Below are 113,304 nucleotides of genomic sequence, written 5' to 3'. Positions count from 1 at the left end.
CCGCCAGCACTCGGAGGACTCGCGGTACAAGGGCTTCGTGCCGATCGACCACGTCACCGGCCGGGCGGTCGCACTGGTGTGGCCGTTCTCCCGGGCGACCTGGCTGTCGCGCCACGCGGCGACGTTCGAGAAGGTCGAGGCGTCCGGGCCGTGAGCGTGTCGGTGATCGACCGCCGTGCCGCCCGCCTGCTCTGCATCGATCCGAGCGGCGCCGTGCTGCTGCAGTCGGTGGTCGACCCCGCCGTCCCGGACGTCCTGCGCTACGTGAGCCCGGGCGGTGGCATCGACCCGGGCGAGTCGGCGCACGACGCGGCCTGCCGGGAGGCGTGGGAGGAGCTCGGCCTCACCCTCGACGACCTGGGCGAGCCCGTCGAGGTGATGAGCAACGAGTTCGGCTTCGACGGGCAGCGCTACCTCGGCCACAACACCTTCTACGCGCTGCGCACCGAGCGCTTCGAGCCCGTTCCGCGCGGGATGGACGACGTCGAGCGGGGCTTCACCCGCGGGGTGGCCTGGTGGACGCCGGACCAGCTGGACGCTCTGCTGGCCGACGGTGCGGACGTCGCCCCGTCAGCCATGGCCGGGTGGGTTCGCGACGTGCACCACCGGCTGCCCGTCCAGCCGGTGCGCCCCACCGCTCGGGTGCTCGTCGTCGACCGCCAGGACCGCGCGCTGCTGATGCGTGCGCACAACGCCCGGCACGCCTTCTGGTTCCCGCCCGGTGGCGGGGTCGACCCCGGAGAGAGCACCCTCGACGCCGCTCGCCGCGAGCTGCGCGAGGAGCTCGGGCTGGACGTCGGGCCGTCGGCCCTCGGGGACTGCGTGTGGCGCCGCCGGCACGTGCTGCCCGTCGAGGACGGCGGGCTCGACGTCCGGGAGCGCTGGTTCCTGCTGCGGGTCGAGGGCATCGACGTCGACCGTTCGGGCTGGACGGACCTTGAGGTGGCCACGATCGAGGACGTGCGCTGGTGGACGGTCGACGAGATCCTCGCCGAGCACTCCGACGTCTTCGCGCCGCGTGCGCTCGGTGCGCTGCTGCCCCAGCTGCTCGCGGACGAGCGCGCGGGCCTGCTCGACGGCCGCCCGCCGGTCGACGTCGGTCCCTGAGGCGCACGACGTAGGCTGTTCCGGACGTCGACGACTCCGACACCCGACAGGTGACATGACCTCCTCAGCCCGCCAGGTACCCGTGCAGGCGATGCCGCAGGCAGCGCGATGAGCCCCGCCGGCCGGGCGCCGTCCCTTCGTGTCGAGCGTTCCCTGCTGCGCGATGGGTGCCTGCTGCTCGCCGCGATGGACGAGGTCGGCCGCGGTGCGCTGGCCGGGCCGGCCAGCGTGGGCGTGGTGCTGGTGAACGCCACCGTGCGGACCGCGCCGTCCGGCGTCCGGGACTCCAAGCTGCTCACGCCCGCGGCCCGGCAGTCGCTGGTCCCGCGCATCCAGCGGTGGGCGCTGGCCAGCGCGGTGGGGCACGCCGGCCCGGACGAGGTCGACGCCGTCGGCATCCTGGGTGCGCTGCGGCTGGCGGCTCGACGGGCGCTGGCTACGCTCCCCGCCGTCCCGGACCTGGTGCTCCTGGACGGCAACCACGACTGGTTGACCGACCCGTCGTCCGCCGGGCTGCTCGCCTTCGCCGCGGACGCCGAGCCGTGCCCCCCGGTGCGAACGATGATCAAGGCCGACCTGAAGTGCTCGTCCGTCGCCGCGGCGAGCGTGCTGGCCAAGGTCGAGCGGGACGCCATGATGACCGAGCTCGCGCCCGCCTTCCCCGCCTACGGGTGGGACGTGAACAAGGGCTACGCCACCCCCGAGCACCTCGCCGCGCTGACCGAGCTGGGCGCCAGCGAGCACCACCGCCGCTCGTGGCGGCTGCCGCCCTACGACGACCTGGTGCCCGTCGGCGCGCCCGGCGAGGCGCCCGCGGCCGTCGTGGTCGATGATGGCCTGATGACGGAGGTGTCGTTGTGAGCGCCGAGGACCTCGAGAACTACGAGACCGAGATGGAGCTCTCGCTGTACCGGGAGTACCGGGACGTCGTCGGCCTGTTCTCGCACGTGGTCGAGACCGAGCGCCGGTTCTACCTGGCCAACTCGGTCGACGTCCAGGCCCGCAGCGAGGGCGGCGAGGTGTACTTCGAGGTCACCATGAACGACGCGTGGGTGTGGGACGTCTACCGTCCGGCCCGCTTCGTCAAGAACGTCAAGGTGATCACGTTCAAGGACGTCAACGTCGAGGAGCTCGCCAAGCCCGACATCGAGCTCCCCAAGGGCTCCGGCTTCTAACCGCCCCCACTGTGGCGCGGGCCACTCTGGTCTGTCGCGGCGCAACGCCACTACGCACCTATTGGAGTAGCGGCACGCAGTCCCAATGGGCGGGCGCCGCAAAAGGGTCGAAGCTCGTGGCAGATGAGGTTAGCGGCGGAGGTCGGTCAGAGGCGGGCGGGCCACGACCCCCGGACTGGGGACGTGGTCGGCATGCCTGGCCAGAAAGGCTCGGACCTCGCGCACGAAGGCCGCCTCGTCGGTGAAGACATCCCCCGGCGCTACCGGCAGGAACGGGATGTCGTGCACGCTCATCAGCCGCTGCAGCTGCTGGGTCCTCTTGTAGAGCGCCGGCAGCAGGTGCCATGCCATCGAGTCGATCTGCAGCGCACACCCGATGTCCTGCCACCATCCGTCGGGCGTGAGCAGGTGCGTGCCGTCCTCGCCGTGGAGCGCCCAGTTCCACCTCGGCTGCGGAATGTGGTGCCTGGCGAAGACCACCCGCACTCGAGCCTCCGCAGCGGATCGCACACCTGCCGCGACCTCGGCCAGCACCTCCCGGGCCAAGGCGGTGCGCTGGCGTGCGGAGGCGACCAGAGCCTCTTGGACGTCGGACACCAAGCACAAACGTGACTGGACGGCGTCCGCGACCAGGGCCCGGACATCGTCCAGCCGCTCGATCTGCCGGCACGCGTCGATGAGTGCTCGAGCCGGCGGGGCGACCGGCAGCCCGCCGCGGACGACCGGGTCGGGGAGCCGTCTCGTGCGCTCGATGATGAGGCCAGGTCGTGACTGACGCCGCGCCTTCTCACGGATGAGCACATGCAGATCGCGGTGGTGGCGTGCCGCACCCAGGCCGTGGAGGCCGAGCGCCGCGTTGCCCGTGAGGACGGCTCCCGGGCCGGCGTATGCGAGGGCCCCCAGCAGGCGTTCGCGACGGGCCGGGACGCCGGAGTGGGCCAGGACGACGCCGGGGTGGAGGCGCTGCCATGCGCCGGCTCGCTGGATCCGCGAGCACACGGTGCTCAACGGCATCCCGGCGGCGACGAGCTCGGCGTGCGTGACGACTCGCTCTCGCGATCGAAGGAGCTCGTCGACTGCGGCGGGGTCGACGTCGCGGCGGCGGGGCACTGGATCACTCTGCCGGTCCTGTGCGGGTCCCAACGCTCCGGACGCGAATCTGTGGACAAGGGGCGGCCGGCTCGGTTGGGACTGCGTGCCGCTACTCCAATAGGTGCGCAGTGGCGTTGCGCCGCGACACACCTGGGGCCCGTGGCGGGTCGAGGATTTCGATCACTCGGCCGAACCTGGGACAATGGGGGGATGACCACGATCGCCCTGCCCGAGGCACCGGCCGTGCCCGAGCTGTCGATCGGGCCGCACCGGATCGGCACGCCCGTGGTGCTGGCGCCGATGGCGGGCATCACGAACGCGGCGTTCCGTCAGCTCTGCCGCGAGCTCGCTGGCCAGGCGCTGGCGGACGCCGGCCTGCCCGGCGTCGGCGCGGGCCTGTACGTGAGCGAGATGGTGACGTCGCGGGCGCTGGTGGAGCGCTCGCCGGAGTCGATGCGGCTCATCCAGCACGGCCCGGGCGAGAGCCCGCGCAGCGTCCAGCTGTACGGCGTCGACCCGGCGACCGTGGGCGCGGCCGTCCGGATGCTCGTCGACGAGGACCGCGCGGACCACATCGACCTCAACTTCGGCTGCCCTGTCCCCAAGGTGACCCGCAAGGGCGGTGGCTCGGCCCTGCCCTGGAAGGCCACCCTCTTTCGCGACATCGTCCGCGAGGCGGTTCGCGCGGCCGGCCCGGCCGGCGTCCCGGTCACGGTCAAGATGCGCAAGGGCGTGGACGACGACCACCTGACCTTCCTGGATGCCGGACGCACGGCCGAGCAGGAGGGCGTCGCTGCGGTCAGCCTGCACGGCCGCACGGCGGCCCAGTACTACTCGGGGCGCGCGGACTGGACGGCGATCGCCCAGCTGAAGGAGGCCGTCACCAGCATCCCGGTGCTCGGCAACGGTGACGTGTGGAGCGCCGACGACGCGCTCGAGATGGTGCGCCAGACCGGCTGCGACGGCGTCGTCGTGGGCCGCGGCTGCCTGGGCCGGCCGTGGCTGTTCGCCGACCTCGCGGCCGCGTTCGCGGGCCAGCAGGTCCGGGTGACGCCCACCCTCGCCGAGGTCACTGCGGCGATGCGCCGGCACGTCGAGCTGCTGGCCGAGCACTACGCCGAGGCCGGCTACCCGGACGGCGAACGCAAGGCCTGCCGCGACATCCGCAAGCACGTCGCCTGGTACCTCAAGGGTTTCGCGGTCGGCCAGCCGTCCCGCGCCGCGCTCGCGATGGTCGACACGCTCGCCGACCTCGACGCGCTGGTCGCCGAGCTCGACCTCAGCCAGCCGTGGCCGGGCGACCCGGCCGAGGGCCAGCGGGGTCGGGCCGGCACGCCGCAGAAGCGGGTTGCCCTGCCGGACGGCTGGCTGGACAGCCGTGAGCTGCAGGGCGAGTCCGCCCGGATGATCCGCGAGGCCGAGCTGTCGGTGAGCGGTGGGTAGCGGCGCGGCGACCGCGTCGCGTCCGAGCACGCCACCAGCAGCGCCATCGCGCCGGCGCCGCTCGCCGCTGCGCCTGGTCCTGGGCGCCCTGGTCGCGCTGCTGGCGGTCGCGGTGGCGCTCTTCGTCTGGAGCGCGGCGCTCGTGGTGACCCACGGCCGGGCCGACGACGCCCGCGGAGCCGACACCGTGGTGGTCCTCGGTGCCGCCCAGTTCAACGGCACCCCGGGGCCGTACCTGCTCGCCCGCCTGGAGCACGCCCTGGCGCTCTACCAGTCGGGCACGGCCACGAAGGTGGTGACCGTCGGCGGCAAGCAGCCGGGGGACACCTACACCGAGGGTGGCAGCGGGCGCGACTGGCTGGTGCGGCACGGTGTGCCCGCCGGGGACGTCGTCGCCGTCGAGAAGGGCCGGGACACCCTGCAGAGCGTCCAGCTGGCCGCGCCCGTCCTGAGCGCCCACCACTGGACGTCGGCGGTGGTCGTCACCGACCGCTGGCACGAGCTGCGCAGCACGACCATGCTCGCCGACCAGGGCATCACCGCCTACGGCTCACCGACCACGACCGGCCCGAGCGTGGCCAGCCCCGCGGCCGACGCCAAGTACGTGGTCCGGGAGGCCGCCGCGTACCTGTACTACCGCTTCCACCGAGCCCTGTCGTGACTGGCGCGGGACCGTCCCGACGCAGCCAGGCCTGGGCGTCGACTGCCGAGGGTCACCAGGTCACCGGCGGCGTGACGACCGCGCACTCCGACGCCGAGCCGACCGTCACCCCGCGGGCCCCCCGCGGCCGCCAACAGCGCGAGGAGCTGGAGGAGCAGGTCCTGCAACCCGGTGCGACCCGGGCCCGCGGTGCGGGCGACCGGGCCCGCGCCGAGGAGGCCGACCCCGAGCGCACCTGCTTCGAGCGCGACCGGGACCGGATCCTGCACTCGGCGGCGTTCCGGCGGCTGGCCGGCAAGACCCAGGTGTTCGTCTACCCGGCCGACCACCAGCGCACCCGGCTGACCCACGCCCTGGAGGTCGCCCAGGTGGCCACCGCGGTGGCGCGCGGCTGCGGGCTCAACGTGGCGCTCACCGAGGCGATCGCGATCGGTCACGACTGCGGCCACGGCCCTGGCGGGCACGCCAGCGAGGAGGCGTTCGACACCTTCCTGCCGGACGGCTACGACCACGCCGTGTGGGGCGCCGACGTCGTGCTGACGCCGCTGAACCTGTGCACCCAGACGCTGGACGGCATCCGCAACCACTCGTGGTCGCGTCCTTCGCCGGGCACCCCCGAGGGCGTGGTCGTGAGCTGGGCGGACCGGGTCGCGTACACCGCTCACGACCTCGAGGACGCCGTGCACGCCGGGATCGTGGACGCCGCGGACCTGCCGGACGACGTGGCCGCGGTCTGCGGGCGCACCCGGCGCGACCAGCTCGGCACGTTCGTCGGCGAGCTGGTGCGCTGCACCAGCGAGACCGGCGTGATCGGCATGCGCGCGGAGTACGCGGCCGCCCTCGCCGGCCTGCGGACCTTCAACTACGAGCGCATCTACACCAGGCCGGAAGCGTTGGCGCAGAGCGCTTCCGTCGTCCGGATCCTGCGTGCCCTGGTCGAGTACTACCTCGCCCACCCGCAGGACCTGCCGGCCGACTTCCAGCCCGGTGCACCGCGCCTGCCCAGCAGCCTGGACGTCGACCCCGCCGTGGCCGCGGCCGTGACCTACGTCGGGGGCATGACGGACCGCTTCGCGTTCCACACCGCCGTCGAGCGGCTGGACTGGCCGGTCGACCAGCTGCCGGTCGGCATCGACCTGCCGCGCGGTCCCTGAGCACGACTGCGTTGCTCGACGACGTTTGAGTGGGGCAGGCTCCCATCGTGCTGAGCAACTCGAGCCAGGTCGCGCAAGCCTTTGGTCTGGGGAGCTCGTACGCCGTCGAGCAGGTGGCAGGGGGTCTGTCCAACGAGCTGTGGAAGCTTGAGGCCGATGCTGGGACGTTCGCGGTGAAGGTCATGCGCGCCAACGCGGATCGCGCCGACTTCAGGGGCAATATCGAGGCTGCCTACGCCGTCGAGGCGGCCGCGTTCGAGCGGGGGGTCCCATGTCCCGAGCCGATCCAGCTTCCGGACGGACGGTGTCTGGCCGAGGTGGATGGCGATCTCGTGCGGGTTCACCGCTGGTGTGACGGACGACCACCGGAACCCCTCGACCACCTGGAGCACGCGGGTGCGCTCCTCGCGCAGATCCACGGAGCTGGAAGGACCTTCAACCAGCCGTTGGACGACGAGCCGTGGGACGTCGATCGGTGGGCGGCCTTGGCCCACCACGCCAGCATGCCTGGCGATCTCGCCGATCGGCTGTGGCGGGCGGCCCCGGATCTCGCGGCGCTCGAGGCAGCGACTGCAGCACCTGGGCTGGTCACTGCGCACGCGATGTCCCACGGGGACCTGGACCCCAAGAACACCCTGGTGGTCGGGGGCACGTTGGTAGCGCTGGACTGGGACGCTGCCGGTGCCCAGCCGGTCATCCGGGAGGCCGTCTCGGTGGCGCTTGACTGGTCGACCGACGCCGAGGGGTTCCGACGAGTCCTGGCCTCCTACTGCCGCGCCACGGACACGGACGTCGTGGGCGAGCTGTGGCCCTTCGGCGGCTGGGTCTCCTCGCAAGGCGGCTGGCTCGTGTACAACGCCACTGCGCGCATCGACACCGACCTCGGCAAGGTGCAGGCCGGGCAGGCATGTGAGCGCCTGCTCGCTCTTCATGCGTCGTTGAACTCCTATCGCAGCTCGCTCACCTAGCTCGCGAGCACCCCAGTCTCATCGGCGCCAGGGCGCCAGGGCCCCAGGCGCGCTGCCTCGCCGGTCGGCGACGTGGGACAGACCTTGGTCAGAGGAGGTCGGCGAGCAGGGCGGCAGCCCGCGCGGCGCCGTCCGTCTCGACCGGCCGGTACGCCACCGAGCGGGTGACCTCCTTGCCGATCGCCTCGGCGAGCCCGTCCGGGTCCACGGCGTCCTCGTACGGTAGGAAGCGTCCGGCCTCGTAGCGGTCGAGCCGCTGCCGCACGTGCCGGTTCTGCTCGAAGTGGTTCCGCAGCGGCACGTACACGAACGGCTTCCGCAGCGCGGTCAGCTCCATGCACGTGGTCAGACCGCCCTGCACCACGGCCAGGTCGCACGCGGCGAGGTGCCGGTAGAGGTCCGGCACGTAGCCGACCACCTGGGCGCCGGCCGGCATCGGCAACGACGCCGGGTCGATCCGCGGACCGGTGACGAACACGAACCGCAGCTCGGGCACCAGCTGACGAGCCAGCGGGACGGCGTCCACCACGCGGCGCAGCAGCGAGCCGCCGACCCCGGAGCCGCCCACGGTGACCAGGCACAGCCGCTCGTCCGGGGAGATCCCGAGGTGCTCGCGCACCCGCTCGCTGCCCTGCACGGCGGCCGGGTCGAAGCCGGTGACGTAGCCGGCGAAGTCGAAGTTCTGCTCGGTCCAGTCCCGGATCCGGGGCAGGCCCGGCCCGAACTCGTCGTCCACGATGTCGTCCGGGTTGCCCACGAAGACCGATCGGTCCCGCACCCGCGAGAACCGGGCGCGCTGCTCGAGCATCTCGGCGTTGTAGTCGGCGGTCAGCGCGGCCTCGCGCGCCCCGCCGTCCGGCATCGGCAGCCAGCCGACGAAGTCGGTCATCCAGGCGAACGAGAACCGCTTCAGCTCGGGGTTCTCGTGCAGGAAGTAGTCGACGTCCCAGGCCTCGTCGCCGATCACCAGGTCGTACGGCTCCTGCTCGACGACGTCGGCGAACACCATGAAGTTGTGGACCAGGATCTCGTCCATCCGCCGGATCGCCTGGAACGCGTGCAGGTCGTGCTCGCCGGACTCGTGCTCGATGTGACCCGACTCGTTGCGCAAGAGGGCGGAGGCCAGGTGCACCCGCTCGCCGCGCTCGCCCAGCACCGTGGTGACCGGGTGCTGGGCGAGCCAGTCGATCTGCAGGTCGGGGTGCAGCTGGCGCAGCTCGGCCGCGATCGCGGCGTCGCGCTGCGCGTGCCCGAGGCCGATGGGGGAGGACAGGTACAGGGCGCGGCGCGGACGCCGGGCCGCGCGCACCCACGTGGTGGTGGCGGGCGGACGCGGGCAGACCCGGTCGACGAACTCGGCGATCAAGTGGTTGGTGCGCACCGGGTCCCGGGCCGGCGGGCCGTGCCCGACGCCGTCCAGCAGCACCAGCGACCCGCCGGTGAGCTCGGCCAGCCGTTCGCCGATGGAGTGCGGTCTGATCTGGTCCTCGGTGCCGTGCACGACGGTCACCGGGCAGGTCACCTGAGCGCACAGCGGCTCGATGTCCGTGCACACGGCGCCGTCGCAGCCGATCCGGCCGGAGACGGTGTCCGCCAGCGTGTTCGGGCTGATCTCGTGGGCCCAGCCGACGCAGTCCTCGACCTGCTTCGTCGAGTGCGGCTCGGTGAACATGCGTCCGAAGAAGTAGTCGACGAAGTCGTCGTAGCCACCACCCAGCCAGTACGGCGCGTTGTACTTCTCCCAGCCCTCATGGGACTCGATCGGCTCGAGCCAGGGGATGTGGTCGCGCTGCTGGTTCGGCACGCGAAGGCCGCAGGAGGGGGCGATGGAGAACAGGCCGAGCACCCGGTCGGGGTGACCGGCGGCGACGTGCACGGTCCACGCCGCCCCGCAGGACAACGAGACCAGCACAGCCCGGTCGGTTTCGGTCGCGTCCAGCACCGCCACGATGTCCGCGGCGTACTCCTCGTTGCTGTACGCGGCCGCCCCCTCCGGCCGACCGGACCGACCGCTCCCTCGCCCGTCGAACGTCACGACCCGGTAGTGCCGGGACAGGTAGCCGATCTGCGCCTTCCAGAACCGCGACGGCACGATCGACCAGGTCGGGACCAGGACCACCGTCGGGCGGTGGTCCTGGCCGTACACCTCGTAGGCCAGCGCGACGCCGTCCCGCTCCACGACGCCTTCGACGTCGGGGTCGGCCGCCCGGCTGGGGTCGTGTCCCACCCTGGCAGTGTGCTCCTGCGCGGCGTCCGCGTCAGCAGCCGGCGTCGCGCTGGCCGCGCTCAAGGCCGGACCTCGAGCACGTTGTTGAACGGGGTGCTCGCGGCCGGACGGAAACGTCCGAACCCGGCTGCGGTGGCGACGTCCCGGATCTTGGCCGGGCCGGCCTGGGTGCCCAGCGCGAGCCCGACGTCCTGGGAGAGCGAGGCCGGCGTGCACAGCAGCGTCGAGAAGCCGTAGAACGCCCGGCCGACCGGGTTGAGGTTGTCCTCCACGTGGTCGCCGGCCATCGGCTCGACGACCATCCAGGTGCCGTCGGCGGCGATGGCCTCCTTGACGTGCCGGGCCGCACCGACCGGGTCACCCATGTCGTGCAGGCAGTCGAACATCGTCACCAGGTCGAAGTCCGACCCGCTGAAGCCCGTGGCCGGAGCCACCTCGAACGTGATCCGGTCGCCCACCCCCGCCTCCTGCGCGCGCTGGCGGGCGATCTCGATGGACCCCTCGTGGTAGTCCGAGCCGACGAACGTGGCGTTCGGGAACGCCTGGGCCATCAGGATCGTCGACGCACCGTGGCCGCAGCCCACGTCCGCGACCTTGCCGCCCCGCTCGAGCTTGTCGACCACGCCGTCCAGCGCCGGCAGCCACTCGCCGATCAGGTGCGCGTTGTACATGGTGCGGAAGAACCGCTCGCAGCCCACGTGCACGTCGGCGTTGTGCGCGTGCCAGCCGAGTCCGTCGCCGTCCCGCGCGGCCTCGATGATGCTCGGGGCGTCCCGGACCGTGCCGTGCGCGATCTGGAAGAACCCTGGCAGGTACGCCGGGCTGCTCGGGTCGGTCAGCGCCGCGGCCTGCTCGGCGGGCAGCGTGAAGCGTCGGGTCTGCGCGTCGTACTCGACGTAGCCGCCGGCCGCCTGCGCGCTCAGCCACTCCCGGGCGTAGTGCTCGTCGGTGCTCGTCCGCTCGGCCAGCTCGGCCGGCGTCGTCGGGGTGCCGTCGGCCAGCGCGCGGTAGTAGCCGAGCTCGTCGCCCATCACGACGAGGGCGGTGTTCAGCGCGGCGCCGACCTCGTCCACGGCGCGGAACACGAACGCCATCAGCTTGTACGGGTCGATCGGGCGCTCGGTGGTGGTCGGGGTCGTCGGGGTGGTCGGTCGATCGATGGTGGTCACGGGCTTCTCCTCGTTCGGATGGTGTCTCTCGTTCGAGGCTGCGCGTTGGGCCGGTCCGCTCGCATCAGGGGACCCCCCTGATCCCTCCTAGACTCGTGGGGTGCTGGTGGGTCGCGAGGCCGAGCGCCAGGCCATCGAGGCCCTGGTCGCTGGTGCGCGGGTGGGTGAGAGCGGGTCCCTGCTGCTGATCGGCGAGGCGGGGATCGGCAAGAGCGCACTTCTGGAGGACACGGCCGCCACGGCCGCGGCGGCCGGGATGCGGCTGCTGCGCGCGACCGGTGCGGAGTCGGAGTCCGAGGTGCCGTTCGGCGCGCTGCTGCAGGTGCTGCGCCCCGGCCTCGACCTGCTGGACCGGATCCCGCAGCCGCAGGCCGAGGCACTGGCCTCCGCCCTGGCGCTGCGACCAGGCACCGGTGGTGACCGGTTCGCCATCGGAGCGGCCACCCTCAGCCTGCTCAGCCGGCTGGCCGAGGAGCAGCCGGTCGCCGTGCTGGTGGACGACGCGCACCTGCTCGACCGCCCGTCGGCCCAGGCCCTCTGCTTCGCCGCGCGACGGTTGACCGCCGACCCGGTGGTGCTGCTGCTCGCCGCCCGGGACGACGTCCCGTGCGCCGTCATCGAGGCCGGCCTGCCGACCCGCCTGGTGGTGGGGCTGTCGGAGTCGGACTCCGGGACGCTGGTGACGACGTCCGGACGACGACTCGCCCCGGACGTGGTGGCCCGGCTGTGCGCGGCGACCGGGGGCAACCCGCTGGCGCTGATCGAGCTGGCCGACGAGGCGGACTCACTGGAGTCGCTCGCCCCGGACGTGCCGGTCCGGGTGCCCGCGTCGCTGGCCCGGGCGTTCGCGCGCCGCGCCGACCGGCTCTCACCGGCGGCGCGCACCGCGCTCCTGGTGGCGGCCGCCGGTGCGGGGGACCTGGTGGTGGTCTCTCGGGCCTGCACCGCGTTGGGGGTGTCCGTCGAGGACCTGGACGAGGCCGAGCAGGTCGAGCTGGTGCGGCTCGACCTGGGCACGGTGCGGTTCCGGCACGACCTGGTTCGGTCGGGGGTCTACACGGATGCCACGCCGGCCCAGCGCCGCGCGGTCCATCGGGCGCTGGCCGACGCGCTCCCCGAGGCGGACGCCGACCGGCGGGCCTGGCACCTCGGTGAGGCGACCCTCGGCCCCGACGAGAGCACCGCGGCCCTGCTGGACGCCGCGGCGCAGCGGGCCCGGGACCGGTCCGGGCCGGCGGTCGCGGCGTCCGCGTACGAGCGCGCCGCCCGGCTCAGCCCGGATCCGGACCGCCAGGTCGAGCGGCTGGTCAGCGCGGCGGAGTGCGCCTGGCTGGCGGGGCTGACGGCGACGGCCGTCGACCTGCTGGCGCGGGCCGGCCCGCTGGACCGGGTCGGGCTGAGGATCCGAGCGGCCGCGCTGTCGGGTGCCGTCGCGGCGCGTACGGGTTCGCTTCAGGACGCCCGGGACGTCCACCTGAGAGCCGGCCTCGAGTTCGCCGACGCCGACCCGGATGCCGCGATCTCGCTGCTCGCCGACGCGATCGTGGACTGCCTCTTCCTGGCCGACACCGCCACGGTCGTGCGCGCTGCGGCCGCCATCGACGAGCTCGACGCGAGGGCGACCTCGACCCGGGCGCGCTGGCTCGGACAGATGGCTGCCGGCGTCGCCGGGGTCCTCACGGGACATGGCGGCCCCGAACGCATCCGCCGCGCGGTCCAGCGGGCGGTGGCGGACGACGTCCTGCGGCACGACACGGTGCTCGCACCGTGGCTGGTGATCGGGCCGCTGTTCCTGCGCGAGAGCGGGATCAGCCGCGAGCTGGTCAGCGCCGTGATGGCCTCGCTGCGCCGAGCCAGCGCGATCGGCGACCTGCCCTTCCTGCTGTTCGCCGTCGGTCGTGACCAGGCGACGACGGACCGGTGGCAGGACGCGGAGGCCACGTACAGCGAAGGGATCCACCTGGCTCGTGAGGCCGGGCACACCACGGACCTGGTGGCCTGCCTGGCCGGACTGACCTGGCTGGAGTCGCGTCGCGGTGACGAGACGCGCTGTCGAGAGCATGCCCAGGAGGCGCTGCTGATCGCCCGGGAGCGACACCTGGGCCTGTTCGAGGCGTGGTCGCTGTTCGCGCTCGGCGACCTCGAGCTGGGGTTCGGCCGTCCGGACGTTGCGCTGCAGCACTTCCAGCAGCTGCAGCAGCTGCTGGTCGGGCTCGGGTTCGAGGACGTCGACCTGTCGCCGGCACCCGAGCTGGTGGACGCGCTGGTCCGGCTCGGTCGCCCGGACGACGCACGCGAGCTGGCCGCCGGCTACGCCCAGGGGGCGGTGGCGAAGGGGCAGCCCTGGTCGCTCGCCCGGGCCGCGCGCGCCCTCGCGATGACCTGCCCGGACGACGAGGTGGACCAGCAGATCACCGAAGCCTTGCGGCACCACGAGCACACCCTGGACTCCTTCGAGGTCGCCCGCACGCAGCTGGCGCACGGCGCGCGGCTCCGGCGGGCGCGCCGGCGCACGGACGCCCGCGAACCGTTGCGGGCCGCGCTCGCGACGTTCGACCGGCTCGGCGCCGCCCCGTGGGCCGAGCAGGCGGCGGCCGAGTTGCTGGCGACGGGGGAGAGCGCCCAGCGCCGGGACGCCAGCGGGATCCGCGAGCTCACCCCGCAGGAGCTCCAGGTCGCCCGCCTGCTCGCCGGTGGTCGGACGACGCGGGAAGCCGCGGCGGCCCTCTTCCTCAGCCCGAAGACGATCGAGTACCACCTGCGCAACGTGTACATCAAGCTCGGCATCACCTCGCGGGCCGAGCTCTCGGCCAAGCTCCCGTCGTCCCCGCCCTGACCGCACGTGTCCCGCTATCCGGTGCGAAACCGGTCTGATAGCACCCGATAGCGGGACATCTGCGGGGAGGGGGTGGGTGCGTGGGTGCTGGTGGGGGAGGGCGTGGTGTGACGAAGGCGGGTGATGTTAGGTTAGGCAGACCTAAGTAAGCCTGACCTAAGGAGAAGCGTGACCAGCACTCGCCTGCGCGGAGCCATCGCCGCCGCGGCCGTCGCCGTCCTGGCCCTCGGGGCCTGCTCGACCGGTTCGGCCGGCTCCACGGACGAGGCCGCCACCGCCCCCGCCGCCGCGGACGCCTTCCCCGTCACCATCACGCACGCCTTCGGTGAGACCACCATCGCGAAGCAGCCGCAGCGCGTCGCCACCGTCGCCTGGGTCAACGCCGACACCGCCCTGGCCCTCGGCGTCGTCCCGGTCGGGATGCCCAAGGACGAGTGGGGCGGCAACGACAAGGGCTCCACGCCGTGGAAGGACGCCGCGCTAGACAAGCTCGGCGCCGCGATCGGCACGGCCAAGGCACCCGCGCAGTACTCCGAGGCGGACGGCATCAACTTTGCCGAGATCGCCAAGACCACGCCCGACGTCATCCTGGCCGCCTACTCGGGCCTCACGAAGGCCGACTACGACAAGCTCAGCAAGATCGCGCCGGTCGTCGCCTACCCCGACGTCGCCTGGGGGACGCCCTGGCAGCAGTCCACCGCGATGATCGGCAAGGCGCTCGGCAAGTCGGCCCAGGCGGAGAAGCTCGTCGCCGACACCGAGCAGACCATCAAGGACAAGGCGGCCGCCTACCCGCAGCTGGCCGGCAAGACCTTCATCTACGGCAACCTCGAGCCCGACAGCGGCGCCGGGATCAACATCTACACGCCGAACGACAACCGGCCGCGGTTTCTCACCGAGATCGGCATGAAGCTCGCGCCGGTCATCGAGGACAAGACCAAGGGCGGCAAGGAGTTCTTCATCGAGTGGTCGCCGGAGCGGGCCAGCGAGCTCGCCTCCGACGTGTTCGTCACGTGGGTGCCGGACGCCAAGACCAAGGCCGCGATCACCAAGGACCCGCTGATCGGCCAGATCCCCGCCGTCAAGAGCGGCGCGCTGGTGGCGGACTCAGACAACACGCTCACGCTGTCCATCTCGGCGTCCAACCCGCTCAGCCTGCCCTGGGCACTGGACAAGGTCCTGCCGCAGCTGGGAGCGGCGGCCGACACCGCCAGCTGACGCGTGGCCCACTCCACCCTCACGACGAGTCCGGCGCCGGCCGGCCCGGGGGACGACCCGTCCCTCGGCCGCCGACGCCGGATCTCGCCGTTCGCGCTGCTCGTCCCGGTCGTGCTGCTGCTCGCGGTCCTGGTGGTCTGCTCGCTGGCCATCGGCGCCAAGCACGTCTCGGCGCAGACCCTGTACGACGCGTGGTTCCACTTCGACCCGACCAACGGCGACCAGGTGGTCGTGCGGGCTCGGCTGCCGCGCACGGTGGCCGGCCTGCTCGTCGGCGGCGCGCTCGGTCTGGCCGGGGCGGCGATGCAGGCCGTTGCCCGCAACCCGCTGGCCGACCCGGGCATCCTGGGGGTGAACGCGGGTGCGGCGCTCGCCGTGGTCGTCGCGCTCGCGGTCTTCGGGCTGTCCGGCATCTCGGCCTACGTGTGGTTCGCGCTCGTCGGCGCGGCGCTGGCGGCGGTCGTCGTCTACGGCGTCGCGAGCCTGGGTCGAGAGGGGGCGACGCCGGTCAAGCTGGCGCTGGCGGGCGCGGCGATGACGGCGGGTCTGGCCTCGCTGACCAACGCGCTGCTGGTGACCAGCCGCCAGACCCTGGACAGCTACCGGTTCTGGCAGGTGGGGTCCGTCGGGCTGCACGACTGGCAGGCGATCCGGGCGACCGCGCCGTTCTTCGTGGTCGGCATCGCCATCACCCTGGGCACCGGCCCGCTGCTGAACGGGCTGGCGCTGGGGGACGACGTCGCGCGCGGTCTGGGGCAGCGGGTGGGGCTCGGTCGTGCCGTGACGGCGCTCGGCGTCGTGATCCTGTGCGGCGCCGCCACCGCGCTCGCGGGGCCGATCGCCTTCGTCGGGCTCGTCGTCCCGCACGCCGTTCGTGCCCTGGTCGGTGCGGACAACCGCTGGGTGCTGCCGCTCAGCCTGCTGGTGGCGCCGGTGCTGGTGCTCGGTGCGGACGTCGTCGGCCGTGTCGTCCTGCCGCCGGCCGAGGTCGCGGCCGGGATCTCGACCGCCGTCATCGGTGCGCCCGTGTTCATCTGGCTGGTCCGACGTCATCGGGTGCCGGGATGGTGACCGAGGTGCTCGGCCGCCCGGCGGCGTCGCCGGCCGAGGTGGTGCGGTCCAGCCGTTCGCGCTCCAAGCGCCGGGGGCGGGTCGTCGTCGGAGCACTGGTGCTCCTGGCCGTCGGGCTGTTCTTCGCCGACGTGCTCCTGGGCAGCTACACCGTCACGTTCGCCGACCTCGTCCGGATCCTCGACGGTGCGCAGATCCCGGGGGCGACGTTCATCGTGATGGAGGACAAGCTCCCGCGCGCAGTCACCGCGGTCGGCGTCGGCATCGCGTTCGGCGTCTCGGGCACGATCTTCCAGACGATGCTGCGCAACCCCTTGGCCAGCCCGGACATCATCGGCATCAGTGCCGGGGCCAGCGCGAGCGCGGTGTTCGCGATCGTCGTCCTCGGCGCGGCCGGCTCGAGCGTCTCGCTCGCCGCGCTGGTCGGTGGCCTCGCGATCGCCCTGCTGATCCACCTGCTGGCCCGCGGTGGTGCCGCGCCGGGGCAGCGGCTGATCCTCATGGGGATCGGCGTGGCGGCGATGTTGGGCGCCGTCACGACCTACCTGCTCAGCCGCTCGGACATGAACACCGCGGCGACCGCCTTCGTCTGGCTCAACGGCTCGCTCGGCGGCAGCACCTGGCCGCGGGTCGTCCTGCTCCTGCTCGGCCTGCTCGTGCTGCTGCCCGCGACGGGCTTGTGGGCGCGCCAGCTCGGTGCGCTGGAGCTCGGGCCGGACGTCGCCAGCGCGGTCGGGGTGCCGGTGGACCGGTCCCGGCTGGCGCTCCTGGTGGTCGCCGTGCTGCTGACCGGGATCGCGACCGCCGCCGCGGGGCCGGTCGCGTTCGTCGCGTTCCTCGCCGGCCCCATCGCGCGCCGGCTGCTGCGCGGCAACGTCTCGCTCGTCGCGTCGGCCCTGGTCGGCGCCCTGATCATGCTGACGGCCGAGTTCGTCGCGACCAACCTGGTCCGCGGCACGGCGCTGCCCGTCGGGGTGGTCACCGGTGCGCTGGGTGCGCCGTTCCTGCTCTACCTGCTGGTGTCCACCAACCGAGTCGGCCGGGGAGGCTGAGATGACGACCGAGCACACGCTGCACACGCAGCGGATGAGCCTGGCCTACGACGACCGCACGGTGGTGCACGACCTCGACCTGGCGGTGCCGCCGGGCCTGATCAGTGTCGTCGTCGGGGCGAACGCCTGCGGCAAGTCCACGGTGCTGCGTGGCCTGGCGCGATTGGCGAAGCCGACCACCGGAGCGGTGCTGCTCGACGGGCGGTCCATCCACGAGCTGCCCACCCGCGATGTGGCCCGCACCCTCGGCCTGCTCCCGCAGTCACCCATGGCGCCGGAGGGGATCAGTGTGACCGACCTCGTAGGGCGCGGTCGGTACCCGCACCAGGGCTGGTTGCGCCGGTGGACCCACGAGGACGACGAGGCCGTGGCCCGCGCCATGACGGCGACCGACACGCTGGACCTCGCTGACCGACCGGTCGACGAGCTGTCCGGCGGTCAGCGGCAGCGGGTCTGGATCGCCATGGCGCTCGCGCAGGAGACGGACCTGCTGCTGCTCGACGAGCCCACCACCTTCCTGGACGTCGCGCACCAGGTGGAGGTGCTGGACCTGCTGACCGACCTCAACCGCACCCACGGCACCACGGTCGTCATCGTGCTGCACGACCTGAACCTGGCCGCGCGCTACGCCGACCACCTGGTAGCCATGCGGGAGGGACGGCTGGTCGCCGAGGGGCCGCCGTCCCAGGTCGTCACGGAGGCGTTGGTGCGCCTGGTGTTCGGGATGGAGAGCCGGGTGCTGACCGACCCCGTGTCCGGGACCCCGCTGGTCGTGCCGGTCGGCCGTCATCGGACCGCCAACCACGGGGCGTCGTCCCGGTCGCTCGCCTCCGGGGCGTCGGCGTGAGCGCGCAGCCGAGCGAGAAGGCATCTGCTGTGTCGCCGCTGCTGGCCTTCGAGATCGAGGTGGTGGCGCTCACCCGGCTGTCGCCGCACTTCCTGCGGGTGACGTTCGGCGGGGACGACCTCGCCGGCCTGGACGACGGTGGGCACCTGGGCCCGCGGGACCTGCGGGTCAAGCTGATGTTCGCCTCGCCCGGCTTCGCCTTGCCGGACTTCGGCGACCTCTCCGGCGGCTGGTACAGCCAGTGGCTGGCCATGGACCCGGCCCGGCGCGGGTCGATGCGGACGTACACGATCCGGGCGGCCCGGGTCCGCGGGGACCGACCGCCGCAGATCGACATCGACTTCGTGCTGCATCCGGGGCAGGGCCCGGTAGGCCCGGCGGCCCGCTGGGCGGCCGACGTCCGGGTGGGGGACCGGCTGGTCCTGCTCGGGCCCAACGCGGCCGCCGCGACCGGGGGTGCGCCGCCCGGCGTCGAGTGGGCGCCGCCGACCGGGTCCGGCGTCCAGGTGCTGATGGTGGGCGACGAGACGGCGGTCCCGGCGATCGGGTCCGTCCTCGCCACGCTGCCCGCCGACGTCCGTGGCCAGGCGCTGATCGAGGTGCCGGACGCGGCCGACGTCCTCGACCTGGCGACCGCCGCCCGCGTCGACGTCCGGTGGTGCGTCCGTGGCGAACGGCCGCGTGGGCAGGCCCTGTCCGAGCTCGTGCGGACGGGCTTGGCGTCCGCCGACGTGGGCGTGAGCCCGGCCGCCGCCGAGGCGCTGCCCGAGGTGGACGTGGACGAGGAGATCCTCTGGGAGACGGGGGAGCCGGTTGCCGACGGCTGGTACGCGTGGCTGGCCGGAGAGGCCGCGATGGTGCGCGACCTGCGCCGGTACCTCGTGGGGGAGTGCGGCATCGACCGGCGCCGGGTCGCGTTCATGGGCTACTGGCGCGAGGGCAGGGCCGAGAGCAGCTGAGCAGAGCGGCCCGGGGTGAGCAGGCCTCAGGTGGTGCGACGGCGGAACAGCCAGGCGGACAGCACGGCCGAGCCCAGCCCGATGCCCACCAGCCACACCACGGCAAGCCAGCCACTGCTGCCGACCGGTGTGCCGAGGAGCAGCCCGCGCAGCGTGTCGACCACCGGGGTCAGCGGCTGGTGCCGCGCGATCGCCTGCAGCACACCGGGCATGGTGTCGATCGGCACGAACGCACTGCTCAGGTAGGGCAGGAACATCACCGCGAAGGTCACGCCGTTCGCGGCCTCCGGGTTCCCGGCCAGCAGTCCGAGCGCGGCCGAGAGCCACGAGATGGCCACCACGAAGAGCAGCAGCACGCCGGCGACGGCCAGCCACCCGGCCGCTCCGGCGTGCGGCCGGAAGCCGGCGAGGAACGCGACCCCGAACACCAGCAGCGTCGACACGATGTTGCGCGCCACGCTGGCCACGACGTGCCCGGTCAGCACGGCCGAGCTGACGATCGCCATGGTCCGGAAGCGGCGGATGATGCCACTGGACAGGTCGGTGGCCACGCTCACCGCGGTCTGGGACGCACCGAAGCCCGCGCACAGCACGATGATCCCGGGCACCACGTAGTCGACGTAGCCGGCACCGCCGATGGCGCCGCCGAACACGTACACGAACAGCAGCAGCAGGATCACCGGCAGCATCACCGAGACGAGGAGCGTCTCGACGCCGCGGACGGTGTGCCGCAGGCTGCGCCCGATCATCTGCGCGGAGTCGGCCACGAAGCGCGGGCGGTTCTGCTCGAGCCGGACGGACTCGTTGCGCGGCAACGGAACAGTGCTCATCGGGTGGCTCCGGTGGTCTCGAGCGGGCTGGTCGGGTCGGTGGTCGGGTGGCCCGTCAGCCGGAAGAACACGTCGTCCAGGCTGGCGGTGTGCAGGCTCACCCGGTCCACCGGGATCCCCTGCGCCGCAAGGTCGTTGAGCAGGTCGCGCACGGCGTGCGCGCTGGCGTCGGTGGGGACGCCGACGGTGAGCTGCGCCCGGTCACGGTGCACGACCCGCCCGGCCAGCTCGCACTCGGTGCGGTCGAACGCCTCGCCGTCGGGCAGGTGGAGGTCGAGCCGCTGCGGGCTGACCCGGCCCTTCAGCTCGGCCCCGGTGCCCTCCGCGACGAGGTGCCCGCCGTCCAGGACACCGATCCGGTCCGCCAGCTGCTCGGCCTCCTCCAGGTACTGGGTGGTGAGCAGCACGGTGACTCCGTCGCGCACCAGCTTGCGGACGACGTCCCACATGGCGAGGCGGCTGCGCGGGTCCAGTCCCGTGGTCGGCTCGTCCAGGAACACCACGCTCGGGATCCGGGTCAGCCCGACCGCGATGTCGAGCCGGCGGCGCATGCCGCCGGAGAAGGTGCGCACCGGCCGGTGCTGGGCGTCGGCGAGGTCGAACTGGGCGAGCAGCTCTTGGGTGCGGGCGAGTGCCGCGCGGCGGTCCAGGTGGTTGAGCCGGGCCATCAGCAGCAGGTTCTCGCGGGCGGTGAGCAGCTCGTCCACGGCCGCGAACTGACCGGTGGTGCTGATCAGGGCGCGGACGGCGTCCGCCGCGTGACGCACGTCGTGGCCGTTCACCCGGGCCGAGCCCGCGTCCGGCCGCACGAGCGTCGACAGCACGTTCACGAGCGTGGTCTTGCCGGCGCCGTTGGGCCCCAGCAGCGCGTAGACGGTGCCGCGCGGCACGGTCAGGTCGAGGTCGCTGAGCACCTCGACCTCCCCGAAGCGAACCCCGAGCCCACGGACCTCGATGGCGTCGGCCGGTGTGGGTGCTGCGGTCATGGTGGCCCCCTTCTGCCTCGGTTGCGACACGATCTGTGTATGTCGCACACTCAACTGTGTACGTTATACACACGCCTAGGGTTGGCGGTCAAGGACGATCGGGAGGAGCGCGCTGCGGATGCCGGACGAGGCCCACATCGAGGCGGTCGAGCAGCTGCCACGCGCCCTGCAGACCCTGTGGGGCCTGGGGACGCGGCCCCGGCCCGGGCCCAAGCCCGGGCTGAGCCTGGACCGCATCCTGGAGCGCGGCATCGCCATCGCGGACGCCGAGGGCCTGGACGCGCTGTCCATGAGCCGGCTCGCCAAGGAGCTCGGCTTCACCACAATGTCGCTCTACCGGTACGTCTCGAGCAAGGACGAGCTGCTGGTGCTGCTGGCGGACACCGCGACCGGCCCGCCACCGGTGATCGGTCCGGACGTCGTCGGCTGGCGGAACCGGCTCGCCGCGTGGGTGTGGGCCCAGATGGCTGGCCTGGCCGTGCACCCGTGGATCGTCCAGCTGCCGATCACCGGGGCACCCAACACGCCGAACACGTTGACCTGGGTGGACCAGGGACTGGCCGAGCTGGACGGCATCGGGCTCACCGAGATCGAGAAGGTGGGCGTGATCGGGCTGATCGCCAGCTTTGTGCGGCACGAGACGCTGATCCGGGCGGACATCACCGCCGCGGTGCGAGCCGCCATCGCGAAGGGGCAGCCCAGGACCCCGGACGACGTCGTGCTGGCCCGGCTCGTCGACCCGGCCCGCTTCCCGGCGCTGTCGGCGACCATCGCGGCGGGCGCCTGGTCGGACGACCAGGACCCGGACCTGGACTTCGGCTTCGGCCTCGAGCGCATCCTCGACGGAGTCGAGGCACTCGTTGTCCGACGCGCCACCTAGACTCGCCGCAGCGCGTCGTCGGGAGGGTGAGTGCCGGGTCGGATCAAGGCTGAGGTCGTCGCGGCCGTCAAGGAGCGGACGTCCATCGAGGACGTCGTCCGGGAGCACGTCACCCTGCGTCAGGGTGGTGTCGGTTCGCTCAAGGGGCTGTGCCCGTTCCACGACGAGAAGTCACCGTCGTTCAACGTGCGGCCGCAGCTCGGCGTCTGGCACTGCTTCGGCTGCGGCGAGGGCGGCGACGTCCTGTCCTTCGTGCAGAAGGTGGACCACCTCACGTTCAGCGAGGCCGTGGAGCGGCTCGCCGACCGGGCCGGCATCGCGGTGGAGTACGAGGAGGGCGGCGGCGCACCGCGCCGGCGCGAGGACGTCGGGCGGCGGACCCGGCTGGTCGAGGCCGGCCGGGTCGCCGAGCAGTGGTACGCCGAGCAGCTGGCGTCCGGCGCCGAGGCCGTACCCGGCCGCCGTTTCCTGGCCGAGCGCGGCTTCGACCGTGAGGCCGCGGCCCGCTTCACCGTCGGCTACGCGCCGCGCTCGGGCGAGGCGCTGACCCGGCACCTGCGCGACAAGGGGTTCACCGACGACGAGATCGTCACCGTCGGTCTGGCGGCTCGGGGCTCGCGCGGTCTCTACGACCGCTTCCGTGGCCGGCTCGTGTGGCCCATCCACGACGTCACGGGGGACTGCGTCGGCTTCGGTGCGCGGCGGCTGTTCGACGACGACCGCATCGAGGCGAAGTACCTCAACACCTCCGAGACACCGCTGTTCAAGAAGTCCCAGGTGCTCTACGGGCTCGACCTGGCCAAGAAGGCGGTCGCGACGCAGCGCCAGGCGGTCGTCGTCGAGGGCTACACCGACGTGATGGCCTGCCACCTGTCCGGCGTCGAGACCGCCGTCGCCACCTGTGGCACCGCCTTCGGTACCGACCACATCAAGGTGGTGCGGCGGCTGATGCGCGACGACGACGACGTGTACCCAGCTGAGGTCGTCTTCACGTTCGACGGTGACGCGGCCGGCCAGAAGGCCGCGCTGCGGGCGTTCGGCGAGGACCAGCGGTTCGTCTCGCAGACCTACGTGGCGGTCGAGCCGAACGGTCTGGACCCCTGCGAGCTGCGTCAGCAGCACGGTGACGAGGCGGTCCGCCAGCTCATCGCGAGCAAGGTGCCGCTCTTCGAGTTCGCGATCGCCACCACCATCGCGCGGTTCGACCTGAACACGGCGGTGGGGCGCGTCCAGGCACTGCGCGCCGCTGCCCCGGTGGTCGCCCAGATCAAGGACCGGTCGCTGCGCCCCGAGTACGCGCGCCGCCTGGCCGGGCACGTCGGGCTCGACGTCGAGGAGGCCCGGCGGGCCGTCGCCGCCGCCGGGCGCGCCGCGGAGTCCGCGCCCGATCGGGGACGCTCGAGCGTCGAGCTGCAGCCCGCGGCCCCCGACCAGGTGGTCGAGCGCCCGGTGGTCCCTCGCCCCGACCCGCGCGACCCGACGGTGGCCATGGAGCGGCAGCTCCTGCAGTGCGTGCTGCAGGCTCCTTGGGTGCTGGACACCACGGAGTTCGATGCCCTGGGGGAGGATGCCTTCACCGCCGAGATGCACCGCGTCGTGCACGTCGCGGTGCGCGGTCTCGGTGGCCTGGCGCAGGCCGGCGCGGGCTGGCACGAGCAGGTGGCCGCCGCGGTTCCGGACGACGTCCGCAGCTACGTGACGGACCTGACCGTGGCCGAGCTCCCCGTCGTCTCCGACGAGGGGCTGGCCCGGCTCGGGGCGTCGTTGCAGATCGAGATCGCCCAGCGCGATCTCGTGCGCCGCGAGCGGGACGTGCACAGCCGGATGCAGCGGCTGGACGCGGCGGGCGACGCGATCGGCTACAACGCCGCCCTGCGCGAGGCCCAGGTGCTGGTCGAGCGACGGCGGGCGCTCACCGCGCGCACGGACTGAGCGCACCGCCCCTCGGCACCCACCAGGCGTGTCCAACCTGTTGCGGAGATGTGATGCCCGGAGGAGCGGGCACCGCCTCGGGCCTGCTTACCCTTTCACCATGTCGTGGTGGCACCGCTCCGAGCGCGTCCTGCCGCTGCCGGCGATGGTCCGTGAGGGGCTGGGCCTGCCGCGGGGGGAGCGCGTGCTCGCGCACGCCCTGCGGCCGGACGGCGGCTGGGCCATCGCGACCACCAACGCGATGGTGCTGGTCGACCCGGTCGACGGTCCCGTCCCGGGCCCGGGGACGCCGTCGCTGCGCCGGTTGTGGCACGAGATCGCCGAGGCGTCCTGGGACCCGGACGCCCAGGCCGTTGAGGTCCGCTGGGCGGATGGCGACCCCGACACGACGATCGGCCTCAGCGAGCCGCTGGGCCGGTTCCCCGAGGTACTGCGCGAACGCGTGATGAGCACGTTCGTGCTGTCCCAGCGCATCCCGGTGCAGGGCCGGCGCGGCGTGACGGTCGCGGTGCGCCGTCATGCGGTGACCGGGTCGTTGTTCACCCAGACCGTGCCTGACCAGGGCGTCAGCACGCAGCGTCCGCCGGTCGCGGACCAGGTCGCCTCGCTGACCCGAGAGCTGGCGGAGCAGGCCGGTCTGTCGGTGTGATTCGGACCTCGCGATTTTCCTTGCTAGTGTTTGCGCCGCCGATCCCGCGTAGCTCAATGGCAGAGCATCCGACTGTTAATCGGACGGTTACTGGTTCGAATCCAGTCGCGGGAGCCAGCCTCAGGTGTCAGGCCCCCGTCCTGCGTGGACGGGGGCCTCGCACGTCCCGCTCCGGTCTCCCGTCGAGTTTGTTGGGCGCCCTACAGAACTCCGTCCGGGGTGTCGAAGAAGACAGGGACACCACTCACGGCATCGCGGGCGCCCCAGGTCCCGGACGTTGCCCGTACCCCGGGGACCAAGCGGCATGAGCGAGGCAGTCGCCGACGGCGCGCGACCGAGCGCCCGTGCGTGGATCCGCGCGCACGTGGTGCTGGTGTCCGCGTGCGTCGTGGTGTGGCTGCTGCCCCTGCCGAGCGAGCTGCGGGCCGCGGCGATGCTGCTGACCGGGCTGTCCACCTGCCTGGCGATGGTGATCGGACCGCGCCTGCACCGCCCGGACGACATGGTCACCTGGCGTCGCCTCCTGCTGGTCTGCGTGCTGTTCGCCATCGGTCCCGCGCTGCGGACGAACCCGGACGCAGGCGGGATCGCGGTGGCCCTGCCGGACTTCGTCCTGCTCCCGGGGTACCTGCTGCTGCTCGCCACGATGATGCGTGTGCTGCGCCTGCGCGGCGCCCGCGACGCCGACGCCGTGCTGGACGTCGCCGTGATCACCGGTGGCGCGACGCTGCTGTCGATCAGCTACCTCATCGCTCCCACCGTGGAGCAGGACCGCCTGCCGCAGTGGATCTCCGTGATGACCGCGGTCTACCCGGTGCTGGACGTCGTCGTGCTCGCCCTGCTGGTGACGCTGTCCTTCACCGCCGGTGACCGCGTCCCGTCCCTGCAGCTGATCCGCGCGTCAGCCATCTGCCTGCTCATCGGCGACCTCGGCTACGAGGTGCTGGCCCGGCGCGGGCTGCTGGCCGGCCCGGCCCTGCTCGACGTCCCGTTCCTGGTCTCGTTCGGCCTGCTCGGCGTGGCGGCGCTGCACCCCTCGATGGTGCGGTTGACCGCCGGCCGCCAGCAGCAGGTCCAGGCGTGGTCCTGGCAGCGGTTGCTGGTGCTGGTCCCGGCGCTGCTCGTGCCGTCCCTGCTCATCCTGCCGGACGCGAACCTGCCGCTGGCCGTCCGCTGGGTGCAGGCGGTGGGCACGGCGGCGCTGATGGGCGCGATCCTGGTCCGCGCCGGTCGAGCCGTCGGGCAGCAGACCCGCTCGCGGCAGGTGTTCGAGCAGATGGCCACGCACGACGCGCTGACCGGCCTGGCCAACCGTGGCGCGGTCAGCGACCGACTCGACGAGCAGCTCGACCTGGGTCGCGCCGTCAACGTGCTGTTCCTGGACCTGGACGGGTTCAAGCTGGTCAACGACTCGTGGGGCCACGCGATCGGTGACGAGCTGCTCCAGCAGGTCGCGGAGCGCATGCGCGGCGTGCTGCCGGGCCAGGTGCTGGTCTCCCGGGCCGGTGGCGACGAGTTCATCCTCGTGCTGCCGGTCCGCCGACAGGACCCCGACGGCCTGGTGTTCGCCGAGAACGTCATCGCCGAGCTGTCCCAGCCGTACCTGCTGTCGGTCGGCGAGGCCACGATCACCTGCTCGATCGGGATCGCGTCGTCGTCCGCCCTGGTCAAGCGCGGCGCCAGCGACCTGATCCGGGACGCCGACACCGCGATGTACCGGGCCAAGGACGCCGGCCGCAACCGGGCCGTGGTCTACGAGCCGTCGATGGGCGCGCTGGTGCGCGGCCGGGTCGAGCTGGACCGCGCGCTGCGCCAGGCCATGGGCCGCGGCGAGCTGGACGTCGCCTACCAGCCGATCGTCGACCTGGTCACCGGGCACCTGCTGGGCTTCGAGGCGCTGGCCCGCTGGAACCGGCCGGACGAAGGCCCCTCGACCCCGGACGTCTTCATCGCCGCCGCCGAGGAGAACGGCCTGATCCTGCCGATCGGCGACTTCATCCTGGGTCGCGCCCTCGACGAGCTGCTGACCTGGCGCTCGACATCCCCCCGCGAGATCAGCGTGAACGTGAACGTGTCGGGACGCCAGCTGCAGGACCCGCAGTTCACCGGACGGGTGCTCGCCGCCCTGGCCCACCGCGACCTGCCGGCGTGCTCGCTGCGGCTGGAGGTCACCGAGTCCACGCTCGTCGGGGACGACGCCGTCGCCGTCCAGTCACTGCGTGACCTGGAGCGCGCCGGGGTGCGCGTCTCCGTCGACGACTTCGGCACCGGCTACTCCTCGCTGAGCTACGTCAGCAAGCTGCAGGTCCACGAGGTCAAGATCGACCGCTCGTTCGTGGCCGGTCTCACGACCCGCCCCGAGGACCACGCGATCGTGCGGGCGACCGCCGCCATGGCCCAGGCCCTGGGGCTGGACGTCGTCGCCGAGGGCATCGAGACGCGCGAGCAGAGCCAGTCGCTCGTCGAGCTCGGCATCACCCGCGGGCAGGGCTGGTGGCTCGGGCGACCGTTGCCGGCCAGCGGAGCCGCCGAGCTCGTCGGTCAGCTGTGGACGCCGGCCGTCAACGTGGCGATGGGGCTGCCCCCGGCCCCTCGTCCGTCGTCCGACTGACGCCTTCGCGCAGGTCGATGGTGGACGGCGCGGGATCGCGCAGGTCGATCTCGGCCGGTACCGGCGTGGTGTACGCCCAGTAGCCCTGGCTGTCGACCATCTCGTACGAGACGTCGGCCACCACCGCGTCGGCGATCCGCTTGACGGCCCGGGGGACGTGGAAGCCCTCCATGTTGCGCTGCGGGACGTCGAGCACCAGGACGCCGCCGCGCGGGCCCAGCGTGCTGGCGACCGTGCCGACGATGAGCTGGAACGCGCCGCCACCCTGCTCGCTGGGCCGCACCCCGACGAAGCCGATGTACCAGCACTGCCCGGCCGCGTACTCCCGCGGCCAGCGGGCCTCGAAGAACTCGGGGGAGACCAACGGCATCGAGCGCAGGTCGTTGGACAGGGACGCGATGCCGGCCACCACGCCGTCCGGCCGGACCGCCAGGTAGATGGTGACGCGCTCGTCCGCCATGACCGCGTCGAACTCCTCGCGGGTCATCACGTGCCGCTGGATCGCGGCTGACCGCAGCTCGGCGAAGGAGTCGCTGTAGGCGTCCCAGGTGCGCTCGCGCAGCTCACCGTCGACGACGGTCTGGACGATCAGCTCAAGTCCGAAAGGCATAGCGGCAACCTAGCCCCGGATCGCCGCCAACCGGGTCGACGTTGCGCCTCTCGTGTGACGGATGTGGCTGCTTTGTGACCGGCCAGCACCGGATCCTCGATGGGCCGACGTATCACCGCACGCCCCAGCCGGGTCATCTCCTGGAGAGACCACGTGAAGGGAACCAGCCATGACCACCACCGAACGCAGCCTCGCCGTCGCCGGCGGGGTGCTGGGCGGACTGCTCGCAGCCGCGCTCGGCGTCCCCGCCGCGATGGCCGTGGAGAGCGCCGCCGTGCGGCGCAACCGCCGTCGCACGCTCGCCATGCGAGCGCTCGCTCAGCCGAACGAGCGCGCGGCCTGACCCTTGGCCGGTCGGGTCGCCAGCAGCCGCTGGGCGATACGGCCCTGGGCGGCGAGCGGCAGGTCGCGCAGGTCCACCACGTTGTCGCCGTGCTCGTTGGGCTCGGTCTGGGTGCATGAGCTCTGCTGGGGGGACATGGCGTCTCCTGACGACGGTGCGGTGGAGCGAGCCGATGACCCGCCGTGGTGTGGACGGTCGCGCTCAACGGCTGCTGGCCGCGGCTGCGTCCCATCCAGGTGGTTCAGCACTGAACGGGCCCGTTCTGTTCCCGACATCTCAGAGGGATCTGAGAGTCCGCGTGCCACGATCCCGGTGTGGACTCGAACGCGCAGGGCACCGCCGGACCGCGCGTCCTCGTCGTCGAGGACGACCGGCAGCTGTCCGCCATGCTCGCCGAGCTCCTGACCGACGAGGGGTACCAGGTGGACGTCGCCCGCGACGGGCAGCGGGGCCTGCACCTGGCCCTGACGCACCGACCGGACGTGCTCGTGGTGGACCGTGGGCTGCCCGCGATCGAGGGGCTCGACCTCGTGCGACGGCTGCGCCGGCAGGGCATCGCGGCCCCCGTGCTGGTGCTCACCGCCCGCGGCACCGTCCGCGACCGGGTCGAGGGCCTGGACGCCGGCGCCGAGGACTACCTGGTCAAGCCCTTCGACGTCGACGAGCTGCTCGCCCGGTTGCGCGCGCTGCTGCGCCGGCACGGCGAGGTGGCCGAGAAGCTCGCGCTGGGGGAGTCCCGCCTGCTGGTGGCCGACCGCCGGGTGGTCGACGGGCCGCACGGTCCGGTCGACCTCTCGCCGCGGGAGTGCGGCCTGCTGGAGGTGCTGGCCCGCCGTCCGACCCGCGTGTTCACCCGCGAGGAGCTGCTGGACCGGGTGTTCGACGACGCGGACACCCCCGGCGCCGTCGACACCTACGTCTACTACCTGCGCCGCAAGCTCGGCCGCGACGTCGTCCGCACCGTGCGCGGCAGCGGGTACCGGATGGGGTCCGCGTGAGCTCCCGGGCGACCGACCCGGACGAGGCGCTGCTGCGCCGGGCCGCCCGCACCGTCGCCGTGCAGACCGCCGCCGCCGTAGCGCTCGTCGTCCTGGTCATGGCCGGTTCGGTGCTCCTGCTCGACGAGCGCCAGCAGCACCGGCAGGCGGACCAGAGCGCTCGGAGCGCCTGGGCAACCGCGGACGACGTCCGGGACCCGCCCGCCGGCACCTGGCTGATCGCCCTCGGCACCGGCGGAGAGCGCGAGGTCACGGCCGGCGCGCCGGACGGGCTGGACGACCTCGACCCGGCGAGCCTGCCCGACGGCGTCACCCGGCTCGAGCGCGACGACCGAGAGCTCGTGGTGTGGACGGGTCAGCGCGACATCGGGCGGGTCAGCGCCGTCTACGACCTGACACCTCGGGAGTCCGAGGAGCGCCGCCTGCTCGCCTCGCTCGGGATCGCTGCGCTCGTCGGCGTCCTCGGGGCGGCGGCGGTCGGCGCGATCATCGGACGGCGCGCCGTCAAGCCGCTCGCCGAGGCGCTCGCGTTGCAACGACGCTTCGTGGCCGACGCCAGCCACGAGCTGCGCACCCCCACGACCGTGCTGTTCACCCGGGCGCAGCTGCTGCGCCGCCACCTGCGTGGCGTCGTCCCGGAGGAGCGGGTCGGTGAGGTCGACCGCTTGGTGGACGACGCCCGCAACCTCGGCGGGGTCGTCAACGACCTGCTGCTGTCGGCCGAGCTGGACCACCGACCGCAGGGTGGGGAGGACGTCGACGTCGCTGCACTCGCCGTCGACGTCACGACGAGCCTGCAGGCGCTCGCGGACCCGCGCGGTATCGGGCTGACGGTGCACGTCGGCCGGGAACCGGCCGTGGTGCGCGGCGCCGAGGCGGCGTTGCGCCGGGCGCTGACCTCGTTGCTGGACAACGCGATCGCGCACTCCGACGACGGTGGCCGGGTAGTGGTCGACGTCGCCGTCGACGCGGCGGCCGTGCGGCTGAGCGTGGCCGACGCCGGCGACGGCATCGACCCGCGCGAGGCGCACCGGCTGCTGGCCCGGTTCAGCCGGGGCACGACGGGCGACGCGGGCCGCCGGTTCGGCCTGGGGTTGTCCCTGGTCGCCGAGGTCGCCCGGGCGCACGGGGGCACGTTGCTGGTCGAAGGTGAGCCCGGCCAGGGTGCGACCTTGACGCTGCGACTGCCTCGGGCGCCGCGTCCCGCGCTCTGAGAAACCTCCGAGAGCGTCAACTGATGCTGGCGGCACCAGGCGGTGGACCGTCCGGGTCCGCCGCGACGAGGGGACGCGCATGCTCGACACGATCTTCGGCCTGCCCATGCACCCGTTGGTGGTCCACGCGACGGTCGTCGTGGTGCCGACGGCCGCTGTCGCCGTGGGTACGGCTGCCGCCTGGCCGCGCTTCCGGCGCTGGGCCGGTCCGCTGCCACTCGTGCTCTCGCTCCTCGCGGTGGTGCTCGTGCCGCTGTCCACCAGCTCGGGGGAGTCGCTGGAGCGTCGCGTCCCGCAGACCGCCCTGCTGCGCGAGCACACCCAGATCGCCGACGGGTTGCTCGTCTGGGTCATCGTCCTGGCGGTCGCTGCCGCCGCGCTCCACGCGGTGCAGTGGATCCACGGTTCCGACCCCGAGGTGCGCTGGCACGCACGGTTCGGCTGGGCCAGATCCGTTGTGCTGCAACGCGCTCGGTTGGTCAGCGCGGTCGTCGCGGTGCTCACCGTGGTCGGTGTGGCCGGCACCGTCGTGCAGGTCGCCCGCATCGGGCACAGCGGCGCGAAGGCCGCGTGGTCCACGAAGGCCGAGGCTCAGCCGAGGTAGGGAGGCGAGCCGATACTCTCGTCCCGACGACCGCCGAGCAGGGCCGGACGTCGGGGCGGTAGCTCAGCCGGTCAGAGCAGCGGACGCATAGTCCGCTCGGATCCTTCTCGGCTGCCCCCCGAGCGTTGATGCCTGGCCCGTCCGATGCGCGGCCGGGTCCAATGCTCCGAGCGCAGGGCCGCCGGTTGGTCAGGGCTTTCGCCTGGTTCTGTCGACCTGCGGACCGCATGCGGACGGACGCGCGTGGCTCTGATCCTACTGAGGCGGAGTTCCCGCTTGACCAAGGCATGCTTAACCGTCGGCCAACTCCCCGACTACCGTCTCGTGAAGTATTTCTCCGGTACTGGTCTCCTTTGGCCAGCCGTTCTGGCTATTGGCCGCCATGGCCACCGCCCTGTGGCCGCGACACGTTCTAGTATCCGCACATGAGCTATGCGGCCACTGTGCTAACGGTGATGATCTCTTCACCAGGCGACTGCGCCTCCGAGCGAAGGGTGATAGAGGATCAAATCCGCGCTTGGAACAGCCTACACAGCACAACTTCCGGCACAATTCTGAGACCGTGGCGCTGGGAGTTGGACTCCGCCGCTATTTTAGGTGAGCCAGCCCAGGACGCTATCAACGCACAAGCGGCACTATGCGACATTGTGGTGGCCGTATTCCACAGTCGTCTTGGAACGCCGACGAAGGAACACGAATCTGGCACCGCCGAGGAAGTACTGCTAGGCCTTTCGGCGCGCAAGCCGACACATATCTACTTTTCAGAAGCGTCCCATCCGGGAGACGTTGCTGAGGGTCAACTCAAAGCGCTCCGCAAATTTCGCAAGAGAGTCGACAAGATGGGGCTGAATGGTACCTTTTCATCGCCTGAAGGATTGGGCTATCACGTCCAGCAGGCGCTTGTACTCGACGTCGAGAAGTTGACTCGTGCTAGGACGGACTCCCCGACGAGGTCGGCAGCGGCCGACACGGCCGACCCTTCGCCTTGCGCAGAGGAGATAGTTCAGGAGGCCATCCTGGAGAAGTTGGCACTGGGACGCCATGTCTTCTTCGGGTTTCGATCGAATTCTCCAGCCGATGATATCGGAATACTGGAAGTGAAGAATAGTTCAGCTGGTGGCATTCGGTCTTTCGTAGTTCTTGAGGGAAAGGTAATAGACGGCAATTCATACGTATGTAGCTTTGCGCCCTCAGAGCATCAGGATTACGCTAGAGAAATCGGCGTCGGCAATATGATCCAAGTTATTGGAAACTGGTATAGGTATGTGGATGGCGAGCGTCAGCCGTTCATCATGACACCCGAGCTCAACTCGAGGGCGCAGGTAGAGGCCTATTGGATGGACGCACTTGGCGGTCTCTGGTCAACGGATAACAGAGGCGGGATACCGCAGCTTGTCGGACCTACGAGATAGGAATCGCTGGCGCGGAGGCGACACCTCTGGGGAGCTTGGCCCGCCTCAGTCTGATCTACCCGAACCGGTAGGCGTCTAGCAGTATGTGTAGCCCTTCGCGTCGCCCCAGGCGCTGAGGCGACGAGTGCGCCCAAGGGCGTGCCGCAGGCACGCCTGGTCGCCGTCGTTGTTAGATGTGTTAGGTGCGGTCTGGAAACGCATAGACGACGAGTTGGTTCCCTTGCCGGTGCTCGCTCCAGGGACCTGCCCGGCCCGAGCTTCGTGGTCGGGAACTTGTAGGCGTGTCGCTTGCTTGTCGCGCAACGTCAGCCGGTGATCGTTTTCCTGGTCTTGCTCGTGTTCGTGAGCCGGACCCACTCGGCGTTGAGCTTTGCAGTTCGTCACAGGCAGCTCGCCCCAGGCGAGTCGTACTGCACCTTCGAGATGCGCACCCCGCCCGTCGTAGCGTCAGCGTGCGTGGTCAGAGCCACGGTGGAGTTTGTGGGGGTGTCAGGACGGCGGCGGTGAGCAGGCGGCGCATGTGATCCTCCGGAAGCGTTTGGGCGCGGCGAATCGAAGCTAGCCACCCGGCTGCGAGATCGCCGGAACTTGGACCAACTGGTTGAGCTCGGTGGAGCACGCCTGCACCGTGACTGTTCCGGCGTAGCTATCCGACGACCTGACCCTAAAGTCGCCGGTTCGTGGAGGCCAGCTCAAGACTAAGGGCAGCGGTCGAACGTCCCGCGACCGCGCGCCTCGGGGTCTCGGCGGTATCGTCGCCCAGCGTGACGGGGATGTCCAGCGGCCGAGGACCTCAAGCACACGCGCGCCAGCCTGCACATCCGGCAAGGGACACTCGTCCGTGGCCATCACGCTGGACCGCTACGGTTTCTTGTACCCGGGCGACGTCCACCAGTTCGTCGACAGGTTGGGCGAGGCGGCTACCCGGGCCGGTGCGGACTACCTGCGGACCAGGGAGGCCGCTCGTGTGGTTGACCTGGGTCGTCGCGGTGGGTTGACGCCGTCTGACCTGGGCTCTTGTAGTTGACGGGGCGGTAGCTCAGCCGGTCAGAGCAGCGGACTCATAATCCGTCGGTCGTGGGTTCGAGCCCCACCCGCCCCACCCGAGAAACCGCGAGGACGGCGCCTCCGGCTGCGGCGCGTCGGCGTGCATTCTGTCGCTGCGCCCCTAGGGTCGGCCTCGTGATCTTGATCCTGATCATCCTCGCGATGCTGTGGTTCGCTGCCGGCACCGTGATCGCTGGTTTCCTCGGCGGCTGCGAGCGCCTGGATGCGATGCACCGGCGACCCCATGGTGCGAGCTAGCGCTGCGGAGACCGCGTGATCGGCCGAAGAGGGCTCGCCAGCACGCCGGGGTTCCGGGACGAAGGGCTCCCGTGGTGAGGTGACGATGGCACTGCCCACCGAAGGGAAGACGCGGAATGGGATCCATCGAGTCACGGGTGGACGCGCTCGTCGCCCAGATGACGCCGACCGAGAAGGCGGCTCAGCTCACCCAGTACTTCTACTTCCGGCTGCCCGCCGGGGCTGAGCCGCCCGCCGGCTTCGAGGCGGACGCCCAGCCGTTGATGGTGGAGTCGGCGCTGCGGGCCGGCGGGGCGAGCTCGCTGCTCTTTGTCACTGATCCGGCCGAGATCAACCGGCTGCAGCGGATGGCCGTGCAGGGCAACCGCCTCGGCATCCCGGTGCTGTTCGGTTTCGACGTCATCCACGGGCTCCGCACGATCTTGCCGGTGCCGATTGCGATGGCGGCCTCCTGGGACCCGGAGACCGTGGAACGAGGGCAGGCCGTGGCTGCCCGTGAGGCCCGCGCCGTCGGCATCCACTGGACCTTTGCACCCATGGTGGACATCGCCCGCGACCCGCGGTGGGGCCGGATGGTCGAGGGCGCCGGCGAGGACCCGTTCCTGGGCGCGGCGGTGGCGGCCGCCCAGGTGCGGGGGTTCCAGGGCACGGAGCTCGGCGCCCCCGAGCGGGTCATCGCTGGTCCGAAGCACTTCGCCGGCTACGGCGCCGCGCTCGGCGGCCGGGACTACGACGAGGTCAACCTCTCCGACTCCGAGCTGTGGAACGTGTACCTCCCGCCGTTCGCCGCCGCGGTCGCGGCCGGTGCCGGCAACGTGATGACCGCGTACATGCCGCTGAACGGGATCCCGGCCGGCGGCAACCACTGGCTGTTCACCGAGGTGCTGCGGGAGACCTGGGGCTTCGAGGGTTTCGTCGTCAGCGACGCGAACGTCGTGCGGAGCCTGGTCAACCACCGCTTCGCGGTCGACCTGCCCGATGCGGCGGCACGGGCGGTGAACGTCGGGGTGGACCTGGAGATGGCGATCGCGGACCCGGCGTTCGCGCACCTGCCCGAGGCGCTCGACTCCGGTGCGGCGAGCGCGCAGGCCGTGGACGCCAGCGTCCGGCGGGTGCTCGAGGCCAAGATCCGGCTGGGTCTGCTGGACGACCCGTACGTCGACGAGGACCGCGCGCGTGAGGTGCTCGCCGATCCCGCGCACCGGGACGTGGCCCGCACGGCGGCGGAGCGTTCCGCGGTCCTGCTGCGGAACGAGGGTGACCTCCTGCCGCTCGACATCAGCACCCTCGGCTCGGTGGCCGTGATCGGGCCGTTGGCCGATTCCCGTCGCGACATCCTCGGGCCGTGGGTGTTCGACTTCGACCTGGACGAGACGGTCACGGTGCTCGACGGCCTGCGCGCCCGAGCGGGCGACGCACTTCGGGTCGACTACGCCCAGGGTGTGCCGGTCGTCCAGCGCGAGTTCGCCTCGATGTTCGACATGTTCGGGCGGAACCGGCCGCAGGACCCCGAGGGCTTCGACGAGGAGGCCGAGCTCCGCCGGGCCGTCGACCTGGCCGCCGCCGCCGACGTCGCGGTCGTGGTGGTCGGCGAGTGGCAGAACATGATCGGCGAAGCGGCCTCGCGGTCGTCGCTGGACCTGCCCGGACGCCAGCTCGAGCTGCTGCAGGCCGTGGTCGGGACCGGCACGCCCGTGGTGCTCCTCGTGATGAACGGGCGTCCGCTCGACCTGCGGTGGGCCGCGGAGCACGTGCCGTCGATCCTGGACATCTGGTACCCCGGAACCCGCGGCGGCGAGGCCGTGGCGAACCTGCTCTTCGGCGACGTCGCGCCCGGCGGCAAGCTGCCGTTCACCTGGCCGCGGACGGTCGGGCAGGTGCCGATGATCTACTCCCACTCCAGGTCCCACGAGCCGGAGAAGCAGGCGCAGCGCTACTGGGACGAGGTCAGCACCCCCCTGTTCCCGTTCGGTTTCGGGCTCGGCTACGGCCGGATCGAGTACAGCGCCCTGGTCGTGGATCCGCCGACGGTGCCGACGCAGGGCACGGTCACGGTGTCGGTCGACGTCACCAACACGGGGGAGCGCGCGGGCGACGAGGTGGTGCAGCTCTACCTGCACCAGCGGTACGGGTCCGCTTCCCGCCCGGTCCGCGAGCTCAAGGGCTTCCAGCGCATCCGCCTCGAGGCGGGGCAGTCCCGCACGGTCCAGTTCACGGTCGGCCCGGACGAGCGGCGGTACTGGAACGCCGCCGTCCGGGACTGGGTGGGCGAGCCCACGACCTTCGACATCTGGGTCGGCGGCGACTCGGACGCCCCGCTGGTCGGAGAGCTCACGGTCACCGAGGACTAGCGACCTCAGCCGCGCGCCAGCGCGACGGTGAGGTCGAGGACGACGTCCGGGTCCTGGAGCCGGTCACCGTAGAGCTCGCGGATCTGGCCCATGCGGTAGCGGACGGTCTGCGGGTGCACGTGCAGCACCGCTGCGACGTCGTCCCGCCGACCCTGGTGCAGCAACCACTCGCGGAGCGTCTCGGCGAGCCGCTCGGCGGTGCTCGGTCGCACGCCGTCCAGCGGCGCGAGGGCGCGGCGGCGCAGGTCGGCCAGCGCCGCGGGGTCGCTGCTCACGACGAGCGCGGCGAGGTGCTGCTCGGTGTCGACCGCTGCCTCGCCCTGGCCGGGCTGATCGATGAGGCCGAGCCGTCGGGCGCGCAGCACCCGCAGGTACGACTCCCGGACGTCGGCCCACGGTCGGGCCGGTCCGGCGGTGGCGTCGTGGCCCTGCAGGGTGCGCAGGAGCGCGCGCCGACGCGGCCCGTCGGCGTCCGGCACGAGCAGGACGCCGAGCTCGGACTCGTCCTCGTCCGCCTGGAGGTCGGGCAGGTCCTCGTCCGGGCGCAGGGTGCGCGGATCGAGGGCGGTCAGCAGGGTGCGGACCCGCCCAGCCGGCAGGACGACGGCCGTGAGCGTGCGCGGGGGTGCCCAGTCAGCGCGCTCGGCCGCGGCGGCCAGGCGGTCGACCGGGTCGCCACGCAGCAGGCTGTGGCCGAGGCGCTGCAGGTACCGCTGTCGAACCCGCCCCGTGGTCGCCAGCTCGTCGGTGTGGCCCGCGACGCTGGCGGCGGACAGCTCGTCGATGTAGGCGAACACGAGGCCGGCGAACTTCGAGACGGTGCCGGCCGGCAGGCCCGCGTCGACGGCGGTCGCCGACAGGTCGCGCCAGGCGACGCGGGCGCCGACCCGATAGGCGGCGAGCAGGGCGTCCATGCTGCGCCCTCCGCGCGCCTCACCTCGGCCCAGTGCGTAGGCGCCCTCGAGGGCCGGTGCCATCGGCGTACCGGGGTCACCGGCCCGCGGCTGCCCGGCCAGGTTCAGGAACCCGCCGAGTGCGAGCTGCACCGCGGCCTGGATGGTGGCGCCCATCGGACCGGTGAACGCGCCGGCGTACCCAGGCACCTCCTCCGTGATCGCCCGGACCGTGTCCTCGGCGACCGCGGCAAGTCGGGACCGCAGGAGGTCGAGCGTGTCCTGGCCGAGCTCGAGCTCGGCCGCGCCACGTGCGGTGTGGCTGGGCTGCTGGGACGCGTCGTTCTCACTCATTGTTCGCTCCGCACAGTTTTGAGCCGTTGATTCACTTCCTGCGGTCATGAACTTACTCGCAGCGGGGCGCACCCTAGGTACATGGCCACTCTCTTGCGTGACCCCGGTGCCGCCGGCGGACCGCGACGCGGCTTGCGCGACCGGCTCTGGCGGGTGGCGGAGGCCGCGGCGTACCCACGTACCCCGGCGGACTACCTCGACATGTTCCGACCGCTGCGCGCCGGAGCGGACCTGCGCGCCCGCGTCGTCGAGGTCCGTCCCGAGACCGCGGACGCCGTGACCGTCGTGCTCCAGCCAGGGGCCGCCTGGCGCGGTCACCGGCCCGGCCAGTACGTCCGGGTGGGGCTCGACGTGGACGGCGTCCGGCTGTGGCGCTCGTACTCGCTCACCTCCGTGCCCGGCTCCGCCGACGGCCTCATCACGATCACCGCGCGGGCCGTGCCGGACGGCCTGGTCAGCGCCCACCTGGCCCAGCACCTGCGACCGGGCCAGCTGGTGCAGATCGACCAGGCCCTCGGCGACTTCGTGCTGCCCGACCCGGCGCCGGGCAAGGTCCTGTTCATCACCGGCGGCAGCGGCATCACCCCCGTGATGGGGATGCTGCGCGCCGGCCTCGACCGGCTGGACGACGTGGTGCTCGTGCACTCCGAGGCCAGCGCGGACGCCGTGATCTTCGGCGCCGAGCTGCGGTCCCTCGCCGATGCGGGGCGGCTGCGGCTGGTGGAGCAGCACACCGACGAGCACGGCCGGCTGGACGTCGCCGAGCTGGCGGCCCTGGTCCCCGACCTCGCCGAACGGCAGACGTGGGCGTGCGGCCCGGCCGGGCTGCTCGACGCGATCGAGGATCACTGGTCGACCCTCGGCCCGGACCAGCTGCACACCGAGCGGTTCCGTACCGCGCTCGCCGCACCGGGGGACGGCGGCACGCTGACCTTCAGCGGCAGCGGGACCGTACTCGAGGTGGACGGCGCCACCCCGATCCTGGACGCCGGCGAGCAGGCCGGCCTGCTGATGCCCTCGGGTTGCCGGATGGGGATCTGCTACTCGTGCGTCCTGCCGCTGCGCGAGGGGACGGTGCGCGACCTGCGCTCCGGCGACCTGACCACCGCCGCGCCCGGTGACGGCGTGCTCATCCAGACCTGCGTCTCGGCTGCGGCCGGGGCCTGCGACATCGACCTGTGACGGAGGACCAACCATGACCGTGATGCAGAGCAAGGCCGTGAGCCCGGTCGCGCACCTGACCGCCGAGGACGTCGAGGAGATCGGCCGGCGGCTCGACGCGATCCGCGCGGACGTCGTCGCCGCCCGCGGCGCCAGCGACGCGGCGTACATCCGACGGGTGATCGACGTGCAGCGCAAGCTCGAGCTCTCCAGCCGCGGGGTGCTGCTGTTCTCGCTGTTCCCGCCCGCCTGGTTCGTCGGCACGGTGGGACTGTCGGTGGCCAAGATCCTGGAGAACATGGAGATCGGCCACAACGTCATGCACGGCCAGTGGGACTGGATGCGTGACCCCAAGATCCACTCCACCACCTGGGAGTGGGACAACGCCTCGCCGTCCGAGCAGTGGAAGCACTCGCACAACGAGCTGCACCACACGTACACCAACGTGATCGGCCGGGACAACGACCTGGGCTACGGCATCATGCGGGTCGACGAGGACCAGCGCTGGTACCCGATCTACCTTGCCCAGCCGCTGTGGAACTTCCTCAACGCCTGCTTCTTCGAGTACGGCATCGCGGCGTACGACCTCGAGCTGGGCAAGAACCTGCGCTCGAAGAAGCGCCGGCAGAGCCCGGAGTTCAAGGCCCGGACCCGCCAGGTGCTGAAGAAGATCCGCAGCCAGGTCACCAAGGACTACGTCGTGCACCCGCTGCTGTCCGGCCCGTCGTTCCTGCACACGTTGGGCGCCAACGCGACGGCCAACCTCGTCCGCAACCTGTGGACCCACTCGGTGATCATGTGCGGGCACTTCCCCGAGGGTGTGCAGACCTTCGAGCGGCACTCGATCGATGGCGAGACCCGCGGCGAGTGGTACCTGCGCCAGATGCTCGGCTCGGCGAACATCTCCGGCGGCCGGGCGATGCACATCATGACGGGCAACCTCTCGTACCAGATCGAGCACCACCTGTTCCCCGACCTGCCGAGCAACCGCTACCAGGAGATCGCGCCGCAGGTGCAGGGCATCTTCGAGGAGTACGGCCTGACCTACACGACCGGCCCGCTGCCGAAGCAGGTCGCGTCGGCCTGGTCCAAGGTCATCCGCCTCGCCCTGCCCAACCGGTAGCCCTCCGGACGATTGACAACCCCTGCCTTCCCCTGCGTACCATGGTGGCCAATGTGACACCGGTGTCAGAAAGTTCGAACCTCGAGCGGCAAGCGACCGCTCACGGAGCAGGACCCGCTCTGGCGCAACGGGATCAATCGCACACAGGAGGAAGCGGTGCAGGGATCGTGAGTCGTCGACTGGTCGCGGGTCTGGACCTGGGCAGCACCGGGCTCAAGGTGCTCGTCGTGGACGAGGACGGCGCGGAGGTGCTCGTCCGGCAGTGCCCGACGCCGTGGCGCCAGGGTGCCAACGGGACCACGGAGATCGACGCCACGAGCCTCGTCGACAGCGTGCGCCAGCTGCTCACTGCCGCCGCCGCGCAGCTGCGCAAGAGCCCGGGCGAAGCCGACGCGTCCGTTGCCGCCCTGGCCGTGTCGGGCATGGGGGAGACCGGCTTCCTGGTGGATCGTCGGGGGCAGGCCGTCGCGCCGGGCTTCGCCTGGTTCGACCCGCGCGGGGTCGACCAGATCGACGCGCTGCCGATCGTCCTCCGGGCCCAGTTCGCCGGCCGGACGGGGCTGCCCGCCGGCGCCCAGGTCTCGGTCGCGAAGCTGCTCCACCTGCGGGACGCGGGCCTGGACCTGCGCGGCCTGCGCTGGTTCAACCTTCCCGAGTTCGTCGCCGCGGCCCTCGGGGCGGACGAGGTCAGCGAGTACTCGCTCACCTCACGGACCGGCCTGATCGACCAGGACACCGGGCAGCCCTGGCCCGAGCTCCTCGAGCACCTCGGAGTCGGTGCCGACCTGCTGCCCCCGCTCGTCGAGGCGGGCGCCAACCTCGGCGTCGCCGACGCGGACTGGGTCCCCGCTGGCTTCGACGGTGCGCGGGTCACGGTGGCCGGCCACGACCACCTGGTCTCGGCGGTCTCCGCCGGCGCGATCCCTGACGACCGCTACCACGTCTCGATGGGCACGGCCGAGGTGCTGCTGCGCGTCCTGGACGAGCCGCTGCCGTTCGCGGCCCGGGCCCGGCTGGCCGACCACCTGATCAACTGCGTGCGCCATGTCGTGCCAGGCAAGACGGTGGTCGTCGCCGGCGTGAAGACGGGGCTGCTGATGCGCCGCGCCCTGCTGCTGTCCGGGATCTCCGACCACGAGGGCCGCGACCGGCTGGACCGGGAGGCCTCCGCGCTCCCGCTCGACGGCGAGCTCGGCGACGGCGCCGTCGACGTCCGCGGTGCTCGCAACGACGACGGCGTGCTGTCCCTGACCGTCCGCGGTGACGGCGTCACCAGCGCGGAGCTGTTCAACGCCGTCCTGCGACACGGCAACGACGAGGTCCAGCTGCTCATCGAGGCCATGGACGCCGAGATCCCGCCCGCCCGCTCGACGCTGCTCACCGGCGGCTGGGCCGCGATGAAGAGCGTGCAGCGCGCACGCAGCACCGTCCTGCCCGGACTGATCGTGTCCGACCGCGCGCAGGACACGGCCTACGGAGCGGCGATGTTCGCCCTGGGCCTCCTCCAGACCACGAGCACCTGCTCGAACACCTGATGAATCGGAGAACCGCAATGAACGAACTCACGACGCTCGAGCGACGGGCCATGGCCGCCATCTCGACCGACTCGGGACGGATGCTGATCGTCGCCGCTGACCAGCGCAACGGGATGAAGGCCGTGATGACCGACGCGCCGGACGGGCCCGGCTCCGTGACGCTGGAGCAGCTCGCGGCCGCGAAGTCCGACCTCGTGCGGTACCTGGGCAACGAGGCGCCGGCGATCCTGCTCGACCCGGAGGTCGCGCTGCCCGCCCTGGTGGACGACGGGACGCTCGCCCGCGGAACGGCTCTCGTCGTCGGCATGGACGCCTCGGGCTTCGAGACGGTCGACGGCCTGAAGTACACGCACTTCGTCGAGGGAGTGACCGCCCGGACGGTGCGCGAGCTCGGCGGCGACGTCGCCAAGATGCTCTGGTACCTGCGGCCGGACAAGCAGGACGCCCAGTCCCGGGTGGGCGACGAGATCCGCGACCTGGTGAAGGCCTGCGAGGCCGAGGGGCTGCTGCTCATCGTCGAGATCCTCACCTACCGGCTCGAGGGTGAGAGCGAGGCCGACTACCAGGCGGCGTTCCCGCAGCTGGTGGCCGACGCCGCGCGCATCAGCGTCGAGTGCGGCGCCAAGGTGCTGAAGCTTCCGTACCCCGGCTCGGCCGAGGCCAGCGCTGCCGTCACGGCGGCTGCCGCAGGCGTGCCGTGGGCCGTGCTCTCGGCCGGCGTCGACCACGAGACGTTCATCAAGCAGGTGGCGATCGCCGTCGCCAACGGCGCCAGCGGGGCGATGGCGGGCCGCTCGCTGTGGAAGGACAGCCTCGCGGTGTCGCCCGAGACCCGGGAGGACCTGCTGACCACCCGGGCCCTGCCCCGCCTGCGCGAGCTCGCGGCGGCCGTCGAGGGTCCGCGAGCAGGGTGACTGAGCCGGTCGTCCGCGCCGTCCTCGTGACGGGTGCGCCGGGGGCCGGGAAGAGCACGGTGGGCGCCGTGCTCGCCCGGCGGCTCTCCGCGGCGCTGCTCGACCTGGACACCGCGACCGCCGACCTGACGGCGGTGGTCGCCGACCAGGTAGGCGTGCGCGACCTCGACGACCCGCGGCTGGCCCAGCTCACCCGACGGGCCCGGTACGAGGCGATCGTCTCGGTCGCGGTGGAGAACCTGCGGCTGGGCCTGAGCGTCGTCCTCGTCGCGCCGTTCACGACGGAGCGCCGGCACGGCGCGGCCTGGGCGGCGCTCGAGGCCCGCCTTCGCGCCGCCGGGGGGACGCCGTCCCTGGTGTGGCTGGACGTCGATGCCCCTGCGGTCGCGGAACGGCTGCGCCGGCGCGGCGCCGACCGTGACGCCTGGAAGGCCGAACGAGCACCTGGCGCGGTCGCGGTGGACCTGGCGCCGCCGGACGTCCCGCACCTTCGCGCCGACGCCGCCCGGTCGCCGGGCGAGATCGCCGAGGCGATTCAGCAGATGCTGCCCTGAGGGCTCTGGCATCGGTGTCATAGTGTCCCTGAGCCACCCGGTCGGAGGGAGAGTCCATCCATGGTCACGATGCGCGACGTCGCGCTGCACGCCGGCGTCAGCACCAAGACCGTCTCTCGGGTGCTGCGCAACGAGGGCTACGTCCGCGACCAGGTGCGCGAGCGGGTGCAGGCCTCTGTCAAGGAGCTCCAGTACGTCCCCAACTCGCTGGCGGTCAGCTTCCGGGCCGGTCGTGAGGCGGCCATCGGGGTCGCCGTGCCCGACGTCGCCGACCCGTTCTTCGCCCAGATCATCCGCGCGGTGGAGGCCGAGGCCAAGGCGCGGCACATCGGGGTCATCGTGAGCAGCCTCGGCAACGAGGCGGCGCACGAGCAGGAGGCCGTCGAGAACCTGCTGAAGCGCCAGATCGTGGGGCTCATCACGTGCCCCGTCGGCCCTGACCAGTCCTACCTGCGGCCCTGGCAGTCGCGGACGGCCATGGTGTTCATCGACCGGACCCCCGGCCGGCTCGTCGCGGACTCGGTGATCGAGGACGACCGCGGCGGCGGCGAGGTCGCGACCGCGCACCTGCTGGAGCTGGGTCACCGGCGGATCGCGTTCATCGGGGACGACTACCGGTTCCGCACGACCGCGCTGCGGCTCGAGGGCTACCGGGCCGCGCTGAGCTCGGCGGGGGCGCTGGCCGACGAGGCGCTCGTGTACCTCGGCGCGACCGACCCGCAGGCCGTGGACTCTGCGCTGCAGGCCTTGCGGTCCCTCCCCGATCCGCCCACCGCCATCTTCTCCTCCAACGCGCGCTGCACGCTGGACGTCGTCCCGGCGCTGCGCCGGCTGTACTGGCAGGACGTCGGGCTGGTCAGTTTCGGCGACTTCCCGATGGCGGAGTCGCTGACCCCACCGGTCACCGTGATCGACCAGGACCCGGCGGGGGTCGGGCGCTTCGCGGCGGAGCGGCTCTTCGCGCGGATCGAGTCACCGGACCGCCGGATGCGCCGGCGGACCGTCCTGCCGGTCAGCCTCGTGGTGCGCGACTCCGGCATGACTCACGCTCGACCAGCCTGACGGGCAGCACGGTCCGGCGCCGGTACCGGCGCTGCGGGTGGGCCAGCCGGTCGAGCACCCGTTGGGCGGCAAGGGTTCCCAGGGCGGCGGGGTCCTGGTCGACGACCGTGATGGCGGGCGTGAGCATGTCCGCCATCGGGAAGTCACCGAAGCCCGCGACAGTGAGCCCGCCGGTCCGGATGAGGGGGACCAGGCTCATCGTGGCCCGGGCGTTGGAGGAGAACAGCGCCGTGGGTCCGTCGGCCAGCCCCGCGAGCGCCGTGCAGGCCGCGGCAGCGGACGCCCGGTCGAAGGCGCCGAGCGCGACGAGGTCGTCATCGGCCTCGATTCCTGCCTCGTCGAGCGCGGCCCGGTAGCCGGCGAGCCGGCCGCTCGTCGTCGGGATGCTCGCGTCGTCGCCGACGAAGCCGATCCGGACGTGGCCGTGCCCGACCAGGTGCGTCGTGGCCTGGTGGGCGCCGGCGTGGTCGTCCTCGGTGAATGAGTCGGCGAGCACGCCGGTGGGCTGACGGTCGACGAACACCAGTGGCGTGCGATCGGTCCACGAGCCCAGGTACGACTGGTCGTGCGAGAGCGGCGCGATGATCAGGCCGCTCAGTGCCTGCCGCAGCAGCGACTGCACGATCCGCGGTTCGCGCGTCCCGTCGTCCCCCAGGCTGGTGATGACGACGGACATGTCGTGCTGCGCCGCCAACGTCTCGATCGCCTTGGCGATGGCGCCGAAGAACGGGTCGGCGATGTCCGGGACGGCGACCCCGATGACCGGTGCGCGCCCGGACCGGAAGGTGGTGGCGAGCGTGTTCGGCACGTAGCTGAGCTCGCGCAGCGCCGAGTCGACCCGCTCCTTCGTCTCGGGGCGTACGTGCGGGTCGTCGTTGAACACCCGGGAGACGGTCTTCGCGCTGACCCCTGCGAGGGCCGCCACGTCCCGCATGGTCGCCATCCTCGGTCCCCCTTCCCGGTGGTGCGGAGCGTGTGGTCAGCGGGCGGTGTAGCCACCGTCGATCGGCAGGCAGACGCCGGAGATCATCGACGCGGCGTCACTGAGCAGGAACGTGATCGGCGCGGCGATCTCGTCCTCGGTGGCCCACCGGCCGAGCGGCATCGCCTCCAGGAACGGGCCCTCGATCTCCGGGCGGCCCCAGTACCAGGCCGACATGGGGGTCATCACCACGGTCGGGTTCACGCTGTTGACCCGGATGTCGTACCGACCCAGCTCGAGGGCGCTGACCCGGGTGATGTTGTCCACCGCCGCCTTGGACGACCCGTACGAGATGTGACCGGACAGGGCGACGAGGCCGGCCTGGCTGGACACGTTGACGATCGAGCCGCCGCGGCCGAGCCGGATCATCGAGCGCGACACGTACTTGGTGACCAGCAGCGTGCCCCGGGCGTTGATCGCGATGACCTGGTCGAACACGTCGATGTCGGTGTCCATCGGCGTGGCGATCTCGCCGCCCCAGCCGCCGCAGTTCACCACTCCCCACACGTCGAGCCCGTCCAGGGCGTCGCGCACGCTGTCCTCCGACGTGAGGTCGAACGGGAGCGTCCGGGCGCCGGTCTCGGCGGCGATGGCCTCGAGCCCGTCCGAGGAACGGCCGCTCGCGACGACGTCCGCACCAGCCCGCACGAGATGGCGGACGGTGGCTCCTCCGATGCCTCCGCTGGCGCCGGTCACCAGGATCGTTCGGCCGTCGAAATCCGTCATGGGAGCATCCTCAGCTTGCGGTGGAAGGCCTGCTCGGGGACTGCGCCGCGCAGCTGCCGGCCTTGTCGGACGCCGTCAATGTAGCCCAGAAGCGACCGTCATGTCACCGGTGACATCGATATTTATGTCACCGGTGACAGAAACCCTTGACACCGGTGACATGGAGGAATAGGTTCCTCGTCAACTCGATACCGACGGATCGACCTCGAGCCCGTTCGAGGCCACTCGCAGCCCGGTGATCCAGTCGCCCGGCTGGTGCCCTTCCCGGATCTGAACCGTCCCACCCATCGAAGGAGCGCTGACGATGACGTCGACGAGCACGTCCACTCCCATTCTCGAGGCCCGCGGGATCACCCGCAGCTTCGGAGCCGTGCGAGCCCTCGACGGGGCCGACTTCGACGTGCACGCCGGCGAGGTGGTCGCCCTGATCGGTGACAACGGCGCCGGCAAGTCCACGATGGTGAAGGCGATGTCGGGCAACCTGGCCCTGGACGCCGGATCCATCCTCTTCAACGGCACCGAGGTCGACCTCAGCTCGCCGAGCGTGGCCAGCCACCTGGGGATCGAGACCGTCTTCCAGGACCTGGCCCTCGCCCCGCACCTCACCCCGCCGCAGAACATGTACCTGGGCCGCGAGATCCCGGCTCCCGGGTTCCTCGGTCACTTCGGGTTCCTGGACAACAAGACGATGCGGGCCAAGTCGAAGGTGGCGTTCGACGAGCTCGGCGCGACGGTCCGCAGCTTCACCAGCCCGGTCGGCAGCATGTCGGGTGGTCAGCGCCAGGCGATCGCCATCGCCCGCGCCGTCGCGTGGGCCAAGGGCGTCGTGTTCCTCGACGAGCCCACCGCTGCCCTCGGCGTGGTGCAGACCAAGAACGTGCTGGAGACGATCCGCCGGGTTCGCGACAAGGGCGTCGGCGTCGTCTTCATCAGCCACTCCATGCCGCACGTGATCGAGGTGTCGGACCGCGTGCAGGTCCTGCGGCTCGGCCGGCGGGTGGCCACCTTCCAAGCCAAGGACACCAGCGTCGAGCAGCTCGTCGGCGCCATGACCGGGGCCCTAGACGCAGGAGCCAAGTGATGAGCGACAGCATGCCGGCCAAGAACGCGACCGCCGACGCCGTCGGGGCCCCCGCGGACGCACAGCCCTCGGGTGAGCCCCGCAGCGAGGCGGCGGTCAGCCCCGACGCCGCCCTGTCCTCGCACGACACCAGCGGGGGTGTGCGCGGCCTGCTGGGCCGGGTCGTCAAGGTCCAGTCGTTCCAGATCCTGCTCGTCCTGTTCGCGATCTTCCTGATCTTCGCGGCGCTCGCCCCGGACACGTTCCCCACCTGGGCGAACATGCGACTGGTGATCCAGAACGTCTCGATCCTCGCGGTGCTCGGCGTCGGCATGACCTACGTGATCATCACCAGCGGCATCGACCTGTCCATCGGCTCGGTGCTCGTGTTCTCCGGCGTCGTCGCCGCGAAGGCGATGCAGGCCTCCGGTGGCGACGGGTGGGGGACGGCCATCCTGGGCATCGTCCTGTCCGTCATCTGCGGGATCCTGTGGGGCGTCCTGAACGGGTACCTCATCGCCAAGGCGAAGGTGCCGCCGCTGATCGTGACGCTCGGCACCCTGAGCGGGGCGCTTGGTCTGGCCCAGGTGATCACCGACGGCGTCGACATCCGCGAGGTGCCGTCGGTCCTGGCCACCAACATCGGCTACGGGAACATCCCCGGGACGACCATCCCGACCATCTCGGTCATCGCCCTGGTCTTCGTCATCGTCTTCGGGATCATCCTGCACAAGACGAAGTTCGGCCTGTACACCTACGCCGTCGGCTCCAACGAGGAGTCGGCGCGACGGGTCGGCGTCAAGGTCGACAAGCACCTGATCCTGATCTACGCCCTGTCCGGCGCGATGGCCGGCGTCGCGGGCATCCTGTCCCTCGCCCAGTACTCGACGACCGCGATCGCCGGTCAGTCCAACACCAGCCTGGCGGTCATCGCGGCCGTCGTCATCGGCGGGACGAGCCTGTTCGGCGGCATCGGCACCATCTTCGGCACGGTCGTCGGCCTGTTCATCCCGGCGATCCTGCAGAACGGCTTCGTGATCACCGGCGTCCAGCCCTTCTGGCAGCAGGTCGCTGTCGGCGCCGTCCTCGTCGTCGCGGTCTACATCGACCAGCGCCGCCGGGCGGCCGCCTCCCGTGCCTCTGGCACTGGCAAGCGCTCGCTCGCACACCTGTTCCGACGGTCCGCGTGAGAACGCCGTCGCAGCTGCACCGAACCAGTCACCCCGACGGCGCCACCGGCGCGCACCACCCGACACCCCGGAGGAAGCACATCATGAAGACCACCACCAAGCTCGTGCCGCTGCTCGTCGTGAGCGCCGTGGCGCTCAGTGCGTGCGGCGGGAACGACAGCGACAGCGCGGGCTCGAGCGGCGCCAAGAAGCTCAGCTTCATCCAGGGCGTCGCCGGTGACGAGTTCTACGTCACCATGCAGTGCGGCATCGAGGCCGAGGCGAAGAAGAAGGGCGTCACGGTCAACACCCAGGGACCGGCGAAGTTCGACCCGACGCTGCAGAAGCCGATCGTCGACTCCGTCGTGGCCAGCAAGCCCGACGCGATCCTGATCGCCCCCACGGACGTCTCGGCCATGCAGGCACCGCTGCAGGCCGCCGCGTCGCAGAAGATCAAGGTCGTGCTCGTCGACACCACCGTCAACGACCCGTCGTTCGCGGTCTCCCAGATCGCCTCCGACAACGAGGGTGGTGGGGCGGCCGCGTTCAAGGCCATCTCCGACCTGAACCCCAATGGCGGCAAGATCCTCATCATGTCGACCGACCCCGGCATCTCCACCGTGGACGCCCGGGTCAAGGGTTTCGAGACGGCGGCCAAGGCCGACTCCAAGTTCAACTACCTCGGCGTCCAGTACAGCCACAACGACACCGCGACGGCCGCCCGGCTGATCACGGCAGCGCTGGCCAAGGACCCTGACATCGTGGGCGTCTTCGCCACCAACACCTTCTCCGCGGCCGGTACGGCCACCGGCGTCCGGCAGGCCAACAAGCAGGACCAGGTCAAGGTCATCGGCTTCGATGCCGGTCCGGACCAGGTCGGCCAGCTGAAGGACGGCACCGTCCAGGCGCTCATCGCCCAGGACCCGTACCAGATCGGCGTCGACGGCGTGGACCAGGCGGTCGCCTCCCTGACCGGCGGCGCGACCGAGGCGAAGATCCAGACCGGGTTCCACATCGTCACCAAGGACAACGTCGACGGTGAGGGCGCCCAGTACCTGTACAAGTCCAGCTGCTGAACGGACCTTCGGTGAAGCGGCACGCGGTTTCCCTGCCCCGGCGGGGGAGCCGCGTGCCGTCCGTGTCGGCAGACCGTCTGGAGACCAGGACATGACCCACCTCGATGCGGCCGGACTCAGCGACATCGCTGGGGGAGTGCCGGTTCCGGCGTACGACCGCGACGCCGTGGCGGCCGGCATCGTGCACTTCGGAGTCGGCGCGTTCCACCGCGCCCACCAGGCGATGTACGTCGACCGGCTGCTGTCCAACGGCCAGTCGCACTGGGGCATCTGCGGCGTCGGCGTGCTGGCCGGGGATCGCACCATCGCCGACGTCCTCGACGAGCAGGACGGCCTCTACACGCTGCTCACGGTGTCCCCGGACGGCGTGACCGACGCCCGGGTGATCGGCTCGCACGTCGCCCACCTGCACGCACCGGACGACCGGCAGGCCGTCGTGGACCGGCTCGCCGACCCCGCGACGCACATCGTCTCCCTGACGATCACCGAGGGTGGGTACGGGATCGACGACGCCACCGGCGAGTTCGACCCGCACGACCCGGCGACCTTGGCGGACCTCGCGGACCTGGCGGACCTGGGGGACCTGACCGACGCCGCCGGCGTCGAGCCGCCGTCCAGTGTCCTCGGTCTGGTCGTGGCCGGGCTGTCCGCCCGGCGAGCCGCCGGGACCGCGCCGTTCACGGTGCTGTCGTGCGACAACATCCAGGGGAACGGGCACGTGGCCGAGCAGGCGGTGACGGCCTTCGCCCGTCGCCGCGATCCCCACCTGGCGGAGTGGATCTCCGAGCACGTCGCGTTCCCGAGCTCCATGGTCGACCGGATCACCCCCGCGACGACGGACGAGACCGTGGCCGCGGTGGCGGCCCTCGGCGTCCAGGACCGCTGGCCGGTCCGGTCGGAGTCGTTCACCCAGTGGGTCCTCGAGGACCGCTTCAGCGACGGTCGCCCCGCCCTGGACGCCGTCGGCGTGCAGCTCGTGGACGACGTCCTGCCGTACGAGCTGATGAAGCTGAGGCTGCTCAACGCGTCCCACCAGGCGATGGGCTACCTGGCCGTCCTGGCCGGCGAGACCTTCGTCCACGACGTGTGCCGGGACCCGCTGTTCGCCGGGTTCCTGCTCGACTACATGCACCACGAGGCGATCCCGACGCTGCGGGACGTGCCCGGCATCGACGTCGACGCCTACTGCGACCAGCTGATCGCGCGGTTCAGCAGCGAAGCCATCCGCGACACGCTGGGACGCCAGGTCGTGGACGGGTCCGACCGGATCCCCAAGTTCCTGTTGCCGGTGGTGCGCGACCAGCTCGCCGCCGGGAGGTCGATCGCCCGGAGTGCCCTCGTGCTGGCGGCCTGGTGCCGGTTCCTGGAGGGCGTGGACGATGCCGGTGCACCGATCTCGGTGCAGGACAAGCGGATCGACGGTTTGCTCCGCGCCGTGGCGGCCGAGCAGGACGAGCCCGGAGCCTTCCTGGACTACCCTCCGGTGTTCGGCGACCTCGGCGCGGATCCGGTGCTGCGGGCCGCGTTCGCCGACGCCCGGACCAGCCTGCAACGACACGGCGCACGAGGCGCCATCAAGAGCCTGACGTGAACGATCCAGCGCAGCGAGAAGGGACGGCGTCATGACCATCGTGATCGGCTACCTACCCACCCCCGAGGGCGAAGCGGCGCTCGAAGCCGCGATCGTCGAGGCGCGCCGGCTCGCGGCGGGCCTCGTGGTCGTCAGCGGCGTCGACGCCGTGAGTGACAGCGACTTCGACATCTCGCCCGAGCAGCACGCGGACGCGCTCAGCGACAAGCTTGACCGGCTGGACCTCCAGAACGTCGTCGTCCCGCACGACCCGACCGCCGACCCGGCCACCGAGATCCTGACCCAGGCGCGCTCGCGCGACGCCTCGATGATCGTGATCGGGCTGCGCCGGCGCACCCCCGTGGGCAAGCTCATCCTGGGCAGCACCGCCCAGCGCATCCTGCTGGAGGCGGACTGCCCGGTCCTCGCGGTCAAGCGAGCCGGCGTCGGCTAGGGCCGCCAGACCAGCGGGATCACCCCGATCGCGACCGCGAACCACCACAGCATCACCGGCAGGCCGAGCTTCCAGTAGTCGCCGAACCGGTAGCCGCCGGGCGTCATGATCATCATGTTGCCCGGGGTGGCGATCGGGGTGAGCAGGGCGGCGCAGCCGGCGACGGCGACCAGCATCAGCACGGGCTGGACCGAGGTGCCGGTGGCCTGCGCGGCCGCCACCGCGATCGGCGTGACCACGAGCACCGTCGCGGTGTTGCTCACCACCTGCCCCAGGGTGGCGGTCAGGACGAACAGCGCGACGAGCAGCAGGTACGGGCTGCCGCCGCCGACCAGGTCGATGATCCAGCCCGAGACCAGGTCCGCCGCTCCGCTGCTCTGGATCGCGGTGGACAACGGGATCATCGCGCCGACCAGCACCACGGTCTGCCACGAGACGGAGCGGTAGGCCTGCGGGACGGTCACGACCCGGGCCAGCACCATCGCCAGCGCGGCGGCCAGTCCGGCGATCGCGGGCGGGACCTGTCCCGAGGCGAGCATCGCCACCAGCCCGGCCAGCACCACGACCGCCCGGGTCGCCTTCGGCCCCCACGGCACGGCCTGCCGTCGCACGACGTCAGGGGAGTCCACCAGCAGCACGTCCCGGTCCCGGTTCAGCTGGTCGAGCGCCGACCAGCGCCCGTGCAGGAGGATCGCGTCACCCTCGGCGAGCTCCAGCGGACCGCTGCCCAGGTCCTTGCCGAGCCGCTGGACGGCCAGGATCACCAGCTCGTGCTGGCGCTGCATCCCCGGGTAGACCGTCTCGCCGACCAGTCGGGAGCGTGGTGGCACAACGACCTCGGCCACGCCACCCTCGCGGGTCAGGAGGTCCGCGGCGTCGGCCGAACCAGTCATGTGCACCGCCAGGCCCTCAGCGAGCGCGAAGTGGGTGACCTCGGACGGCGGGCCGGTCACCACGAGGACGTCGTCGTCGTGCACCTCGCCCAGGACAGACGAACCGGCGTGGTCCTCCACCGCGATCAGCGCGACCCCCGGGTACCCGGCGAGGTCGACGTCCGCGGGGGACCGCCCGATCAGCGCCGAGCGGGTGCGCACCCGCAGGCGGTTGAAGCCGTCGGTGAGCTCGTAGTGCGCCTCCAGGGTCTGCGCGTGCTCGCCCAGGTCGGGAGCCGCGTGCTCCGGTGTCGTGCGGGGCAGCAGTCGGGGCCCGAAGACCGCACAGATCGTCACGGTGCCGGCCAGCAGCGGTAGGCCGACGAGGGCGAACGAGAAGAAGGGGAACGCGGGTGCTCCGGCGTCCTGCGCGGCCTCGGACACGATGATGTTGATCGGGCTGCTCATCAGCATGAGCAAGCCGCCGCAGCTGCCGGCGAACACCATCGGCAACAGCAGCTGGGACGGGGACTGCTGGATCCGCATCGCGAGGAGCACGACCAGGGGGAGCAGTGCGGCGACGGCGCCGTTCAGGGTGATGAAGGACGCGAGCAGGGCCGACAGCAGCGAGACCGCCACCAGCACCCGGGTGTGGGCGGTGCCGGCGCGCGCGATCAGCGCCTGACCGGCCCAGGTCGTCACACCGGTGGAGTCGATTCCCTCGCTGACCACGAACAGGGTGGCGATGAAGATCACCACGGGGTCACCGAAGCCCGACACCGCCTCGTTCGCCGTGACCAGGCCGGTCGCCCACAGGCCGAGGGCAGCCAGGATCGCCACTGCGCCCACGGGGAGGCGGTTCCAGATGAACAGGGCCACGACCGCGGCGAGGACGAGCAGCGCCGTGGTGGCGTCATCCATCGGGGCCGCCGCGGGTCAAGGCAGGTGGACGGGCGCGCCGGGTCCCCAGTCGATGCCGATGAGGTACCAGCCGACGAAGAACAGGATCCAGGTCACCAGCACGATGACGGTGTACGGCAGCATCATCGAGACGACGGTGCCCATCCCTGCGTTGGCGCGGTAGCGCTGGCAGACCAGGATGATGAAGGGCAGGTAGACCATCAGCGGCGTGATCACGTTCACCGGCCCGTCGCCCACCCGGTAGGCGGCGATCACGGTCTGGGGTGCGATGCCCAGGTTGTAGAACAGCGGTACGAAGATCGGCGCGATGATGGCCCACTTGGGAATCACGCCGGGCATGATGATGTCGATCACGAACACCAGCACGATGAACCCGACCAGCAGCGGCAGCGCGCCGATGTCGGCCCGGCCCAGCAGGTCGGCCAGCGACGTGGCGGCCAGCCGGGACATGTTGGAGTAGTTGAAGAACGCGATGAACTGGGCGATCAGCAGCATCAGGAAGATCAGCCCGCCGAGACCGTTGAAGGTCTTGGTGATGGCATTGACCACGTTGGTGCTGCCGGTCAGCGTCGACGCCCCGCGCCCGTAGCCCAGGCCCGCGGCCAGGAACAGCATCGAGATGATGAAGAGCAGGCTGCTCATGAAGGGGGAGTTGCCGAAGATCTCGCCGGTCTCGGGGTTGCGCAGGGGAGCGTTCGGCAGGAACGTCAGCAGCGAGATGATCGCCGCGGCGCCCAGGGTGTAGAGCCCGGCGAGCTTCAGGCCGCGGGACTCGTGGGACAGCTCGTCCCCGGTGGGCACGTGGTCGACCGGGGCGTCGGCCGGCCGCTCGGCCGGGTCCCACGTCCCGAGCCGCGGCTCGACGTACTTCTCGGTCAGGACCGTCATGACCAGTGCGCAGAAGATCGTGGACCCGATCGAGAAGTACAGGTTCTGGGTCACGTTGAGCGCTGGGGCGTTCGGCGCGACGCCGGCGATGATCTCGTTGCTGACCTCGGTGATGATGCCGTCGGCGGGCGTGATGAGGATGTTCACGAAGAACGCCGCGCTGACCCCGGCGTAGGCGGCCGCGATGCCGGCCAACGGGTGCCGGCCCATGCTGACGAACGCGGCGGCTCCCAACGGGATCAGCACGAGGTACCCGGCGTCCGAGGCGACGCTGGAGATGCCGCCGAGCAGCACGATGATGAACGTGATCGCCGACGCGGGCGCGACCTGCACCATCTTGCGGATCAGGGCGGCGATCAGCCCCGCCTCCTCCGCGACGCCGACGCCGATCATCGCGACCAGGATCACGGCGACCACACCGAAGTCGTTGAAGTTCTGCACGACGGTGGTGAACATGTGCCGGATGCCGTCGGCGCTGAGCAGGCTCTTGGCCTCGATGGTCTCGGTCTTGACGTCGTACTCCGGGACCGCCTGCTCCGGCGGGCGCTCCACCGAGGGGTACGTCGAGCCGGCGTCGGTGTCGGTCTGGGTGACCGTCGTTCCCTGCGGCTCGGCCACCTCGGTCGTCACGCTGACCCCGGCCCAGGCCAGGATCGCGGACAGGATGATCACGCCGAAGATCAGCCCGAGGAAGATCATCGCGGGGTGCGGGATCTTGTTGCCCACCCGCTCGATCCAGCCGAGCAGCCCGCGCGACTCCGCCGACTCCGCCGACTCAGCCGGCTCCGGTGACTTCGCGGGCTCAGCCGCTGCCGAGTCGCTCATGACGACGCTCCGCTCGGGACCTCGAACCGGGTGGCGAGCTCGATGAGCAGCTTGGCACCGAAGCCACTGGCTCCCTTGTTGCGCCACGTCCGGACGGCTGGTTGCTGGGCGGTGCCGGCGATGTCCACGTGCGCCCACGGGACCCCGGACACGAACTCCTCGAGGAACAGCGCGGCGGTGATCGACCCCGCGTTCGCGCCGCCCATGTTGGTCAGGTCGGCGATGCCCGACTCCAGCTGCACGCGGTAGGGCCGGTAGAGGGGCAGCTCCCACAGCGGCTCGTCCGCGATGTCGCCGGCCGTCTCCAGCTGTCCGATGAGGTCGTCGTCGTTGCCCATCACGGCCGCGATCTCCACCCCGAGGGCGCGCAGCGCGGCACCGGTGAGCGTGGCGACGTCGACGATGGCGTCGACGCCGTCCTCGACGGCCAGGCAGAGCCCGTCGGCCATCACCAGCCGACCCTCGGCGTCCGTGTTGAGCACCTCGACCGTCGTGCCGTTGCGCATCGTCAGCACGTCGCCCAGCTTCATCGCCGACCCCGAGGGCATGTTGTCCGTGCAGCACAGGTACGCCGTGACCGCCGACGCGCAGCCCAGGGCCTGCAGGGCGGTCATGGCGCCCAGGATCGCTGCGGCGCCGGTCATGTCGTTCTTCATCTGCGCGTGCGACTCGTCACTCGGCTTGAGGCTGATGCCCCCCGAGTCGTACATGATTCCCTTGCCCACCAGGGCCAGGTGGCCGGTCGCCGCGGCCGGCGAGTAGCGCAGCCGGATCAGCCGCGGCTCGTCGATGCTGCCGAGGTTGACCCCCAGGATGCCGCCGCAGCCCATCTCGATGAGCTGCTGCTCGTCGAAGACCTCGACCTCCAGGCCGGCCGGCGGGCCGAGCTCCTGGGCCACCTGCGCCATCCGGACGGCGGACAGCGTGGTCGCCGGGCAGTTCGACAGGTCCCGGCTGATCGCGGCTGCGGCGGCGATCACCAGGCCGCGCTCGACCCCGGCCCGCACGTCCTCGGCCACGGCCTCCGGGGCGACGATCGTCAGGGCCGTCAGCAACGGCTCGTCGCCGCCCGAACCGACGAAGAAGCGCCAGCGGGCCAGCAGGACGCCCTCGACGACGACCTGGGCGAAGTCGCCCGGGGAGACGGCGAACTCGCCCGCGGGGAGCTCGACCGCCAAGGTCTTGTGCTGCGGAACGGCGCGGGCGAAGTCGGCGGCCAGGTCGCGAACCGTCGTCAGATCCAGGTCACTCGCGTCGCCGACGCCCAGCGCGACGAGCGCGCGGCCGTCGGCGCCGGGGATCACCAGGGTCTGGTTGCGCTTGGCGGTGAACCCGGCGACGGCCAGGCTGGCGGCGTCGTGCCCGAGGTCCGGTGGCGGCTCGGAGCCGAGCGAGACCGGGACGGCGAGCGCCGCGACGTCCGCCACGCCGGGCAGGGTGGTCACGACCGTGACGGACGCCGGATGCCGGGTCGACGGCACCGGATCGAAGTTGCCTCGTGCTGGGTTGTCCCCCATCGTCGCCTCCACACTCACTCTGGCAGAGCAGTCATGTGGCAGCAAGGGTCATCGATGATCTTGGTCGGCGGTCGTCAGGTCAGTGCCTGCGAGGCCAGCAGGTCCAGTCCCAGGCGCCGGGCCAGGTACTGCGCGGCCAGCTGCCCGCGCACGCTGTTCCCGGTCGGGTCCAGCAAGGGGGAGTAGGTGCCGAGGGCACCCTTTCCGGGGGACACGGTGACGATCCCGCCGCCGATCCCGCTCTTGCCGGGCATCCCGACGTCGAACAGCCAGTCACCGGAGGTCTCGTAGAGCCCGGCGATGGTCATCACGGCCAGCGTCGCGTGGGCGGTCTCGGCATCCACGACGCGTTCGCCGGTGAGCGGGTTCATCCCGCCGTCGGCGAGCGTGGCGCCCATGACCGCGATGTCCAGGGCGCTGACCGACAGGCAGCTCTGCCGCGTGTAGAGGTCGACCACGTCCCCCGGATCGCCGTCCAGCGCACCGAGTTCCTTCAGCATGTTCGCCAGTGCGCGGTTGCGGTGGTTGCTGGCGCGCGCGGACGCCAGCGTCGCGTCGTCCAACTGCAGGTCGTGGCCGGCGAACCGGGAGAGCCCCTCGACCAGGCGAGACCACTGGGCCTCCACGTCGCCGCCCCGAGCCAGTGCGGTGGTGGCGATCGCGCCGGGGTTGACCATGGGGTTGGTGCGCCCCGACGGATCCCGCTCGACGGCGTGCGCCGAGTTGAAGGCCAGGCCGGTCGCGTTGACGCCGACCCGGCGGCGCAGCTCCTCGATGCCCACCGCCTCGCCGACCAGCGCGTACACGAAGGGCTTGGCCACGCTCATGATGGTGAACGGGCTGCGCGCGTCGCCGGACGCGACCACGTCCCCGCTGGCCGACACGACACAGAGCCCGAACGCGGACGGGTCAGCCTCGGCCAGTGCCGGGTAGACCGCCGACAACCGGCCGCTGTCGTCGTCCGCGAAGAGCGCCCGGGCCTCGTCGACGATCGCCTGGACGGACGTGCGCTCGGGGAGGCGGCCCGCGGAGACGTAGCGCGCGGGGTGCGTGTCGGACACGTCGGCAGACTAGACGGTCGTCGGCCGCTGCTGGGTGCTTACCGCTGCCGCCCCGACGAGGCCTGAACACTGCCAGGCCTCGTCGGGTACCGCCGGTCAGCGGTCGAAGTAGCCCTTCAGGTGACGCAGCAGCCACTCCTCGATGCTCAGCCCGCGGCGTGCTGCGGCGCGGGCCACCCGAGCGGCGACGACCGGGTCGGCGTTGAGGAACGTGGCGGAGTCGGGGACGGGCGTCGGGTCCGGGGTCGGCGCCGGCGCCGTGGCCGGGACCAGGATCGTGACGTCGCCCTGGCGGTCGAGCAGCTTGCCCCACGTGGCTGCCGTCATGTGGAAGCGGCCGTCCACGCCCCAGCCGTCACCCCACGAGTTGGTCAGGCCGATCTTGCCGGTCGCGGCGTCGTACTCGTCGACCACGATCTCGTGGCCGCCGCGCACCTCGCCGCTGATCTCTACGGTGCCGTCCGCACTCGGGCGGTCGAACCCGGCGAACCACTCGACGCCGGTGATGACCGGCCCGTCCTGCAGCGCGTCCAGCGCGTCGGCCAGGCTGAACGCGTGGCGGTACCCGGAGATCAGGCCGAGGCTCTGGGCCACCTTGGCGACGGACAGGCCGTCCGAGCCGGTGTCGTCCGGGGGGTACTCCCCGTCGTACGGGTCGATCTTGGTGGCGGCCGAGTAGATCTCGACGGCCTTGTCCTCGTCGAGGGTGGTGCCCTGGGGCAGGCCGCCGAACAGCGGGTCGGTGGCCAGTGCGCCGGTCAGGGCGTTGCCCGTGCAGGAGCCCAGGCTGCCCTGGTCGAACACCGGGACGTGCCGGGTGTGCCGCACGGACTGCAGGGTGCGGCCCGTGCTGAGGTGCGCGTAGGCGCGCGAACGGGGGTCGTGGTTCACGTGCCGGCCGAGCGGGTGCTCACCGTCGGTGCTCGTGTGGATCGTGCGGTACGTCATCGTCTGGCCTTCCGTCGACAAGGGTGTTCAGAACCACAGATCGCGGCGGCGCCCCGGTTGATACCGGATGCGGTGATGAGTTTCGCGGTGCGGAAGGAGGTCAGTCGCTCGCACGTCGAGCGGCGCGGCCAGGGTCCGGAGGGCCGTTCTCTCGCCACAGCGCCAGGTAGCGCGCTGGGTTGGTCGTCTCGAGGTACTCAACGTACTGGATCATGGACAGCGACGTCCTGAGCTTGTGCCGAGCGACCCCGAGGTCGGCGGCGAGCCGCTGGCCGCGTCCGGAGCCGATCGGCGCCAGCGCCACGAGGCCCTCGAGTCGCAGCACCTCCGCGCGAGCGAGCCGCTCCGTGCGCGCCCGCTCCAGCTCCCACCCCGAAGGCGGCTCCGACATCCGTTGAGTTTCCTCTCGCCGCACCGGCCCAGTAAACCGCAGAGCGGGAGCGGGCAGGCTCAATTGGCAGCGCCCGACCCCACGATCGTGGCAACGTCGCATCACTGGCGATGCGAGGTTGCCACGATCTGGTGCGGGGTGCGGGCTAGCGGGTCGTCACGGTCCTCAGCTGGACGAGCGACTCGCGCATGACCTGAGCGAGCGGACGGTCGACCGGGTCGTTGACCCAGCGATCGAAGGCAACCCGGAACACGGCGACGCCGGCCTCGGCGGCCAGGCTGGCGTCCGGCTCGGGGACGCCGCGGCGGCGCAGCCCGTCGCCCAGCGCGTGTGCCAGCGACGCCATCTTGATCAGCTCGCGCTCGCGCAGCTCGGCGTTGGCGGCGATGACGGACTGCCGCTGTCGGGAGTAGTCGCGACGGTCGCCGAGGAAGTCGGCGGCGGCATCGAGGGCAGCAGCCACCGCCTGCATCGGCGAGGCGTCCGGCGCCGCGTCGTCCAGAGCGGCGACGAGGCTGTCCTGCAACGACTCGGACCCGGCGAACAGCACCTCGCGCTTGTCGGCGAAGTACCGGAAGAAGGTCCGCGCGGTCAGTCCTGCGCGGTCAGCGATCGCGGCCACCGTCGTCTGGTCGTACCCGCGCTCCACGTACAGCTCCATGGCCGCTTGGCGGAGCCGACCGCTCGCACCCGGCTCCCATCGACCCATGACGGGCAGTGTAGGTGATGTCATGCGATGACATCGGGGTGGTACGGTGATGTCATCACGTGACATCACCAGGGTGTCACCTCAGCAAGGGGTTCGTCATGCGCGTGTTCGTCACCGGAGCGTCCGGCTGGATCGGGTCAACCGTCGTCACCGAGCTGCTCGGCTCGGGCCACCAGGTCCTCGGCCTGGCCCGCTCGGATGCCTCGGCGGAGTCGGTCGCGCGGCTCGGTGCCGACGTGCAGCGGGGGAGCCTGGAGGACCTCGACAGCCTGCGCGCGGGTGCGGCGGCAGCCGACAGCGCCGTCCACCTCGGTTACCACCACGACTTCTCGCAGATGGAGCGGGCGGCGCAGATCGACCTGGCGGCGATCGAGGCCGTCGGCGCCGTCCTGGAGGGCTCCGGCGGAGCGCTGGTGATCGCCTCCGGCACCCTGGGTCTGGCGCCCGGCCGGGTGGGCACCGAACGCGACGTCCCGGACGCCGCCGTTCACCCGCGGGTGGCCAACGCGCTCGCCGCGCTGGCCTTCGCCGAGCGCGGCGTCCGCCCGGTCGTGGTGCGGTTCGCCCCCACGGTGCACGGTGCGGGGGACCACGGCTTCGTGGCCGCCCTGGTGGCCACCGCGCGGGACAAGGGCGTCTCGGCGTACATCGAGGCCGGCGAGAACCGTTGGCCCGCAGTGCACCGGATCGATGCGGGCCGGCTCGTCCGGCAGGCGGTGCTCGAGGCGCCCGGGGGCTCGGTGCTGCACGCCGTCGCTGAGGAGGGCGTGCCGACCCGGGAGATCGCCGAGGCGATCGGCCGCGGTCTGGACGTGCCGGTCGTCTCGATCCCGGCGGCCCAGGCGATGGACCACTTCGCCTGGCTGGGTGGCTTCTTCGGGGCCGACGCGCCGGCCTCGAACACGCTGACGTGCGAGCTGACGGGATGGGCGCCCACCCACCCCGGACTGATCGCCGACCTCGACGAGGGGCACTACTTCGAGACCCCGATCAGCTGACCGGGGGTCGAGCGAGCGGGTCAGACGGGCAGTGGCTCGCGCAGCGAGTGGCTGCCCTCGAGCTGCAGCACCTGGACGGCCTGGCGGGTCCGCTGGTTCACCACGATGGGGGCCATCAGGTTCGCGGTCGACTCGGCGAGCGAGGCGCCCACGGTGATGACGACGAGCAGCAGGGCGTCCGCGACGTCGTCCAGGTGGATGCTGGCGGCCGTGTCCTCGTCGATCTCCGGGGCGTACTCGGCGTAGAAGAAGGACGGTGCCGCGACGACCAGGCGCAGGTCGGGGTCGACGACGGACTGCAGCCGGAACAGGGCACCGGCCTCGTCGATCTGGACCAGCACGCACCGGGACATGCCGGGCAGCCCGGGGACGGCGTCCACGAACTCCAGCACGGGCAGGTCGTTGTCGGTCGGGGTGTCGGTCATCTGCTCACTCACCTGAGGAAGTCCATCAGAGACGGCTGAAGCACCTTCGCGGTGGCCGACAGGGCGGCCTGGTACGCGTTGCTGGACAGCTGCATGTCCAGGATCGTCTTGGGCAGGTCGATGTCCTCGACGCCGGACAGCGTGCTGCTCATCGACAGGACGTTGTCGTCGGCGTTGGTCTGCGCCGCGGTCACCCGGTTGGTGCGGACGCCGACGTCGGTGAGCGTCTGCAGGACGTCGTTCATCCGGCCGTCGATCTGGGCGAGGTTCCCGGCCAGGGCCGGGGTGTTGCTGACCAGGTTGGTGGCGATGTCGTCGAGCATCTTGAACATGGACGTCGCACCGTCGCCGAAGACGGTCGGGCCACTGGCGCCGACCTCGACGGTCGTCGCCGAGTCCAGCCGACGGGTGACCTGACCGTCGTTGCCCTGGTAGGCGTAGGTGGTGTCGTCGTAGGCCTTGGCGTTCGCAGTCGTGCCGCCGAAGATGGGCCGACCCGAGTAGGACGTGTTCGCCAGGCCCATCAGCTCGCCCCGCAGGCTGGTGACCTCGGTGGCGAGGGCCTGGCGTGAGGTCGGGTCCAGCGTGCCGGTCGACGACCCCTGCAGCACGAGGTCGCGGACCCGCTGGAGCCGCTCGTTCACGGTCTGCAGCGTGCTGTCCACGGTGCCGAGCCAGGCCGCACCATCGGAGGCGTTGCGGGAGTACTGCGTGCTGGAGGCGATCTGCGACTTCATCGACATCACGGTGACGATGCCGGTGGGGGAGTCGGAGGGGCGGTTGATGACCTTGCCGCTGGTCATCTGCTCCTGCAGCTGCGCGTTGCGGGCGAGGCTCGCCTGCAGGTTGGCGAGGCTGGACGCCGCGATCGAGCTCTGGGTGATCCGCACGACTACCTCCCGACCTGACCGGTGCGGTTGATGAGGGTGTCGAGCATCTCGTCGACCGCCGTCATCACCCGCCCCGCGCCTTCGTACGCCCGCTGGAACATGAGCATGTTGGACATCTCCTCGTCCAGGCTGACCCCCGACGCCGAGGCGCGGTTCGCGTCTGACTGGGTGCTGATCGACGTCCGGACGGACACGTTGCTGTGCGCCATCGCGGCCGCGACCCCGGTGGCGGCGACGAACGAGCTCCACTGGACGTCGGCCCCGGTGCGCGAGGTCGCGAGCGCGGCCATCGCGTCGGCGACCGAGGCGTCCAGCGACGGCTTGCCGTCGGGGGCCAGTGCCGCAGCGCCGATCTTGCGCGGGTCGGTGATGGCGACGGACAGGGTCTTCGCCGTCGTCCCGGCGAAGAAGTCGCCGGTCGCCACGGCGTCCAGGTCCTGGCCCGTGGAGTGCACGGCGTTGACCGAGCTGGCCAGCACGGACGCGACCTGGTCGTAGCTGTTCGCGGCGTCCACGAACGTGCTCGTCAGGGCATCGATGGTGCCGGCGACCTGACCGGAGCCGAACGTCGCGGTGGACCCGCTGGACCAGGTGAGCTGCAGCGGCGTCGCGGCGAGCGTGTCGATCGTGTTGCCGCCGCTGACGGCCAGCGTCGCGGCCCGGGTGCCGCTGACCACGCTGACGCCGTTGACGCTGATGCTCACGGTGCCGTCGTCGTTCGTGGTGCTGCGGCCGCCGACCAGCTCGGACAGGTGCAGCGAGAGCTGGTCACGCTGGTCGATGAGCTCGTTGGGCGGGTTGCCGCCGGCGGTGAGCGCACGGATCTGGTCGTTGAGGTCCGCGATGCTCTTCGCCGTCGTGTTCACGTCCGTGACGAGGGCGTCCAACTGGGCGCGGGTGTCGGTGAACGCCGAGTCGACGCTGGCCCGGCCCTGCTTGATGGTCCCCACGATGGTGGCGGCCTTGCTGAGCAGCGCCTGCCGCGCCGGGACGCTGTCCGGGTTGTTGGACAGACCTTGCCAGGCGCCCCAGAAGTCGGACAGCTGCGCGGACAGGCCGTTCGTGGACGGCTCGCCGAGCATGCCCTCGACCTGGTCCAGCGCGGCACCCTGCGCCGTGGCGTACGAGGCGTTGGAGTGCGCGTCGCGCTGGCGGGCGTCGACGAAGGCGTCGGCGAGCCGGCGGATCGACGACACGGTGACACCGCCACCGTTGTTGCCGATCGCGGTGCCGGACATCATGCCGGCCTTGGTGGACGACAGCACCGAGGCGAGCTCGGCGCGCTGGCGGGTGTACCCGACCGTGTTCGCGTTGGCGATGTTCTGCCCCGTCACCGTCAGCGCGGCACGCTGGGACATCAGCGCGTTCAGCGCGGTGCTCAGGCCGGAGAAGGTGCTGGACATCAGGGCCTCACAGAGCCCGGTCGATGACGCGGGTGGAGGGCGCCGGCATCGTCTTGGTGCCGTGCGGGGTGTAGGTCTGCGCCGCGTGTCCCTCGACGCCCATCAGCACCTCGCGGCTGGTCCGGGCCGCCTGCAGCAGCAGCTCGCGGTTGGACTTGGAGATCTGGCTGATCTCGTCCGTCAGGTCCAGGAAGGCCTGGCGGTGGTCGCGCAGCATCTCGCTCCACGGTGCGGGTGCGGCGTCGGCGAGCGCGGTGAGGCTCGGGCCGGGCAGCAGGCCCAGCTCGGCGGCCAGCTCGTCGACGGCGACGGCACGGGACAGCTCGGCGCCACGGATCTGCTCGATGACCATCTCGACCTCGCGGGTCGCGTGCGCCAGCCAGCGAGCACGACCACTGGCGAGCACGAGCTGCTCCTCCTCGAGCTTGAACAGCAGCAGCTCGAGCAGCTCACGCTCGGTCCACAGCACGGTGGACACCTCAGCAAGCCCCATGAAAACGAACCCTCCGCCGGAGCACATCTCCGTCAAGCACTGCATCGGTCCGATCAGAGGCGACCTGAGCATTAGGACAGAGAAATGACGAGACGATCATGGTCGGTTCGCTACAGATCGTGCGCAGGCGCGCCGAGAACCGACTCATGCAGTTCTCACGCAAAACCGAGGTACGGCCCGCGCTGGACTCCGGTGGACCCGACGCGCCCTTGGACGACGCTGGCCGAAACCTGGTGCGCGAGCACCTGCCGATCGTCGGCTACCTCGTCTCCGAGGTCCTCGGCCGAGTGCCCGCCCACGTCCAGCGTGGCGACCTGGTCTCGGCCGGCCAGCTGGCCCTGGTGAAGGCAGCTCGTGCGTACGACCCCACCACTGGGGTGCCGTTCGGCCACTATGCCAGGACTCGGATACGCGGCGCACTGGTTGACGAGCTACGTGCATCCGATTGGGCTAGTCGCGGGGTTCGCAGCAAGGGCCGCCAGATGGCTCAGGCCGAGGACCGGATGGCCAGCGAGCTGGGCCGCTGGCCCACGGACGTCGAGCTCGCGCGTGAGCTCGACGTCGAGGTGCGGAGCGTGACGACTACGCGCGGTGACCTGCACCGCAGCGTCGTCATCAGCCTGGACCAGCTGGTGGACCTCAACGGCTCCGCCGACGAGCACCTGACCGCCGAGGCGCACCAGGTGGACGCCGGTCAGTTCGTCGTGCAGGCCGAGAAGATGCGCTACCTGATGGCCGCCGTGCATGCGCTGCCGGAGCGGCTGCGGGTGGTCGTCGAGCAGTACTTCCTGGGTGAGCGCCCCATGGCCGAGATCGCCGCCGAGCTCGGGGTCACCGAGTCGCGGGTGTCCCAGCTGCGCGCCGAGGCCCTCGTCCTGCTGCGCGACGGGATGAACACCCACCTCGACCCCGAGCGGGTCGTCGAGCCCGAACGGCCCGACGGAGTCGTCGCGCGTCGCCGCAGTGCCTACTACGCCAAGGTCGCGGCCTTCGCCGCGGCGCCGGCCGTCCCGGTGCAGCGCACCGCGGAGCCCGGGACGTCGTCCGCTGACCTGCGCTTCGACGCCACCCGAACGGCGTAGCCAAAAACCCTCAGCACCCCAGCCGCTCGGACGATGCAGCGGTTGACACAGCCCACGGAAGGGCACTCGGACCCCATCACGGAGGAGTTTCATCATGGGTCTTCGCATCAACCAGAACATCGCGGCGCAGAACTCGTACCGCAACCTGTCGGTCACCGACAACCAGATGAGCAAGTCCCTGGAGAAGCTCTCCAGCGGCTTCCGCATCAACCGCGCGGCGGACGACGCTGCCGGCCTCTCGATCTCCGAGGGCCTGCGCTCGCAGATCGGTGGCCTGAAGGTCGCCGTCCGCAACGCTCAGGACGGCATCAACGTCGTGCAGACGGCTGACGGCGCCCTGAACGAGTCCACCGCCATCCTGCAGCGCATGCGTGACCTCGCGGTGCAGTCGGCGAACGGCAGCAACGACACCAACTCGCGCAGCGCCATCGACGCCGAGGCCAAGCAGCTCAACTCGGAGCTGGACCGGATCGCCAGCAAGACCACGTTCAACAACGTGAACCTGCTGGACGGCTCCTTCACCGGCAAGTCCTTCCAGGTCGGCTACGCGGCGAACGACACCATCGGCGTGGCGATCTCCTCGACCGGCACCGGTGGCGCCAAGTCCTCGTGGGCCAACGGTTCGGCCGCTACCACGGCGGGTAACGCGGTCTTCACCCACGGCGCCGTCGCGACGACCGTCGCGGTGACCGCCAGCACCGACGCCAACGCCATCGCCACCCAGCTGAACGCCGACGCCGGCTTCGCTGGTAGCTACTCGGCCTCGGTGGACACCAACGGTGGCCTGGTCGTGTCCTCCAAGGACGGCCTCGCCGGCGCCATCGCCGTCACCGGCACCCTGACGGCTGCGGGCACCAACGCCGCTCCGGGCGCCAACGCGGGCTTCAGCTCGACCGACCTCGGCGTGAGCTCGGTCGACCTGGCCTCGCAGACCGGTGCGACCGCTGCGATCACCAAGATCGACACCGCCATCAAGTCGGTCTCCTCGGCTCGTGGCAACCTCGGTGCGCTGCAGAACCGCTTCGAGCACACCGTGAACAACCTCAACGTCGCGGTGGAGAACCTGTCCGCGTCCGAGAGCCAGATCCGCGACACCGACATGGCTGCGGAGATGACCAGCTTCACCCGCGCGCAGATCCTGCAGCAGGCCGGTACGTCGATGCTCGCCCAGGCGAACTCCTCGCAGCAGTCCGTCCTGAAGCTGCTCGGCTGAGCCCGGTAGCACCTAGCACGACCCAGCAGTAACCAGCAGTAACCAGCAGTACCAGCACCACAGTCGCGATCGGTGGGCGGGGCGCCCTGCCCCGCCCACCGATCGCTTCCATCCATCAGCGGAGGAGATCTCGTGGCGACGACCGTCGACGGTCTGGTCAGTGGACTGGACACCACCACGATCATCAGCCAGCTGATGCAGATCCAGGCGGCACCGCAGACCCGCCTGAAGACCTCGCTCACCCAGCAGCAGTCCGCGCTGAGCGCCCTGCAGTCCGTCAACACCAAGATGACGAACCTGCAGGCCGCCGCCGAGAACCTGCAGAAGCTGACCACCTGGGGCGCCGCGAGGGCCAGCTCCAGCTCGTCCGCCGTGACGGCGACGGCCGCGGCCGGCGCCCTGTCCGGCTCCACGACCTTCTCCGTCGTCCAGCTCGCCACCGCGCAGTCCTCGGTCAGCTCGGCCACCTTCTCGTCGCTGACCAGCACGAGTGCGATCACCGACAGCGGCTTCGAGATCCACCGCGGCTCCGGTGCCGACGCCAAGACGATCACCATCGCGACGCCGACCGACGGCTCCCTGCAGGCCCTGGTCACCGCGATCAACTCGACCAGCGATGCCGGCGTGCGCGCCGCCGCGGTCCAGGTCTCACCCGGCCAGTACCGGCTGCAGCTCAGCGCCACCGACACCGGTGAGAAGAACGCCTTCACGCTGACCGGCACCGGCGGCGCAGCCCTCGGGGGCCTGTCGTTCACCCAGGTCAACGCCGCGCAGGACGCCAAGCTGCACGTCGGTGACGTCGGTGCCGGCTTCGACATCACCTCGGCCAGCAACACCGTCGAGGGCGTCATGCCCGGGGTCACCGTCAAGGTGAGCGCCAAGGCCAACGACGTGACCCTGTCCGTCGACCCCGACCAGGCGGCGATCACCTCGGCCGTCCAGGCCCTGGTGGACGCCGCGAACTCGGCGCTCGTCGGGATCAAGTCGGTCAGCTCGAACGGTGTCGTCGGCACGGATGGGACGCGATCGGGGGTCGGAGCGCTCGCCGGTGACGGACTGATGCGCCAGCTGACCAGCCAGATCCTGTCGAAGGTGACCGCGGGCGTCGGAGGCAAGTCCCTCTCGACGGCCGGCATCGGCGTCAACAAGGACGGCATCGTCACCTTCGACAAGGACAAGTTCGCCGCAGCGATGACGGCCGATCCGGCTGGCACGCAGTCCATGTTCACCACGTCGACCACTGCCGGCACCGGTTTCGCGGACGTGGTCGCCGGTCTGGCGAAGGACGCCTCCAGCAGCTCCGGCACCATCGCGTCGGCGGTCACGGGCCGGCAGTCCACGATCTCGGACCTCACGGATCGCATCGCCGGCTGGGACGTCACCCTGGCGGCCCGGCAGTCGAGCCTGCAGAAGCAGTACTCGGCGCTCGAGGTCGCGCTGGGCAAGCTCAAGAGCCAGTCCACCTGGCTGGCCGGTCAGATCAACCAGCTCAGCAACAGCGGGAGCAACTCATGACCTTCCCGATGGCGCAGAACCAGGCGTACCAGCGCGCGGCCGGACGCTACGGCTCCGACACCACCGCCACCGCGTCGCCGGCCCGCCTGCTGGTCATGCTCTACGACCGGCTCTCCCTCGACCTCACCCGCGCGCACCAGGCGCAGCTGGACGGCGACCGCGAGGTCGCGAACGACAACATCGCGCACGCGCAGGACATCATCGCCGAGCTGCTCACCAGCCTGGACGTCGACGCCTGGGAGGGCGGCCACAACCTGGCCAGCCTCTACCGGTGGCTCATCCGCGAGCTGATCGCGGCCAACACGCGGATGGACGCCACCCGCACCGCCGGTTGCATCACCGTCGTCGAGCCGTTGCGCCAGGCCTGGACCGAGGCGATGACCATGGCCGCCTCGCCGACCGCCGGCACCCCGCTGCTCGGCGCCTCGGCATGACCCTCACCCACGACGCCGAGCAGGACTGGCGCGCCGTGTGGGTTGCCACGCTGACCGACCTCGAGGAGGACGTCGACGCGGCCGAGGCGGTCCTGGCGGCCGTGCGTCGCGGCGACCAGGACGAGCTGCCCACGATGCTGGGGTCCTGGGCCCCGCCGACCGGCATCGCGCCGCTGCCAGAGTCGTTGCAGGAGCGGGCCCGGATCGTGCTGGAGCGCCAGCTCCGGGTCATCGAGGACCTCGCCCGAGCGGCCACCAGCTCGCGCCAGCACCACGAGGTCTCACGCCGGATGCGCTTCGACCAGGCACCCAGTCGGCCCCTGTACGTCGACGCTACGTACTGACTGAGCGCCCCGTTACTCCATACGGGGCGGCGAACGGGTGAACGACTAGGGCGTTCGGGTGAACACCGCGACGAACCGTTGAAAATCGTTGCGGCCCAGCGCTCAAGTCCCACCCCCCTCTGACGAGAACATGAGGGAGCAAGGATCGCTCAACCTCGGCCACGGATCGGCCGTCACCTGCAAGACGACTCACCTTGGTGGTGCGATCCGTGTTCGACGATGTGACCAGTGTTGCCCTGGGCAGCGCGCTGACCGGTCTGGCCGCTCGACAGCGAGCCATCGCTGACAACATCGCGAACGTCGAGACGCCGGGGTACCACGCGACCCGGGTCAGCTTCGAGGACAGCCTGCGCAGCGCCGTGGACGACGGCAGCATCGCCTCGGGCTCCGTGACCTCGGTCGGCCCGACCTCCCAGAAGTCGCTCGAGCCCACCCGGCTCAACGGCAGCAACGTGAACCTGGACACCGAGACGCTGTCCAGCGTCGACACGAACCTGCGCTACCAGCTCACGCTGCGCGCGGTCGACCACGACTTCAGCATCCTCAAGACGTCGATGCGGAGCGCCTGATGCCCATCTTCGACAGCATCGGGATCGCCCAGTCCGGCGTCGCCGTCTACCGCAAGTGGCTCGACGCGGTCAGCGACAACATCGCCAACATGAACAACGTCACCTCGACGTCCGAGGCGGCGTACCAGCAGACCAGCATCATCGCCAGCGAGATGGGGGACGGCCAGGGCGTGCAGGTGTCCGGCGTCGCCAAGGGCAGCGCCGAGGGCCGGCTGGTCTACGACCCCACCCACCCGCTCGCCGACGCCGACGGGTACGTGCGGATGCCGGACGTCGACCTGGGCCAGCAGATGGGCCAGCTGATCATGGCCCAGCGCGGCTACCAGGCGAACCTCAGCGTCGTCGACCGCGCCCGTGAGGCCTACCAGGCCGCGCTCGCGCTCGGGAGGAACTGATGAGCATCGCCGCCATCGGCGCCGCACTGGCGTCGTCCGCCTCGGTCCCCACCACCGGGCTCGCCTCGACCGGGTCCGCCGGTGCCGCGACCGGCACCGGGGCCACCTCGGGCACCGGCTTCGCCCAGGCCCTCGAGGGCGGTCTGCAGAACCTGTCCGACGTGCAGACCAAGGCCGACGACCTCGGCGTCAAGGCTGCGACCGGTGACCTCACCGACGTCCACGACTACATGATCGCGGCGACCAAGGCCGAGCTGACCACCGAGCTCACCGTCACCTTGCGGAACAAGGCGCTCGACGCGTTCAACGAGATCATGAGGATGCAGGGCTGATGCCGCAGGCGATGCAGGTCACCCTCCGTCGGGTGCAGACCCAGCTCGGCGGCTTCAGCGCCGCCCAGCGCGTCATCGGCGGACTGCTGGTCGTCGGGCTGCTGCTCGGCGGGTTCGCGTTCTTCAAGTGGGCCAGCGCCCCGACGTACGCGCCGCTGTTCGGCAGCCTGGCCGGCGAGGACGCCAGCGCCATCGTCGACAAGCTGGACGCCGACGGCGTGAAGTACCAGCTGACCGACGGTGGCAGCACGGTGCTCGTGCCGAAGGACGTCGTCTACGCCGAGCGCGTCAAGCTCTCCGGCCAGGGCCTGCCCTCGTCGTCCGAGGGCGGGTACTCGTTGCTGGACAAGCAGGGCGTGACCGCCTCGCAGTTCCAGCAGCAGGTCACCTACCAGCGCGCCCTGGAGGGCGAGCTGGCCAAGACGGTCCAGGCCATCGACGGGGTGAGCAGCTCGGTCGTGCACCTGGCCATCCCGGCCAAGGACGTCTTCCTGGACTCCGAGAGCAAGCCCACCGCCTCCGTCCTGGTCGCCATGAAGCCCGGCTCCGAGCTGAGCAACCAGCAGGTGCAGAGCATCGTGCACCTCGTCGCCTCGAGCATCGAGGGCATGAGCGCGGACGACGTCACCGTGGTCGACGGCAAGGGGAACCTGCTGTCCACCAAGGGTTCTGACGGCGCCACGGGCGCCGGTGGCGCCAGCAACGACCAGCTGACGCAGGACTACGAGACCCGCCAGGCCGCCGAGCTGCAGGGCGTGCTGGACAAGATCGTCGGCCCCGGCCACGCCGTGGCGCAGGTCAACGCGACGCTGCAGTTCGACGCGATCGACACCACCACCGAGCGGGTCTACACCGACAAGGACGCCAAGCCGCTGGCGACGTCGACGACCACCGAGAAGTACGCCGGTGGCAGCGGGACCGCGAGCGGCGTGCTGGGCACCGACAACCTCGCGGTGCCGAGCTCGGGCTCCGGCTCGGGGAACTACGAGAAGTCCACGACCACCACGAACAACGCGCAGTCCAAGGTCACCGAGCACAAGAAGGCCGCCCCCGGGGCCGTGGTCCGCCAGTCCGTCTCGGTCGTGGTCGACGACAAGGTCAAGGGCGTCGACCTGACCAAGCTGCAGACCGCGGTCAGCACCGCCGCCGGCATCGACCCGACCCGCGGCGACGCGCTGAACGTGACGAGCATGCCGTTCGACCAGACCGCCACCAAGACCGCGGCCGCCGAGCTGAAGAAGGCCGAGCAGGCCCAGCAGCGGGCGCAGCTGGTCGGCTGGGCCAAGCAGGCGGCGATCGTCCTCGGCATCCTCGTCCTGCTGCTGGTGGTCTGGCTGTCCCGTAAGAAGAAGAAGGGCCAGACGATCGACGAGCTCGTGCAGCTGGACCTCGTCGAGTCCCAGGTAGGCATCCCCGCCCAGCGCCAGGCGCTCGAGGCTGCCGACCGGCTCGCCCTGCCCGCCGGCGACGGCGACTCGCCGGCCCCGGCGATCCCGCAGCGCCGCAAGGACGACGTCCTCGCCCTGGTGGAGCGCCAGCCCGACGAGGTCGCCGAGCTGCTGCGCGGCTGGCTCGCGGACCGTAGGGGCTGACCGTGGCGACCACGACCGAGGCGCCGCTGGCGCTGACCGGGCCGCAGAAGGTGGCCATCGTCCTCATGCAGATCGGCCGGGAGCGCTCCGCGCCCATCCTGTCCCAGCTGCGCGAGGCCGAGATCGAGGAGGTGGCCGGCGAGATCGTCCGGCTGCGCTCCGTGGCACCCGAGGTCGTCGAGACCGTGCTGCGCGAGTTCCAGGAGGCGTTCGGCACCGGCACGACCTCCGCCGGCGGCGGGGTCGAGGCGGCCCACGAGCTGCTCTCGGCGACGTTCGGCTCCGAGCGCGCCTCGGCGGTCATCGACCGGCTCGCCAAGGCGCACGCGACGGACGCCTTCTCGTTCCTGGCCGACGCCGACCCGCGCACCCTCGTCGGCTTCCTGTCCGGCGAGCACCCGCAGGTGGTCGCCGTCGTGCTGGCGCACCTGCAGCTGGACCAGGCCTCGGTGATCCTGTCCGGGCTTCCGCCCGAGCAGCAGGCCGAGGTCGCGCACCGGATCGGCACCATGGAGCGCACCAACCACGACATGGTCCGCGTCGTCGCCGAGGTGCTCGAGCGCCAGACCTCCTCCGTGCTCCAGCCGGGCCGCAACGCCGCCGCCGTCGGCGGCGTCCAGCCGCTGGTCGACCTGATCAACCGCGCCGACCCGGCCACCGAGCGGATCATCCTGGAGAGCCTGGAGAGCCGCGACCCGGCGCTCGCCGAGGCCGTCCGGGCCCGCCTGTTCGTCTTCGAGGACATCACGACCCTGGAGGACCGCGGCGTCCAGCTCGTGCTGCGCCAGGTCGAGACCGGCGACCTCGCCGTCGCGCTCAAGGGTGTCACCGACATCGTGCGCGAGAAGGTGCTCAGCAACGTCTCCGAGCGCGCTCGGGAGAACCTGCTGGAGGAGATCGGCCTGCTCGGCCCGCAGCGTGTCGCGGCCGTCGAGGAGGCGCGCTCCAAGATCGTCCAGGTCATCCGCTCGCTCGAGGAGAGCGGTCAGATCATGCTGCGCCGTGGGGGCGACGATGAGTACGTCGACTGACGCCCGGCGCTTCGCACCGCTCTCCGCGGGGTCCGGTGCCGACCTGAGCGAGGTCCGGCTCGGTGCCCGCTCGCTCGGCTACGCCGAGGGGATGGCCGCCGGTCAGCGCGTGGTCGCGGCCCAGCTGCAGGCGACCGTGGACGCCGCCGAGCGCGACCGCAAGGCCAACACCCAGGCCGCCCGGATCCAGGTGGACCACGCCGTGCGCAGCCTCGGCCAGGCCGTCGTCCGGATGTCGGCGTCCAGCCTGCCGCTGCTCGAGGACGTCGCCGACGTCGTCCTCGAGGCCGCCGTGGCGCTGGCCCGCGGGATCCTGCAGGCCGAGCTGTCCACCGTGGACGCCGCCGCGCTCGCCGCGGTGCGCCGTTCGCTCGCGCCGCTGCCGACCGACGTCGCCGTGACCGTCAGGCTGCACCCGACCGACCACGCGCTCGTGCTGGAGCACGAGACCCGGTCGGACGACGACGGCACCTTCCGGTTCGACACGCACGAGGTGCGGCTCGTGCCGGACGCCACGCTCCGCCAGGGCGACGCCATCGCCGAGCAGGCCGGCTCGGTCGTCGACGCCCGCATCGAGACCGCGCTGCAGCGAGCGCTGGAAACCATCCGCTCCACCGCACCGACCGGTCCGGTGACCGCATGAGCAGCACCCTGATGAGCCGGCTCGGCACGGCCACCCGTGCGGCGGCGCCGCAGCGGGTGGGTCGGGTCAGCGCCGTCGTCGGACTCGTCGTCGAGGTCGTCGGCGTCGACGCCGCGGTGGGCGACCTCCTGCTGCTCGCTTCCACCACCGGCCTGGACGGCGTCCCCGCCGAGGTCGTCGGACTCACCGCCGACCGGGTGCGCTGCATGCCCCTCGGCGAGGTCGAGGGCCTGCGCGCCGGCGACCCCGTCTTCGCCTCCGGCGACGGTCTGCGCATCCGCGTCGGTCCGGACCTGCTCGGCCGCGTGCTGGACGGCATCGGGCAGCCCGCGGACGGCGGGCCCGCACTGAGCGGAGAGCTCGTCGGCGTGCACCACCGGGCACCGCAGGCGCTGCTGCGCCAGCGGGTCGACGCCCCCGTCACGCTCGGCGTCCGCGCCCTGGACACCCTGGTGCCCGCCGGCCGCGGCCAGCGACTCGGCATCTTCGCCGGCAGCGGCGTCGGCAAGTCCAGCCTGCTGTCGATGATCGCCCGCGGCACCAGCGCCTCCGTCAGCGTCCTCGCGCTCGTCGGGGAGCGTGGTCGTGAGGTCCGCGAGTTCGTCGAGGGCGACCTGGGCGAAGCGGGGCTGGCCCGCTCCGTCGTCGTCGTGGCCACGTCCGACGCCCCCGCCGTCACCCGGTTGCGGGCCGCGTTCGTCGCCACCCGGATCGCCGAGTGGTTCCGCGACGGCGGCCTCGACGTCCTGCTGATGATGGACAGCCTCACCCGCGTCGCCATGGCCCAGCGCGAGATCGGCCTGTCCAACGGCGAGCCGCCGGCCACCCGGGGCTACCCGCCGTCCACCTTCGCCCTGCTGCCCAAGCTGCTGGAGCGGGCCGGACCGGCCGAGCACGGCACCATCACCGGCATCTACACCGTCCTCGTCGACGGCGACGACCACAACGAGCCGATCGCCGACGCGGCCCGCTCGATCCTGGACGGGCACGTGACCCTGTCCCGCCGGCTCGCCACCGCCGGGCACTTCCCGACCATCGACGTCCTGGAGTCGGTGTCCCGCGTCGCGGGCGCCGTCACCACGTCCGAGCAGCGCGCCGCCGCGACCGTCCTGCGCCGGGTGCTCGCCGCGCACCGCGACGCCCGCGAGCTCATCGAGGTCGGCGCCTACGCACCCGGGGCCGACCCGGACGTCGACGCCGCGCTCGTGCACTGGGACGCCGTGAACGGCTTCCTGCGCCAGCCCATCGAGGAGACGGTGCCCAGCCAGACGTCGTGGTCGCACCTGAACGCGCTGGTCGGCGCCCTGGTCGACGCGGGGGCCCGGTCATGAGCAAGTTCGCCCTGTCCGGTCTGCTGCGCGTGCGCGGCGTCCAGGAGGAGCAGTCCCGCCGCGAGCTGGGCCAGGCCCAGGCGCGGCTGTCCGCCGCGCAGGCCACCGTGCTGCGCCGGTCGTCGTCCCTGGACGCCGCCGGCGCGGTCCCCGGTGGGCCGGCGCCGCACTTCCTCGCCGCGGCCGCGAGCCGCTCCGCGATGGTCGCCGCGGTCAGCGAGGCGATCGCCGCCCGCGAGATCTCCCAGCAGGACCTCGAGCAGGCTCGCGAGCAGTGGCTGCAGTCGCGGATGCGCGCCCGCGCCATCGAGCGGCTGGCCGAGCGCCACCGTGAGCAGCAGGCGGCCGCCCGCGCCCGCGCCGACCAGGCGCTCAGCGACGACCTGGCCGGTGCCCGGCACGCGGCCCGGACCGGCGGGCCGGCGACCGCGGGGGGTCTGTCATGAGCGCCGGCGCCGTCATGTCGCGGATCGACGAGATCCGCACGACCATCGCCACCCTCACCGCCCCGACGCAGCTCGCGTCGACGTCCGGCACCAGCGCGTCCGCGTTCGCCGCCCAGCTGGCCGCCGCCACCGGGACCACCACCGGGACGAGCGGTGCCACCGGTTCGGCGGCCGGCAGCGCCCCGGACGGCGACGACGTCGTCGCCGATGCCCGCCAGTACCTCGGCGTCCCCTACAAGTGGGGTGGCACGGACCCGAAGACCGGACTGGACTGCTCGGGCCTGGTGCAGCGGGTCTTCAAGGACCTCGGCGTCGAGCTGCCTCGCACCGTCTCGGAGCAGAAGAGCTCCGGAGAGCCGGTGGCGTCCATGAAGGACGCGAAGCCCGGCGACCTGCTGGTGTTCGGCAACCACCACATCGGCATCTACGTCGGCCACGGCAAGATGCTGCACGCTCCGCACACCGGCACGAACGTCAAGATCGCCGACGTCTACGAGACGCCCACCCGGATCCGTCGGGTGCTGCCGGCCGGCGGGACCGACACGACCAGCACCGCCCAGGCCTCCGTGGCCCGGCCGAGCGCGCTGCGCGAGGCCAGCAGCGGCTCGACCCGCTACGACGCGCTCTTCGCGGACGCCACCTCGAGGTACGGCCTGCCGTCCGGGCTGCTCAAGGCCGTCGCGAAGGCCGAGTCCGGCTTCGACGCCTCGGCCCGCAGCGGCGCCGGCGCCGTCGGGCTCATGCAGCTGATGCCCGGCACGGCGCGCGAGCTCGGTGTCGACCCGTCGAACCCGGCGCAGGCCGTGGACGGCGCCGCCCGGCTGCTCAAGAAGCACCTGAACAGCTTCGGGACCGTCCCGCTCGCCCTCGCCGCGTACAACGCCGGGCCGGGCGCCGTCCGCAAGTACCACGGCATCCCGCCGTACGAGGAGACGCGCACCTACGTGCGTCGAGTGACCGCAACGATGGAAGGAGCAGCATGAGCACCACGCTGCCCGCCGTGCTCGCGAAGGCGGCCCCCGGCCGCCCCGAGACCGGTGCCCCCACCTCGCGTCGCCAGACCCACGGCGACGTGCCCGGTGACCGCGACCGGTTCGACGACGTGCTGCGTCGCGCGCAGACCCCCGAGCGCGAGCCGAGGCCCGCGCCGAGCCGCCGCCGCAGCGACGCCGCGGCCCATCAGGGTGCGACGTCCGACCAGAGCGCGACCGCCGCCCAGGGGAACGTCACCGACCGCGTCACCGACCGGGCCACCGACCGAGCCACCGACCGAGCCACCGACCACGTCACCGACCAGGCCACCGACCAGGCCACCGACCAGGTCGCCACCGCCGGCCAGGCCCCCGTGGTCGACCCGACCAGCGCGGCTGCGACCGCTGCGCAGGTGGCAGCGGCCGGCCAGTCCGCTGTGCCCGCCGACGCTGCCGCGCCCGTCGACACCGCCGCGGTCGCCGGCTCAGCGGTGACCGCCCTCCCGGTGGGCGCGACCGGACCGGCTCACGCCGAGCCCGCCAGCACGGTGGCGACGAGCCCCACCTCGCCCGACGGGACCGCGGGCACCGCCTTCGCCGAGACCGCCCCGGTGGCGGTGACCACCACGACGACTGCCACGACCGCGACCACCACCGCTGCAACCAGTGCGGGCTCAACCGCCGGCCAGAGCGCCGGTGCCGTGGGCCCGACGGCCGGGGTACCGGGTGTCCCGGCGTCCCTGACCGTGCAGGTGGACGCCGCCGCTGCGGCGCCGTCCCTCGACCGGGTGGGTTCGCCCGACCAGCCCGCTCCCGCCGGCCCGGACGCGGCCTCGGCCCTGGCGGACGTCACGACCGCGGCCGTGCCGCTCAGCCCGCCGGTGGCGGCGTCCAGCTCGACGACCTCGCCGCAGGTGAGTGCGCCGCTGGCCACCCAGCCGTCCACCCAGCTGGCCGCCCAGGTCGCCGCCCAGGTGTCCGCGCGGGCGCTCGCGGCCGCCGTCGAGGCGACCCGGACCGGCCTGCACACCATCACCGTCCAGCTGCGACCGGCCGAGCTCGGTGCGATCCAGGTGGTGGCGACCATGGGCGCGGCCGGGCTCAGCCTGAACTTGCACGCCGCCAGCGACGTCACCCGTGAGCTGCTGCGCAGCGCGCTGGCCGACCTGCGGGTCGACCTGGGGGAGCAGGGCCTCGGCCAGGCCACGGTCGACGTGTCCGAGCAGTCCTCGTACCAGGCACCGCAGCAGCAGCCGGGCACGGCCGCCGGCTCCGACGAGCGGTCCGGACGGGCCGTCGCCACGGCCGCGGGGAGCAGTCGCCCCGGTTCGGTCGAACGCGTGCCCACGCGCGTCGACCCGGTCGCGGTCCGCCGCACCGGCGGCGGTCGGCAGACCCGGGTGGACGTGACCTTGTGACGGCAACCCCAGCACGGCGAACCTCAGCCCGACCCGAACCCCAGCCCGACCCGAACCCCAGCCCGACCCGACAGGAGCCCTGACATGACCAACCCGGTGAGCACCGCGACCAGCGCCGCCATCGTCGTCCCGGTGTCCAAGGCCTCCCCGACGGCCAGCGTGGCCGTGGACAAGACCCAGCTCGACAAGGACGCGTTCCTGAAGCTGCTGGTCGCCCAGCTGCGCTACCAGGACCCGTCCAAGCCGGTCGACTCCAGCGAGTTCATGGCGCAGACCGCGCAGTTCACGCAGGTCGAGAAGCTGGAGCAGATGGCCGCGGACTCCACGGCCGCGCTGTCCCTGCAGCAGGGCCTGGCGGCCAGCAGCATGGTCGGCAAGGACATCTCGTGGGTGGACACCGACGGCACCAGCCATGACGGCAAGGTCACCTCGGCCACCTTCGGCGGCAGCCTCACGGCTGAGCCGTCCCTCAAGATCGGCGACACCGACGTGCCGCTCTCCCAGGTCACCACCGTCCGGTCGGGAGGCTGACGGCGAGACCGCGGGGCCAGCCGGCCCCACCCCAGACCACTGCACGGAAGCGAAGGTCGGGCGCACGGATGCGCCAGAACCCATGAGCCCCAGCGGGACCGACGTCCCGCCCCTTAGAGGAGAAGACGAATGCTTCGCTCCCTGTACTCCGGCATCAGCGGCCTGCGCGCCAACCAGACGATGATGGACGTCGTCGGCAACAACATCGCGAACGTGAACACCACCGGCTTCAAGGCCTCCAACACGGTCTTCCAGGACACCCTGAGCCAGCTCGTCCAGGGCGCCAGCGCGCCGAGCGCCGGCCGCGGTGGCACCAACCCGTCCCAGATCGGCCTGGGCGTCCGCGTGGCGGCGATCACCACCAACTTCAACCCGGGCGCGGCGCAGAGCACCGGCCGCGGCGCCGACCTGATGATCCAGGGCGACGGCTTCTTCGTGGAGCGGCTCAACGGACAGAACGTGTACACCCGCAACGGCGCGCTCGGCTTCGACGCCAACGGCCGCCTCGTCGGCCCGGACGGCGGCATCCTGCAGGGCTGGATGGCCGACACCAACGGCAACATCAACGTCAACGGCGCCGTCACCGACCTGTCCATCCCGATCGCCTCGACGATCCAGCCGCAGGCCACCTCCACGGTGCAGCTCAGTGGCAACCTGCCGGCGGACGGTTCGCTGACCACGTCGCCGCAGACGTCCGTCGACGTCTACGACGCGCAGGGCAAGGCGCGCTCGCTGAACGCCACCTTCACCCGCACCTCCGCCACCACGTGGGACATCACGATGACCGACGGAACCGCGACCTCCACCGGCACGCTGACCTTCGCGGCCGACGGCAGCGCCCCGAACCCGGCGTCCATGACGGTGGGCGGCGTGGCCGTCGACCTGTCGAACCTGACCGGCTACTCGGGCCTGAGCACCCTGGCCGTCGCGAAGGCGGACGGCGCCGAGGCCGGCACCCTGCAGGGCTTCATGTTCGGCGCCGACGGCGTCGTCACCGGCACGTTCAGCAACGGCCAGACCAAGGCCCTCGGCCAGCTGGCCATGGCGACCTTCGCGAACCCGAACGGCCTGATCAAGGGTGGGGCGTCCGGTTACCTGGCATCGAGCAACTCCGGTCTGGTGCAGCTCGGTACGCCGGGCAGCGGCTCGCGCGGCGCGCTGGCCGTGGGCGCCCTGGAGATGTCCAACGTCGACCTGGCCGCCGAGTTCACCAACCTGATCGTCGCCCAGCGCGGCTTCCAGGCGAACTCGCGCATCATCACCGCCGGCGACGAGATCCTGCAGGACCTGGTCAACATCAAGCGCTGACCCTGAACCAGCCCGGCCCGGGGCGAACGTGCATGATCACCACCCACTCCGCGGTGATCATGCACGTTCGCCCCGTTGTCGTCTGTCGAGCACTTCGGCGACGAAGCACTCAGGACCGCGGGACGTCGGCCGATGGGGGGGATGAGCCACTCATGGACGGGTGGCCGCAGCACCCCAGGGACGGACCCCGTGATTCACCTCACCCGCCTGAACGGGCCCGGATTCGTACTGAATCCCGACCTGATCCAGAAGGCCGAAGCGACGCCTGACACCGTCGTGACGCTCGTCGACGGCACGAAGTACGTCGTCGTCGAGCCCATCGAGGTGCTCAGCGAGCGCGTCCTGACCCACCGAGCGTCCGTCGTGGCGCTCGCCCAGCACTTGGCTGTCATCGCCGAGGAGCCCGAGCCCGTCGAGGAGTACATCGCCACTGCCGTGCCGCTGCGGCCCCTGCGGAGCCACTGATGGATCCCGCGACGATCATTGGCATCGTGCTGGCCTTCGTGGCCATCTTCGCCTCGATGATCCTCGAGGGCGGCAACCCGATGGCGATCTTCCTGCTGCCGCCGCTGCTGCTCGTGTTCGTCGGCACCATCGGCGCGGGACTGGCCGGTGGCCTGCTCAGTGACGCCAAGAAGTCCGCGGCCGCTCTGAAGGACGCCTTCATGGGTGCGCCGACCAGTGCCGACGAGACCGTCGCCACCGTGGTCCGGCTCGCCGAGAGCGCGCGCCGCGAGGGCCTGCTGGCGCTGGAGTCCGCCGTCCAGGACATCGAGGACGCGTTCCTGCGCCAGGGCCTGCAGTCCGCGATCGACGGCGCCGACCCCGAGGAGCTGCGCGACATCCTCTACGCGCAGATCGACACCAAGCGCGCCGAGGACAAGCGCGCCGCGAAGTTCTACGCCGACATGGGCGGCTACGCACCGACCATCGGCATCATCGGCACCGTCATCGGCCTGGTGCACGTGCTGGAGAACCTCAGCGAGCCCGCTGAGCTCGGCCACCTGATCGCCGGCGCCTTCGTCGCGACCCTCTGGGGCGTGCTCAGCGCCAACATCCTGTGGCTGCCCATCGCCAGCCGGCTCAAGCGGCTGTCCGAGAGCGCCTGCCACCAGATGGAGGTCGCCGTCGAGGGCGTGCTGGCCATCCAGTCCGGCACCAGCCCGCGGGTCGTCCAGGAGAAGCTGCAGAGCTTCCTGCCGCCGGCACCCGCGCAGAAGGAAGCGGCCTGATGTCTGCCCGCGGGGGCGGTCGACGCGGTGGCGCCCACGAGGAGGAGCACGAGAACCACGAGCGGTGGCTCGTCTCCTACGCGGACATGATGACGCTGCTCATGGTGCTGTTCATCGTGATGTTCGCGATCAGCCAGGTCGACCAGCACAAGTTCGCCGCGCTGAAGGAAGGGCTGAGCTCCGGCTTCGGGGCCACCACGAACATCCCGATCTCCGGTGGCAGCGGCATCCAGCAGCAGGACGGCGTGGTCCCCGAGCCGATGAACATGGACGTCGGCCTGGGCACCGTCTCCAGCGGGCACTCCGGCGAGGACCAGAAGGCCTACAAGGACTCCAGTGACGGCAAGGACGCCAGCAAGGGTCCGACCGCCCAGTCCCAGGAGCAGGTCACCCAGGCCAACGCGATCAAGGAGGTCCAGCGCCTCGACGGCATCGAGAAGAAGATCCGGGAGGCCCTGAAGGCCAAGGGCCTGCAGAACGACGTCCGCTTCAAGGTGACCGAGCGGGGCCTGGTCGTCGCGATGGTCTCGGACGACGTCTTCTTCGAGAGCGCCAGCGCCACCCTGCGCCCGCGGGGCATCACGGTCCTGCAGGCAGTGTCCCCGGCCATCCGGAACGTGCCGAACGACATCGCCGTCGAAGGCCACGCGAACCGGCTGAAGCTGACCAGCTCCGTCTACCCGACCAACTGGGAGCTGTCCGGGGCGCGCGCAGCCGGCGTCGTGCGCTGGCTGATCAGCAACGGGCAGTTCCGCGCCACCCAGCTGTCCGCGACCGGCTACGGGTCCTCCCGGCCGATGTTCCCCGCCTCCGACCCCCGCTCCATCGCGTTCAACCGGCGCGTCGACATCGTGCTCGTCAGCAACCAGAGCCCTGAGGTCCGCGCGCTGCTTCCCAAGCTCGCCCCCCAGCTCTCCGACATGTAGGACATCAGATGAACAAGACCGAGGAGCGCGTCGTGAGCACCATGCGCACGTCTGCCCCCGCTGGCGCCGCGCCGGCGGAGGAGCCGGCCAAGAAGAAGTCGAAGAAGAAGCTGCTGATCCTGGTCGTGCTGGTGCTCGCCGCCGCCGGAGCCGCCTGGTTCTTCCTGCTGCGCGGTGGCGACGGCAAGGCCGAGGCCAAGAAGCCCGAGCTGGGGACCGTGCTCCCGGTGGACCCGATCAACATCAACCTCGAGGGCGGGCACTACCTGAAGCTGTCGTTCTCGCTGCAGCTCGCCAAGGGCGTGAAGGAGGACCCGGACCCCAGCCGGGCCCTGGCGATCGCGATCGACCAGTTCAGCGGCGAGTCGATGACGGTGCTGTCCCAGCCCGCCGCGCGCCGCAAGGCGGTCAAGGAGCTGACCGAGGCCGTGGAGAAGGCGTACGGCGAGGACGTCATCGACCTGTACCCGACGACGCTGGTGATGCAGTAGCCCGCCGAGGATGACCCGGTAACTCAAGATCACGGGCAGAAGATGCCCCATTCGGCGTAAAGGTCGACGGCTGCTTGCCGATACATGGCACATGCCCTCGAACGACAGCGTCGACGTGACTGCTGGCCGCGCTGAACCGCAGCCGTACGACTTCCGTCGACCGACCAAGCTCGCCCGCGAGCAGGGTCGGCTGCTGGAGATGGTGTACGAGACCGTGGCCCGCCAGTGGGCGACGGTGCTCGGCTCCGAGCTGGGCGCGGCGTGCCAGGTGGCGTTCAGCGGCGTCGAGCAGCGCAGCTACGACGACTACGTCAGCGAGCTGCCCTCGCCGAACCTGCTGGCCGTCTTCGCGCCGGACCCGCACGGCGGCGCCGCGTTCCTGCAGGTCGCGCCACACCTCGGCTTCGAGGCCATCGAGCGCATGCTCGGCGGCACCGGTGGCGAGCAGCCCGACCGCATCCCCACCGAGATCGAGACCCAGCTGCTGCTCCGGGTCATCGAGCGGATGCTCGGCGAGCTGCGCTACGGGCTGGCCGCGGTGACCGACGTCGACCCGGTCTTCAAGTCGCTCGAGTTCAACCCGCAGTTCGTGCAGGTCGCGGCCGCCACGGACCTCTACATCGTGGCGACCTTCATCATCACGATCGGTGAGGCCTCCGCGCCGGCCAGCGTCGCGCTGCCCGCGGCCACGCTGGTCATGCGCAGCGGCGACGGCAGCGGGGCGGACGACCCCGGCGCCCGGCAGGCGAAGGCCGTCGCCCGCGCGACGATGACCCAGCTCGTCGAGGACGTTCCGGTCGACGTCTCGGTCCGGTTCGTGCCCCGCGCCACCCCCACCGCCCGCCTGCTCGAGCTGCGCGAGGGTGACCTCGTCAAGCTCGGCCACCCGGTCGACCGCCCGCTGGACCTGGTGTCCGCCGGCATCGTCTTCGCCCGCGGCGTCGCCGGCGCCCAGGGCCCGCGCGCCGCCTGCCTGATCACCGACTCCGCCATCACCGACTCCGCGATCAGCTCCTCGGCTGCCGCGTCCCTCGCCAACTCTGTTCTGTCCAGAAGGGCCAGCGAATGACCACGATCACCCACCTCGAGCAGGACGTCCTCGCCACCGCGCAGGCCGTGGCGGACCTCTTGCCGACGAGCGCGCCGTTGTCCGCCGGGCAGGTCATGAGCCTCGACGAGGCGGCGTCGTCCATCCCGCCGGACGCCGTCGCCGCCCACGCCGACGTGCTCGGCGCCCGCGTCGGCTCGGTCGTGGTGATCGTCCAGCGCGAGCTGGCAGCGTCGCTCGCCGACTCGCCCATGGGACCGCTGCCGCTGGTGGACGCGCTGCGGCCCGCCCTCGAGGCCCTGCGGGTCGCCCTCGGTGTCGGCACCCTCGCCACCGTCGCGGAGACCACCGCGGCCGGCGCGATCACGCTGCTGCAGGCTCAGGACGCCACGATCATCCCGCTGCAGGGCACGACGGGGCCGGCCGCCTGGATCGCCGTCTCTGCCGCCCCGTCCAGCGCAGCGGCCCCCGCCGCGCGCCCGGCCGGCCCCAGTGCGGGCATGGAGCTCCTGCAGGACGTCGTCATGGAGCTCAGCGCCGAGCTCGGCCGCACCACGATGACCGTGCGCGAGCTGCTGAACCTGCAGCCCGGCGCCGTCGTCGAGCTGGACCGGCTCGCCGGCAGCCCCGCCGACCTGCTGGTGAACGGACGGCTCATCGCTCGCGGCGAGGTGGTCGTCGTCGACGAGGACTACGCGTTGAAGATCACCGAACTCATCTCCAGCTCCCTGCCGGACCACGCCTGATGGATTTCCTCGCCCTGGCCGGACGGGTCATCCTGTCCCTGGCCGTGGTGCTGGTGCTGCTCTGGCTCGCTGCGCGGACCATGCGCAAGAACCAGCGCCGTACCTCACGCGGGGTGGACGTCGACGTCCTGGCTCGCCAGCCGCTCGCGCGCAGCGCGTCCGTGGCCGTCGTGAAGGTCGGCGACCGGGCGCTCGTGCTCGGCGTCACCGAGAGCCGGGTCGAGCTGCTCGCCGACCATCCTGTCGCGTCCCTGATGCTCGCTGACGCGATCGCGGAGAGCGAGGACGGCGCGGACCTCCCCACCGAGGTGACGCCCGCGCCGGTCGTCGGGAACGACGCCACGGTCGCCGTGCCCCCGCAGCGGAAGGTCTCCCAGCCCGCGACGGGGCCGCTCGCAGGGTCGGCTCTCTCGCCGGCCACCTGGTCCAAGGCCCTCGACGCCGTGCGTGAGATGACGGTGCGCAAGTGATCTCGAGTGGCCGGCTGCTCGCTGCGACGCTGCTGGTCGGGCTGCTGTCCGCGCTCGGTCTCGCGCTCGCCGGACCGGCCTCGGCCGACGTCCCGGCCGCCGCCCCCGCTTCCGTGTCTGCCGCGGTCTCGACGACGGTCTCTGCGGCGCCGGCCGCGTTCATGGCCGACCCGAAGGCCCCCACGAAGCCGACCGACCCGGCGTCCGGGGGAGTCAGCATCCAGATCGGTGGCACGGGTTCGGACGGCCAGAAGCCGTCCAGCTCGATCGTCATCATCCTGGCCGTCACCGCACTCTCGGTGGCCCCGGCCCTGCTGCTGCTCACCACGAGCTTCACCAAGATCTTCGTGGTGCTCAGCATCACCCGGAACGCCCTCGGGCTGCAGACGACGCCGCCGAACCAGGTGCTGGCCGGGCTCGCGCTGTTCCTCACGATGTTCGTGATGGCACCCGTGTTCACTGCGGTGAACCAGGACGGCATCCAGCCGTACCTGAAGGGCGACATGACGGCGAGCCAGGCGTTCGACGCCGGCAGCAAGCCGCTCAAGAAGTTCATGGTGTCCAAGACCCGGCCCGAGGAGCTGGCGCTGATCACCAGTGCCGCGAACCAGCCGAAGCCGAAGAACGCGGCGTCCGTGCCGCTGTCCACCCTGGTGCCGGCGTTCGCGCTGTCCGAGCTCCGGTCGGCGTTCCTGATCGGCTTCCTGGTCTTCATCCCGTTCCTGGTCATCGACCTGGTCGTCTCCGCTGCGCTGATGTCGCTCGGCATGATGATGCTGCCGCCGGTGACCGTGTCGCTGCCGTTCAAGCTCCTGCTCTTCGTCCTGGTGGACGGTTGGGGACTGATCGTGCACGCCCTCGTCGCGAGCTACCGGTGAGGGGGGCCGCCGCGTGAAGGACCAGACCGTCATCGAGCTCGGCCTGCAGGCGATGCTGCTCTCCGCCAAGCTGTGTGCGCCGATCCTGCTCACGGCGCTGGCCATCGGGTTCGGGGTGTCCCTGTTCCAGTCGGTCACCCAGATCCAGGAAGCCACGCTCAGCTTCGTCCCCAAGGCCATCGGCATCGCCCTGGTCATCGTGATCTGCGGCAACTGGATGCTGCACGAGCTCGTCAGCTTCACCACCCAGCTCTACGAACGCATCCCCGCGATCCTGTTGAACGGCTGAGCCGTGCCGATCGACCTGCCCGCCGACCTGCTGCTGACGGTCATGCTGGCCGCCATGCGCGCGGCGGCGTGGCTGGCGATCGCCCCGCCGTTCTCCAACAAGGCGATCCCGCGCACCGTCAAGGCCCTGTTGTCCGTGGTGATCGCGCTTCCCGTGGTGGCGGCCGGCGACCTGAAACCGCCACCCGCCGAAACCGCTGCCGTGATCTCCGCGATGGTGCTGCAGCTGGTCACCGGGGCCGCACTCGGCTTCCTGTGCCTGCTCATCTTCACCGCCGTGCAGGCGGCCGGTGACCTGCTCGACGTGTTCGGCGGGTTCTCGCTGTCGTTCGCCTTCGACCCGTTGATGCAGCAGGGGAACGCCGTGTTCGGCAAGTTCTTCCAGCTGCTGTCGACCACGCTGCTGATGGCCTCCGGCGCGTACCTGATCGTGCTGCAGGGCTTCTTCCGCAGCTATCGGGCGATCCCGTTGGACGCGGGGCTGAACCTCGCCACGTTCTCCGACGTGCTGGCCGGCGGGATCGGGCAGATGATGCTCGCCGCGCTGCAGATCGCCGCGCCCGTGCTGGCCGTGCTGTTCCTGGCCGACGTCGCGCTCGGGCTGCTGACCCGGATCGCGCCGTCCCTCAACGCGTTCTCGCTCGGGTTCCCGTTCAAGATCATGCTGACCCTGGTCCTGGTGGGCTCGGTGCTCGTCGCCCTGCCCGGTGTGGTCGACGGGTTGGCCGGCACCGCGGGCGCGACGATGCTCAAGGTGGTGGGGCTGTGAGCGGCGAGAAGACCGAGAAGCCCACCGCCAAGCGGCTCAAGGAGGCGCGCAAGGAGGGGCAGGTCGCGCGGACCCCGGACCTGGGGGCGTGGCTGGCGATGCTCGCTGCGACCTTCCTGGTGCCGCGCGCCGCGCAGTCCGTGATGGACGTGCTGGTGGCCCTGATGATGGGTGTGAGCGCCGCCATCGTCGACCCCGATCCGGACCGTGCGCTCGCGCTGCTCGGCAAGGGGCTCTCCGGTGCGGCGATGGCCATGCTGCCGCTGGTCGCCGGGATCATGGTGATCGGCATCGCCGCCGCGGCGGCCCAGGGCGGTATCCACCCGGCGACCAAGAAGCTGAAGCCGAGCTTCAAGCCGCTCAACCTGGTGCAGGGCGTCAAGCGCCTCGTCGGGGTGATGACGTGGTGGGAGGCCGGCAAGATCCTGATCAAGACGGCGCTGCTGGCCGCGGTGCTCTGGGGCGTCGTCGCCGCGATCACCCCGAAGCTCACCGGCGCGGTGAACGCGCCCTTGGCGAGCACGCTGGGTGTCACGGCCTCCGGGGTGCTGAACCTGGTTCGAGCCGCCGTGCTCGTCGGGCTCGTGATGGCCATCGGCGACTACATGGTCAAGCGCCGGCACATCAACAAGCAGATCAAGATGTCCAAGCACGACATCCAGCAGGAGCACAAGCAGTCCGAGGGGGACCCGCACATCAAGGGCCACCGCCGGGCTCTCGCGTTCGCCATGAGCCGCAACCGGATGATGGCCGACCTGGCGTCGGCGGACGTGGTGCTGGTCAACCCCACGCACGTCGCCGTGGCGCTGCGCTACGTGCCGGGCACCGGGGCGCCGGTCGTCGTGGCGAAGGGCTCCGGCGCCGTCGCCGCCGCGATCCGAGAGCGGGCCACGCAGGAGCGGGTCCCGCTCGTGCAGGACGTGCCGCTCGCGCGGGCGCTGCACGCGGCCTGCGAGATCGGCCAGGAGATCCCGGCCGACCTGTACTCCGCCGTCGCGCACGTGCTCGCCTTCGTGATGGGGCTGCGCAAGCGCGGTGCCGCGGCCGGCTCCCACGTGATGCCGGCTGGCGTCCGGCCCGGCGTGCCGTCGTCCGTCTGACGCCGGTGACCACGCCCGGACCCGACGGGCCGGGGACGACGTCGGGACGCCGGGCGGCGGACTCAAGTTCTCGGCCGATCCTGCCGAGGGAGAAAGGGACCGGACAGATGACCGGTCGTTCTCCCGCCAGGACGGCGCGACACCAGGGCCAAGGACCGGCCACGAACCGATGGGCCCTTCGTTCGTGACCTCTCGTGCCAGCCAGCTCGCGCTGCCTATCGGCGTCGTCGGCGTCGTCCTGCTGCTCGTCGTCCCGCTGCCCTCGGCGTTCCTGGACCTGCTGATCGCGTTCAACATCACCGCGGCGATCGCGATCCTGCTGGTGTCGATGTACATCCGGCGGCCGCTCGACTTCTCGATCTTCCCCTCGCTGATCCTGGTCCTGACCCTGCTGCGGCTCTCGCTCAACGTGTCTGCGACGCGCCTGGTGCTGCGCGACGGCTACGCCGGCAAGGTGATCGACTCGTTCGGGCACTTCGTGGTCGGCGGCTCGCTGGTCATCGGCCTGGTCATCTTCCTGATCCTCGTGGTCATCCAGTTCGCGGTCATCACCAACGGTGCGGGCCGCGTCGCCGAGGTGGGCGCACGGTTCACCCTGGACGCGATGCCGGGCAAGCAGATGGCCATCGACGCCGACCTGAACTCCGGCCTGATCGACGAGGACGAGGCGCGCCGCCGGCGGGCCGACGTCACCGCCGAGGCCGACTTCTACGGTGCGATGGACGGTGGCTCGAAGTTCGTCAAGGGTGACGCGATCGCGGCCATCGTCATCACGATCATCAACCTGGTCGGCGGGTTCGCCATCGGGATGCTCCAGCGCGGGCTGTCCCCGGCCGAGGCGCTGCAGACCTACAGCCTGCTGACGATCGGCGACGGACTGGTCTCGCAGATCCCGGCGCTGCTGCTCTCGGTGGCCACCGGTCTCATCGTGACCCGCTCGACCACCAACGGCGACATGGGCACGGATGCGGCGGCGCAGATCGGCGCCCAGCCGCGCGCCCTGTTCATCGCCGGTGCGGCCGCCATCGGCATCGGTCTGCTGCCGGGAATCCCCAAGCTGCCGTTCATCCTCGTCGGCGCCGCCGTGCTGCTCATCGCCCAGCGCACCTCGTCCGGGGCCGCGAAGGCCGCGAAGACCGAGCTGACCGTGGCGGCGGCCAACGCGCCCTCGCAGGAGGAGACCCCCGACTCGTTGATGGGGGAGATGCGCGTCGATCCGCTCGAGGTCGTGCTCGCCCCGGACCTCGTCGACCTGGTCGACTCCGGCGTCGGTGGAGACCTCCTCGACCGGGTGCGTGCCCTGCGCCGCAAGCTCGCGCTCCAGCTCGGGCTGGTCATGCCTCCCGTCCGCACCCGGGACAGCCTCGACCTGCCGCAGTCCGGCTACTCGATCCGGATCAGCGGCGTCGAGGTCGGCCGGGGCCAGGCGCCCCCCGGGCACGTGCTGGCGATCGGCGAGGACCTGGACAACGTGCCCGGTCGCCCGACCACCGAGCCGGTCTTCGGGCTGGCCGGCAAGTGGGTGCCCGTCGAGGCCCGCCAGCAGGCCGAGCTGTACGGCGCTTCCGTGGTGGACCGCTCCAGCGTGCTCATCACCCACCTCGCCGAGATCGTCCAGACCCACGCGGCGCGGCTGCTCGGCCGCGAGGACGTGAAGGCGCTCGTCGAGTCCGTCCGGCGCACCCACCCCGTCGTCGTCGAGGAGCTCACGCCGGCGCTGATGACGACGGGCGAGGTGCAGCGCGTCCTGCAGGCGCTGCTGGCCGAGGGCGTATCGGTCCGCGACCTGGTCCGGGTGTTCGAGGCGCTGTCCCAGCGCGCCAAGGCGGGCTCGGACCTGGACGGGTTGGTCGAGGCCTCGCGCCTCGCGCTGGGCCCCGCCATCTGCGACACCTGGGCGCGCGACGGCGTCCTGCAGGTCATGACGCTCGACCCCGTGCTCGAGCAGCAGCTCGTGGAGTCCGCCCGCCCGACCGAGACGGGAACGGTCATCGCGCTGCCCGGCGGCACCGCTGAGCGGGTGGTGGACTCGGCGATGCAGCGCCTCGTCGAGGCCGAGCGCACCGGCGCCCAGCCAGTGCTGGTGTGCCCGCCCCTGGTCCGGGCCGCGCTGCGCCGCCTGCTGGCGCCGCATGTCCCTCGGCTGCCCGTCCTGTCGTACGCCGAGATCGACCCCACGCTGCAGATCGAGACGACGGGAGTGGTGAACGTTGGCACAGCAATTGCTGCTTGAGGGCCCGGACATCGACGAGCTCCTCGTCCGCGTCCGCAGCGAGCACGGCCCGGACGCCCGCATCGTGCACGCCGAGCGCAAGCTGGTGGGCGGGTTCGCCGGGTTCTTCGCCAAGCTCCGGTACGAGGTCGCCGTCGCCGTGGACGAGAGGCCCGCGGTGCCGGCCGCCGTACCGGTTGCCGTTCCTGCCCCGGCCCACCGCGCGCCGTCGTCGCTCGAGGACCTGCTGGCCGTCGCCGACGCCCAGGACGGCGGGATGCACCCGGGTGCGGACCCGCCCGCCGATCGCGCTCCGGGCCGCGCGCTGTCCACCGAGTCCGAGTCGTTCGACTCGCTGGTGCGCGAGCTGGTCGCCCGGGCCGCGCCGGAGACCCGGACGTCGTCCCCGGTGGAGTTCGCGCCGGCCGTCCCGCGGGTCATCCCGCCGGCACCCGCGCCCGCGATCACCCACGTCGCTGCCCCGGTCGCTGCCCCGGTCACTGCCCCGGTCACTGCCCCGGTCACTGCCCCGGTCACTGCCCCGGTCACTGCCCCGGTCGCTGCTCCGGAACCCGTGGCAGCCGAAACCCCGGCGGCGCCGTCCTCGTCCCCGCACGCTCGCCGGACCTGGCTGGTCACGCCGGCAGTGGCCCAGCTCGGCCTGCCCGTGCAGACACCCGACGTCGACACCGACCGGCTCTGCCTGCTCGAGCTGCTCGACGACGTCGCCGTCACGGCACCGCGCCGGCTGGTCGGCGTCCAGGTCCTGGTCGGTGACGCCGAGCGCGCTACGGAGGTGGCGCACGCCTGGGCCAAGGCCTGCGGCGCGGACCCGGCGTGCATCGTGGAGCTCGGCGACGCATCGCGGCCGTGGGCCGGGCAGCAGAGCACCCAGGACGTCGTCCAGGACCTGGCTCGCGAGCACGGGGGCGTCCTGGTCGTCGTCCCGTCCGGTGAGGAGCTCGCGGACGCGAGCCGGGCCGCCGGCACCGTCACCGAGGTCGGCGGGTGCACCGTCACGGCTGTCGTCGACGCGTGCTGGGACGTGGCCCGGACGAAGGGGTGGCTGGCCGCCCTGGGCGGCGACGGTCCGGCGGCCGGACGGCTCGCGGCCTACGCGATCCACGACACGCCCGACCCGCTCGGCCTGCTCGAGCACGACCTCCCGGTGACCTGGCTGGATGGCCGGCCGGCCACGGTCGGGGCGTGGGCGTCGCCGTGCCTGGACCGCTGGCGCTGACGTCGCACCTATGCTGGACCGATGCTCGTACTCACCCGGCGCGTCGGCGAGAGCCTCGTCATCGGCGATGACGTGGTCATCCGCGTACTCGACGTCAAGGGCGACGTCGTCCGGATCGGGGTCGATGCACCCCGGCACGTGCAGGTTCACCGGCAAGAGGTCTACGAGGCGGTGATGGCGGCCAACCGCGCCGCCGCCGCGGCGAACGAGGAGACGCTGGTCGCGCTGCAGGACGCCGTGCGCAACCGACGGCCCGCGCCTCCGGGCTGAGGAGCACGCTCCACCTCGAACGGAAGTCGCCGTTCCATTAAGGCCGGTGCATCGGTTGCCGATGGAGAACTCGTGACGACGACTCTCGGATCCGGCCCGCAGGTGAACCAGGCCGGTACGGCGTCGCTCGCCCGCCAGCCCATCGTGGACCGGTCCGGCAAGCTGCACGGCTACGAGCTGCTGTTCCGCGGCTCGCCGTCGCCCACCCACCACGCGTTCGACGGCGACCGGGCCACCGCCGAGGTGCTGGTCACCGCTGCCTGCGACCTGGGCTGGGAGCGGCTGGGTGGCGGCCACCCGCTCTTCCTGAACGTGGACGTCGGGCTGCTCCTCGGTGAGCTCATCGACCTCGCGCCGGCGGCCGAGACGGTCATCGAGGTCGTCGAGGGCGTCGAGGTGAGCGACCTGGTGGTCGAGCGGATCGTCGCGCTGCGCGAGTCCGGCTTCCGGGTCGCGCTGGACGACTTCGTCCCCGACTCCTCCGCCGAGCGCCTGCTGCCGCTGGCCGACATCGTCAAGATCGACGTCCTGCAGACCCCCGCCGACGCCTGGCCCGACCTGGTCTCACGCCTGCACGACCTCGGCTTGCAGGTGGTCGCGGAGAAGGTCGAGGACGCCGAGACCCACGAGCGAGCGCTGGCGGCCGGGTTCGACCTCTTCCAGGGCTACCTGTACGCGCGGCCCGCGGACCAGCCGTCGATGCCGATGTCTCCCCGCCACGCGATCTGCCTCCGGCTGCTGACCGCCCTGGCCCAGGACGACATCGACCTCACCCACATCGAGGAGCTGGTCAGCTCCGACGCGGTGCTGACGGTTCGCACCCTGCGGATGGCGAACAGCGCCGCCGCCGGCGCAGGTCGCACCATCGGCTCGGTGCACCAGGCCCTCGTGCTGGTCGGCCCGGGCACGCTGTCCGGCTGGATCGCGCTGATGCTGGTCGCCGGGCAGGACTCCGCCGACGTGATGACCTCGGTCGAGGTGCTCGTACGGGCCCGCGCGTGCCAGCTGGTCGCGTCCGCCCGTGGCACCAGCAAGCCGGGCGTCGCCTTCCTCGCCGGGCTGCTGCCGGCCCTGGCCGAGGTGACCGGCCTGAGCAGCCACCAGATGCTGGAGACCATCGGCGCCAACGACGAGATCCGCCGGGCGGTGCTCGACGGCACCGACGAGCTCGGGCGACTCGTCCGCGACGTCGACCGGCACGTCTCGGGCTTCGACCTGGGTGCGCCGCTCGACGTGCAGATGTCCCACCTGGCCGCGGTGGTCTGGGGCCACGAGCTCGTCACGCTCGGCTGACCGAGCCCGGCTCTGCGCCCCGTCGCGGGCGACGCGTGGGCGTCTGCGCCTGCGTCTGGAGGACGACGAGGCGCGGCAGCGATCTGCGCGCGCGGTGGTGCTCGGCCTGGCGCGCGTCGCCGGCTCGTGAAGCCGGTCAGGACGTGAAGCCGGTCAGGACGTGAAGCCGGTCAGGACGTGAAGCCGGTCAGGACGTGAAGCCGTCAGTACTTGAAGGGCCGCGGGGGAGCGGACATCGTGGCGCGCGGGCACGCGTCGAGCGTCAGGCCGCCGAACTCCAGCGCCGCGTCGGTGAGGCTGTGCACGGTCCACCCGTGGTCCACGCCGAACCGGGTCACGGTCACCCGGTAGATCGTGATCTCGTACTTGGTGGGCGTGCCGTAGGCGACCTGGATGGTGCCGATCAGCTCGGCGCCGGCCGGGTTGTTGTACCCGTGCCAGGGCCGGTCGTACAGGCTCCAGAGCTGCGGCTCGGACTGCCAGACACCACCATTCTGGACGTCGCGCAGAGCCAGCTCCACGAGGACGGCGCGGGCGGCCTCCTCGGGCACGATCGCGGCGGGACGGATGACCTCCGAGACGACACCCTCGTCGTACGCCTCAGCCATCAACAGCTCGCTCTTCTCCACGTGCGGTCCCTCCACTCGACGCTCTGTTCGCATGATCGGCAGGGGGAGCGACCGACTTCAGCGCTTCCGGGCGTCAATCTGCCGCTGGCGGGAGGGCTGGTGCTGGTGGGGTTGGTGAGGCACACTGGTGGCAGCGCGCTCGTCGCGCCGTACGCCAGCAGCACGTGGTTGTTCACGCTCCGAGCTCGAGGTCGTTGGGGAAGACGTCCCTCGAGGCCAAGGAGGTCGTGATGTCTGCCGCGATGACGCGTGGTGTCGTTTTCGTGCACTCCGCGCCCCCGGCGCTGTGCCCGCACGTGGAGTGGGCCGCCGCCGGAGTGCTGGATGCCCGGGTGCACCTGGACTGGACGAACCAGCCGGCCGAGCCCGGCACCGTCCGCGGCGAGCTGTCGTGGCAGGGCGTCGCGGGCACGGGTGCTCGGCTGGCCTCCGCCTTGCGGGGCTGGGCCAAGCTGCGGTTCGAGGTGACCGAAGAGCCCTCCGCGGGCGCCGACGGAGCTCGCTGGAGCCACACGCCCCGGCTCGGCATCCACCACGCCGTGGTCGGCGTGCACGGCGACGTGCTGGTCGGCGAGGACCGCCTGCGGGCCGCCGTCCAGGCCTCGGCCGGCGACGGGACGGCGCTGCTCACCGAGCTCGGCGCCGCCCTGGGCCAGGCGTGGGACGACGAGCTCGAGCCCTTCCGGTACGCCGGGGACGGCGCGCCGGTCCGCTGGCTCCACCAAGTCGGCTAGCCCCGCCCTCGCACCATTCGCGCTACACGTGCTTAGAGGGCCTCCAACACCACACGACTCGCGAATGGTGCGGAGACTTGGCCGAGCCGCGCAAGACCCCAGATGTCCCGCTATCCGGGGTCAACCTGGCGCCACAAGCCCGGATAGCGGGACATCTGCGTGAGGACGGGAACGCAGGAAGGCCGGGGGACCGCGGGTCGGCGTCAAGGAGCTGGCGACAGCCGACCGGAGGTCCCCCGGCCTTCGTGCGTTGCTGGGTCAGCCGATGTGCGCCCCCGGCGCGACACCGTCAGCAGCCAGCGTCTCGTGCTTGATGTTGAGCCCGAACAGGATGACCACGGCGCCGGCCAGCACCATGCCGGCCGCCACCAGGAACGCCTGCTGCGCACCGTGGGTCTGGGCCGCGAGCGCGACCTGGTGCAGCTGGTCCGCCGTCGGCTTGGTGCCGCTGCCGGCCAGCGCAGCAGCCAGGCTGTTGCCCTTCTCGGTCGCGGCGGAGACCGCCACGGTCGACAGGGTGGCCAGGCCGAGCGCGCCGCCGACCTGCTGCATCGTGTTCAGCACGGCGGAGCCGACGCCCGAGTCCTCCCGAGCCACCCCGCTGACCGCGGTCAGGGTCAGCGGCACGAAGACCAGGCCCAGGCCGAGCGACAGCAGGATGATCCACGGCAGGAGACCGGTGACGTACGTCGAGTCGACCTGCAGCTGGTTGAGGCCGAGCATCGCCCCGGCGGCCAGCACGGCGCCGGCGCCGGAGATCCAGCGCGGGTCAACGCGCGACAGCAGCGCGGAGGCGAGCTGGGCGCCGAAGACGATGCCGAAGCTGAACGGCAGGAACGCGAGGCCGGCCTTCAGCGAGCTGTAGCCCAGCACCTGCTGGATGAACAGGCCGAGGAAGTAGAACATCGCGAACATCGCCGCACCGACGATGAGCATCACCACGAAGCTCACCGCGCGGGTCCGGTTGGCCAGGATGCGGAACGGCAGCAGCGGGTGCGTCGTCCGGGACTCGATCACCAGGAAGGTCGCGATGAGCACGAGCCCGACCGTGATGGTCGTGATGGTGGTGGGGTTGCTCCAGCTGGTCGACGCCGCGTGCGTCAGGCCGTAGACCAGCGAGACGAGGCCCGTGGTCGCGGTGATCGCACCGGGGATGTCGAAGCCGCCGGACTCACGCTCGGACTCACCGAGGAAGCGCGGGGCGAGGAACAGCACCAGCAGGCCGATGGGCACGTTGATGAAGAACGTCCAGCGCCAGCTGTACTCGGTGAGCACGCCACCGAGGATCAGCCCGACGGCGGCACCCGCTCCGGACATCGCGGCGTAGACGCCGAACGCGCGGTTGCGGGCCTGACCGGCCGGGAAGGTCGTGGTGATCAGCGCGAGTGCGGTCGGTGACGCGATCGCGGCGCCCACGCCCTGCAGCACGCGCGCGGCCAGCATCTGGCCCTCGCTCTGCGCGATGCCGCCGAACAGCGACGCCAGCGCGAAGAGGCCGACGCCGACCATGAACATCTTGCGGCGGCCCAGCAGGTCGCCGGCGCGGCCACCCAGCAGCAGCAGGCCTCCAAAGGCCAGGGTGTACGCGTTCACCACCCAGGACAGGTTCGACGGGGTGAAGTCCAGGTCGGTCTGGATGTGCGGCAGCGCGATGTTCACGATCGTGCCGTCCAGCACCACCATGAGCTGCGCGGCGCTGATCAGCGCCAGGGCGAGGCCGAGGTGGCGGTGCCCGTGGTCGTGCTCCGCGCCGTCCGGCTCGGGTGCGGCCAGCTCTTGCGTGGCCGCGCTGTCGTGTGACATGTGTGTTCCTCTGATCGGTTGAACGGAAGTCTCTGCTACGGGTGTGACAGCCAGATGTCGCCGCACTCGGCGGTCGGTCAGCGCACGTTCAGCGCACGTTCATCGCACGGTCTCGGTGCGACAGGCGGGCAGGACGATCTCGTCGATGACGCGCTCGACGAACCCGTCCTTGGGCGCCTCGCCGAAGATGAAGGTCCGGTGGATCGCGACCGCCGGCAGCACCTGGGCCAGGAGCTCGGGGTCGGCGCCTTCGGCGAGCTCACCCCGGGCGGCGGCTCGCTCGAACAGCTCCTGCGTCAGCTGCAGCCGTGGGGCCAGGAACCGGCGGTGGAACGCGTCCTTGAGCTCGGGCTCGCGGTGCAGGGCCGTGACCAGGCTGGACATCACGGCCAACGGCACGGTGTCGGTCAGGCCGCCGACGCCGCACGACATGGCGAGCAGGTCACCGCGCAGGGAACCGGTGTCGACGGCGTCCGGCGACGGCATGCACGCCGCCCGGGACACGGCGTCCACGACCAGGTCCGCCTTGGTGGACCAGCGCCGGTAGAGGGTGGCCTTGCTGGCGCGGGCCGCGCTGGCCACGGCGTCCATCGTCAGGCGGTCGTAGCCGACGTCGCTCAGCAGGCTCAGCGTCGCGGCGAAGATCTGCTCCTCGCGCTCGCCCTCGATGCGAGGACGCGCTCGCTCGTCGGTCGCGCTGGTCACGATGCCCCCTCGCCGTTGACACGGATGAAACGAAACGGTTTCGTTCCATCGAGAACCGTACGTCAGCGAGGGGCGCCGTGCAACCAGCTTTCGCCGGCTGACGCGAAAGGGGCACCCGAACGGCTCGGGTGCCCCTTTCGCGTCAGGTGAGCGTCAGAGCGGGATGTTGCCGTGCTGGCCGCGCTCGTGCGGCGCGGCATCGATCGCCCGGGCCAGCGCGCCCCGGGTGTCGACGGGCGCGACGATCTCGTCGACCACACCGATCTCGACCGCGCGCGGCAGGCCGCCGGCGAGGACCTCGTGCTCGGCCGCCAGCTCGGCCTCCACGTCCGCCCGCGCGTCCTCAGCCACGTCCGCCAACTTGCGGCGGTGCAGGATCCGCACCGCGGCGACTGCGCCCATCACGGCGATCTGCGCGCCGGGCCAGGCGAACACCTTGGTCGCACCGAGCGAGCGCGAGTTCATGGCGATGTACGCGCCGCCGTAGGACTTGCGGGTCACCAGCGTCACCCGGGGGACCACCGCCTCGGCGAAGGCGTGCAGCAGCTTGGCGCCGCGCCGGACGACGCCGTCCCACTCCTGCCCGACGCCCGGTAGGTACCCCGGGACGTCGACGACGACGATCAGCGGGACGCCGAACGCGTCGCACATCCGGACGAACCGCGCCGCCTTCTCGGCCGACGAGGAGTCCAGGCAACCGCCGAGGCGCATCGGGTTGTTCGCGATGACGCCGACGGTGCGACCGCCCAGCCGGCCCAGCGTGGTGACGATGTTCGGCGCCCACTTGGGGAAGAGCTCGACCGAGGTCTCCGGCGAGTCCAGCAGGTTGGTGACGAGCGGGTGCACGTCGTAGGCGCGCTTGTGTGACTCGGGCAGCAGGTCCTCGAGGGGCCGCTCGTCGACCGCCGACAGGTCCATCGACCCCTGGCTGCCGAGCAGGTGGGTGATCAGCTGGGCCCGCTCGTACGCCTGCTCAGTGGTCTCGGTGACGACGTGCACGACGCCCGAGCGGCGGCCGTGCGGCTCCGGACCGCCCAGGCGCAGCGCGTCGACGTTCTCGCCGGTCACCGAGCGGACGACGTCCGGGCCGGTGACGAAGACGCGCCCGTCCGGGCCGAGGATGACGATGTCGGTCAGGGCCGGCCCGTACGCCGCACCGCCGGCCGCCGCACCGATCACCACGGAGATCTGCGGGATCTTGCCGGACGCGCGGGTCATGATCGCGAAGACCTCGCCGACCGCGTGCAGGGACACCACGCCCTCACGCAGCCGTGCACCGCCGGAGTGCCAGAGCCCGACGACCGGGACGCCGTCCGCCAGCGCCCGCTCGTAGGCCACCAGGCAGACCTTGCAGCCCGCCTCGCCCATCGCGCCGCCCTGGATGGTGGCGTCACTGGCGAAGGCCACCGCGGGGGTGCCGTTCACCGTGCCGCGCGCGGCGAGCATGCCGCTGTCGTCGCGCTCGGTCAGCAGCTCGACACTGCCCTCGTCGAAGAAGATGCCCAGCCGCAGCTCGGGATCGCGGGGGTCGACCTCGACCTTGAGGTCCTGCCCGGGGTGGGTGGCGGTCACGAGGCGCTCCGGATGGCCAGGGCCACGTTGTGGCCGCCGAAACCGAACGAGTTGTTGAGGGCGACCAGGTCGCCGTCCCCGAGCGGGCGAGGCTTGTCGATCACGACGTCAAGGTTGACCTCGGGGTCGAGGTCGTCGACGTTGATGGTCGGTGGGGCGAGCCGGTGGTGCAGGGCGAGGATGGTGAAGATGCCCTCGACCGCCCCCGCGGCGCCCAGCAGGTGGCCCGTCATCGACTTGGTCGCCGAGACACAGACCTGGTCGGTCGCGCTGCCGAGGGCGGCGCGGATCGAGTTGGCCTCGGCCGTGTCGCCCACCGGCGTGGACGTCGCGTGCGCGTTGAGGTGGACGACGTCCGAGGGGCTGGCGTCCGCGGCCTCGAGGGCCGCGAGCATGGCCCGGGCGGCGCCGGCGCCGGACGGGTCGGGTGCGGCGATGTGGTGGGCGTCGCTGGTCAGGCCGGCTCCGGCCACCTCGGCGTAGATCCGGGCGCCGCGGGCGCGGGCGTACTCCTCGGACTCGAGCACGACCACTCCGGCGCCCTCGCCGAGCACGAAGCCGTCCCGGTTCAGGTCATACGGACGACTGGCCTTGGCCGGGTCGTCGTTGCGGGTCGAGAGCGCTTGCATCGCCGCGAACCCGGCGATCGGCAGCGGGTGGATCGCGGCCTCGGTGCCGCCCGCGACGACGACGTCCGCGCGGCCCGTGCGGATCATGTCGACGGCGTACCCGATCGCCTCGGCGCCCGACGCGCAGGCGCTGACCGGGGTGTGCACACCGGCCCGGGCGCCGAGCTCGAGGCTGACCGCGGCGGCCGGGCCGTTCGGCATCAGCATCGGCACGGTCAGCGGGAAGATCCGGCGGGGCCCCTTCTCGCGCAAGGTGTCGTACGACGACAGGAGGGTCCAGACGCCGCCGATGCCGCTGGCCACGACGACGCCGAGGCGCTCGCCGTCGACCTCGGGGGATCCGGCGTCCGCCCAGGCCTCGCGGGCCGCGACGAGCGCGAACTGGCCGGACGGGTCGAGGCGGCGGGTCTCGACCCGCGCCAGCTGGTCGATGGGCTGTACGGCGACCGACGCGGCGAAGGTGACCGGCAGGTCGAACTCGGCGACCCAGTCCTGGGTCAGGGTGCGGGCGCCGGACGTGCCGTCAAGGGCGGCCTGCCAGGTCGTGGCGACGTCACCACCCAGGGGGGTCGTCGCACCGAGGCCGGTGACGACGACACGACGGTTCTGGCTCGTGGCCATGCTCGGGTCAGCTCCTCGTACGTCGGGTCGTGAGATGTGCAGGTGCTGCGGTGTGTCGCCCAGGGACGGCGCCGGAGGAGACCCGGACGCCGTCCCCGGACTGCACGGGGGAGGGACTCAGCCCTGGGCCTGCGCGATGTACGCGACGGCGTCGCGGACGGTCGACAGGTTCTTCACGTCGTCGTCGGGGATGCGGACCGAGAACTTCTCCTCGGCGTTGACCACGATCGTCATCATCGACAGCGAGTCGATGTCGAGGTCGTCGGTGAAGCTCTTGTCCAGCTCGACGGAGTCGGTGGGGAGCCCGGTCTCCTCGTTCACGATCTCGGCGAGACCGCTGAGGATCTCCTGCTCGCTGTTGGCCATGCGTGGCGCTCCTTGTGTGTGACGTTCCGGAATGAACTGCCTGCGTGCTGCCCGAAGGTCCCGTCGGGTGGCGGGGAATCAGGGGAGGGTGACGACCTGCGCGGCGTAGGACAGGCCGGCGCCGAAGCCGATGAGCAGGGCCAGGCCGCCGTGCGGCGCCTCACCCTCGCGGAGCATCCGCTCCATCGCCAGCGGGATCGAGGCGGCGGAGGTGTTCCCGGTCTCGGCGATGTCGCGCGCCACCGGGATGCCCTCGGGCAGCCGCAGCGCCTTGATCATCGAGTCGATGATCCGCATGTTCGCCTGGTGCGGGATGAACGCGTCCAGCTGCTCCGCGCTGATGCCGGCCTTCTCCAGCGCCTGCTGGGCGATGGGTGCCATCTGCCAGACGGCCCAGCGGAACACGGTCTGGCCGGCCATCGTGATGTGCGGCCAGTCGGTGCTGCCGTCGCGGACGGCGATCCAGCTCTCGCGCTGGCGGATCGCGTCCCACTGCGCGCCGTCCGAGCCCCAGACGGTGGGGCCGATGCCCGGGGTGTCGGACGGGCCGATCACCACCGCGCCCGCACCGTCGCCGAAGATGAAGGCGGTGCCGCGGTCGCTGAGGTCGGTGAAGTCGGAGAGCTTCTCGACCCCCACGACCAGCACGTACTCGGCGCTGCCACCGCGCACCATGTCGCCGGCCAGCGCGACGCCGTGGCAGAAGCCGGCGCAGGCGGCTGAGATGTCCATGGCCGCCGCCGGGGTGGCGCCGAGCCGGTGGGTCAGCATGGAGGCCGCGGACGGCGTCTGGAACGGGTGGGTGACCGTGGCCACCAGCACCGCGCCGATGCGCGAGGCGTCCAGGCCCGCGGCGTCCAGGGCCTGGCGGCACGCGGCCTCGGCCATGTCCACCACGGTCTCGTCGGCGGCGGCCCAACGACGCGAGACGATGCCGGAGCGCTCCCGGATCCACTGGTCGCTCGAGTCGATCCGCTCGACGAGCTCGGAGTTGGGCACGACCCGCTCGGGCCGGTAGCCGCCCACGCCGTAGATCCGGGCGTGCGGGGCGCCGCTGGGCGGCGAGATCTGGGGGCGTTCGGTCATGCCGGTACCTCCTGCGGGTGCAGTCGGACGATGGGCTGACCGGGCGAGACGGGGTCGCCGTCCTCGACCAGCCACTCGACGACGCGACCGCCGTGCGGGGCGACGACGTCGAAGGTGTCGCGCAGGGTGGCCACGGTGGCGATGGTGTCTCCGTCGCCGACGGACGCGCCGGCGTCCAGCGCGGTGAAGTGCACGATGCCCTTCAGCGGGGCGACGACCAGGCGCCAGGTCGGGCTCTGCGACAGGCCGCTGGACTGGCCGTGCCGGGCCACCATCTCCTTGGCCTTGTCCAGGTCGTCGGGGGTCTTCAGGGCCAGCGTCTCGACGTCCGGCAGCGACCGCTTGACCAACCCGGTCAGCGCGCCGGCCGGGGGGATCTCGATGAAGCCGGTGACGCCCAGGTCGCGCATGGCCTCCATGCACAGGTCCCAGCGCACCGGGTTGCTGACCTGGCTGACCAGCCGGCGCAGCACCTCGCGCCCGTCGTGCACGACGTGCCCGTCGGCGTTCGAGAGCAGCCGGGTGCGCGGGTCGTGCGTGGTGATGGCGCGGGCGTAGCCGGACAGGACGTCGACGGCCGGCCGCATGTGCTCGGTGTGGAAGGCCCCGGCGACCTGCAGGGGCATCAGGCGGGCCTTGGCGGGCGGGACGTCCTTCAGGGCGGCCAGCTGCTCGAGGGTGCCGGCCGCAACCGTCTGCCCCGCACCGTTCGCGTTCGCCGCGGTCAGGCCGTGCTTGGCCAGGGCAGCCGCGACCTCGTCCGGGTCACCACCGAGGACGGCCGTCATGCCCGTCGCCGTCACTGCGCTGGCCTCGGCCATCGCCCGGCCACGCTCGCGGACGAACACCATGGCCTGCTCGGCGGTCAGCACGCCCGCGCCGGTGGCGGCCGTGATCTCACCGACGCTGTGCCCTGCACCGGCGGCGATCTGCCGGAACGCCTCGGCGGGGTGCGGGAAGAGCGCCAGCAGTGACACCAGGCCGCTCGCCACGATCAGCGGCTGCGCCACGGCCGTGTCCCGGATGGTGTCGGCGTCCGACTCGGTGCCGTGCTTGACCAGGTCGATCCCGGCGACGACGGACAGCCAGCTCAACCGGTCCTCGAAGCCCGGCAGCTCGAGCCAGGGGCGCAGGAAGCCGGGGGTCTGGGAGCCCTGTCCAGGGCAGGCGATGACGAGCACGTACCCACCCTGTCTGCTGCAGGGGCCGGAACCGGCTGCCGACGCGGACCAACCTTGCGCCCTCGATTTGGAGGTTTCCTACAAAACGGCGTCAATCAGCGGTCCGGGCGGCCCCGGTCGGGGCCACAACCGGTTCGAGGTCGGCGTCGGCGGGCGGCAGCGGCCGCCGGGTCGATCCGGACAACCGGCCCAGCGCCAGCGCCATCCGGACGACGTGGGCGTCCCGGGGCTGCATCACGTCGTACCCGCAGGTCTCGGCCGCCCGGCGCAGCCGGTACCGCACCGTGTTGGGGTGCACGAACAGGATGCGCGCCGACGCCTCCAGCGAACCGCCGGACTCCAGGTACGTGCTGACCGTGTCGAGCAGGCTCCCGCGTGCGTCCTGCAGGCGGCGGTAGACCCGGTCGACCAGCGCGCGCCGGGCGGGGGTGTCCCCGGCCAGCACCCGCTCGGGCAGCAGGTCGTCCGCCAGCACGGGGCGGGGTGCCTCGGGCCACGCGCGAGCCGCGACGAGCCCCGCGAGCGCGGCCCGCGCCGAACGTCCCGCCGCGAACAGGTGCGGCACCGTCGGCCCGACCACGACCGGCCCCTCGGCGAACGCGAGCGAGAGACCGTCCGCCGTGGCCAGGGGGTTCGTCACGCCACCCAGCACGGCGACCAGCCGGCCACCCTGCACCGCGGCCAGCGCGTCGACGCCGAGGCGACGAGCGTGCTGCCGCAGGGACTCCACGACCTCCGCCGCCGACCCCGAGGCCGCCTCGCCGGCCACCACGACGACGTCCGTCTGCGCGTCCCAGCCGAGCGCCGCGGCGCGCGACTGCAGGGCGTCGTCCGCCTCGCCGCGCAGCACCGCGTCGACCACCAGGGCCTCGAGCCGGGCGTCCCAGGCGCCGCGGGACTCGGCGGCCTGGGCGTAGACCTCGGCGGCCGCGAAGGCGACCTCGCGGGAGTAGCGCAGCACGGCCAGCCGCAGGGCCTGCTCCTCGCCCGGCGCGGCCAGCTCGTCGACCTGGTCCTCGACGACGTCCACCACCGTGCGGACCAGGTCGAGGGTCTGGCGCAGCGTGATCGCGCGGGTCAGCTCGCGCGGTGCCGTGCCGAACACGTCAGCCGTGATCTCCAGCACCCCGCTCGGGTGGCGGAACCAGGCCAGGAACGCACCCACGCCCGCCTGCGCCACCAGGCCCACCCACGACCGGTCCTGGGCGGACAGGGCGCGGTACCAGGGGAGGGTCGCCTCCATCCGGGACGTCGCGAGCCGGGCCAGCTCCGGCATGCCCTGCTCGATGCGTCGCCTCGTGCGCGCGCCGGCGACGCCCGCGACGACGCTCGGGCGCACGTTCTCGGCGTGCTCACTCACGCTGGCAGCCTAATGCGTCTTTGTGGACGCAACACAATGGTCACGAGATGGTGACGCCGGGCGCTCAGCGGCCCACCCGGCGGCTCCGGGGGCTGCCGAACGGACAATCCTGGGTTATCGTCGCAGTGCGGATCGGTTGAGCATCTGCCGGATCCTCGGACCCTGACCGGGACGCAAGGAGGACGACGTGGGACTGCTGGACCGACTTCGTGAACGGGTGCGCGGTTCTGCCGCCGCTGCGGGCACCAGCGCAGCGCCGACCCTGCTCAAGCGCCGCCGTCTCGTCGGGCCCGCCTCCGACGACAACCAGGTCGCCCTGCGCGCCCGCCTGCACCAGGACCCCAACGACTCCGTCGCCTTCGCCCAGCTCGCCGAGGTGGTCCGCCGCGAGGCCGCCGAGGGCCACGAGGACGAGGAACGTCGGCCGCGGGCCGTCGCCGACGCCGAGTGGGCGCTGGCCGAGGAGCTCGCGCACAACTCCCGCGCCTGGTACCCGCTGATCGAGCTCGGCCGGCTCTCGCTGCGCGAGGACCTCGAGGGCGCGCAGCGCCGGCTCGGGATCGCCGTCGAGCGCGAGCCCACCGGTCGGGCGCTCGCCGAGAGCCTGGCGATGCTGCGGCGCGAGGGGATGCCCGAGGTGGCACTGGCCCTGGGCGTCGGGCACTGGCGCCCGCGCGAGCACGTGCCGGGCGCGGGCCGCGAGCTCGTGCAGGCCGCCGCCGAGGCCGGGCGGATCGGCGAGGCCCGCCGCCACCTCGACGCGCTCGCCGAGCACCCCGAGGCGGACGTCGTCGACCTGCGCGAGCAGCTGGACGCGCTCGCCTCGCGTCGCCCCGCAGCCCGCTGAGCCGACCCCACCGGCGGATCGGGCGAACGCGCATGATCACCGCGGACGCGCTCCGCGGTGATCATGCACGTTCGCCCCAGCGGACGGGTTAGGATTCGCCGCCGGCGTTGCCCGACGTGCCCGCCGAGATGTCCAGCAGCTGGTACTTCTCGGCCGCCACCGCTGGCGTGCGCGGGTCGATCTCGCCCCGCGCGGCCAGGGACTGCAGCGCCCGGACGGCGACCGACGGGCCGTCGATGTGGAAGTGCCGGCGCGCGGCGGGTCGGGTGTCGGACAGGCCGAAGCCGTCGGCCCCGAGCGTCGCGTAGTCCGACGGGACCCACTCGCGGATCTGGTCCGGCACCGCCCGCATGTAGTCGCTGACCGCGACCACCGGACCGTGCCGACGTCCGAGCTGCTGGGTGACGAACGGCACCCGCACCGGCTGCTCCGGGGCGAGGAAGGACTGCTCGTCGCAGGCCAGCCCGTCACGGCGCAACTCGTTCCAGGACGTCACGCTCCACACGTCGGCGTCCACCCCGAAGTCCGTCCCGAGCAGCTCCTGGGCCTCGAGCGCCCAGGACATCGCGACGCCCGAGGCCAGCAGCTGCACCCGCGGGCGGCCGGTGTCGGCCTGACCCGGGCGCAGCAGGTACATGCCCTTGAGCAGCGCGTCCACGTCGAGGTTCTCCGGCTCGGCCGGCTGGACGATCGGCTCGTTGTAGACCGTCAGGTAGTAGAAGACGTTCTCCGGGTCGTCCCCGTACATCCGACGCAGGCCGTCGCGGACGATGTGCCCGATCTCGTAGCCGTAGGCCGGGTCGTAGGCGACGACCGCGGGGTTGGTCGCGGCCAGGATCGGCGAGTGGCCGTCCGCGTGCTGAAGGCCCTCGCCGGTCAGCGTCGTGCGGCCGGCCGTCGCCCCGATCAGGAAGCCACGGGCCATTTGGTCGGCGGCCGCCCACAGGCTGTCCGCCGTCCGCTGGAAGCCGAACATCGAGTAGAAGACGTAGACCGGGATCATCGGCTCGCCGTGCGTCGAGTACGACGACCCGGCCGCGGTGAAGGCGGCCACGGACCCGGCCTCGTTGATCCCCACGTGCAGGATCTGCCCGGACGTCGACTCCTTGTAGGCCAACATCAGGTCGGCGTCCACGGACACGTAGTTCTGCCCGTGCGGGTTGTAGATCTTGGCCGTCGGGAAGAACGAGTCCATGCCGAAGGTCCGCGCCTCGTCCGGGATGATCGGCACGATGCGCGGGCCGATCTCCTTGTCCCGCATGAGGTCGCGCAGCAGCCGGACGAACGCCATCGTGGTGGCGACCTCCTGCTTGCCGGACCCGCGCTTGACCACGTCGTACGTCGAGTCCGGCGGCAGGGCCAGCTGCTTGCCGTGCGAGCGGCGCCGCGGGATGGAGCCGCCCAGCTTGGCGCGGCGCTCCAGCAGGTACTTGATGGCCTCGTCCTCCGCGCCCGGGTGGTAGAAGGGCAGCTTGTACGGGTCCGCCTCGATCTGCGCGTCGCTGATCGGGATGCGCAGGCTGTCCCGCAACAGCTTCGCGTCGTCCACCGTCAGCTTCTTCATCTGGTGCGTCGCGTTGCGGCCGGCGAAGTGCGGCCCGAGGCCGTAGCCCTTGATGGTCTGGGCGAGGACGACGGTGGGCTGGCCGGTGTGGTGCACGGCGGCGTCGTAGGCGGCGTACATCTTGCGGTAGTCGTGGCCACCGCGCTTGAGCTTCCAGATGTCGTCGTCCGAGAGGTTCTCGACCATCTTGCGGGTCCGCGGGTCCCGGCCGAAGAAGTGCTCGCGGATGTAGGCGCCGTCGTTGGCCCGGTAGGTCTGGTAGTCGCCGTCCGGGGTGGAGTTCATCAGGTGCACCAGCGCGCCGTCCCGGTCGGCGGCCAGCAGCGGGTCCCACTCGCGGCCCCACGTCACCTTGACCACGTTCCAGCCGGCGCCGCGGAACGACGCCTCGAGCTCCTGGATGATCTTGCCGTTGCCGCGCACCGGACCGTCGAGCCGCTGCAGGTTGCAGTTGACCACGAACGTCAGGTTGTCGAGCTCCTCGAAAGCGGCGACGTGCAGCAGGCCGCGGCTCTCCGGCTCGTCCATCTCGCCGTCGCCGAGGAACGCCCACACGCGCTGCTGGCTGGTGTCCTTGATGCCCCGTCCGTGCAGGTACTTGTTGAACTGGGCCTGGTAGATGGCGTTCATCGGGCCCAGACCCATGGACACCGTGGGGAACTGCCAGAAGTCCGGCATGAGGCGCGGGTGCGGGTACGACGGCATGCCGCCGCCGGGGTGGCTGAGCTCCTGCCGGAACCCGGACAGCTGGTCCTCGCTGAGCCGGCCCTCCAGGTACGCGCGGGCGTAGATGCCGGGGGAGGCGTGGCCCTGGATGTAGATCTGGTCGCCGCCGCCCTCGTGGTCGGCGCCGCGGAAGAAGTGGTTGAAGCCGACCTCGTACAGCGTCGCGCTCGAGGCGTAGCTGCTGATGTGCCCGCCGACGCCGATGCCGGGGCGCTGCGCGCGGTGCACGATGACCGCGGCGTTCCAGCGCAGCCAGGCGCGGTAACGACGCTCGACCTCCTCATCGCCGGGGAACCACGGCTCGGACTCGGGGCTGATCGTGTTGATGTAGTCCGTGGCGGTCAGGCTGGGCACACCGACCTGGCGCTCGCGGGCCCGCTCGAGCAGCTTGAGCATCAGGTACCGGGTGCGGGTGCGGCCCTTCTCGTCGAGGACACCGTCGAGCGAGTCGAGCCACTCCTGGGTCTCGTCCGGGTCGATGTCCGGCAGCTGGCTCGGGATCCCGTTCAGGATGGGTCCCGCGTCCTCGCGACTGCTCACTGTCGTCCTCTCTCACGATCCGTAGACGGCACCATCCTGCCCCTCGCCGCCCGGCGCGTCACATCTACCCACCGGTAGCCGGTCCGCGGCTAGGGTCGGCGGCGTGGAGAGCCTCGAGCTGAACGTGCACACGGGTGCGGTCGAGCGGGTCGTCGACCTGACCTCGCGGTGCGAGCAGTTCCTCGCGGACGTCGGCGCCGGAGACGGTCTGCTGCACGTGTTCGTGCCGCACGCGACGGCCGGCGTCGCGGTCATCGAGACCGGTGCGGGCAGCGACGACGACCTGCTCGCCGCGCTGCGCGACGTGCTGCCGCCGTCCGGGCCGGCCGGTCGCGGCTGGCGGCACCGGCACGGCTCGCCCGGGCACGGGCGCGACCACGTGCTGCCCGGCCTGGTCCCGCCGTACGCCACGCTGCCGGTGCTCGGCGGACGCCTCGTGCTCGGCACCTGGCAGAGCGTGGTGCTCGTCGACACCAACGTGGACAACCCCGACCGCCGGGTCCGCCTGTCGTTCCTCGCCGGCTGACCGGCCGGCCGACTTACAGCCCCAGTCGGTCGCCGCCCGCGTAGACGCTCAGCCGGGGCGGCCGCAGGAAGCCCACCAGGGTCAGTCCGGACTGCTCGGCCAGCTCGATGGCGAGGCTGGACGGCGCCGAGATCGCTGCGAGACAAGGGATCCCGGCCATCACGGCCTTCTGGGTGAGCTCGAAGGACGCCCGGCTGCTGACCACGAGGACGTGCCCGGCCAGCGGCAGCCGGTGCTCGCGGGCGGCCCAGCCCACGACCTTGTCCACCGCGTTGTGCCGGCCGACGTCCTCGCGCACCACCAGCAGCTCGCCCGCGGCGGTGAACAGCCCGGCCGCGTGCAGCCCGCCGGTCCGCTCGAACGCGGCCTGCTCCCGCGCCAACGCTTCCGGCAGGTCGGCCAGCACCTGCGGCGCGATCGGCGTGCGGTCCGCCGCGACGTCGTACGGCGACCGGCGGCGCACCGCGTCGATGCTCGTCGTCCCGCACACCCCGCAGGCGGACGTCGAGGCGAACGACCGCTCGAGCGAGACCTCCGGCAGCACCACGCCGGGGCTGAGGGCGACGTCCACCACGTTGTAGGTGGGGTGGCCGTCGGCGTCCTCGTCCAGGCAGTGCATGAGCGTCCGGACGTCGTCCGCCCCCGACACCAGGCCCTCACCGACCAGGAACCCGAGCGCCAGGTCGAAGTCGTCCCCGGGCGTTCGCATCGTCACGGTCAGCGGGCGGCCGTCCACCCGGACCTGCAGGGGCTCCTCGACGGTCACCGTGTCAGGTCGGCGCACCACCGAGACCTGGTCGCCGTCGAGCGTGACGCGCTGCACCGGCGTCCGCGTCGTGATGCGTCCCATGCCGTCAGCCTCGCACGGCTGCGGGCAGCCGCACAGCCGGACGGTGGGCCAGCGGGACACCGGGCGAGCCCGTGAATGTCCGCCGTTGTGCCGGTATTCGCGACACGCAGAGGCCCTCCCTGTGGACAGGCGCTTGCGCGATCCGTCCCCCTCTAGTGGACTACGGGCACACGCGGGGCATCCCGCGCGGGTCCGGCAGCAACGCCGGGCTCAGTGAGGCTCGTAGGCGAGGAGTGGGAATCGTGAGTGCCACCGCGGACGACGCGGCCGACCGGGGGCTCGTCGGGCGTCTGGGTCTGCAACGGGGTCAGGTCGTGCAGGAGCTGGGTTGGCACGAGGAGGTCGACGACGAGATCCGCGTGGCCATCGAGGACGCGGTCGACTCCGACCTGCTGGACGAAGAAGCCGACGAGGTGGCCGACGTCGTGCTGCTCTGGTGGGCGGACGACGAGGGCGACCTCGTGGATGCGCTCGTGGACGCCCTGACGAACCTCGGCGAGCGCGGTTCCGTCGTCCTGCTCACGCCGAAGGCTGGCCGCGAGGGTCACGTCCCGCCGAGCGAGGTCGTCGAGGCGGCCCTGGCCGCCGGCCTGCACGGCACCTCGACGTTCAGCGCCGGGCAGGACTGGAGCGCCACCCAGCTCGTCGCTCCGCGCTCCGGCCGCAAGTAGTCCTGTACCGACCCGCCCTCGCAGTCCCGAGAGGATCCTCCATGACCGAGCCCACCCTGACCGTCGGTGACCCCGCACCGGACTTCACCCTGAAGAGCCAGCACGGTGAGGAGGTCACGCTGTCGGCGTTCCGCGGCGAGCGCGCCGTCCTGCTCGTGTTCTACCCGTTCGCCTTCAGCGGCACCTGCACGGGTGAGCTGTGCGAGCTGCGCGACGACCTGTCCGCGTTCCAGAACGACGACGTCCAGCTGCTCGGGATCTCGTGCGACCCCGTGCACTCGCTGCGCGCCTGGTCCGCCGACCAGGGCTACGAGTTCCCGCTGCTGTCCGACTTCTGGCCGCACGGCGCGGCCGCGAGCGCGTACGGCGTCTTCCTGCCCGACTTCGGCATGGCGACCCGTGGCACGTTCCTGGTCGGCGGGGACGGCAACCTGGCCTGGAGCCTGGTGCACGGTCCGGGCGAGGCGCGCGACCCGAACGCGTACCGTGAGGCGATCGCCGCGCTGTGACGACGACGGCGTGACGACGTGCCGCCCGGCCGGTCCGGGCGGTTGGGGCCTGTAGCTCAGCTGGTAGAGCACCGCGTTTACACCGCGGGTGTCGTCGGTTCGAACCCGGCCGGGCCCACCACTACACCGGGTCGTCCGAGACGTCGCGGCGCGCGGATGCTGCCGACAGCTGCCTGCTGGGCGATAGGTTTCCTCCCGTGAGCGACTCCGACGCGCAGCAGGTGCGGCCGCCGACCCTGGCCGAGGTGATGGCGGGGCTGGCCGACCTCTACCCGACCGGCAGCGCGATGGACTGGGACGCGGTCGGGCTGGTCTGCGGCGACCCCGACCAACCGGTGCGCAAGATCCTGTTCGCCGTCGACCCGACGACCGCCGTCGTCGACGAGGCCATCGAGTGGGACGCCGACCTGCTGGTCGCACACCACCCGCTGCTGCTGCGCGCCGTCAGCTCGGTCGCGGCAACCAGCGCCAAGGGCCGGATCGTGCACCGGCTGATCCGGGCGGGGTGTGCGCTGTACGTCGCGCACACCAACGCCGACATCGCCATGCCGGGCGTGAGCGACGCGCTGGCTCGGGTCCTCGGCCTGGACGAGCTGCAGCCGCTGAGCCCGCAGCCGCTCGAGGCGCTCGACAAGATCGTGGTGTTCGTCCCGACCGCGTCCGCGGACGCCGTGGTGGACGCGCTGGCCGCCGCCGGCGCGGGTGAGCTCGGCGACTACAGCCGGTGCGCCTGGACGTCGACGGGCAGCGGCACGTTCACGCCGGGGGAGGGGGCGAAGCCGGCGGTGGGAAAGGTCGGGGACGTCGAGACGCTCGACGAGACCCGGGTCGAGATGGTGCTACCCCGGTACCGTCGTCCCGACGTCGTCCAGGCGCTGCGCGCCGCGCACCCCTACGAGGAGCCGGCCTTCGACGTCCTCGAGCTCGCGGACATGGGCCACGGCACCGGGGTGGGGCGCGTCGGCGTCCTGGCCGAGCCGGTGACCCTGGACCAGTTCGCCCGGTTGGTGTCCAGCGCACTGCCGTTCACGGTGCAGGGTGTGCGGGTCAGCGGCGACAAGGACGCGCTGGTGCAGCGGGTCGCGGTCGCCGGCGGAGCGGGCGACGACCTGTTCGACGCCGTCCGGGCCAGCGGTGCCGACGTCTACCTGACGGCCGACCTGCGCCACCACCCCGCGTCGGAGGCTCGCGAGAGCGCCGGCGACGGACGCCCCTACCTGGTGGACGTCTCCCACTGGGCCAGCGAGTGGCCGTGGCTGGCCGGCTGCGAGAGCCGGATCGTCGCGGCCCTCGGCGAGGCGGGCAGTACGGTGGAGACCCGCGTGAGCACGACTCGCACGGACCCCTGGACCATGCACGTCCCCAGTAGAGGGAGCACACCCTGAAGGCACCGACGACCGACCAGTGGCGCCTGCTCGACGTGCAAGGCGTCGACACCCGGATGCAGCAGATCGCGCACAGCGAGCGGACGCTTCCCGAGCACGCCGAGCTGGCCGACCTCGAGCAGCAGATCAGCGCGGTGCGTGACGACCTCGTGCGGGCGCAGACCGTCGCCAGCGACACCCAGCGCGAGTTCGTCAAGGCCGAGGCCGACGTGGAGCAGGTGCGCCAGCGGGCGGCCCGGGACCAGGCTCGGCTCGACTCCGGGCAGGGCGGGCACAAGGACCTGGAGTCGTTGCAGCACGAGATCGCCACCCTCGCCCGGCGGCAGGGCGACCTGGAGGACGTCGAGCTCGAGGTCATGGAGCGGCTCGAGGGGGCCGGCGCCGACGTCGAGCGGCTGAGCGCGCAGCAGGCCGAGCTGGCGGCGACGGCGAGCCAGGTCACCGAGCGTCGCGACGCGGCCCTCGGCAAGCTGGCCGACGAGAGGCTGCGGCTGGAGCGCGAGCGCTCCGGCATGGTGCTCGGGTTGGACGCTGCCCTGCTCGCCCTCTACGAGAAGATCCGGGAGAGCACCGGCACCGGCGCCGCGATGCTGCGGGCCCGTCGCTGCGAGGGCTGCCGGCTCGAGCTGAACCCGCAGGACATGCAGCGCATCCGCGCCGCCGCGGACGACGACGTCGTGCGCTGCGAGGAGTGCCGCCGGATCCTGGTGCGGACGGGCGAGTCCGGGCTGTGAGCCGCCGGCTCGTCGTCGAGGCGGACGGCGGCTCGCGCGGCAACCCCGGCCCGGCGGCCTACGGCGCGCTGGTGCGTGACGCACAGACCGGTGAGGTGCTCGCCGAGCGCGCGGAGCCCATCGGCGTGGCGAGCAACAACGTGGCCGAGTACGGCGGCCTCGTCGCCGGCCTGAAGGCAGCCGTCGAGATCGACCCGGACGCGCGCATCGAGGTCCGGATGGACTCCAAGCTCGTCGTCGAGCAGATGTCCGGCCGGTGGAAGATCAAGCACGAGGACATGCGCCGGCTCGCCGCGCAGGCCCGGGACGTCGTCGACCCGTCCCAGGTGAGCTACACGTGGATCCCGCGGGAGCGGAACAAGGCGGCGGACCGGCTGGCCAACGAGGCGATGGACGACGCGGCCCGCGGGCTGCCCTGGCGGGGCAGCGCGATCGAGACGATCGCCGGGGCGCCCGCTCAGCAACCCTCGCCGAGGTCGCCGCTGAAGGTCGGGGGCGCAGCGCCCGCCGGGCCGCCGGACGTCGGCGCCGCGGCGACGCTGGTCCTGCTCCGACACGGGGTGACCGCGCACACGGTGGACCGGCGGTTCAGCGGATCCAGCAGCGGCGTCGGGCCCGAGCTCACCGAGCTGGGACGCGCCCAGGCCGGGGCCGCGGCCGAGGCGCTCGCGGCGCTCGCGGCGGTCGAGCCGTTCGAGGCGGTGGTGGCCTCGCCCATGATGCGCGCCCAGCAGACCGCGGAGGTCGTCGCCGCCCGGCTCGGTGTCGACGTCCGCACCGACGCCGCCTGGACCGAGTGCGAGTTCGGCGACTGGGAGGGGCTGACCAGCGCGGAGGTCGCCGAGCGATGGCCGCGGGAGTACCGCGCGTGGCTCGCCTCGACGGGCGTCGCGGCTCCCGGCGGAGAGAGCTTCGACGAGCTCGACGCACGCATCCGCCGGGTTCGGGACCGGACGGTAGCGGGTCACCCGCGGGGTCGCGTCCTCGTCGTCACGCACGCCGGACCGATCAAGACGATGGCCCGCGAGGCGATGGGCGCGCCGGCCGAGGTGGTGTGGCGGATGGAGTCCAGCCCGGCGTCCCTGTCGACCACGCGCTGGTGGTCCGACGGCGGCGCCTCGCTCGTCTCGTTCAACGAGACGGGCCACCTGCACGCTGCGGGCCTCGCCCTACGCTGACCCTCATGACTGAGGTTTCCGCGGAGCGTCTGCGCTACCGGCTGCTGTCCGGTCCGGACGACCGCACCTTCTGCGAGCGGGTGAGCGCGGCCCTGGCCGAGGGCTACGAGCTGTACGGCTCGCCGTCCATCACGTCCGTGGACGGGCGCGTCGTCGTCGCCCAGGCGGTCCTGCTGCCGGAGGGCGTGGCGTGAGCGATCCCCGCGAGGGCTGGCGGCCGGACACCCGGGCCGTCCGGGCCGGGCTGGACCGCTCCGGCTTCGAGGAGACCGCGGAGGCCCTCTACCTGACCTCCGGGTTCGTCTACGAGCGGGCCGCGGACGCCGAGGCCGCGTTCGCCGGTGAGGTCGACCGGTTCGTCTACTCCCGCTACGCGAACCCCACCGTGGCAGCGTTCGAGGAGCGGCTGCGGCAGATCGAGGGCGCGCCCGCCTGCTACGCGACGGCCAGCGGCATGGCTGCGGTCTGGGTCGCCATGGCGGCCCTGGTCTCGGCCGGTGACCGGGTGGTGGCGGCGCGCAGCCTGTTCGGTTCGTGCTTCGTGATCCTGGACGAGATCCTGCCGCGGTTCGGGGTGCACACGGACTTCGTCGACGGGCACGACCTCGACCAGTGGCGTGCGGCGCTCAGCACGCCCGCGACGGCCGTGTTCTTCGAGTCGCCGTCCAACCCGATGCAGGAGCTGATCGACGTCCGGGCGGTGTGTGACCTCGCCCACGCGACCGGCGCCCAGGTGGTGGTGGACAACGTGTTCGCCACCCCGGTGCTGCAGCGCCCGCTCGAGCTCGGAGCGGACGTCGTCGTGTACTCGGCGACCAAGCACATCGACGGTCAGGGGCGCACGCTGGGTGGGGCGGTCCTCGGCACGCAGGAGTTCATCGACGGCCCGGTGCAGACGATGATGCGGCACACGGGTCCCTCGCTCAGCCCGTTCAACGCGTGGGTCCTGGTGAAGGGCCTGGAGACGCTGCGCCTGCGGGTGGAGCACCAGACGGCGTCCGCCCTGGCCCTGGCCCGCCACCTCGAGCAGCACCCGAGGGTGAGGTGGGTGCGCTACCCGTTCCTGGACTCCCACCCGCAGGTCGAGCTGGCGAAGCGGCAGATGTCGGGCGGCGGCACCGTCATCACGTTCGAGCTGGACGGCGGCAAGGACGCGGCGTTCACCGTGCTCGACGCGCTGACCTGCATCGACATCAGCAACAACCTCGGTGACGCGAAGTCCCTGATCACCCACCCCGCCACGACCACCCACCGCCGGCTCGGCCCCGAGGGGCGGGCCGCTGTCGGCATCACGGACGGCGTGGTGCGGCTCTCGGTGGGGCTCGAGGACGTCGCCGACCTGCGCGCCGACCTCGACTCCGCACTGGGTTCGCTGTAGTTCTCAGCCGAACGGCGTAGTGACCGATGGGGAGGGCGACACCTGTCGTCCCTTCACAGCAACGAGGTACCTGCGCCATGCACCTGCTCCGTCTCGACCGCTCCATCGGGCGCCGGCTGGCGGCCGCCTTCGGGCTCGTCTGCCTGCTGCTGGCCGTCGTGGCCGGCGTCGGCCTCTGGGGTCAGAACGTGCAGTCCGACACCCGGACCCAGATGAAGCAGGTGCAGACCGTGCGCGACCAGCTCCAGGAGCTGCGCTACCTGGATGCTGACGTCAGCGGCTGGCAGGCCTACCTGTGGATGCACGCGGTCGTCGACGGCGGCTCGAAGGCGGCCGACCCGGCCGGCGAGAGCGTCAAGGGCATCATGGACGACAAGGCCGCGGGCGCGAAGATCTTCGAGGGCCTCAGCACGCTGGACCTCTCGCCCGCCGAGAAGGCGACGGCGACGAAGACCGCAGCGCTGTGGGACGCCTACTTCGCCTCGACGGACAAGATGATCGCGGCCCTGCGCACGGACACCCCGGCCGGCACCAAGACGGCCTACGACATGCTCAGCACCGGGGACCTGGACACCCAGTGGTCCGCCCTGCTGACCCAGTCCGAGCAGCTGATCAAGTACGCGGACGCCCGGGCGGCCACGCTGGCCACGCAGGCTGACCACGACGCCACCCTGGTGTGGACCGTCGTGCTCATCTGCGCCGCCGTCGCCGTGGCCCTGGCCGCCGCGGCAGGCCTTCTCGTCACGCGGTCCATCGTGCGCCCGATCCGCAAGGTGCAGCACGCCCTGACCGCGATGGCGGACGGTGACCTGACGGCTCGCGCGAACGTGACCGGCTCCGACGAGGTGGCCCGGATGGCGGCGGCGTTGAATGCGGCGCAGGAGTCGGTGCGGGTGGTGGTGGAGCAGGTGTCG

General features: G+C 71.8%; 113 protein-coding genes and 4 tRNA genes (1 of these 117 only partly in view). 84 read left to right on the top strand and 33 right to left on the bottom strand.

Features of this window, described 5'->3' with window-relative positions; translation table 11 throughout:
- The 4 genes from lepB to ABEB17_RS00575 form a co-directional block, all read left to right on the top strand.
- Window positions 1-154 carry the 3' end of a signal peptidase I gene (gene lepB / locus ABEB17_RS00590; RefSeq protein ID WP_345714610.1) on the top strand. It extends 608 nt beyond the left edge of the window, so only the last 154 of its 762 coding nucleotides appear in the window; its start codon lies off the left edge, out of view; it ends in the stop codon at window positions 152-154.
- On the top strand, window positions 151-1,107 hold the full coding sequence (locus ABEB17_RS00585) for an NUDIX hydrolase (protein WP_345714609.1): 957 nt from the start codon (window positions 151-153) through the stop codon (window positions 1,105-1,107). The genes lepB and ABEB17_RS00585 overlap by 4 nt, the downstream gene beginning before the upstream one ends.
- A 108-nt stretch (window positions 1,108-1,215) precedes the next feature.
- On the top strand, window positions 1,216-1,968 hold the full coding sequence (locus ABEB17_RS00580; protein WP_345714608.1) for a ribonuclease HII: 753 nt from the start codon (window positions 1,216-1,218) through the stop codon (window positions 1,966-1,968).
- Window positions 1,965-2,282 carry a DUF2469 domain-containing protein gene (locus ABEB17_RS00575; protein WP_345714607.1) on the top strand — a complete coding sequence of 106 codons (318 nt, stop codon included), beginning with the start codon at window positions 1,965-1,967 and terminating at the stop codon, window positions 2,280-2,282. Before ABEB17_RS00580 ends, ABEB17_RS00575 begins: the two co-directional genes overlap by 4 nt.
- A gap of 129 nt (window positions 2,283-2,411) precedes the next feature.
- Here ABEB17_RS00575 and ABEB17_RS00570 read toward each other — a convergent pair whose 3' ends face one another.
- Window positions 2,412-3,392, bottom strand: a complete 981-nt coding sequence (locus ABEB17_RS00570) for a cysteine hydrolase family protein (protein WP_345714606.1) — start codon at window positions 3,390-3,392, stop codon at window positions 2,412-2,414.
- A 192-nt stretch (window positions 3,393-3,584) separates the two neighbouring features.
- On the opposite strand from ABEB17_RS00570, the gene dusB reads away from it, so the two are divergent.
- The 4 genes from dusB to ABEB17_RS00550 are packed head-to-tail and all read left to right on the top strand — an operon-like array spanning window position 3,585 to window position 7,600.
- Window positions 3,585-4,817, top strand: coding sequence for a tRNA dihydrouridine synthase DusB (dusB, locus tag ABEB17_RS00565; protein WP_345714605.1), 1,233 nt, complete (start codon window positions 3,585-3,587; stop codon window positions 4,815-4,817).
- The gene (locus tag ABEB17_RS00560; RefSeq protein ID WP_345714604.1) at window positions 4,810-5,478 is read left to right on the top strand and encodes a YdcF family protein; all 669 of its coding nucleotides are present in this window, start codon (window positions 4,810-4,812) and stop codon (window positions 5,476-5,478) included. The genes dusB and ABEB17_RS00560 overlap by 8 nt, the downstream gene beginning before the upstream one ends.
- Entirely contained in the window at window positions 5,475-6,632 is a 1,158-nt protein-coding gene (locus tag ABEB17_RS00555; protein WP_378227104.1) for an HD domain-containing protein, read from the top strand. The genes ABEB17_RS00560 and ABEB17_RS00555 overlap by 4 nt, the downstream gene beginning before the upstream one ends.
- Window positions 6,633-6,679: 47 nt before the next feature.
- Window positions 6,680-7,600, top strand: coding sequence for a phosphotransferase (locus ABEB17_RS00550; protein WP_345714603.1), 921 nt, complete (start codon window positions 6,680-6,682; stop codon window positions 7,598-7,600).
- An 88-nt stretch (window positions 7,601-7,688) separates the two neighbouring features.
- On the opposite strand, the gene ABEB17_RS00545 is transcribed toward ABEB17_RS00550, so the two are convergent.
- Together ABEB17_RS00545 and ABEB17_RS00540 are read right to left on the bottom strand one after the other, a co-directional pair.
- Window positions 7,689-9,827, bottom strand: a complete 2,139-nt coding sequence (locus ABEB17_RS00545; RefSeq protein ID WP_345714602.1) for an alpha/beta hydrolase — start codon at window positions 9,825-9,827, stop codon at window positions 7,689-7,691.
- Window positions 9,828-9,886: 59 nt separating this feature from the next.
- Complete coding sequence (locus ABEB17_RS00540; protein WP_378227117.1) at window positions 9,887-10,987, bottom strand: class I SAM-dependent methyltransferase; 1,101 nt, start codon at window positions 10,985-10,987, stop codon at window positions 9,887-9,889.
- Between the two features lie 109 nt (window positions 10,988-11,096).
- On the opposite strand from ABEB17_RS00540, the gene ABEB17_RS00535 reads away from it, so the two are divergent.
- The 6 genes from ABEB17_RS00535 to ABEB17_RS00510 all read left to right on the top strand — a co-directional run bounded on the left by ABEB17_RS00535 (window position 11,097) and on the right by ABEB17_RS00510 (window position 18,979).
- Entirely contained in the window at window positions 11,097-13,832 is a 2,736-nt protein-coding gene (locus ABEB17_RS00535) for a helix-turn-helix transcriptional regulator (protein WP_345714601.1), read from the top strand.
- Window positions 13,833-14,000: 168 nt separating this feature from the next.
- Window positions 14,001-15,050, top strand: a complete 1,050-nt coding sequence (locus tag ABEB17_RS00530) for an iron-siderophore ABC transporter substrate-binding protein (RefSeq protein WP_345714600.1) — start codon at window positions 14,001-14,003, stop codon at window positions 15,048-15,050.
- 3 nt (window positions 15,051-15,053) lie between these two features.
- On the top strand, window positions 15,054-16,121 hold the full coding sequence (locus tag ABEB17_RS00525; RefSeq protein ID WP_378227103.1) for a FecCD family ABC transporter permease: 1,068 nt from the start codon (window positions 15,054-15,056) through the stop codon (window positions 16,119-16,121).
- The gene (locus tag ABEB17_RS00520) at window positions 16,115-17,173 is read left to right on the top strand and encodes a FecCD family ABC transporter permease (RefSeq protein ID WP_345714599.1); all 1,059 of its coding nucleotides are present in this window, start codon (window positions 16,115-16,117) and stop codon (window positions 17,171-17,173) included. Before ABEB17_RS00525 ends, ABEB17_RS00520 begins: the two co-directional genes overlap by 7 nt.
- Before the next feature lies 1 nt (window position 17,174).
- Window positions 17,175-18,020, top strand: a complete 846-nt coding sequence (locus ABEB17_RS00515) for an ABC transporter ATP-binding protein (protein WP_345714598.1) — start codon at window positions 17,175-17,177, stop codon at window positions 18,018-18,020.
- Window positions 18,017-18,979 carry a siderophore-interacting protein gene (locus tag ABEB17_RS00510; protein WP_345714597.1) on the top strand — a complete coding sequence of 321 codons (963 nt, stop codon included), beginning with the start codon at window positions 18,017-18,019 and terminating at the stop codon, window positions 18,977-18,979. The genes ABEB17_RS00515 and ABEB17_RS00510 overlap by 4 nt, the downstream gene beginning before the upstream one ends.
- Window positions 18,980-19,005: 26 nt before the next feature.
- Here the strand turns inward: ABEB17_RS00510 and ABEB17_RS00505 are convergent, their stop codons facing one another.
- The gene (locus tag ABEB17_RS00505) at window positions 19,006-19,809 is read right to left on the bottom strand and encodes an ABC transporter permease (protein WP_378227102.1); all 804 of its coding nucleotides are present in this window, start codon (window positions 19,807-19,809) and stop codon (window positions 19,006-19,008) included.
- Window positions 19,806-20,795 (bottom strand): ATP-binding cassette domain-containing protein, encoded by a 990-nt coding sequence (locus ABEB17_RS00500; protein ID WP_345714596.1) that lies wholly within the window; start codon window positions 20,793-20,795, stop codon window positions 19,806-19,808. The genes ABEB17_RS00505 and ABEB17_RS00500 overlap by 4 nt, the downstream gene beginning before the upstream one ends.
- 118 nt (window positions 20,796-20,913) lie before the next feature.
- Here ABEB17_RS00500 and ABEB17_RS00495 point away from each other — a divergent pair, with 118 nt between their 5' ends.
- The 5 genes from ABEB17_RS00495 to ABEB17_RS00475 all read left to right on the top strand — a co-directional run bounded on the left by ABEB17_RS00495 (window position 20,914) and on the right by ABEB17_RS00475 (window position 26,867).
- Window positions 20,914-21,675: a TetR/AcrR family transcriptional regulator gene (locus tag ABEB17_RS00495; RefSeq protein ID WP_345714595.1), complete on the top strand. Its 762-nt coding sequence runs from the start codon at window positions 20,914-20,916 to the stop codon at window positions 21,673-21,675.
- A 30-nt stretch (window positions 21,676-21,705) separates the two neighbouring features.
- The gene (gene dnaG / locus ABEB17_RS00490; RefSeq protein ID WP_345714593.1) at window positions 21,706-23,607 is read left to right on the top strand and encodes a DNA primase; all 1,902 of its coding nucleotides are present in this window, start codon (window positions 21,706-21,708) and stop codon (window positions 23,605-23,607) included.
- Between the two features lie 100 nt (window positions 23,608-23,707).
- Window positions 23,708-24,256, top strand: coding sequence for a hypothetical protein (locus ABEB17_RS00485; RefSeq protein ID WP_345714592.1), 549 nt, complete (start codon window positions 23,708-23,710; stop codon window positions 24,254-24,256).
- Between the two features lie 42 nt (window positions 24,257-24,298).
- Window positions 24,299-24,373 (top strand) — tRNA-Asn (locus tag ABEB17_RS00480).
- Between the two features lie 187 nt (window positions 24,374-24,560).
- Window positions 24,561-26,867, top strand: coding sequence for a putative bifunctional diguanylate cyclase/phosphodiesterase (locus tag ABEB17_RS00475; RefSeq protein WP_345714591.1), 2,307 nt, complete (start codon window positions 24,561-24,563; stop codon window positions 26,865-26,867).
- Here ABEB17_RS00475 and ABEB17_RS00470 read toward each other — a convergent pair.
- The gene (locus ABEB17_RS00470) at window positions 26,818-27,477 is read right to left on the bottom strand and encodes a hypothetical protein (protein WP_345714590.1); all 660 of its coding nucleotides are present in this window, start codon (window positions 27,475-27,477) and stop codon (window positions 26,818-26,820) included. The genes ABEB17_RS00475 and ABEB17_RS00470 overlap by 50 nt on opposite strands.
- A gap of 169 nt (window positions 27,478-27,646) precedes the next feature.
- Here ABEB17_RS00470 and ABEB17_RS00465 point away from each other — a divergent pair, with 169 nt between their 5' ends.
- The gene (locus ABEB17_RS00465; protein WP_345714589.1) at window positions 27,647-27,820 is read left to right on the top strand and encodes a hypothetical protein; all 174 of its coding nucleotides are present in this window, start codon (window positions 27,647-27,649) and stop codon (window positions 27,818-27,820) included.
- Here the strand turns inward: ABEB17_RS00465 and ABEB17_RS00460 are convergent.
- Window positions 27,796-27,957 (bottom strand): hypothetical protein, encoded by a 162-nt coding sequence (locus ABEB17_RS00460; protein ID WP_345714588.1) that lies wholly within the window; start codon window positions 27,955-27,957, stop codon window positions 27,796-27,798. The genes ABEB17_RS00465 and ABEB17_RS00460 overlap by 25 nt on opposite strands.
- A 177-nt stretch (window positions 27,958-28,134) precedes the next feature.
- On the opposite strand from ABEB17_RS00460, the gene ABEB17_RS00455 reads away from it, so the two are divergent.
- The 8 genes from ABEB17_RS00455 to bglX all read left to right on the top strand — a co-directional run bounded on the left by ABEB17_RS00455 (window position 28,135) and on the right by bglX (window position 35,704).
- Window positions 28,135-28,818: a response regulator transcription factor gene (locus ABEB17_RS00455; RefSeq protein WP_345714586.1), complete on the top strand. Its 684-nt coding sequence runs from the start codon at window positions 28,135-28,137 to the stop codon at window positions 28,816-28,818.
- Window positions 28,815-30,032, top strand: a complete 1,218-nt coding sequence (locus ABEB17_RS00450) for a sensor histidine kinase (protein ID WP_345714585.1) — start codon at window positions 28,815-28,817, stop codon at window positions 30,030-30,032. Before ABEB17_RS00455 ends, ABEB17_RS00450 begins: the two co-directional genes overlap by 4 nt.
- Before the next feature lie 79 nt (window positions 30,033-30,111).
- Window positions 30,112-30,636: a hypothetical protein gene (locus ABEB17_RS00445; RefSeq protein WP_345714584.1), complete on the top strand. Its 525-nt coding sequence runs from the start codon at window positions 30,112-30,114 to the stop codon at window positions 30,634-30,636.
- Window positions 30,637-30,688: 52 nt separating this feature from the next.
- Window positions 30,689-30,755, top strand: a tRNA-Ile gene (locus tag ABEB17_RS00440).
- A gap of 306 nt (window positions 30,756-31,061) precedes the next feature.
- Window positions 31,062-32,048 carry a hypothetical protein gene (locus tag ABEB17_RS00435; RefSeq protein WP_345714583.1) on the top strand — a complete coding sequence of 329 codons (987 nt, stop codon included), beginning with the start codon at window positions 31,062-31,064 and terminating at the stop codon, window positions 32,046-32,048.
- A gap of 1,028 nt (window positions 32,049-33,076) precedes the next feature.
- Window positions 33,077-33,150: transfer RNA gene (locus ABEB17_RS00430), tRNA-Ile, on the top strand.
- An 80-nt stretch (window positions 33,151-33,230) separates the two neighbouring features.
- Window positions 33,231-33,353, top strand: coding sequence for a hypothetical protein (locus ABEB17_RS00425; protein WP_345714582.1), 123 nt, complete (start codon window positions 33,231-33,233; stop codon window positions 33,351-33,353).
- A gap of 116 nt (window positions 33,354-33,469) precedes the next feature.
- A complete protein-coding gene (gene bglX, locus ABEB17_RS00420) occupies window positions 33,470-35,704 on the top strand; it encodes a beta-glucosidase BglX (RefSeq protein WP_345714581.1) in 2,235 nt (744 codons plus the stop codon).
- A 5-nt stretch (window positions 35,705-35,709) separates the two neighbouring features.
- Here the strand turns inward: bglX and ABEB17_RS00415 are convergent, their stop codons facing one another.
- Window positions 35,710-36,951, bottom strand: coding sequence for a PucR family transcriptional regulator (locus ABEB17_RS00415; protein ID WP_345714580.1), 1,242 nt, complete (start codon window positions 36,949-36,951; stop codon window positions 35,710-35,712).
- An 81-nt stretch (window positions 36,952-37,032) separates the two neighbouring features.
- Here ABEB17_RS00415 and ABEB17_RS00410 point away from each other — a divergent pair, with 81 nt between their 5' ends.
- From ABEB17_RS00410 to ABEB17_RS00385, 6 genes are all read left to right on the top strand, one after another.
- On the top strand, window positions 37,033-38,133 hold the full coding sequence (locus tag ABEB17_RS00410) for a ferredoxin reductase (protein WP_345714579.1): 1,101 nt from the start codon (window positions 37,033-37,035) through the stop codon (window positions 38,131-38,133).
- Between the two features lie 13 nt (window positions 38,134-38,146).
- Window positions 38,147-39,235, top strand: coding sequence for a fatty acid desaturase family protein (locus ABEB17_RS00405; protein WP_345714578.1), 1,089 nt, complete (start codon window positions 38,147-38,149; stop codon window positions 39,233-39,235).
- A gap of 167 nt (window positions 39,236-39,402) precedes the next feature.
- Entirely contained in the window at window positions 39,403-40,770 is a 1,368-nt protein-coding gene (locus ABEB17_RS00400) for an FGGY-family carbohydrate kinase (protein ID WP_345714577.1), read from the top strand.
- A gap of 17 nt (window positions 40,771-40,787) precedes the next feature.
- Complete coding sequence (locus tag ABEB17_RS00395) at window positions 40,788-41,684, top strand: tagatose-bisphosphate aldolase (protein ID WP_345714576.1); 897 nt, start codon at window positions 40,788-40,790, stop codon at window positions 41,682-41,684.
- On the top strand, window positions 41,681-42,238 hold the full coding sequence (locus tag ABEB17_RS00390; protein ID WP_345714575.1) for a P-loop nucleotide/nucleoside kinase family protein: 558 nt from the start codon (window positions 41,681-41,683) through the stop codon (window positions 42,236-42,238). The genes ABEB17_RS00395 and ABEB17_RS00390 overlap by 4 nt, the downstream gene beginning before the upstream one ends.
- A 60-nt stretch (window positions 42,239-42,298) precedes the next feature.
- On the top strand, window positions 42,299-43,300 hold the full coding sequence (locus ABEB17_RS00385) for a LacI family DNA-binding transcriptional regulator (RefSeq protein WP_345714574.1): 1,002 nt from the start codon (window positions 42,299-42,301) through the stop codon (window positions 43,298-43,300).
- Here ABEB17_RS00385 and ABEB17_RS00380 read toward each other — a convergent pair.
- The 3 genes from ABEB17_RS00380 to ABEB17_RS00370 all read right to left on the bottom strand — a co-directional run bounded on the left by ABEB17_RS00380 (window position 43,251) and on the right by ABEB17_RS00370 (window position 45,329).
- On the bottom strand, window positions 43,251-44,243 hold the full coding sequence (locus ABEB17_RS00380) for a LacI family DNA-binding transcriptional regulator (protein WP_345714573.1): 993 nt from the start codon (window positions 44,241-44,243) through the stop codon (window positions 43,251-43,253). The genes ABEB17_RS00385 and ABEB17_RS00380 overlap by 50 nt on opposite strands.
- A 36-nt stretch (window positions 44,244-44,279) precedes the next feature.
- Window positions 44,280-45,008 (bottom strand): SDR family oxidoreductase, encoded by a 729-nt coding sequence (locus ABEB17_RS00375; protein WP_345714572.1) that lies wholly within the window; start codon window positions 45,006-45,008, stop codon window positions 44,280-44,282.
- Between the two features lie 180 nt (window positions 45,009-45,188).
- Complete coding sequence (locus ABEB17_RS00370; protein ID WP_345714571.1) at window positions 45,189-45,329, bottom strand: hypothetical protein; 141 nt, start codon at window positions 45,327-45,329, stop codon at window positions 45,189-45,191.
- Between ABEB17_RS00370 and ABEB17_RS00365 the strand changes: the two genes are divergently transcribed.
- The 5 genes from ABEB17_RS00365 to ABEB17_RS00345 all read left to right on the top strand — a co-directional run bounded on the left by ABEB17_RS00365 (window position 45,313) and on the right by ABEB17_RS00345 (window position 50,337).
- Window positions 45,313-46,089: an ATP-binding cassette domain-containing protein gene (locus tag ABEB17_RS00365; protein ID WP_345714570.1), complete on the top strand. Its 777-nt coding sequence runs from the start codon at window positions 45,313-45,315 to the stop codon at window positions 46,087-46,089. The two genes, ABEB17_RS00370 and ABEB17_RS00365, sit on opposite strands and share 17 nt — an antisense overlap.
- Window positions 46,089-47,258: an ABC transporter permease gene (locus tag ABEB17_RS00360; protein WP_345714569.1), complete on the top strand. Its 1,170-nt coding sequence runs from the start codon at window positions 46,089-46,091 to the stop codon at window positions 47,256-47,258. The genes ABEB17_RS00365 and ABEB17_RS00360 overlap by 1 nt, the downstream gene beginning before the upstream one ends.
- A gap of 83 nt (window positions 47,259-47,341) precedes the next feature.
- The gene (locus ABEB17_RS00355) at window positions 47,342-48,313 is read left to right on the top strand and encodes an ABC transporter substrate-binding protein (RefSeq protein ID WP_345714568.1); all 972 of its coding nucleotides are present in this window, start codon (window positions 47,342-47,344) and stop codon (window positions 48,311-48,313) included.
- A gap of 91 nt (window positions 48,314-48,404) precedes the next feature.
- Window positions 48,405-49,904: a mannitol dehydrogenase family protein gene (locus ABEB17_RS00350; protein ID WP_345714567.1), complete on the top strand. Its 1,500-nt coding sequence runs from the start codon at window positions 48,405-48,407 to the stop codon at window positions 49,902-49,904.
- A 31-nt stretch (window positions 49,905-49,935) separates the two neighbouring features.
- Window positions 49,936-50,337: a universal stress protein gene (locus ABEB17_RS00345; protein ID WP_345714566.1), complete on the top strand. Its 402-nt coding sequence runs from the start codon at window positions 49,936-49,938 to the stop codon at window positions 50,335-50,337.
- Here ABEB17_RS00345 and ABEB17_RS00340 read toward each other — a convergent pair.
- From ABEB17_RS00340 to ABEB17_RS00310, 7 genes are all read right to left on the bottom strand, one after another.
- Complete coding sequence (locus tag ABEB17_RS00340) at window positions 50,334-52,130, bottom strand: SLC13 family permease (RefSeq protein ID WP_345714565.1); 1,797 nt, start codon at window positions 52,128-52,130, stop codon at window positions 50,334-50,336. The genes ABEB17_RS00345 and ABEB17_RS00340 overlap by 4 nt on opposite strands.
- 15 nt (window positions 52,131-52,145) lie before the next feature.
- Window positions 52,146-53,843, bottom strand: coding sequence for an AbgT family transporter (locus tag ABEB17_RS00335; RefSeq protein WP_345714564.1), 1,698 nt, complete (start codon window positions 53,841-53,843; stop codon window positions 52,146-52,148).
- On the bottom strand, window positions 53,840-55,324 hold the full coding sequence (locus ABEB17_RS00330; protein WP_345714563.1) for a leucyl aminopeptidase family protein: 1,485 nt from the start codon (window positions 55,322-55,324) through the stop codon (window positions 53,840-53,842). The genes ABEB17_RS00335 and ABEB17_RS00330 overlap by 4 nt, the downstream gene beginning before the upstream one ends.
- A gap of 110 nt (window positions 55,325-55,434) precedes the next feature.
- Complete coding sequence (glsA, locus tag ABEB17_RS00325) at window positions 55,435-56,421, bottom strand: glutaminase A (RefSeq protein ID WP_345714562.1); 987 nt, start codon at window positions 56,419-56,421, stop codon at window positions 55,435-55,437.
- Window positions 56,422-56,517: 96 nt separating this feature from the next.
- Window positions 56,518-57,369, bottom strand: coding sequence for a hypothetical protein (locus ABEB17_RS00320; protein WP_345714561.1), 852 nt, complete (start codon window positions 57,367-57,369; stop codon window positions 56,518-56,520).
- Between the two features lie 100 nt (window positions 57,370-57,469).
- A complete protein-coding gene (locus tag ABEB17_RS00315) occupies window positions 57,470-57,760 on the bottom strand; it encodes a hypothetical protein (RefSeq protein ID WP_345714560.1) in 291 nt (96 codons plus the stop codon).
- Between the two features lie 145 nt (window positions 57,761-57,905).
- On the bottom strand, window positions 57,906-58,469 hold the full coding sequence (locus ABEB17_RS00310; protein WP_345714559.1) for a TetR/AcrR family transcriptional regulator: 564 nt from the start codon (window positions 58,467-58,469) through the stop codon (window positions 57,906-57,908).
- 98 nt (window positions 58,470-58,567) lie between these two features.
- On the opposite strand from ABEB17_RS00310, the gene ABEB17_RS00305 reads away from it, so the two are divergent.
- Window positions 58,568-59,467, top strand: coding sequence for an SDR family oxidoreductase (locus ABEB17_RS00305; protein ID WP_345714558.1), 900 nt, complete (start codon window positions 58,568-58,570; stop codon window positions 59,465-59,467).
- A gap of 20 nt (window positions 59,468-59,487) precedes the next feature.
- Here ABEB17_RS00305 and fliW read toward each other — a convergent pair whose 3' ends face one another.
- From fliW to flgN, 4 genes are read right to left on the bottom strand one after another with little or no spacing between them, the layout of a single operon-like run.
- Complete coding sequence (fliW, locus tag ABEB17_RS00300) at window positions 59,488-59,904, bottom strand: flagellar assembly protein FliW (protein ID WP_345714557.1); 417 nt, start codon at window positions 59,902-59,904, stop codon at window positions 59,488-59,490.
- Window positions 59,901-60,782 carry a flagellar hook-associated protein FlgL gene (gene flgL / locus ABEB17_RS00295; protein WP_345714555.1) on the bottom strand — a complete coding sequence of 294 codons (882 nt, stop codon included), beginning with the start codon at window positions 60,780-60,782 and terminating at the stop codon, window positions 59,901-59,903. Before flgL ends, fliW begins: the two co-directional genes overlap by 4 nt.
- 2 nt (window positions 60,783-60,784) lie before the next feature.
- Entirely contained in the window at window positions 60,785-62,185 is a 1,401-nt protein-coding gene (gene flgK / locus ABEB17_RS00290) for a flagellar hook-associated protein FlgK (RefSeq protein ID WP_345714554.1), read from the bottom strand.
- Window positions 62,186-62,192: 7 nt separating this feature from the next.
- Window positions 62,193-62,678, bottom strand: a complete 486-nt coding sequence (gene flgN / locus ABEB17_RS00285) for a flagellar export chaperone FlgN (RefSeq protein WP_345714553.1) — start codon at window positions 62,676-62,678, stop codon at window positions 62,193-62,195.
- 98 nt (window positions 62,679-62,776) lie between these two features.
- Between flgN and ABEB17_RS00280 the strand changes: the two genes are divergently transcribed.
- The 32 genes from ABEB17_RS00280 to ABEB17_RS00125 all read left to right on the top strand — a co-directional run bounded on the left by ABEB17_RS00280 (window position 62,777) and on the right by ABEB17_RS00125 (window position 90,796).
- Entirely contained in the window at window positions 62,777-63,760 is a 984-nt protein-coding gene (locus tag ABEB17_RS00280) for a sigma-70 family RNA polymerase sigma factor (protein WP_345714552.1), read from the top strand.
- A gap of 94 nt (window positions 63,761-63,854) precedes the next feature.
- Window positions 63,855-64,973 (top strand): flagellin N-terminal helical domain-containing protein, encoded by a 1,119-nt coding sequence (locus tag ABEB17_RS00275; RefSeq protein ID WP_345714551.1) that lies wholly within the window; start codon window positions 63,855-63,857, stop codon window positions 64,971-64,973.
- A gap of 132 nt (window positions 64,974-65,105) precedes the next feature.
- Window positions 65,106-66,488: a flagellar filament capping protein FliD gene (gene fliD, locus ABEB17_RS00270; protein ID WP_345714550.1), complete on the top strand. Its 1,383-nt coding sequence runs from the start codon at window positions 65,106-65,108 to the stop codon at window positions 66,486-66,488.
- The gene (gene fliS / locus ABEB17_RS00265; RefSeq protein WP_345714549.1) at window positions 66,485-66,922 is read left to right on the top strand and encodes a flagellar export chaperone FliS; all 438 of its coding nucleotides are present in this window, start codon (window positions 66,485-66,487) and stop codon (window positions 66,920-66,922) included. The genes fliD and fliS overlap by 4 nt, the downstream gene beginning before the upstream one ends.
- Complete coding sequence (locus ABEB17_RS00260; RefSeq protein WP_345714548.1) at window positions 66,919-67,266, top strand: hypothetical protein; 348 nt, start codon at window positions 66,919-66,921, stop codon at window positions 67,264-67,266. The genes fliS and ABEB17_RS00260 overlap by 4 nt, the downstream gene beginning before the upstream one ends.
- A 209-nt stretch (window positions 67,267-67,475) precedes the next feature.
- Window positions 67,476-67,835, top strand: a complete 360-nt coding sequence (locus ABEB17_RS00255) for a flagellar basal body rod protein FlgB (protein WP_345714547.1) — start codon at window positions 67,476-67,478, stop codon at window positions 67,833-67,835.
- Complete coding sequence (locus tag ABEB17_RS00250; protein ID WP_345714546.1) at window positions 67,835-68,230, top strand: flagellar basal body rod protein FlgC; 396 nt, start codon at window positions 67,835-67,837, stop codon at window positions 68,228-68,230. Before ABEB17_RS00255 ends, ABEB17_RS00250 begins: the two co-directional genes overlap by 1 nt.
- Complete coding sequence (gene fliE, locus ABEB17_RS00245; protein ID WP_345714545.1) at window positions 68,230-68,562, top strand: flagellar hook-basal body complex protein FliE; 333 nt, start codon at window positions 68,230-68,232, stop codon at window positions 68,560-68,562. The genes ABEB17_RS00250 and fliE overlap by 1 nt, the downstream gene beginning before the upstream one ends.
- The gene (gene fliF, locus ABEB17_RS00240) at window positions 68,562-70,154 is read left to right on the top strand and encodes a flagellar basal-body MS-ring/collar protein FliF (RefSeq protein WP_345714544.1); all 1,593 of its coding nucleotides are present in this window, start codon (window positions 68,562-68,564) and stop codon (window positions 70,152-70,154) included. Before fliE ends, fliF begins: the two co-directional genes overlap by 1 nt.
- Window positions 70,155-70,156: 2 nt before the next feature.
- The gene (fliG, locus tag ABEB17_RS00235) at window positions 70,157-71,185 is read left to right on the top strand and encodes a flagellar motor switch protein FliG (RefSeq protein WP_345714543.1); all 1,029 of its coding nucleotides are present in this window, start codon (window positions 70,157-70,159) and stop codon (window positions 71,183-71,185) included.
- Window positions 71,169-71,828, top strand: coding sequence for a FliH/SctL family protein (locus ABEB17_RS00230; RefSeq protein ID WP_345714542.1), 660 nt, complete (start codon window positions 71,169-71,171; stop codon window positions 71,826-71,828). Before fliG ends, ABEB17_RS00230 begins: the two co-directional genes overlap by 17 nt.
- The gene (locus ABEB17_RS00225) at window positions 71,825-73,159 is read left to right on the top strand and encodes a FliI/YscN family ATPase (protein ID WP_345714541.1); all 1,335 of its coding nucleotides are present in this window, start codon (window positions 71,825-71,827) and stop codon (window positions 73,157-73,159) included. The genes ABEB17_RS00230 and ABEB17_RS00225 overlap by 4 nt, the downstream gene beginning before the upstream one ends.
- Window positions 73,156-73,605: a flagellar FliJ family protein gene (locus ABEB17_RS00220; RefSeq protein WP_345714540.1), complete on the top strand. Its 450-nt coding sequence runs from the start codon at window positions 73,156-73,158 to the stop codon at window positions 73,603-73,605. The genes ABEB17_RS00225 and ABEB17_RS00220 overlap by 4 nt, the downstream gene beginning before the upstream one ends.
- Window positions 73,602-74,588 carry an NlpC/P60 family protein gene (locus ABEB17_RS00215; protein ID WP_345714539.1) on the top strand — a complete coding sequence of 329 codons (987 nt, stop codon included), beginning with the start codon at window positions 73,602-73,604 and terminating at the stop codon, window positions 74,586-74,588. Before ABEB17_RS00220 ends, ABEB17_RS00215 begins: the two co-directional genes overlap by 4 nt.
- Window positions 74,585-75,994 carry a flagellar hook-length control protein FliK gene (locus ABEB17_RS00210; protein ID WP_345714538.1) on the top strand — a complete coding sequence of 470 codons (1,410 nt, stop codon included), beginning with the start codon at window positions 74,585-74,587 and terminating at the stop codon, window positions 75,992-75,994. Before ABEB17_RS00215 ends, ABEB17_RS00210 begins: the two co-directional genes overlap by 4 nt.
- 84 nt (window positions 75,995-76,078) lie before the next feature.
- Window positions 76,079-76,525 (top strand): flagellar hook capping FlgD N-terminal domain-containing protein, encoded by a 447-nt coding sequence (locus ABEB17_RS00205; protein WP_345714537.1) that lies wholly within the window; start codon window positions 76,079-76,081, stop codon window positions 76,523-76,525.
- Between the two features lie 129 nt (window positions 76,526-76,654).
- Window positions 76,655-77,833, top strand: a complete 1,179-nt coding sequence (locus tag ABEB17_RS00200; RefSeq protein WP_345714536.1) for a flagellar hook protein FlgE — start codon at window positions 76,655-76,657, stop codon at window positions 77,831-77,833.
- 189 nt (window positions 77,834-78,022) lie between these two features.
- Entirely contained in the window at window positions 78,023-78,298 is a 276-nt protein-coding gene (locus ABEB17_RS00195; protein WP_345714535.1) for a flagellar FlbD family protein, read from the top strand.
- The gene (locus ABEB17_RS00190) at window positions 78,298-79,065 is read left to right on the top strand and encodes a flagellar motor protein (RefSeq protein ID WP_345714534.1); all 768 of its coding nucleotides are present in this window, start codon (window positions 78,298-78,300) and stop codon (window positions 79,063-79,065) included. Before ABEB17_RS00195 ends, ABEB17_RS00190 begins: the two co-directional genes overlap by 1 nt.
- Window positions 79,065-79,991 (top strand): flagellar motor protein MotB, encoded by a 927-nt coding sequence (locus ABEB17_RS00185; protein ID WP_345714533.1) that lies wholly within the window; start codon window positions 79,065-79,067, stop codon window positions 79,989-79,991. Before ABEB17_RS00190 ends, ABEB17_RS00185 begins: the two co-directional genes overlap by 1 nt.
- An 8-nt stretch (window positions 79,992-79,999) precedes the next feature.
- Entirely contained in the window at window positions 80,000-80,482 is a 483-nt protein-coding gene (locus ABEB17_RS00180; RefSeq protein WP_345714532.1) for a flagellar basal body-associated FliL family protein, read from the top strand.
- Window positions 80,483-80,573: 91 nt separating this feature from the next.
- Complete coding sequence (locus ABEB17_RS00175; protein WP_345714531.1) at window positions 80,574-81,551, top strand: flagellar motor switch protein FliM; 978 nt, start codon at window positions 80,574-80,576, stop codon at window positions 81,549-81,551.
- Window positions 81,548-82,276, top strand: a complete 729-nt coding sequence (gene fliN, locus ABEB17_RS00170; protein WP_345714530.1) for a flagellar motor switch protein FliN — start codon at window positions 81,548-81,550, stop codon at window positions 82,274-82,276. Before ABEB17_RS00175 ends, fliN begins: the two co-directional genes overlap by 4 nt.
- Window positions 82,276-82,746 (top strand): flagellar biosynthetic protein FliO, encoded by a 471-nt coding sequence (locus ABEB17_RS00165; RefSeq protein ID WP_345714529.1) that lies wholly within the window; start codon window positions 82,276-82,278, stop codon window positions 82,744-82,746. Before fliN ends, ABEB17_RS00165 begins: the two co-directional genes overlap by 1 nt.
- On the top strand, window positions 82,746-83,624 hold the full coding sequence (gene fliP, locus ABEB17_RS00160; protein ID WP_345715750.1) for a flagellar type III secretion system pore protein FliP: 879 nt from the start codon (window positions 82,746-82,748) through the stop codon (window positions 83,622-83,624). The genes ABEB17_RS00165 and fliP overlap by 1 nt, the downstream gene beginning before the upstream one ends.
- Window positions 83,625-83,637: 13 nt before the next feature.
- Window positions 83,638-83,913, top strand: coding sequence for a flagellar biosynthesis protein FliQ (fliQ, locus tag ABEB17_RS00155; RefSeq protein WP_345714527.1), 276 nt, complete (start codon window positions 83,638-83,640; stop codon window positions 83,911-83,913).
- A gap of 3 nt (window positions 83,914-83,916) precedes the next feature.
- Entirely contained in the window at window positions 83,917-84,681 is a 765-nt protein-coding gene (locus ABEB17_RS00150; RefSeq protein ID WP_345714526.1) for a flagellar biosynthetic protein FliR, read from the top strand.
- Complete coding sequence (locus ABEB17_RS00145) at window positions 84,678-85,781, top strand: EscU/YscU/HrcU family type III secretion system export apparatus switch protein (protein ID WP_345714525.1); 1,104 nt, start codon at window positions 84,678-84,680, stop codon at window positions 85,779-85,781. Before ABEB17_RS00150 ends, ABEB17_RS00145 begins: the two co-directional genes overlap by 4 nt.
- Window positions 85,782-85,965: 184 nt before the next feature.
- Complete coding sequence (gene flhA, locus ABEB17_RS00140; protein ID WP_345714524.1) at window positions 85,966-88,014, top strand: flagellar biosynthesis protein FlhA; 2,049 nt, start codon at window positions 85,966-85,968, stop codon at window positions 88,012-88,014.
- Window positions 87,992-89,233, top strand: coding sequence for a hypothetical protein (locus tag ABEB17_RS00135; RefSeq protein ID WP_345714523.1), 1,242 nt, complete (start codon window positions 87,992-87,994; stop codon window positions 89,231-89,233). Before flhA ends, ABEB17_RS00135 begins: the two co-directional genes overlap by 23 nt.
- Before the next feature lie 21 nt (window positions 89,234-89,254).
- A complete protein-coding gene (gene csrA / locus ABEB17_RS00130; protein ID WP_345714522.1) occupies window positions 89,255-89,503 on the top strand; it encodes a carbon storage regulator CsrA in 249 nt (82 codons plus the stop codon).
- 72 nt (window positions 89,504-89,575) lie between these two features.
- On the top strand, window positions 89,576-90,796 hold the full coding sequence (locus ABEB17_RS00125) for an EAL and HDOD domain-containing protein (RefSeq protein WP_345714521.1): 1,221 nt from the start codon (window positions 89,576-89,578) through the stop codon (window positions 90,794-90,796).
- 203 nt (window positions 90,797-90,999) lie between these two features.
- Here the strand turns inward: ABEB17_RS00125 and ABEB17_RS00120 are convergent, their stop codons facing one another.
- On the bottom strand, window positions 91,000-91,425 hold the full coding sequence (locus ABEB17_RS00120; protein WP_345714520.1) for a hypothetical protein: 426 nt from the start codon (window positions 91,423-91,425) through the stop codon (window positions 91,000-91,002).
- Window positions 91,426-91,655: 230 nt separating this feature from the next.
- On the opposite strand from ABEB17_RS00120, the gene ABEB17_RS00115 reads away from it, so the two are divergent.
- Window positions 91,656-92,159 carry a DUF3145 domain-containing protein gene (locus tag ABEB17_RS00115; RefSeq protein ID WP_345714519.1) on the top strand — a complete coding sequence of 168 codons (504 nt, stop codon included), beginning with the start codon at window positions 91,656-91,658 and terminating at the stop codon, window positions 92,157-92,159.
- 258 nt (window positions 92,160-92,417) lie between these two features.
- Here the strand turns inward: ABEB17_RS00115 and ABEB17_RS00110 are convergent, their stop codons facing one another.
- From ABEB17_RS00110 to ABEB17_RS00075, 8 genes are all read right to left on the bottom strand, one after another.
- A complete protein-coding gene (locus ABEB17_RS00110; protein WP_345714518.1) occupies window positions 92,418-93,962 on the bottom strand; it encodes an MFS transporter in 1,545 nt (514 codons plus the stop codon).
- 99 nt (window positions 93,963-94,061) lie between these two features.
- Entirely contained in the window at window positions 94,062-94,667 is a 606-nt protein-coding gene (locus ABEB17_RS00105; RefSeq protein ID WP_345714517.1) for a TetR/AcrR family transcriptional regulator, read from the bottom strand.
- A 153-nt stretch (window positions 94,668-94,820) separates the two neighbouring features.
- Window positions 94,821-96,239 (bottom strand): acyl-CoA carboxylase subunit beta, encoded by a 1,419-nt coding sequence (locus ABEB17_RS00100; protein WP_345714516.1) that lies wholly within the window; start codon window positions 96,237-96,239, stop codon window positions 94,821-94,823.
- The gene (gene fabF / locus ABEB17_RS00095; RefSeq protein ID WP_345714515.1) at window positions 96,236-97,489 is read right to left on the bottom strand and encodes a beta-ketoacyl-ACP synthase II; all 1,254 of its coding nucleotides are present in this window, start codon (window positions 97,487-97,489) and stop codon (window positions 96,236-96,238) included. The genes ABEB17_RS00100 and fabF overlap by 4 nt, the downstream gene beginning before the upstream one ends.
- Window positions 97,490-97,606: 117 nt before the next feature.
- The gene (locus tag ABEB17_RS00090; protein WP_345714514.1) at window positions 97,607-97,855 is read right to left on the bottom strand and encodes an acyl carrier protein; all 249 of its coding nucleotides are present in this window, start codon (window positions 97,853-97,855) and stop codon (window positions 97,607-97,609) included.
- 78 nt (window positions 97,856-97,933) lie between these two features.
- Window positions 97,934-98,941, bottom strand: coding sequence for a beta-ketoacyl-ACP synthase III (locus ABEB17_RS00085; protein ID WP_345714513.1), 1,008 nt, complete (start codon window positions 98,939-98,941; stop codon window positions 97,934-97,936).
- Window positions 98,938-100,122, bottom strand: coding sequence for an acyltransferase domain-containing protein (locus ABEB17_RS00080; protein ID WP_345714512.1), 1,185 nt, complete (start codon window positions 100,120-100,122; stop codon window positions 98,938-98,940). The genes ABEB17_RS00085 and ABEB17_RS00080 overlap by 4 nt, the downstream gene beginning before the upstream one ends.
- A gap of 91 nt (window positions 100,123-100,213) precedes the next feature.
- Window positions 100,214-101,398, bottom strand: a complete 1,185-nt coding sequence (locus ABEB17_RS00075; protein ID WP_345715749.1) for a PucR family transcriptional regulator — start codon at window positions 101,396-101,398, stop codon at window positions 100,214-100,216.
- Window positions 101,399-101,669: 271 nt separating this feature from the next.
- Here ABEB17_RS00075 and ABEB17_RS00070 point away from each other — a divergent pair, with 271 nt between their 5' ends.
- The gene (locus ABEB17_RS00070) at window positions 101,670-102,329 is read left to right on the top strand and encodes a hypothetical protein (protein WP_345714511.1); all 660 of its coding nucleotides are present in this window, start codon (window positions 101,670-101,672) and stop codon (window positions 102,327-102,329) included.
- A gap of 88 nt (window positions 102,330-102,417) precedes the next feature.
- On the opposite strand, the gene aceE is transcribed toward ABEB17_RS00070, so the two are convergent.
- The gene (gene aceE, locus ABEB17_RS00065; RefSeq protein WP_345714510.1) at window positions 102,418-105,159 is read right to left on the bottom strand and encodes a pyruvate dehydrogenase (acetyl-transferring), homodimeric type; all 2,742 of its coding nucleotides are present in this window, start codon (window positions 105,157-105,159) and stop codon (window positions 102,418-102,420) included.
- A 103-nt stretch (window positions 105,160-105,262) separates the two neighbouring features.
- Between aceE and ABEB17_RS00060 the strand changes: the two genes are divergently transcribed.
- On the top strand, window positions 105,263-105,685 hold the full coding sequence (locus ABEB17_RS00060) for a YjbQ family protein (protein ID WP_345714509.1): 423 nt from the start codon (window positions 105,263-105,265) through the stop codon (window positions 105,683-105,685).
- 13 nt (window positions 105,686-105,698) lie between these two features.
- Here the strand turns inward: ABEB17_RS00060 and fdhD are convergent, their stop codons facing one another.
- Window positions 105,699-106,535 (bottom strand): formate dehydrogenase accessory sulfurtransferase FdhD, encoded by an 837-nt coding sequence (gene fdhD / locus ABEB17_RS00055; RefSeq protein ID WP_345714508.1) that lies wholly within the window; start codon window positions 106,533-106,535, stop codon window positions 105,699-105,701.
- Between the two features lie 242 nt (window positions 106,536-106,777).
- On the opposite strand from fdhD, the gene ABEB17_RS00050 reads away from it, so the two are divergent.
- From ABEB17_RS00050 to ABEB17_RS00010, 9 genes are all read left to right on the top strand, one after another.
- Window positions 106,778-107,206: a DUF3052 domain-containing protein gene (locus ABEB17_RS00050; protein WP_345714507.1), complete on the top strand. Its 429-nt coding sequence runs from the start codon at window positions 106,778-106,780 to the stop codon at window positions 107,204-107,206.
- Window positions 107,207-107,247: 41 nt separating this feature from the next.
- Entirely contained in the window at window positions 107,248-107,715 is a 468-nt protein-coding gene (locus ABEB17_RS00045; RefSeq protein ID WP_345714506.1) for a peroxiredoxin, read from the top strand.
- 45 nt (window positions 107,716-107,760) lie between these two features.
- A tRNA-Val gene (locus ABEB17_RS00040) sits at window positions 107,761-107,836 on the top strand.
- A gap of 76 nt (window positions 107,837-107,912) precedes the next feature.
- On the top strand, window positions 107,913-109,100 hold the full coding sequence (locus ABEB17_RS00035; RefSeq protein WP_345714505.1) for a Nif3-like dinuclear metal center hexameric protein: 1,188 nt from the start codon (window positions 107,913-107,915) through the stop codon (window positions 109,098-109,100).
- A 35-nt stretch (window positions 109,101-109,135) separates the two neighbouring features.
- Window positions 109,136-109,834 (top strand): zinc ribbon domain-containing protein, encoded by a 699-nt coding sequence (locus tag ABEB17_RS00030; RefSeq protein ID WP_345714504.1) that lies wholly within the window; start codon window positions 109,136-109,138, stop codon window positions 109,832-109,834.
- Window positions 109,831-111,012, top strand: a complete 1,182-nt coding sequence (locus ABEB17_RS00025) for a bifunctional RNase H/acid phosphatase (RefSeq protein ID WP_345714503.1) — start codon at window positions 109,831-109,833, stop codon at window positions 111,010-111,012. The genes ABEB17_RS00030 and ABEB17_RS00025 overlap by 4 nt, the downstream gene beginning before the upstream one ends.
- A gap of 5 nt (window positions 111,013-111,017) precedes the next feature.
- Window positions 111,018-111,206: a DUF1737 domain-containing protein gene (locus tag ABEB17_RS00020; protein WP_345714502.1), complete on the top strand. Its 189-nt coding sequence runs from the start codon at window positions 111,018-111,020 to the stop codon at window positions 111,204-111,206.
- On the top strand, window positions 111,203-112,390 hold the full coding sequence (locus ABEB17_RS00015; RefSeq protein WP_345714501.1) for an O-succinylhomoserine sulfhydrylase: 1,188 nt from the start codon (window positions 111,203-111,205) through the stop codon (window positions 112,388-112,390). The genes ABEB17_RS00020 and ABEB17_RS00015 overlap by 4 nt, the downstream gene beginning before the upstream one ends.
- A 77-nt stretch (window positions 112,391-112,467) precedes the next feature.
- A partial coding sequence (locus ABEB17_RS00010; RefSeq protein ID WP_345714499.1) for a HAMP domain-containing protein occupies window positions 112,468-113,304 on the top strand: 837 nt, incomplete at its 3' end.

The sequence above is a fragment of the Angustibacter luteus genome, from assembly GCF_039541115.1.
In the GTDB taxonomy this organism is placed as follows: Bacteria; Actinomycetota; Actinomycetes; order Actinomycetales; family Angustibacteraceae; genus Angustibacter; species Angustibacter luteus.
The sequence above is the reverse complement of the archived record's forward strand: the minus strand, read 5'-3'. Positions and strand labels throughout refer to the sequence as shown.

Coding starts and splice junctions, on each gene's coding strand:
- ABEB17_RS00580 (WP_345714608.1), top strand. CDS start 1,216: ATGAGCCCCGCCGGCCGGGCGCCGTCCCTTCGTGTCGAGCGTTCCCTG.
- ABEB17_RS00215 (WP_345714539.1), top strand. CDS start 73,602: ATGAGCGCCGGCGCCGTCATGTCGCGGATCGACGAGATCCGCACGACC.
- fliF (WP_345714544.1), top strand. CDS start 68,562: ATGCCGCAGGCGATGCAGGTCACCCTCCGTCGGGTGCAGACCCAGCTC.
- flgN (WP_345714553.1), bottom strand. CDS start 62,678: ATGGGGCTTGCTGAGGTGTCCACCGTGCTGTGGACCGAGCGTGAGCTG.
- ABEB17_RS00495 (WP_345714595.1), top strand. CDS start 20,914: ATGCCGGACGAGGCCCACATCGAGGCGGTCGAGCAGCTGCCACGCGCC.
- ABEB17_RS00465 (WP_345714589.1), top strand. CDS start 27,647: ATGACCACCACCGAACGCAGCCTCGCCGTCGCCGGCGGGGTGCTGGGC.
- ABEB17_RS00345 (WP_345714566.1), top strand. CDS start 49,936: ATGACCATCGTGATCGGCTACCTACCCACCCCCGAGGGCGAAGCGGCG.
- ABEB17_RS00275 (WP_345714551.1), top strand. CDS start 63,855: ATGGGTCTTCGCATCAACCAGAACATCGCGGCGCAGAACTCGTACCGC.
- ABEB17_RS00405 (WP_345714578.1), top strand. CDS start 38,147: ATGACCGTGATGCAGAGCAAGGCCGTGAGCCCGGTCGCGCACCTGACC.
- ABEB17_RS00210 (WP_345714538.1), top strand. CDS start 74,585: ATGAGCACCACGCTGCCCGCCGTGCTCGCGAAGGCGGCCCCCGGCCGC.
- ABEB17_RS00460 (WP_345714588.1), bottom strand. CDS start 27,957: ATGTCCCCCCAGCAGAGCTCATGCACCCAGACCGAGCCCAACGAGCAC.
- fliE (WP_345714545.1), top strand. CDS start 68,230: ATGAGCATCGCCGCCATCGGCGCCGCACTGGCGTCGTCCGCCTCGGTC.
- ABEB17_RS00165 (WP_345714529.1), top strand. CDS start 82,276: ATGGATTTCCTCGCCCTGGCCGGACGGGTCATCCTGTCCCTGGCCGTG.
- flgK (WP_345714554.1), bottom strand. CDS start 62,185: ATGTCCAGCACCTTCTCCGGCCTGAGCACCGCGCTGAACGCGCTGATG.
- ABEB17_RS00350 (WP_345714567.1), top strand. CDS start 48,405: ATGACCCACCTCGATGCGGCCGGACTCAGCGACATCGCTGGGGGAGTG.
- fliS (WP_345714549.1), top strand. CDS start 66,485: ATGACCTTCCCGATGGCGCAGAACCAGGCGTACCAGCGCGCGGCCGGA.
- ABEB17_RS00110 (WP_345714518.1), bottom strand. CDS start 93,962: ATGTCACACGACAGCGCGGCCACGCAAGAGCTGGCCGCACCCGAGCCG.
- ABEB17_RS00185 (WP_345714533.1), top strand. CDS start 79,065: ATGTCTGCCCGCGGGGGCGGTCGACGCGGTGGCGCCCACGAGGAGGAG.
- ABEB17_RS00500 (WP_345714596.1), bottom strand. CDS start 20,795: ATGACCGCAGCACCCACACCGGCCGACGCCATCGAGGTCCGTGGGCTC.
- fabF (WP_345714515.1), bottom strand. CDS start 97,489: ATGGCCACGAGCCAGAACCGTCGTGTCGTCGTCACCGGCCTCGGTGCG.
- dusB (WP_345714605.1), top strand. CDS start 3,585: ATGACCACGATCGCCCTGCCCGAGGCACCGGCCGTGCCCGAGCTGTCG.
- ABEB17_RS00445 (WP_345714584.1), top strand. CDS start 30,112: ATGCTCGACACGATCTTCGGCCTGCCCATGCACCCGTTGGTGGTCCAC.
- ABEB17_RS00395 (WP_345714576.1), top strand. CDS start 40,788: ATGAACGAACTCACGACGCTCGAGCGACGGGCCATGGCCGCCATCTCG.
- csrA (WP_345714522.1), top strand. CDS start 89,255: ATGCTCGTACTCACCCGGCGCGTCGGCGAGAGCCTCGTCATCGGCGAT.
- ABEB17_RS00090 (WP_345714514.1), bottom strand. CDS start 97,855: ATGGCCAACAGCGAGCAGGAGATCCTCAGCGGTCTCGCCGAGATCGTG.
- ABEB17_RS00335 (WP_345714564.1), bottom strand. CDS start 53,843: ATGAGCGACTCGGCAGCGGCTGAGCCCGCGAAGTCACCGGAGCCGGCT.
- ABEB17_RS00410 (WP_345714579.1), top strand. CDS start 37,033: ATGGCCACTCTCTTGCGTGACCCCGGTGCCGCCGGCGGACCGCGACGC.
- ABEB17_RS00475 (WP_345714591.1), top strand. CDS start 24,561: ATGAGCGAGGCAGTCGCCGACGGCGCGCGACCGAGCGCCCGTGCGTGG.
- ABEB17_RS00020 (WP_345714502.1), top strand. CDS start 111,018: ATGACTGAGGTTTCCGCGGAGCGTCTGCGCTACCGGCTGCTGTCCGGT.
- ABEB17_RS00180 (WP_345714532.1), top strand. CDS start 80,000: ATGAACAAGACCGAGGAGCGCGTCGTGAGCACCATGCGCACGTCTGCC.
- ABEB17_RS00340 (WP_345714565.1), bottom strand. CDS start 52,130: ATGGATGACGCCACCACGGCGCTGCTCGTCCTCGCCGCGGTCGTGGCC.
- ABEB17_RS00380 (WP_345714573.1), bottom strand. CDS start 44,243: ATGGCGACCATGCGGGACGTGGCGGCCCTCGCAGGGGTCAGCGCGAAG.
- ABEB17_RS00305 (WP_345714558.1), top strand. CDS start 58,568: ATGCGCGTGTTCGTCACCGGAGCGTCCGGCTGGATCGGGTCAACCGTC.
- fliN (WP_345714530.1), top strand. CDS start 81,548: ATGACCACGATCACCCACCTCGAGCAGGACGTCCTCGCCACCGCGCAG.
- ABEB17_RS00385 (WP_345714574.1), top strand. CDS start 42,299: ATGGTCACGATGCGCGACGTCGCGCTGCACGCCGGCGTCAGCACCAAG.
- ABEB17_RS00435 (WP_345714583.1), top strand. CDS start 31,062: ATGAGCTATGCGGCCACTGTGCTAACGGTGATGATCTCTTCACCAGGC.
- ABEB17_RS00485 (WP_345714592.1), top strand. CDS start 23,708: ATGTCGTGGTGGCACCGCTCCGAGCGCGTCCTGCCGCTGCCGGCGATG.
- ABEB17_RS00190 (WP_345714534.1), top strand. CDS start 78,298: ATGGATCCCGCGACGATCATTGGCATCGTGCTGGCCTTCGTGGCCATC.
- ABEB17_RS00375 (WP_345714572.1), bottom strand. CDS start 45,008: ATGACGGATTTCGACGGCCGAACGATCCTGGTGACCGGCGCCAGCGGA.
- ABEB17_RS00470 (WP_345714590.1), bottom strand. CDS start 27,477: ATGCCTTTCGGACTTGAGCTGATCGTCCAGACCGTCGTCGACGGTGAG.
- ABEB17_RS00045 (WP_345714506.1), top strand. CDS start 107,248: ATGACCGAGCCCACCCTGACCGTCGGTGACCCCGCACCGGACTTCACC.
- ABEB17_RS00230 (WP_345714542.1), top strand. CDS start 71,169: ATGAGTACGTCGACTGACGCCCGGCGCTTCGCACCGCTCTCCGCGGGG.
- ABEB17_RS00360 (WP_345714569.1), top strand. CDS start 46,089: ATGAGCGACAGCATGCCGGCCAAGAACGCGACCGCCGACGCCGTCGGG.
- ABEB17_RS00520 (WP_345714599.1), top strand. CDS start 16,115: ATGGTGACCGAGGTGCTCGGCCGCCCGGCGGCGTCGCCGGCCGAGGTG.
- ABEB17_RS00320 (WP_345714561.1), bottom strand. CDS start 57,369: ATGACGTACCGCACGATCCACACGAGCACCGACGGTGAGCACCCGCTC.
- ABEB17_RS00355 (WP_345714568.1), top strand. CDS start 47,342: ATGAAGACCACCACCAAGCTCGTGCCGCTGCTCGTCGTGAGCGCCGTG.
- ABEB17_RS00280 (WP_345714552.1), top strand. CDS start 62,777: ATGGTCGGTTCGCTACAGATCGTGCGCAGGCGCGCCGAGAACCGACTC.
- ABEB17_RS00200 (WP_345714536.1), top strand. CDS start 76,655: ATGCTTCGCTCCCTGTACTCCGGCATCAGCGGCCTGCGCGCCAACCAG.
- ABEB17_RS00115 (WP_345714519.1), top strand. CDS start 91,656: ATGTCTGCCGCGATGACGCGTGGTGTCGTTTTCGTGCACTCCGCGCCC.
- bglX (WP_345714581.1), top strand. CDS start 33,470: ATGGGATCCATCGAGTCACGGGTGGACGCGCTCGTCGCCCAGATGACG.
- ABEB17_RS00250 (WP_345714546.1), top strand. CDS start 67,835: ATGCCCATCTTCGACAGCATCGGGATCGCCCAGTCCGGCGTCGCCGTC.
- ABEB17_RS00085 (WP_345714513.1), bottom strand. CDS start 98,941: ATGACCGAACGCCCCCAGATCTCGCCGCCCAGCGGCGCCCCGCACGCC.
- ABEB17_RS00175 (WP_345714531.1), top strand. CDS start 80,574: ATGCCCTCGAACGACAGCGTCGACGTGACTGCTGGCCGCGCTGAACCG.
- ABEB17_RS00220 (WP_345714540.1), top strand. CDS start 73,156: ATGAGCAAGTTCGCCCTGTCCGGTCTGCTGCGCGTGCGCGGCGTCCAG.
- fdhD (WP_345714508.1), bottom strand. CDS start 106,535: ATGGGACGCATCACGACGCGGACGCCGGTGCAGCGCGTCACGCTCGAC.
- ABEB17_RS00075 (WP_345715749.1), bottom strand. CDS start 101,398: ATGCCGGAGCTGGCCCGGCTCGCGACGTCCCGGATGGAGGCGACCCTC.
- ABEB17_RS00515 (WP_345714598.1), top strand. CDS start 17,175: ATGACGACCGAGCACACGCTGCACACGCAGCGGATGAGCCTGGCCTAC.
- ABEB17_RS00505 (WP_378227102.1), bottom strand. CDS start 19,809: ATGAGCACTGTTCCGTTGCCGCGCAACGAGTCCGTCCGGCTCGAGCAG.
- ABEB17_RS00365 (WP_345714570.1), top strand. CDS start 45,313: ATGACGTCGACGAGCACGTCCACTCCCATTCTCGAGGCCCGCGGGATC.
- ABEB17_RS00310 (WP_345714559.1), bottom strand. CDS start 58,469: ATGGGTCGATGGGAGCCGGGTGCGAGCGGTCGGCTCCGCCAAGCGGCC.
- ABEB17_RS00205 (WP_345714537.1), top strand. CDS start 76,079: ATGACCAACCCGGTGAGCACCGCGACCAGCGCCGCCATCGTCGTCCCG.
- ABEB17_RS00315 (WP_345714560.1), bottom strand. CDS start 57,760: ATGTCGGAGCCGCCTTCGGGGTGGGAGCTGGAGCGGGCGCGCACGGAG.
- ABEB17_RS00225 (WP_345714541.1), top strand. CDS start 71,825: ATGAGCAGCACCCTGATGAGCCGGCTCGGCACGGCCACCCGTGCGGCG.
- ABEB17_RS00260 (WP_345714548.1), top strand. CDS start 66,919: ATGACCCTCACCCACGACGCCGAGCAGGACTGGCGCGCCGTGTGGGTT.
- ABEB17_RS00415 (WP_345714580.1), bottom strand. CDS start 36,951: ATGAGTGAGAACGACGCGTCCCAGCAGCCCAGCCACACCGCACGTGGC.